At 64.1% G+C, this 113,162-nt stretch carries 100 protein-coding genes, 1 tRNA gene and 5 pseudogenes; 66 read left to right on the plus strand and 40 right to left on the minus strand.

Translation table 11 applies throughout. The features are described from left to right. The 10 genes from HMPREF2886_RS09225 to tssB form a co-directional block, all read right to left on the minus strand. A partial coding sequence (locus HMPREF2886_RS09225; RefSeq protein ID WP_256562496.1) for a contractile injection system protein, VgrG/Pvc8 family occupies positions 1-424 on the minus strand: 424 nt, incomplete at its 3' end. A gap of 39 nt (positions 425-463) precedes the next feature. Next, positions 464-1,369, minus strand: coding sequence for a type IVB secretion system protein IcmH/DotU (gene icmH / locus HMPREF2886_RS09230; RefSeq protein ID WP_070747185.1), 906 nt, complete (start codon positions 1,367-1,369; stop codon positions 464-466). Between the two features lies 1 nt (position 1,370). Continuing rightward, entirely contained in the window at positions 1,371-2,708 is a 1,338-nt protein-coding gene (tssK, locus tag HMPREF2886_RS09235; protein ID WP_070747187.1) for a type VI secretion system baseplate subunit TssK, read from the minus strand. Next, complete coding sequence (gene tssJ, locus HMPREF2886_RS09240) at positions 2,705-3,724, minus strand: type VI secretion system lipoprotein TssJ (protein ID WP_057388219.1); 1,020 nt, start codon at positions 3,722-3,724, stop codon at positions 2,705-2,707. Before tssJ ends, tssK begins: the two co-directional genes overlap by 4 nt. Continuing rightward, positions 3,724-5,088: a type VI secretion system-associated FHA domain protein TagH gene (gene tagH, locus HMPREF2886_RS09245; RefSeq protein ID WP_070747189.1), complete on the minus strand. Its 1,365-nt coding sequence runs from the start codon at positions 5,086-5,088 to the stop codon at positions 3,724-3,726. Before tagH ends, tssJ begins: the two co-directional genes overlap by 1 nt. After that, positions 5,085-6,104: a type VI secretion system baseplate subunit TssG gene (tssG, locus tag HMPREF2886_RS09250; RefSeq protein ID WP_057388217.1), complete on the minus strand. Its 1,020-nt coding sequence runs from the start codon at positions 6,102-6,104 to the stop codon at positions 5,085-5,087. Before tssG ends, tagH begins: the two co-directional genes overlap by 4 nt. After that, positions 6,068-7,834, minus strand: coding sequence for a type VI secretion system baseplate subunit TssF (tssF, locus tag HMPREF2886_RS09255; protein ID WP_070747191.1), 1,767 nt, complete (start codon positions 7,832-7,834; stop codon positions 6,068-6,070). The genes tssG and tssF overlap by 37 nt, the downstream gene beginning before the upstream one ends. Before the next feature lie 21 nt (positions 7,835-7,855). After that, entirely contained in the window at positions 7,856-8,284 is a 429-nt protein-coding gene (gene tssE / locus HMPREF2886_RS09260) for a type VI secretion system baseplate subunit TssE (RefSeq protein ID WP_057388215.1), read from the minus strand. 14 nt (positions 8,285-8,298) lie between these two features. Then, on the minus strand, positions 8,299-9,780 hold the full coding sequence (tssC, locus tag HMPREF2886_RS09265) for a type VI secretion system contractile sheath large subunit (RefSeq protein ID WP_128663057.1): 1,482 nt from the start codon (positions 9,778-9,780) through the stop codon (positions 8,299-8,301). 336 nt (positions 9,781-10,116) lie between these two features. Continuing rightward, positions 10,117-10,617 (minus strand): type VI secretion system contractile sheath small subunit, encoded by a 501-nt coding sequence (gene tssB, locus HMPREF2886_RS09270; protein ID WP_070747193.1) that lies wholly within the window; start codon positions 10,615-10,617, stop codon positions 10,117-10,119. Between the two features lie 470 nt (positions 10,618-11,087). Between tssB and tssH the strand changes: the two genes are divergently transcribed. The 5 genes from tssH to tssM are packed head-to-tail and all read left to right on the plus strand — an operon-like array spanning position 11,088 to position 21,119. Then, positions 11,088-13,655, plus strand: a complete 2,568-nt coding sequence (gene tssH / locus HMPREF2886_RS09275) for a type VI secretion system ATPase TssH (protein ID WP_070747196.1) — start codon at positions 11,088-11,090, stop codon at positions 13,653-13,655. A gap of 14 nt (positions 13,656-13,669) precedes the next feature. Continuing rightward, on the plus strand, positions 13,670-15,247 hold the full coding sequence (locus HMPREF2886_RS09280; protein WP_083318534.1) for a sigma 54-interacting transcriptional regulator: 1,578 nt from the start codon (positions 13,670-13,672) through the stop codon (positions 15,245-15,247). Then, positions 15,244-15,927, plus strand: coding sequence for a type VI secretion system-associated protein VasI (gene vasI, locus HMPREF2886_RS09285; RefSeq protein ID WP_256562497.1), 684 nt, complete (start codon positions 15,244-15,246; stop codon positions 15,925-15,927). The genes HMPREF2886_RS09280 and vasI overlap by 4 nt, the downstream gene beginning before the upstream one ends. Further along, entirely contained in the window at positions 15,915-17,357 is a 1,443-nt protein-coding gene (gene tssA, locus HMPREF2886_RS09290) for a type VI secretion system protein TssA (protein ID WP_070747200.1), read from the plus strand. Before vasI ends, tssA begins: the two co-directional genes overlap by 13 nt. Before the next feature lie 15 nt (positions 17,358-17,372). Beyond that, positions 17,373-21,119 (plus strand): type VI secretion system membrane subunit TssM, encoded by a 3,747-nt coding sequence (gene tssM / locus HMPREF2886_RS09295; RefSeq protein WP_070747202.1) that lies wholly within the window; start codon positions 17,373-17,375, stop codon positions 21,117-21,119. A 130-nt stretch (positions 21,120-21,249) separates the two neighbouring features. Here tssM and HMPREF2886_RS33100 read toward each other — a convergent pair whose 3' ends face one another. Further along, positions 21,250-22,275 (minus strand): fimbrial protein, encoded by a 1,026-nt coding sequence (locus tag HMPREF2886_RS33100; RefSeq protein ID WP_083318543.1) that lies wholly within the window; start codon positions 22,273-22,275, stop codon positions 21,250-21,252. 633 nt (positions 22,276-22,908) lie between these two features. Between HMPREF2886_RS33100 and HMPREF2886_RS09305 the strand changes: the two are divergent. The 3 genes and pseudogenes from HMPREF2886_RS09305 to HMPREF2886_RS09315 form a co-directional block, all read left to right on the plus strand. Then, positions 22,909-23,511, plus strand: a pseudogene (locus HMPREF2886_RS09305) (tyrosine-type recombinase/integrase); the annotation flags it as partial. 213 nt (positions 23,512-23,724) lie between these two features. After that, positions 23,725-23,976 carry a type II toxin-antitoxin system Phd/YefM family antitoxin gene (locus tag HMPREF2886_RS09310; protein WP_003114155.1) on the plus strand — a complete coding sequence of 84 codons (252 nt, stop codon included), beginning with the start codon at positions 23,725-23,727 and terminating at the stop codon, positions 23,974-23,976. Positions 23,977-23,985: 9 nt separating this feature from the next. Next, the gene (locus HMPREF2886_RS09315) at positions 23,986-24,333 is read left to right on the plus strand and encodes a type II toxin-antitoxin system RelE/ParE family toxin (RefSeq protein ID WP_033978409.1); all 348 of its coding nucleotides are present in this window, start codon (positions 23,986-23,988) and stop codon (positions 24,331-24,333) included. 297 nt (positions 24,334-24,630) lie between these two features. On the opposite strand, the gene HMPREF2886_RS09320 is transcribed toward HMPREF2886_RS09315, so the two are convergent. The 16 genes and pseudogenes from HMPREF2886_RS09320 to HMPREF2886_RS33105 all read right to left on the minus strand — a co-directional run. Further along, complete coding sequence (locus HMPREF2886_RS09320) at positions 24,631-25,539, minus strand: LysR family transcriptional regulator (protein WP_003141085.1); 909 nt, start codon at positions 25,537-25,539, stop codon at positions 24,631-24,633. A gap of 232 nt (positions 25,540-25,771) precedes the next feature. Continuing rightward, positions 25,772-26,923: a S1C family serine protease gene (locus tag HMPREF2886_RS09325; protein WP_012761372.1), complete on the minus strand. Its 1,152-nt coding sequence runs from the start codon at positions 26,921-26,923 to the stop codon at positions 25,772-25,774. 24 nt (positions 26,924-26,947) lie between these two features. Next, complete coding sequence (locus HMPREF2886_RS09330) at positions 26,948-27,913, minus strand: zinc metalloprotease HtpX (protein WP_003141083.1); 966 nt, start codon at positions 27,911-27,913, stop codon at positions 26,948-26,950. Next, positions 27,891-28,388, minus strand: a pseudogene (gene psiE-GI / locus HMPREF2886_RS09335) (heat resistance protein PsiE-GI). The gene HMPREF2886_RS09330 and the pseudogene psiE-GI overlap by 23 nt, the downstream one beginning before the upstream one ends. Beyond that, positions 28,385-30,100: a heat resistance system K+/H+ antiporter KefB-GI gene (gene kefB-GI / locus HMPREF2886_RS09340; protein WP_019485900.1), complete on the minus strand. Its 1,716-nt coding sequence runs from the start codon at positions 30,098-30,100 to the stop codon at positions 28,385-28,387. Before kefB-GI ends, psiE-GI begins: the two are co-directional and overlap by 4 nt. A 3-nt stretch (positions 30,101-30,103) precedes the next feature. Next, entirely contained in the window at positions 30,104-30,544 is a 441-nt protein-coding gene (trx-GI, locus tag HMPREF2886_RS09345; RefSeq protein ID WP_023083191.1) for a heat resistance system thioredoxin Trx-GI, read from the minus strand. After that, complete coding sequence (locus HMPREF2886_RS09350) at positions 30,534-31,679, minus strand: RNA polymerase sigma factor (RefSeq protein WP_023083190.1); 1,146 nt, start codon at positions 31,677-31,679, stop codon at positions 30,534-30,536. The genes trx-GI and HMPREF2886_RS09350 overlap by 11 nt, the downstream gene beginning before the upstream one ends. Positions 31,680-31,758: 79 nt before the next feature. After that, the gene (hdeD-GI, locus tag HMPREF2886_RS09355) at positions 31,759-32,370 is read right to left on the minus strand and encodes a heat resistance membrane protein HdeD-GI (protein ID WP_023083189.1); all 612 of its coding nucleotides are present in this window, start codon (positions 32,368-32,370) and stop codon (positions 31,759-31,761) included. Between the two features lie 96 nt (positions 32,371-32,466). Further along, positions 32,467-33,354: a heat resistance protein YfdX2 gene (gene yfdX2 / locus HMPREF2886_RS09360; protein ID WP_023083188.1), complete on the minus strand. Its 888-nt coding sequence runs from the start codon at positions 33,352-33,354 to the stop codon at positions 32,467-32,469. Between the two features lie 102 nt (positions 33,355-33,456). Further along, positions 33,457-34,365, minus strand: coding sequence for a heat resistance protein YfdX1 (yfdX1, locus tag HMPREF2886_RS09365; RefSeq protein WP_019485625.1), 909 nt, complete (start codon positions 34,363-34,365; stop codon positions 33,457-33,459). Between the two features lie 21 nt (positions 34,366-34,386). Then, on the minus strand, positions 34,387-34,845 hold the full coding sequence (gene hsp20-GI, locus HMPREF2886_RS09370; protein ID WP_019485624.1) for a small heat shock protein sHSP20-GI: 459 nt from the start codon (positions 34,843-34,845) through the stop codon (positions 34,387-34,389). Between the two features lie 78 nt (positions 34,846-34,923). Continuing rightward, a complete protein-coding gene (gene ftsH / locus HMPREF2886_RS09375) occupies positions 34,924-36,753 on the minus strand; it encodes an ATP-dependent zinc metalloprotease FtsH (protein WP_023083187.1) in 1,830 nt (609 codons plus the stop codon). A 27-nt stretch (positions 36,754-36,780) separates the two neighbouring features. Further along, entirely contained in the window at positions 36,781-38,211 is a 1,431-nt protein-coding gene (gene cls / locus HMPREF2886_RS09380) for a cardiolipin synthase (protein ID WP_023083186.1), read from the minus strand. Between the two features lie 16 nt (positions 38,212-38,227). Beyond that, on the minus strand, positions 38,228-41,077 hold the full coding sequence (gene clpK / locus HMPREF2886_RS09385) for a heat shock survival AAA family ATPase ClpK (protein ID WP_023083185.1): 2,850 nt from the start codon (positions 41,075-41,077) through the stop codon (positions 38,228-38,230). A 93-nt stretch (positions 41,078-41,170) separates the two neighbouring features. Further along, positions 41,171-41,740: an Hsp20/alpha crystallin family protein gene (locus tag HMPREF2886_RS09390; RefSeq protein ID WP_023083184.1), complete on the minus strand. Its 570-nt coding sequence runs from the start codon at positions 41,738-41,740 to the stop codon at positions 41,171-41,173. A gap of 44 nt (positions 41,741-41,784) precedes the next feature. Next, positions 41,785-42,057 (minus strand): annotated as a pseudogene (locus tag HMPREF2886_RS33105) (helix-turn-helix domain-containing protein); the annotation flags it as partial. A gap of 344 nt (positions 42,058-42,401) precedes the next feature. Between HMPREF2886_RS33105 and HMPREF2886_RS35290 the strand changes: the two are divergent. Next, a pseudogene (locus HMPREF2886_RS35290) lies at positions 42,402-42,635 on the plus strand (IS110 family transposase); the annotation flags it as partial. 121 nt (positions 42,636-42,756) lie between these two features. Here HMPREF2886_RS35290 and HMPREF2886_RS34965 read toward each other — a convergent pair. After that, positions 42,757-43,186 (minus strand): annotated as a pseudogene (locus HMPREF2886_RS34965) (IS66 family transposase); the annotation flags it as partial. Positions 43,187-43,325: 139 nt separating this feature from the next. Between HMPREF2886_RS34965 and HMPREF2886_RS09405 the strand changes: the two are divergent. From HMPREF2886_RS09405 to HMPREF2886_RS09560, 32 genes are all read left to right on the plus strand, one after another. Continuing rightward, a complete protein-coding gene (locus tag HMPREF2886_RS09405) occupies positions 43,326-44,234 on the plus strand; it encodes a LysR family transcriptional regulator (RefSeq protein ID WP_012761385.1) in 909 nt (302 codons plus the stop codon). A gap of 539 nt (positions 44,235-44,773) precedes the next feature. Then, positions 44,774-45,532 (plus strand): hypothetical protein, encoded by a 759-nt coding sequence (locus tag HMPREF2886_RS09410; protein WP_003454930.1) that lies wholly within the window; start codon positions 44,774-44,776, stop codon positions 45,530-45,532. Positions 45,533-45,673: 141 nt separating this feature from the next. Beyond that, positions 45,674-45,892, plus strand: coding sequence for an AlpA family transcriptional regulator (locus HMPREF2886_RS09415; RefSeq protein WP_016852009.1), 219 nt, complete (start codon positions 45,674-45,676; stop codon positions 45,890-45,892). A 40-nt stretch (positions 45,893-45,932) separates the two neighbouring features. Then, positions 45,933-46,799 (plus strand): ParA family protein, encoded by an 867-nt coding sequence (locus tag HMPREF2886_RS09420; RefSeq protein ID WP_023083183.1) that lies wholly within the window; start codon positions 45,933-45,935, stop codon positions 46,797-46,799. Further along, positions 46,783-47,040: a hypothetical protein gene (locus tag HMPREF2886_RS09425; protein ID WP_003454921.1), complete on the plus strand. Its 258-nt coding sequence runs from the start codon at positions 46,783-46,785 to the stop codon at positions 47,038-47,040. The genes HMPREF2886_RS09420 and HMPREF2886_RS09425 overlap by 17 nt, the downstream gene beginning before the upstream one ends. Next, positions 47,033-48,676 carry a ParB family protein gene (locus HMPREF2886_RS09430; protein WP_023083182.1) on the plus strand — a complete coding sequence of 548 codons (1,644 nt, stop codon included), beginning with the start codon at positions 47,033-47,035 and terminating at the stop codon, positions 48,674-48,676. The genes HMPREF2886_RS09425 and HMPREF2886_RS09430 overlap by 8 nt, the downstream gene beginning before the upstream one ends. 17 nt (positions 48,677-48,693) lie before the next feature. Then, positions 48,694-49,254: a DUF2857 domain-containing protein gene (locus HMPREF2886_RS09435; RefSeq protein WP_010792177.1), complete on the plus strand. Its 561-nt coding sequence runs from the start codon at positions 48,694-48,696 to the stop codon at positions 49,252-49,254. Positions 49,255-49,257: 3 nt separating this feature from the next. Next, positions 49,258-50,451 (plus strand): STY4528 family pathogenicity island replication protein, encoded by a 1,194-nt coding sequence (locus HMPREF2886_RS09440; RefSeq protein ID WP_023083181.1) that lies wholly within the window; start codon positions 49,258-49,260, stop codon positions 50,449-50,451. A 238-nt stretch (positions 50,452-50,689) separates the two neighbouring features. Continuing rightward, positions 50,690-51,442, plus strand: coding sequence for an OST-HTH/LOTUS domain-containing protein (locus HMPREF2886_RS09445; protein ID WP_019484523.1), 753 nt, complete (start codon positions 50,690-50,692; stop codon positions 51,440-51,442). Between the two features lie 188 nt (positions 51,443-51,630). Beyond that, complete coding sequence (locus HMPREF2886_RS09450; RefSeq protein WP_019484524.1) at positions 51,631-52,419, plus strand: PFL_4669 family integrating conjugative element protein; 789 nt, start codon at positions 51,631-51,633, stop codon at positions 52,417-52,419. Beyond that, positions 52,416-52,964, plus strand: a complete 549-nt coding sequence (locus tag HMPREF2886_RS09455) for a DUF3158 family protein (protein WP_019486762.1) — start codon at positions 52,416-52,418, stop codon at positions 52,962-52,964. The genes HMPREF2886_RS09450 and HMPREF2886_RS09455 overlap by 4 nt, the downstream gene beginning before the upstream one ends. After that, the gene (locus tag HMPREF2886_RS09460; protein WP_023083180.1) at positions 52,961-53,344 is read left to right on the plus strand and encodes a single-stranded DNA-binding protein; all 384 of its coding nucleotides are present in this window, start codon (positions 52,961-52,963) and stop codon (positions 53,342-53,344) included. The genes HMPREF2886_RS09455 and HMPREF2886_RS09460 overlap by 4 nt, the downstream gene beginning before the upstream one ends. Before the next feature lie 294 nt (positions 53,345-53,638). Beyond that, positions 53,639-55,654 (plus strand): DNA topoisomerase III, encoded by a 2,016-nt coding sequence (locus HMPREF2886_RS09465; RefSeq protein ID WP_018076215.1) that lies wholly within the window; start codon positions 53,639-53,641, stop codon positions 55,652-55,654. A gap of 781 nt (positions 55,655-56,435) precedes the next feature. Continuing rightward, the gene (locus HMPREF2886_RS09470; protein WP_016446173.1) at positions 56,436-56,672 is read left to right on the plus strand and encodes a hypothetical protein; all 237 of its coding nucleotides are present in this window, start codon (positions 56,436-56,438) and stop codon (positions 56,670-56,672) included. 25 nt (positions 56,673-56,697) lie between these two features. Beyond that, positions 56,698-57,090, plus strand: a complete 393-nt coding sequence (locus HMPREF2886_RS09475) for a hypothetical protein (RefSeq protein WP_003141051.1) — start codon at positions 56,698-56,700, stop codon at positions 57,088-57,090. A 250-nt stretch (positions 57,091-57,340) separates the two neighbouring features. Further along, the gene (locus HMPREF2886_RS09480) at positions 57,341-58,057 is read left to right on the plus strand and encodes a DUF5983 family protein (protein ID WP_016446172.1); all 717 of its coding nucleotides are present in this window, start codon (positions 57,341-57,343) and stop codon (positions 58,055-58,057) included. Positions 58,058-58,347: 290 nt separating this feature from the next. Continuing rightward, positions 58,348-59,145 carry a hypothetical protein gene (locus HMPREF2886_RS09485; RefSeq protein WP_023083178.1) on the plus strand — a complete coding sequence of 266 codons (798 nt, stop codon included), beginning with the start codon at positions 58,348-58,350 and terminating at the stop codon, positions 59,143-59,145. Positions 59,146-59,210: 65 nt separating this feature from the next. Continuing rightward, positions 59,211-59,576, plus strand: a complete 366-nt coding sequence (locus tag HMPREF2886_RS09490; protein ID WP_010792167.1) for a DUF3085 domain-containing protein — start codon at positions 59,211-59,213, stop codon at positions 59,574-59,576. Between the two features lie 344 nt (positions 59,577-59,920). Then, positions 59,921-60,460 (plus strand): STY4534 family ICE replication protein, encoded by a 540-nt coding sequence (locus tag HMPREF2886_RS09495; RefSeq protein WP_023083177.1) that lies wholly within the window; start codon positions 59,921-59,923, stop codon positions 60,458-60,460. Positions 60,461-60,515: 55 nt separating this feature from the next. Beyond that, complete coding sequence (locus HMPREF2886_RS09500) at positions 60,516-61,127, plus strand: DUF3275 family protein (RefSeq protein ID WP_023083176.1); 612 nt, start codon at positions 60,516-60,518, stop codon at positions 61,125-61,127. An 89-nt stretch (positions 61,128-61,216) separates the two neighbouring features. Beyond that, entirely contained in the window at positions 61,217-61,582 is a 366-nt protein-coding gene (locus tag HMPREF2886_RS09505) for a hypothetical protein (RefSeq protein ID WP_023083175.1), read from the plus strand. An 84-nt stretch (positions 61,583-61,666) separates the two neighbouring features. Further along, on the plus strand, positions 61,667-62,317 hold the full coding sequence (locus HMPREF2886_RS09510) for a hypothetical protein (RefSeq protein ID WP_023083174.1): 651 nt from the start codon (positions 61,667-61,669) through the stop codon (positions 62,315-62,317). Positions 62,318-62,382: 65 nt separating this feature from the next. Further along, positions 62,383-63,492 carry a DUF6094 domain-containing protein gene (locus HMPREF2886_RS09515; protein WP_019486120.1) on the plus strand — a complete coding sequence of 370 codons (1,110 nt, stop codon included), beginning with the start codon at positions 62,383-62,385 and terminating at the stop codon, positions 63,490-63,492. A gap of 102 nt (positions 63,493-63,594) precedes the next feature. Continuing rightward, positions 63,595-63,900 carry a hypothetical protein gene (locus HMPREF2886_RS09520; RefSeq protein WP_019486119.1) on the plus strand — a complete coding sequence of 102 codons (306 nt, stop codon included), beginning with the start codon at positions 63,595-63,597 and terminating at the stop codon, positions 63,898-63,900. Positions 63,901-64,010: 110 nt separating this feature from the next. Then, a complete protein-coding gene (locus HMPREF2886_RS09525) occupies positions 64,011-66,284 on the plus strand; it encodes a helicase-related protein (protein ID WP_023083173.1) in 2,274 nt (757 codons plus the stop codon). Positions 66,285-66,482: 198 nt separating this feature from the next. Then, positions 66,483-67,052 carry a PFGI-1 class ICE element type IV pilus protein PilL2 gene (locus HMPREF2886_RS09530; RefSeq protein WP_019484602.1) on the plus strand — a complete coding sequence of 190 codons (570 nt, stop codon included), beginning with the start codon at positions 66,483-66,485 and terminating at the stop codon, positions 67,050-67,052. Further along, positions 67,049-67,696 carry a hypothetical protein gene (locus HMPREF2886_RS09535; RefSeq protein WP_019484603.1) on the plus strand — a complete coding sequence of 216 codons (648 nt, stop codon included), beginning with the start codon at positions 67,049-67,051 and terminating at the stop codon, positions 67,694-67,696. Before HMPREF2886_RS09530 ends, HMPREF2886_RS09535 begins: the two co-directional genes overlap by 4 nt. Before the next feature lie 9 nt (positions 67,697-67,705). Beyond that, on the plus strand, positions 67,706-68,425 hold the full coding sequence (locus tag HMPREF2886_RS09540) for a TIGR03759 family integrating conjugative element protein (protein WP_019485290.1): 720 nt from the start codon (positions 67,706-67,708) through the stop codon (positions 68,423-68,425). Continuing rightward, on the plus strand, positions 68,410-69,027 hold the full coding sequence (locus tag HMPREF2886_RS09545) for a lysozyme family protein (protein WP_023083172.1): 618 nt from the start codon (positions 68,410-68,412) through the stop codon (positions 69,025-69,027). The genes HMPREF2886_RS09540 and HMPREF2886_RS09545 overlap by 16 nt, the downstream gene beginning before the upstream one ends. Next, positions 69,024-69,557, plus strand: coding sequence for an integrating conjugative element protein (locus tag HMPREF2886_RS09550; RefSeq protein ID WP_023083171.1), 534 nt, complete (start codon positions 69,024-69,026; stop codon positions 69,555-69,557). The genes HMPREF2886_RS09545 and HMPREF2886_RS09550 overlap by 4 nt, the downstream gene beginning before the upstream one ends. An 8-nt stretch (positions 69,558-69,565) precedes the next feature. Then, positions 69,566-71,722, plus strand: a complete 2,157-nt coding sequence (gene traD / locus HMPREF2886_RS09555; protein ID WP_023083170.1) for a type IV conjugative transfer system coupling protein TraD — start codon at positions 69,566-69,568, stop codon at positions 71,720-71,722. Next, positions 71,719-72,468: a TIGR03747 family integrating conjugative element membrane protein gene (locus HMPREF2886_RS09560; RefSeq protein WP_023083169.1), complete on the plus strand. Its 750-nt coding sequence runs from the start codon at positions 71,719-71,721 to the stop codon at positions 72,466-72,468. The genes traD and HMPREF2886_RS09560 overlap by 4 nt, the downstream gene beginning before the upstream one ends. Before the next feature lie 45 nt (positions 72,469-72,513). Here the strand turns inward: HMPREF2886_RS09560 and HMPREF2886_RS09565 are convergent, their stop codons facing one another. From HMPREF2886_RS09565 to HMPREF2886_RS09585, 5 genes are all read right to left on the minus strand, one after another. Beyond that, positions 72,514-75,141: an AAA family ATPase gene (locus HMPREF2886_RS09565; protein WP_019484542.1), complete on the minus strand. Its 2,628-nt coding sequence runs from the start codon at positions 75,139-75,141 to the stop codon at positions 72,514-72,516. Between the two features lie 109 nt (positions 75,142-75,250). After that, positions 75,251-77,323 (minus strand): AIPR family protein, encoded by a 2,073-nt coding sequence (locus HMPREF2886_RS09570; protein ID WP_019484543.1) that lies wholly within the window; start codon positions 77,321-77,323, stop codon positions 75,251-75,253. Beyond that, a complete protein-coding gene (locus tag HMPREF2886_RS09575) occupies positions 77,323-78,288 on the minus strand; it encodes a PD-(D/E)XK motif protein (RefSeq protein WP_019484544.1) in 966 nt (321 codons plus the stop codon). The genes HMPREF2886_RS09570 and HMPREF2886_RS09575 overlap by 1 nt, the downstream gene beginning before the upstream one ends. Beyond that, on the minus strand, positions 78,281-80,941 hold the full coding sequence (locus HMPREF2886_RS09580; protein WP_070747204.1) for a Z1 domain-containing protein: 2,661 nt from the start codon (positions 80,939-80,941) through the stop codon (positions 78,281-78,283). The genes HMPREF2886_RS09575 and HMPREF2886_RS09580 overlap by 8 nt, the downstream gene beginning before the upstream one ends. Continuing rightward, the gene (locus HMPREF2886_RS09585; protein WP_019484546.1) at positions 80,938-82,416 is read right to left on the minus strand and encodes an ATP-binding protein; all 1,479 of its coding nucleotides are present in this window, start codon (positions 82,414-82,416) and stop codon (positions 80,938-80,940) included. Before HMPREF2886_RS09585 ends, HMPREF2886_RS09580 begins: the two co-directional genes overlap by 4 nt. A 135-nt stretch (positions 82,417-82,551) precedes the next feature. Between HMPREF2886_RS09585 and HMPREF2886_RS09590 the strand changes: the two genes are divergently transcribed. Then, positions 82,552-83,010, plus strand: coding sequence for a very short patch repair endonuclease (locus tag HMPREF2886_RS09590; protein WP_009397211.1), 459 nt, complete (start codon positions 82,552-82,554; stop codon positions 83,008-83,010). Here the strand turns inward: HMPREF2886_RS09590 and HMPREF2886_RS09595 are convergent. Next, positions 83,007-84,626 carry a DNA cytosine methyltransferase gene (locus HMPREF2886_RS09595; protein ID WP_019484547.1) on the minus strand — a complete coding sequence of 540 codons (1,620 nt, stop codon included), beginning with the start codon at positions 84,624-84,626 and terminating at the stop codon, positions 83,007-83,009. The genes HMPREF2886_RS09590 and HMPREF2886_RS09595 overlap by 4 nt on opposite strands. A 61-nt stretch (positions 84,627-84,687) precedes the next feature. Beyond that, a complete protein-coding gene (locus tag HMPREF2886_RS09600) occupies positions 84,688-84,888 on the minus strand; it encodes a methylation-associated defense system helix-turn-helix domain-containing protein MAD1 (protein ID WP_009397209.1) in 201 nt (66 codons plus the stop codon). 224 nt (positions 84,889-85,112) lie between these two features. Here HMPREF2886_RS09600 and HMPREF2886_RS09605 point away from each other — a divergent pair, with 224 nt between their 5' ends. The 20 genes from HMPREF2886_RS09605 to HMPREF2886_RS09700 all read left to right on the plus strand — a co-directional run bounded on the left by HMPREF2886_RS09605 (position 85,113) and on the right by HMPREF2886_RS09700 (position 104,443). Continuing rightward, positions 85,113-85,478 carry an integrative conjugative element protein, RAQPRD family gene (locus HMPREF2886_RS09605; protein WP_019484548.1) on the plus strand — a complete coding sequence of 122 codons (366 nt, stop codon included), beginning with the start codon at positions 85,113-85,115 and terminating at the stop codon, positions 85,476-85,478. Next, entirely contained in the window at positions 85,475-85,714 is a 240-nt protein-coding gene (locus tag HMPREF2886_RS09610) for a TIGR03758 family integrating conjugative element protein (protein ID WP_010792128.1), read from the plus strand. Before HMPREF2886_RS09605 ends, HMPREF2886_RS09610 begins: the two co-directional genes overlap by 4 nt. Before the next feature lie 22 nt (positions 85,715-85,736). Further along, positions 85,737-86,105, plus strand: a complete 369-nt coding sequence (locus HMPREF2886_RS09615) for a TIGR03745 family integrating conjugative element membrane protein (RefSeq protein WP_019484549.1) — start codon at positions 85,737-85,739, stop codon at positions 86,103-86,105. A 12-nt stretch (positions 86,106-86,117) separates the two neighbouring features. Beyond that, a complete protein-coding gene (locus HMPREF2886_RS09620) occupies positions 86,118-86,528 on the plus strand; it encodes a TIGR03750 family conjugal transfer protein (protein ID WP_019484550.1) in 411 nt (136 codons plus the stop codon). After that, positions 86,525-87,217, plus strand: a complete 693-nt coding sequence (locus HMPREF2886_RS09625) for a PFL_4703 family integrating conjugative element protein (protein ID WP_019484551.1) — start codon at positions 86,525-86,527, stop codon at positions 87,215-87,217. The genes HMPREF2886_RS09620 and HMPREF2886_RS09625 overlap by 4 nt, the downstream gene beginning before the upstream one ends. Further along, a complete protein-coding gene (locus HMPREF2886_RS09630) occupies positions 87,214-88,128 on the plus strand; it encodes a TIGR03749 family integrating conjugative element protein (RefSeq protein ID WP_023083168.1) in 915 nt (304 codons plus the stop codon). The genes HMPREF2886_RS09625 and HMPREF2886_RS09630 overlap by 4 nt, the downstream gene beginning before the upstream one ends. Beyond that, positions 88,118-89,551 carry a TIGR03752 family integrating conjugative element protein gene (locus HMPREF2886_RS09635; RefSeq protein WP_023083167.1) on the plus strand — a complete coding sequence of 478 codons (1,434 nt, stop codon included), beginning with the start codon at positions 88,118-88,120 and terminating at the stop codon, positions 89,549-89,551. The genes HMPREF2886_RS09630 and HMPREF2886_RS09635 overlap by 11 nt, the downstream gene beginning before the upstream one ends. Next, entirely contained in the window at positions 89,532-89,966 is a 435-nt protein-coding gene (locus HMPREF2886_RS09640) for a TIGR03751 family conjugal transfer lipoprotein (protein WP_023083166.1), read from the plus strand. The genes HMPREF2886_RS09635 and HMPREF2886_RS09640 overlap by 20 nt, the downstream gene beginning before the upstream one ends. Continuing rightward, positions 89,966-92,854: a conjugative transfer ATPase gene (locus HMPREF2886_RS09645; protein ID WP_023083165.1), complete on the plus strand. Its 2,889-nt coding sequence runs from the start codon at positions 89,966-89,968 to the stop codon at positions 92,852-92,854. Before HMPREF2886_RS09640 ends, HMPREF2886_RS09645 begins: the two co-directional genes overlap by 1 nt. Before the next feature lie 13 nt (positions 92,855-92,867). Continuing rightward, complete coding sequence (locus HMPREF2886_RS09650; RefSeq protein ID WP_019485626.1) at positions 92,868-93,611, plus strand: DsbA family protein; 744 nt, start codon at positions 92,868-92,870, stop codon at positions 93,609-93,611. A gap of 195 nt (positions 93,612-93,806) precedes the next feature. Next, entirely contained in the window at positions 93,807-94,301 is a 495-nt protein-coding gene (gene radC, locus HMPREF2886_RS09655; protein ID WP_003292123.1) for a RadC family protein, read from the plus strand. Positions 94,302-94,569: 268 nt separating this feature from the next. Further along, on the plus strand, positions 94,570-95,730 hold the full coding sequence (locus tag HMPREF2886_RS09660) for a ComEC/Rec2 family competence protein (RefSeq protein ID WP_019486741.1): 1,161 nt from the start codon (positions 94,570-94,572) through the stop codon (positions 95,728-95,730). 8 nt (positions 95,731-95,738) lie between these two features. Beyond that, positions 95,739-97,988 (plus strand): Mov34/MPN/PAD-1 family protein, encoded by a 2,250-nt coding sequence (locus tag HMPREF2886_RS09665; protein WP_196495448.1) that lies wholly within the window; start codon positions 95,739-95,741, stop codon positions 97,986-97,988. 1 nt (position 97,989) lies between these two features. Continuing rightward, entirely contained in the window at positions 97,990-98,868 is an 879-nt protein-coding gene (locus tag HMPREF2886_RS09670; protein ID WP_019486743.1) for a ComEC/Rec2 family competence protein, read from the plus strand. Next, complete coding sequence (locus HMPREF2886_RS09675; protein ID WP_010792116.1) at positions 98,865-99,542, plus strand: hypothetical protein; 678 nt, start codon at positions 98,865-98,867, stop codon at positions 99,540-99,542. The genes HMPREF2886_RS09670 and HMPREF2886_RS09675 overlap by 4 nt, the downstream gene beginning before the upstream one ends. Positions 99,543-99,758: 216 nt before the next feature. Continuing rightward, positions 99,759-100,196 carry a TIGR03757 family integrating conjugative element protein gene (locus tag HMPREF2886_RS09680; protein ID WP_023083163.1) on the plus strand — a complete coding sequence of 146 codons (438 nt, stop codon included), beginning with the start codon at positions 99,759-99,761 and terminating at the stop codon, positions 100,194-100,196. Next, on the plus strand, positions 100,193-101,137 hold the full coding sequence (locus HMPREF2886_RS09685) for a TIGR03756 family integrating conjugative element protein (RefSeq protein WP_023083162.1): 945 nt from the start codon (positions 100,193-100,195) through the stop codon (positions 101,135-101,137). Before HMPREF2886_RS09680 ends, HMPREF2886_RS09685 begins: the two co-directional genes overlap by 4 nt. A gap of 10 nt (positions 101,138-101,147) precedes the next feature. Beyond that, on the plus strand, positions 101,148-102,554 hold the full coding sequence (locus HMPREF2886_RS09690) for an integrating conjugative element protein (RefSeq protein ID WP_023083161.1): 1,407 nt from the start codon (positions 101,148-101,150) through the stop codon (positions 102,552-102,554). Then, a complete protein-coding gene (locus tag HMPREF2886_RS09695) occupies positions 102,551-102,904 on the plus strand; it encodes a hypothetical protein (protein WP_003140982.1) in 354 nt (117 codons plus the stop codon). The genes HMPREF2886_RS09690 and HMPREF2886_RS09695 overlap by 4 nt, the downstream gene beginning before the upstream one ends. Before the next feature lie 15 nt (positions 102,905-102,919). Beyond that, complete coding sequence (locus HMPREF2886_RS09700) at positions 102,920-104,443, plus strand: conjugal transfer protein TraG N-terminal domain-containing protein (protein ID WP_023083160.1); 1,524 nt, start codon at positions 102,920-102,922, stop codon at positions 104,441-104,443. Between the two features lie 7 nt (positions 104,444-104,450). Here the strand turns inward: HMPREF2886_RS09700 and HMPREF2886_RS09705 are convergent, their stop codons facing one another. After that, positions 104,451-104,822 (minus strand): DUF3742 family protein, encoded by a 372-nt coding sequence (locus HMPREF2886_RS09705; protein ID WP_031632010.1) that lies wholly within the window; start codon positions 104,820-104,822, stop codon positions 104,451-104,453. Between the two features lie 223 nt (positions 104,823-105,045). Between HMPREF2886_RS09705 and HMPREF2886_RS09710 the strand changes: the two genes are divergently transcribed. From HMPREF2886_RS09710 to mobH, 3 genes are all read left to right on the plus strand, one after another. Beyond that, positions 105,046-105,804: a type IV toxin-antitoxin system AbiEi family antitoxin domain-containing protein gene (locus tag HMPREF2886_RS09710; protein ID WP_017462895.1), complete on the plus strand. Its 759-nt coding sequence runs from the start codon at positions 105,046-105,048 to the stop codon at positions 105,802-105,804. Then, the gene (locus tag HMPREF2886_RS09715) at positions 105,797-106,717 is read left to right on the plus strand and encodes a nucleotidyl transferase AbiEii/AbiGii toxin family protein (protein ID WP_019486756.1); all 921 of its coding nucleotides are present in this window, start codon (positions 105,797-105,799) and stop codon (positions 106,715-106,717) included. The genes HMPREF2886_RS09710 and HMPREF2886_RS09715 overlap by 8 nt, the downstream gene beginning before the upstream one ends. Positions 106,718-106,919: 202 nt before the next feature. Further along, complete coding sequence (mobH, locus tag HMPREF2886_RS09720) at positions 106,920-108,755, plus strand: MobH family relaxase (protein WP_023083157.1); 1,836 nt, start codon at positions 106,920-106,922, stop codon at positions 108,753-108,755. Between the two features lie 26 nt (positions 108,756-108,781). Here mobH and HMPREF2886_RS09725 read toward each other — a convergent pair whose 3' ends face one another. Further along, positions 108,782-109,081 carry a helix-turn-helix domain-containing protein gene (locus HMPREF2886_RS09725; protein ID WP_003282197.1) on the minus strand — a complete coding sequence of 100 codons (300 nt, stop codon included), beginning with the start codon at positions 109,079-109,081 and terminating at the stop codon, positions 108,782-108,784. Positions 109,082-109,186: 105 nt separating this feature from the next. On the opposite strand from HMPREF2886_RS09725, the gene HMPREF2886_RS09730 reads away from it, so the two are divergent. Next, positions 109,187-109,813, plus strand: coding sequence for a LysR substrate-binding domain-containing protein (locus HMPREF2886_RS09730; RefSeq protein WP_019486759.1), 627 nt, complete (start codon positions 109,187-109,189; stop codon positions 109,811-109,813). 47 nt (positions 109,814-109,860) lie between these two features. Here HMPREF2886_RS09730 and HMPREF2886_RS09735 read toward each other — a convergent pair whose 3' ends face one another. The 3 genes from HMPREF2886_RS09735 to phaG form a co-directional block, all read right to left on the minus strand. Beyond that, entirely contained in the window at positions 109,861-111,714 is a 1,854-nt protein-coding gene (locus tag HMPREF2886_RS09735; RefSeq protein WP_023083156.1) for a tyrosine-type recombinase/integrase, read from the minus strand. Between the two features lie 238 nt (positions 111,715-111,952). Next, positions 111,953-112,026: transfer RNA gene (locus HMPREF2886_RS09740), tRNA-Gly, on the minus strand. Positions 112,027-112,156: 130 nt separating this feature from the next. Continuing rightward, a complete protein-coding gene (gene phaG, locus HMPREF2886_RS09745) occupies positions 112,157-113,059 on the minus strand; it encodes a (R)-3-hydroxydecanoyl-ACP:CoA transacylase (protein WP_058017382.1) in 903 nt (300 codons plus the stop codon). Positions 113,060-113,162: the final 103 nt, after the last annotated feature.

The raw sequence follows: 113,162 nt of genomic DNA on the forward strand, positions 1-113,162 counted from the left end.
GCGGGGCGTGGGGGTGGGTGACCTTCTGCTCGTAATCCAGGGTGATGGCGTGCTTCTTCAGCACGGCGCTGGCGATGTCGGGCACGGAGAGGGTCTGGAAGATGCGCCAGTCCGAGGCCAGTTGCAGGCGCGCCAGGCGTGGCTCGACGATGGCGCGGTAGCGGGTGCGTCGAAAGCCGGTGTTGCCCTGCTGGAACGAGGTGACCGAGCCGTGCACGTAGCGTACGGGTTGGCCGCCCTGCCAGATAGTGAGCAACGCGGGACGGTCGAGGACCTGGCCGAAGTCGACGGCGGGGTTGGCGCAGCTGAGCTGGACGTCGAGGTGGAAGGGCTCGGAGAGGCCTTCGACGAGGTGGAACTCGATGACCTCGAACGCGTCGGCGCCGGCGGTGAAGGTGAAGCGCAGGTCGGATTGTACTGCCATGGTGTTTCTCGCTTTCTTCCCTGGTGACCTGTCCGTAGGTCAGGGTTTGAGGATGCGGTCCAAGGAATGGAGTACCTGGTCTGTGGTGTTGCCCAGGCTGAGGGAGAAGTAGAGGTAGGCAGCAATCAGGACGACTCCGGCAATGGCCCAGGGGGTCCACAGTGGCCACTGCTTGGCCAGGCGGTAGCGGCGGGATGCGACGTTGTCGGGTGCGTCTGTCAGGCGCTCGGGCGCATCGCCGCGCTGCGTGCGGAGGATCTGGTGCAGCCTGCCGATGATGCCGTTGAGCGTTTCCCTGTTGTTGTGCTGCTGGCCGTACTTGCCCTGGAAACCCAGGCACAGGCAGAGGTACTTGAACTCCAGCACGTCGCGGTAACGGGCCGGGTCCATCTGCATGCGTGCGAGGACGGTGAAGAATTTCTCGCCGCCCCAGGTTTCGTTGTGGTGGTAGCTGAGCAGGGAGCGTTCCCGCCACAAGGAGGCTTGGCCCCAGGCGGTGGCCATGACGGCTTCGTCGATGAATGCGCACAGTGCGTAGCGATAGGCCAGTTGCGTGGCGCCGTCGTAGCCGAGTTGGCGGACTTCCTCGGACAGGGCGGTAATCTGGTCGCGGACGCTGGTGTAGAGTTTGTATATGTCGTCGCAGCGGTCGAGTCGACGCAGACGTATGACCAGGCCGAGCAAGGGCTGGGCGGCATCTATCAGCGGGTTGAGGCTGTGGCCGCGCAGCTGGAACTGCAGGTCGTCGTCCTGGTCGATGCGCGAGACCGAGTCGTAGAGCATGCTGCCCTTGTCGCGAATACCCGCAGCTGGCGTGGTGCGCAGGAAGTCGTCTCGCGGCGGCATGGTCGCGGGCGGCTGGCCGGCCTGCACATCGGCTTCGGTGGAGGCCGTGGATTTGCTCGGGTCGATGCGGTCGTTGCCGATTTGGATGGTGGTGGTCATGTCATTGACTCCGGATGGCCCAGAACTGCAGTTGCAGCTCGGGGAATTCGCCGCTGATGTGGAAGCCGAAGCTGTTGGTGCCCTTTGGCATGAGCTTCTGCCAGTTGGTCGAGGTGCGATCCAGCTGGAAGTAGGTGAAGCCGGCATGGAATGGCAGGTGCCGCGGCGCCACGGGCAGAGCGCTCAGCGGGATACCCGGCAGTTGCAGGCGAATGAGGTCGAGCAGGGTCTGCTGGGAGGCCACCTTGGCCTGTTGCAGGAACAGGTGGCGCATCCTGTCCAGCGGCATGCGTGCGCGCACGGCCAGGATGAAGTCAGCGCCTTCCATCAGGCTCGGGTCGTTGACCTGCGCGGTGAGGATGCCGTGCGGCTGCTTGACCAGTGGCAGGGAGACGGCGCGAGGCTGCAGCACGGTGCCGAGCAGGCGGCGCAGGGTTTCCTCCAGCAGGTTGAAGGTATTCTTGGGGTTGTCGTGCTGGTAGGCGGGAAACTCCGGCGCGAGGCGGGACTCGTCAATGCAGGTCGCCAGTTCGCCGCAGGCCTGCCCGCACGCCAGGTAGGCATCGACGGGCCGTACGTCGGGGTCGCGTGCCAGGTGGCGGAACAGATGCTGCCAGCGATTGAGGGCCTGCAGGAGATTGAAGTCGGTGAAGTCGGCCACGCCGGACTGGCCAGGGGAGCCGATACGCTGGGCGATGCTCTTGGCGCGCTCGTGCATCAGGGAGGAGATTTCTTCCATGAAGTGCGCCAGTGGACGGATGGCGTTGAGGTGCAGGCCGGTGATGTAGAACCCGGCGTCCATGAGCAGGCTGCCGTCGGCCTGCAGGTCGAGGATGCGGCCCAGGGCCAAGCCGGTGAAGGCGCTACGGTCATCGCGCTCCAGCGCCAGCTGCAGGTTGGGCACGGCCAGGTCCAACGCAACGTGGTTGCCCTGATGGCTGTGGGTGTCGCGCACTTCCTCCGAGCGCAGCACGTAGCGGGCATTGGCGTAGGTGTCGGGCCAGCGCACCTGGGCCGTGCCGTCCGAGCGTAGCGGAAGCGTGAGGTAGACGGTCTGGTTGGCTGCGCTGGCGTTCGCGATGGCCAACGGTTCCGGCGGCGGCTGGTCATGCGGGATGTTGAACAGCGTGCCGTCGGGCATGACGCCCCGGGCACGGACAATGGCTATCTTGCCGAAGGCGAGGAATTCCTGGTTCAGCTCCAGCTCGGAGAAGCCATACCAGTACCGGCTGCCATGGCGCGCGTTGATGTAGTGCTCCAGGTATCTGGCGGTCTGCTGGAAGTGCTGGGGCTTGACGAAGAGCCCCTCGCTCCAGACGACGGGATTGCGGGTGGTCATCGATAGGTACTCGCTTGGGGGGCCGGGCAGATAGCGTTCTGCGCTGGCCGGTAGCTTTCATCGGTGATAGCGACGCGGGTGTCCTGCAGCATCACCATGAGGGGGTATTTGCGTCCGCGGGGCTCGATGCGGAAAACGTCGTGCCAGCGCTCGGCATTGGGGGCGTGGAAGTCAGCCACCACGGCGATGTAACGGGTCTTCTCATCGATGGCGGCGAACTCGATGAACTTGAACTGGCCCGGCACCAGGGTGTAGTCGTCCGAGGCCAGAAGGGTGTTGCCCAGCGCTTTCTTGGGTTCCTTGCGCAACTGTTCGGGGTCGACGTTCTCCAACATGGAGTCGTCCTTGAGTTGCAGAACCCGGAAGGCAACAGGGGTGGCGACGGTCGGCGTGGCGCGCGCGTCGGCGGCCGGGGGCAGGCCTGCGCCGCGGCTGTACTGCCCGAGGTCCAGGTTGCGCATGGACAGGTTCCAGGCGTCCTCTTCGGCGCCGGGCAGCACCTGTCCCTGGCGTAGCATCCAGTTCGCGGGGAACGGGCCACGCGAGGTCGTGGTGCTGGTGAACAGGGTTTCGGGCAGCGTTTTGCCCAGGGTCAGCGGTGGCGCCTGGTCGTCGACAACCAGGCCTGGAATGGCCGAGCGCTGGCGAACCGCAAGCGCGCTGGCCGGGCTGGCCTGCTCGTCCTGTAGGTGGCCGAGCAACGCGCGCAGATGTTCGATGAGTTCGCCCTTGCTCGCGCTGCGCAGGCTGACCGCGAAGGGGCCGTCCTCTTCCTGGTCCAACGGCAACGGTTCCGGCTCTTCGATTGGTGCGGCGGTTGGCAGACTGACCGGATTGGGGTTGACGTTCGCGCTGGCGTACAGGCTCAGGGCGATCTGCGTGGGCTGGTCCTCCGCGGCTCCGACCTGGATGGATGGGTCCATCAGGATCTGGCCGGTTTTCTTGAACACGTTGCCCACGGTGCTGCAGCCGGCAAGCGCGGTCGCGGCAAGCAGGAGCGCGATGGCGTGTTTCATCACGCCTCCGCGCGCAAGGCCTGGTCGAAGGCTTGCTCGAAGACTTCCCAGAACAGCTTGTCGAAACCCTGCTGCCGGCCAGAGGTCAGTTCGTCGTAGTAGTGCCCGTACATGCGCCAGGCCCAGTCAGCAGCCTGCGCTTGTCCGGTCTGGGCACTGCGATAGCGCTGGAATCTTTGTTGCAGCTGTTCTGGGGAAAACGCCTGCAGGAGTGCGCCGAGCCCGGCGGTGATGGCCTTGTGTACGGCGACTTGCTGCCGGCGGATCTGCTCCAGCGATTCTTCCACCGCTGCCGACGGCGACAGGTGGACGACGCTGCGCTCGGCGGAGAACAGTGCGCGCACGGTGTCCGGGTAGCTCTGTCCAAGGCGCAGAGGGTTGTCTTCGATGGGCTGCAGGGTGCGGCCGGCCAAGGAGATTCGCTGTTGCTCACCAGGTTGACTGGCATTGAGGGTGGACAGGCCACGAATGAGCGCGCCGAGCGTGCGGCCAGTCTCGTGCAGCAGCGCATAGGCTTCCTGCCCATCGACGGCCCCGATCGGCGCCCCGATGCCTTCCACCAGCGGTTCGACCAGGCTGGCGGGGTCTGCGCTGTTGGAGAGTTGGCGTTGCAGCCATTCTCGTGCTGCGGGGGTCTGGATGTCCTGTTCCAACATACGGGGTTCTCCTTGGGCGAGCATGGGGTTGCCATAGACGGCTTCGAAGCGAGTCGTGGTGACGTCAGCCTGGGCGGCCAGCGGTGTGTACCCGTAATGGCGCGGGTCAAGGCTGTTCGATGCGGTGTCGGTCATCGCCGGGCCGGCGCGGCTGGCGTCGAGCGCTTTGAGTGGGTCGAGCAGACCTTGAGGCGGTGGTGGTTCGGCAAGCGCCTGGAATTCCGCCCAGCCTGGTGGTTGCTGGTGTTGAGCGTTGAAGTCCTCGGGCTCGGCATCCGGCAGCGCATCGAGGTAGTCCGTCGGCAAGTGGGTGAACTCGCTGACGTCATGCTCGGCAAGGGTCCGCTCGGGATCGGGCAGGTAGTGCAGCTCGTTGTCCAGATGGACGGCGATTCGGTACGGCCCGATGTGCAGCTTGTCCCCGTTTCGCAGCCGGGCGCTGGCATTGAGGCCGAGCGGCTGGGTCTGGTCGTTGATGGTCGTTTCGCCACAACGGTCGATGACGAGGAACCCGCCGTCCTCATGACGGATCTCGCAGTGTTGGGGCCGCACTCGACCGTGCCGGTCGAGCAGCGCCCAGTTGGCGCCCTGCGATCCGATGGTGCCGCCATTGGTGCCGAAGCTGTGTCGCGGCTGGCTGCCTTGCTGGAGTACCTGGGGATTCTCCACGACCAGGGAAAGGCGTAGTTCGGAATGGGTTGTAGTCATGTGCGTACCGTGAGTCGAACGCGGGGAGGCCTACGCAGCTGTGGCTGCTCGAGGAAGCTGGTCCAGCCCAGGTGGGAGCCGGTGGCCTGCCCGAGGTTGAAGGGTGGGACTTCGTTCTCGCGAAGCGCCAGTTCAAGATCGCAAGGGGTCTGGTCGCGCAGCAGATAGGCGACCAGCATGCGCAGCCGCTCGAAGTTCTCGCCTTGGGGCAGGAACTCGCGAAAGCGCGCTTCCGAGAGGTTGGTGATGACGATGGTGAATTTGCAGTGGCGTGTGCGGACGCTGTCGCCGATGCGAAAACTCTCTCCCAGTTGGCCGTTGAGCAGGCCTAGCTGAGCGCGTTCGTGCGGGGGAATGTCGGTGTAGCGCAGTTCGAAATCGCGAATGCCCACGTCCGGCAGATCGAAGCAATGCGCGATGAGGCCTGCCACCATGGCGGGCGAGCGGCTGCGGTGGACCACGGCGCCGGCGAAGCTGAGCAGCCGGCTCCAGGCGATGGGCGTGGCGCCGCGGATGGCGTCGTCCTTGAGCCCCACCAGGGCGAAGAGGCGCTGCGACAGTCGGTCGCTCGCGCCTGGGCGGAATCGAATGTAGTGCCGGTACTTGCGCCAGGCCTGGTGCAGGAGAGTCAGCAGTCGGTGGTTGAAGAAGTCGAAGAATGCCGGACGGATACCCTCGCCCTGGCCGGCCTCGTAGGCAAGGCGTTCCACGTAATACGAGGGTAGCGGCGAATCGGGGCCGTGCATTCCGAAGAAGGTCGCCTGCACGAGGTACTGGTGCGGCAGTTCGTCATCGAGACGTCGCGCTAGGGACACGTCTGAGGCGGGAAAACCCATGCCGGCGTAGTTGCTCAGGCGAATGCGTTGCCGCTCGGCGGCATAGGTATCGGTGGACTCCAGGTCGTCACCGTGCAGCCCGTGCAGGCGTTCGAGCAGACAGAAGAAGTTGTGGCTTCTGGCTTCTTCGAGCAATCGGTCGTTCAGATCAGGGGCTGCGTGCCGCTGCGTATCGGCCATGCGTAGTGCTCCTGATTCTTGATGTTGACGGCTTCCAGTACGTGGAAGGAGGAAATGCTGGCGTATACGGACAGGAAGTGGCTCAGCACCGTGCCGAAGAGATACAGGTCTCCCTCGCAGGAGAATCCGTCCTGATCGAGCTTGACCACGCTACGGATGCCGCGGATGGGCAGTGCCCTGAACATGCGATCGACGGGAGCGGTCTCTACGTCTAGCAGGCCGTCCAGGCGCATCTGCGTGGCGCGCGCCCGTTGGATGTCATGGTGAGCCGCGAAGTCGTAGGCCCGGATGACAGCTTTCAGAGCATCGGCCGATAGCAGCGACAGGTAGGTGGGTGACAGGTTGGATATCAGGGTCCACTGCAGGTCGCCGTCTAGCACAGGCCGATAGGAGGGCGTCGGTGTGGTGAGGTTGCGGCAGGACACGAAGTTCGGCATGCCCGGTGTGCGCACGCAGATATCACCCACCGTCAATGCCAGCGGCAGGTCCCGGTTGGTGCAGGTGAGCGAGAAGGAGACGGTTTCCTCCCGTCCGATATAGCGTTGCTCGTCGCCGCGCACGAAGGACACCCGGTGTTCGACGCCGGGGTGTAACAGCGATTGATCGATGCGAGTGCGGTAGTAGAGGACGGTGCTGCCTTGCTCGAAGTCGATCTGGTGGCGGAGCGATTCGAATGGCTGGTAGGTGCGCAGCCAGGCGCCGGGTTGACCGGAGGCTTCGTTCTTCCAGCCGTCGACGTGGTCGATGCTGAATATCTCGTAGGCATCGGGACGTCGGCCTGCCGGTCGCAGGCGATAGTCGAGCGTCTTGCCGGTCAACCTCACCGGCTCGGCTTCATGCTCGAAGAGGTTGACCGCTGGCGCGCAGTACAGCGCCAGGTCGCCCGTATGCACGCGCACGTCGTCTGGCATGGGGCGGGAGAAGTTGAACTCCAGCCGGACGCGTTCCGTGCTATGGGAAGGCCAGAGAGAGCGCAATCCGGTGAGCCCGAAGAAGAAGTACCGACGTGGGAACAGGAAGTACTCCTGCAGGATGCGGTAACCGTCCAGGGCGTTCTTTGGGTAGGGCAGCAGCGCCTCCTCTGGGCTGAAACCGGGGAAGACGATCTGACTGGCGGGAATGTGCCTGACCACGCCGTCGCACTCCAATCGAACATCAGTCAGGTATTTGGACAGCCACAGGTACAGTGTCATCGCGGTGTAGTCGCTGCCGCTCAGGTAGAAGTCCAGTCGATCACAGTCGTATGTGTTGGGCGGGTTCTGGCTCAGCGTGGTGAGGTCTACGCGAACCGTCGATTTCTCCAATGTATGCGCATCGCTGATTTCGCTGATCTGCAGCGGGTAGACCTCGACGTCCGAGCAGGTGCGGTACTCACATTCCACGCCATCGACGCTGCGCGAGTGGATGCGCGTGCCCTTGTCGATGCGCTGGCGGACGGTGATGGCGCGGTCCACCGGCGGAAACTGCATGATGGTGGCGCTGGGCAACGGTCGCAGATAGTTCGGCCACAGCAGTTGCAGCAGCGGGTGCGTAAGCTCCGGAAAGTCGTCTTCGATTTTCAGGCGGAGCTTGGCCGTCAGGAAGGCAAAACCCTCGAGTAGTCGCTCGACATCGGGGTCGGTGGCTTCCTCGCCGAGGAACCTTGCCAGCAGCGGATTGTTGCGCGCGAACACTCGACCAAGCCGGCGCAGGTAATCCAGTTCTTCCCGGAACTTGCTCTTGAGTGGCATCTGGCCTCCTTGGCCAATTCTTCACATCACATGGACTTGTTGTTGCCGCTGGTGAATCAGCAGGTCTATCTCCACTTGCTCCGATGAGTCCTTGATCGGAACCAGGCAGTGCAGGCGAAATCTCAGGCCAAGCGGGCGCTCATTGATTGCGAGAGGATGGACATCCACGACCTGGACCCGGGGCTCGTAAGCGGACACTACCTCCCGGATTTCCAGGCAAATCTGGTTTCTCAGGTCCATCTGGCCTGCCCCGGCATCGTTCATGTCAGGCAGCCCCAACTCGGGGCAGCTCTGTGAGCCGCCCCGACGGGTATTGAGCAGTTGCTCCAGATGGTTCTTGATGGCCCGTACGCGCTCGGCCGCCAAGTCCTGCCGCGTGCGCAGGCGGCGCAACGGCAGGTCAGGATCGAGCCGTTCGAACAGGCCTCCTTGTCCCGGCGACCGAGGCATGACCTAACCTCCTATCATTCCTTGTCCAGGCGACCGACCAGGGAGAGTTCGAAGTTGGCGCCCATGTACTTGAAGTGCGGGCGAACCGACAGCGAGACTTGGTACCAGCCCGGGTTGCCGGCGACATCCTGCACGACCACCTTGGCTGCACGCAGTGGACGGCGACTGCGCACGTCGGACGACGGGCTTTCCTGATCGGCAACGTACTGGCGGATCCAGTTGTTGAGCTCGCGTTCCAGATCCTGACGCTCCTTCCAACTGCCGATCTGCTCGCGCTGAAGCACCTTGAGATAGTGAGCCAGTCGGTTGACAATCATCATGTAGGGCAACTGGGTGCCGAGCATGTAGTTGGTCTGCGCCGCCTGGCCTTCCGCGGTCTTCGCGAAGACCTTGGGGCGTTGCACCGAGTTGGCGGAGAAGAAGGCGGCGTTGTCGCTATCCTTGCGCATGGTCAGCGGAATGAAACCCTCGCTGGACAGCTCGAACTCCTTACGATCGGAGACCAGCACTTCTGTGGGAATCTTGGCCTGTAGCTGCCCGAGTGATTCGTACAGATGGACAGGCAGGTCGTCGACGGTGCCGCCCGACTGTGGACCGATGATGTTCGGGCACCAGCGGTACTGGGCGAAGCTATCGGTGATGCGGCTCGCCAGCAGGAACGAGGTGTTCCCCCACAGATAGTTCTCGTGCTTGCCGTCGATGGATTCACGATAGTCGAACCCGCGGACAGGATTCTCCAGCGGATCGTAGGGCTGGCGCAGCAGGAAGCGCGGCATGGTCAGCCCCAGGTAGCGGGCATCCTCGGAGTCGCGCAGACCGCGCCACTTGGTAAAGCGTGGGCCTTCAAAGATGTCCTTCACTTCCTTGAGATTCGGCACTTCCTGGAAGGATTCGAGGTTCAGCATTTCCGGGCCGGCCGCGCCGAGGAACGGCGCGTGGGCCATGGCTCCGACGGAGGCAACGTAGCCAAGCAGCTTGATGTCCGGGCTGGAGGGACCGAAGGTGTAATTGCTGACGATGCAGCCCACCGGTTCGCCACCGAACTGGCCGTAGCCAGAGGTGTAGACATGCTTGTAGAAACCACTGCGAGTAATGTCGCTCGCGCTGTCAAAGTCCTCCAGCAGCTCGCGCTTGGTGGCATGCAGCATGTACATGGTGATGTTTTCGCGGAAGTTGGTCCGGTCAACCAGCAACTTCAGGCCGCGCCAAGCCGACTCCAACTCCTGGAATGCAGGCTGGTGCAAAATGGCGTCCGTCTGTTTGGAGAGCAGTGCGTCCAGCCTGGTCAGCATCTGATCGACCAACTGTTTGTTGATCGGCTGCTTGCGGTCGCTGGACTTGAGCATCTCAGCTATGAAGACGGCCACACCGCGCTCGGCGATTGCATAGCCCTCCTGGCTTGGCTCAAGGCGCGTTTGCGCCATGATCTGGGCCAGCAGGCCACCTTGAGGCTGAGATTCTTGCTTTTCGACGGCGGCGGATTGCGCTCTTGACATGGTCATTTCCTTTGAAACCTGGGGTGGAGGGGAGGTCTACGGACTCGCTTGACGGCCTCGCGATGGACGCGAGGCTTAGCAAGTGCGAGGTTCGGCGAGAGTTCGGTACATCCGAATTCAACAGATCTGCGGAGCCGTTTGCGCCTGAGCCTGTGACCTTCGGCTAGTTGAACGTGGAAGCGGCGGCAAGCTCGAAAAGCCGGGCCCGCCATGCTGGGCAGGCAGACTTGCATGGCAATACGTCATCCATGCCTCGCTAACTACCAGCACCGGCGCGTATTGTTTGTTAGTCATGGCGACTCGCTTGCAACCTTGAGCATGCAGATCTGGCTCGTGTCAGCCGTTGCTTGCGCCCAGCATCTGATCCAGCTCCTTGGCCAGTTGACTGCGCGATTTCTCGTCGCTCATCAAACTCTGCAGTTGCTTCCGGAATGCGGGGATATTGCCCAACGGTCCCTTCAACGCGACCAATGCCTCTCGCAATTCAAGAAGCTTGTTAAGTTCGGGTATCTGGCGGGCGACCGAGGTCGGATTGAAGTCGTCGATGGAGCGGAACGTCAGATCGACATGCAGAGTATCCTCTGCGCCCTCGGATAGTTGGTTGGGAACATCCATCTTCAAGCCAATGCTGCTCTCCGCAAGCACATTGTCGAAGTTGTCCTTGTTAATCTGTACGGGAATGCGGTCTTCAATAGCGACATCTTCCTCGCGTCCCTTGAAGTCCCCCGTCACCAGCAGCTTCAAGGGAAGTTCAACTTCCTCCTGTTCGCCGCCCGTCGCGGGAACGTACGTGATGTTGATGCGTTCCTTGGGGGCAACTGATCCTTTCTTTGCCATGAGCCACTCCTTCGATTAGCCGTTGATGATTTTGTGTTCCGTTGAAGATGCTGGCGCTTGAGCATCGAGCAGGACGCAATCAAACGTGCTGCCTTGGCGCAAATGCGTGTCCTGACTAATCATGCTTGGCGTCCCGTGGCGCTCCATGGAATACGCGCCTGCCTGCAACAAGGGCCGAGGCTAGAACGATTGCAGTCTCAGTGGAATAGGAATTCTCTTAATCTATCGATGAAAAAGTCTCGTTCTTTGTAGGAGGTCATGACTGGGATTTTTCCGCGCTGTTTTTCGGATTATTCCCATGTACGAGACACCTGCCTGCATGTTTTCTTTCAGGACTATTGCATGTTCGAATGTGAGTTTTGGCATTCATGTAGAGAAACATTTTTCTCAATGCGATGCTTCAACGGCTTAATTGATTGGGTCGTCCTGCAACAGGGAATTCTTCTCTCTCTAGAAGTGAGTTTCAGTACATGATCACGGTTGATCTAGCGGCACTATTCGAGCGCCTGAGTCCTTTTTGCCGACAAGCGCTGGAGGAGGCTGGAAGCTTGTGTATCGGGCAACGCGGGGCGGAGGTGACTGCTGCGCATCTGCTGACGGCGTTCCTTGAACAGCCTGCATGCGACGTGCGTGTTGCGTTGGCCGATGCGGGCCTTGCAGTCGATGCGGTGCGGCATGCCTTGTCCACCGCTTTTGCCGACCACGATGGCGGTCTTGGCCAGTACCCGTCCTTCTCGCCACTTCTCATCGAGATGCTGCAGGAAGCCTGGCTACTCAGTTCGGTCGAACTGGGGCAGCCACATATCCGTAGCGGCGCCATCTTCCTTGCAGCCTTGCTCAATCCGGCGCGTTATCTGCCATTGGCGGCCATCCAGTTGTTCGACAGTGTGAATCGGGAGGCGCTGCGCAAACGATTCTCGTCGCTGCTGTCGGCTTCGGCCGAAGCCCTGGCAACGGTGGCCGACTCGGCAACCGCAGTGGGCAAGTCTGGCGAAGAAAGTGCCTTGGCCAAGTTCGGCCATGACTTCACCGCACAAGCGCGCGACGGGCGCGTAGACCCCGTACTATGCCGCGATGCCGAGATCGACCTGATGATCGATATCCTATCGCGCCGGCGTAAGAATAATCCCATCGTCGTGGGCGATGCCGGCGTAGGTAAGAGCGCGGTGGTCGAAGGCTTGGCTCTGCGTATCGTGCAGGGCCGCGTGCCGGAGCCGCTGCGGATGGTCGAGTTGTGGGGGCTGGACCTCGGTGCGCTGCAGGCTGGAGCATCGGTGAAGGGTGAATTCGAGAAGCGCCTGAAGGCGGTGATCGATGAAGTCAAGGGGGCTCCCAGGCCGATCATCCTTTTCATCGACGAGGCCCACACCCTGATTGGCGCTGGCAACGCCGCTGGCGGCAGCGATGCCGCCAACCTGCTCAAGCCCGCACTGGCCAGGGGCGAGTTGCGCACCATCGCTGCGACAACCTGGTCCGAATACAAGAAGTATTTCGAGAAAGACCCGGCCCTGGCCCGCCGCTTCCAATTGGTCAAGCTGGAGGAGCCTTCGCCTGAGCAGGCCGTGCATATCCTGCGTGGCCTGCGCCCTATCTACGAGGCGTCCCACCAAGTGTTCATCGGGGACGACGCGCTGCAGGCCGCCGCCGCGCTGGCGGGCCGCTACCTGTCCGGACGCCAGTTGCCGGACAAGGCCATTGACGTACTCGATACCGCATGCGCACGGGTGGCATCCGCTCTGGATGAGCCGCCGCGACGGTTGAGTGCGTTGGAGAACGAGCTCAATCAGATCGATGCCGAATCCGACCAGGTGGCACGCGATGGCCGCGCCGGTCGCTCGGTTGCTCCGGAGCGCCTGGAGGCACTTGCCGCGACTCGCAAAGGCATAGAACAGAGCATCGAGGAATTGCGCCAGGGCTGGGAGCAACAGAAGGCACTGGTCGATAAAATCGTTGCGCTTCGTGGCCGCGACGACGGTGCGGACGTTTCGCAGGTGCTGGCCGACAAGGTCGCACAGTTACGCGAACTCCAGCGTGCAGGAGCCCTGTTGCATGCGGATGTGGGTGCCGAACAGATCGCTCAGGTGATTGCTGACTGGACAGGCATACCGGCAACCACCATCAACAGCAGCGAGATGGCGCGACTGGACAGCTTGCCGGCGAATCTGCGCGAGCGCGTCAAAGGCCAGGATGCAGCCCTGGATGTCGTTTATCGGCGCCTGCTGACTGCGCTAGCAGACCTGCGCCGTCCAGGCACGCCGATGGGCGCGTTTCTGCTGGTCGGCCCCAGCGGTGTCGGCAAGACGGAGACGGCTTTGGCAGTGGCTGACTCCCTGTTCGGTGGCGAGCAGTTCCTCACGACCATCAACATGTCCGAATATCAGGAGAAGTTCACCGTATCCCGCCTGTTGGGTGCGCCGCCCGGATATGTCGGCTATGGCGAGGGCGGTGTGCTGACTGAGGCCATTCGCAGGCAGCCGTACTCGGTGGTATTGCTCGATGAAGTGGAAAAAGCCCACCCGGAAGTCCTCAACGTGTTCTACCAGGCCTTCGACAAGGGGGAGCTGGCTGACGGCGAAGGACGCCGTATTGACTGCCAGAATGTGCTGTTCTTCTTGACCTCCAACTTAGGGTTCGATGAAGGCGACGGCGCGCTGAACGACCTGAGCGGCGATGCATTGCGTCAACGGCTCATGCGTTTCTTCAAGCCGGCGCTGCTAGCGCGGATGCAGATCGTTCCGTATCGCTACCTGGACGAGGATGTGCTCAACGAGATCATCGACAGCCGCCTGCAACGGTTGCAGCAGCAGTTCCGCCTGCGCTACGACGCCGCGCTGGTGGTGGCCGATGAGGCGCGGGATGAGCTGCGGGCTCGCTGTTCGCGGCACCAGAACGGGGCGCGCATGCTCGACGCGAGTATCGACGGCGAGCTACTTCCGCCCCTGTCGCTAGCTGTGCTGCAGCACTTGTCCCGCGGGGACAGAATCCAGCATGCGGAGGTGAGCTGGATCGGCGGTGCGTTCGCGGCAACACTGGCCTGAGTCTGGAGGGCGATATGGAGGCCATGGACGTTGCCATCCTGATGCGCGAGTTGCTTCAGGCCGCCGACCTGGAGGCGGCTGCTCGACGGTTTCTATCGTACCTGTGCAACTGGCCCGGCATTGATCAGGGCTACTGCTACTGGAGAGAGCTAGGAGGGGACCGCCTCTTGCCTGTCGCTGACCATAGTGGGTCGAAGGGCACGCTGCCCACTATTTCGCTGGTAGAGCTGGACAATCCACTGGTCTACGGGCTGATGAGCAACAAGCCCTGCCACGTCGAGCGTCTTGGCCGCCTGGTGGATGTCGGAGCGGGATTCGAGGCGCTACGAGAGCGGCATGCTGGTGCCGAGGCCATGTTGGTGCTGCCCATTGCCGGGGAGATCCAGCAGGCTGCCCACGGCGTGGCCGTAATCGTCGGCCAAGACGCCGCGTTACGTTCATGGCGCGAGGACCGCCTCTGGCGGGAGGTTTTCCGCTGTCATGAACTGATCGCCGGCCGGCTGCACGAGCAGCATGGCGAATCGGCGCAAGCGCTTCGTGAGCGTGCTGCCGATCAACGCCGCGAAGTTGAGCAAGGCCATGCCCGCGCCTCGCGGCTGCTTGCCGGCGGTTTTATCGGCGTTGGCGCCTCGGCCAAGAAGCTGCGCGCGGAGATGTTGCGGCTGGCTGACTCATCGTTGTCGCTCCTGATTACCGGGGAAACCGGGTCGGGAAAGGACCACGCAGCTTGGTTGATCCACCAGGCCTCGGCGCGCCAGGGCAACTTCGTTCCAGTGAATTGTGCGGCCATCCCCAAGGACTTGATCGAAGCAGAGCTGTTCGGCGCCACGCGTGGCGCCTATACCGGCGCGCTACAGGCGCGGAAGGGCCTTGTCGCCGAGGCGGACGGCGGGACGCTGTTTCTCGACGAGATCGGCGATATGCCGCTGGGCCTGCAAGGAACACTGCTGCGCCTGCTCAACGAGAAGAAGTTTCGGCCCGTAGGGGCCTCCCGCGAGCAGTCCTCGGACTTCCGACTGATCTGCGCGACTCATCGCTCATTGCCGGATCTGGTACGGGACGGGAGCTTCAGGGAAGACCTGTATTTCCGCATACGCCAGCACACCCTGCACATCCCGCCCTTGCGAGAGCGCCCCGAGGATGTCCCTGCACTGGTGGCGCATGTGCTGCTTCATCACAACCGTGAGCGCCAGGGCAGCGTCTCAGGAATCTCCGCGAACGCCTTGGCGCGTCTGCAGGCCTACGCCTTCCCCGGCAACGTGCGTGAGCTGCGCAGTCTGGTGCTGACCGCGGCAGAGCGCACCGAGCCTGGCAGGCGTATTCGAAGCTCGCTAGTGGGTGAACTGCCCACGGGGGATTCGGTCAACGCGTGCCCGGCTAGGGGAAGCATGGCGAGGGCGCTGCAGGATCTGATGCGTACGGACAACCTGCCTCAGGCGTTGTTGACGATAGAGCGCATGGTCGTGGTCGATCGCCTGCGCAAGGTGGATGGGTCGCGCCGCGACGCTGCATTGAGCCTAGGCATCGCCAAGCGCACCTTGGCGCGCAAATGCCTGGAATGGAACTTGGACGGAGAGGATTCCATCGCATGAAGTTAATGAGCCTGACATTGTTGTCGGCTGCGTTTCTGATCGGCTGCGATGCCGGTGGCGCAGCCGCGGCGACCGGCCCGGATTGCACCCGGATCGTCTCCGCGCTCGAGCGCCTTGCCTGCTTCGATGCAGCAGCAGGAACACCGCCAACGCCACCGGCGCTGCAACCTCAGGTTGCCCCGCCAGTGGTCGAGTCGATGGTGAGGGCGCCGGACATCGCGGTTCTGGTCCGGGCCAATGAGGCGAGGCGACGTCCCGAGCAGACTGCGACGCTGATCACTCGCGGTGCGGATGTTCTCCCCGGGCAGGACAAGGTGGTGATTTCCGCGTCAGCGTTGGGTGGTTCAACGCCCCGCCCCTATCTGGCGATCAGTTGCCTTTCGAATATCTCTCGGCTGCAGTTGTTGACGGCCGAGCCATTGCCAGTGAATCGCGTCAGCATCCGGCTCCTGCTGGATGGCCGGCCGATCTCCCCAACCCGTCCCTGGCAGGTGCTTGAAGACGGCACAGTCACTGACGCTGGCCGAGGATTGGTCGCCATCGAGCAGTTGCGCCACCTGACCCGTCCAGGCCAGCAACTGCAAGTCGAGAGCGACCACAGTTCGTTCGATGGCTTGCGCTTCGATGCCAGCGCGCTGGCCGGGCAGATGTCCCAGCAGCGAGAGGCATGTCACTGGTGAAGCAGCTTCCCCCACTCGACCTCAAGGCGCTGCTGGCACCCCTGGATGAGCGCCAACCCGCAGGTGCGTTCGATGAAGAGGACGAGCTGTTCCAGGGCATCGACCATGAGATGGTCAAGCTCGGGGGCCTACAGGAACAGGCTATCGACTGGAGCTTCATCGATGAGGGCGCGCGGCGCTACCTGAGTAACCAGTGCAAGCATTTCCGCATTGCCGGCCACCTGATGACGGTACGCTTGCGAACAGGCAGCTGGCGTGGCTGGGCTGAGGCCGCTGGTGTATTGGCCGGCATGGTGGAGCGCTATTGGGAAACTGGATATCCCAAGCCTGGCGCCACCGGCTATCTGAACAAGCGCCGCGTGGCGGCTCAGCTCCTCGAACGCTTGGGCGATGCCCTGCCTTCGTTGGACAGAAAAGGCTATGCCGAAGACTTCTACAAGGCCGGCCAACAGGCGCTCGATAGCCTGCAAGCCAGCGCAGAGCATGCCCGGCTGGATGTGCCCGGACTGAGCAAGCTGGAAGCTCGTCTGCGGCAGCACGCCGAATCCAACCGCGCCCCGGAGCTGGCCGAGCGGTCCCTTGAGTTGCCTGCAAAGAGCGAGGCGCTGACGGATGCCTTTTTCGCGCCTATTCAGGTCGGTTCGGGTAATGAGCGGGAAAACCGGCGTTCTCTGTTGTCGGCCGCCGAGATTATCAATCAGCAGGATGCCTACGATCCGACCGGCTACCTGCTGCGGCGGTTTGCTCTGTGGTCACACCTGACCCAGGCGCCATCGCCGCGCAAGGACAACCGCACCGAGCTGATGGCCGTTCCGGTGGATGTTGCGGATGGCTACGGCAAGGCCTTGAGCACAAACGCTATCGATCCGGCGCTGTTGCAGCGAGTGGAGCGCAGCGTCGCGTCGTCCCCGTATTGGTTGCGCGGCAGTTTTCTCTCCTCGGGCATCGCCCGCAAGTTGGACATGCCGCGGGTCGCCGAGGCTATCCGGCAGGCGGCAGAGCGCTTCGTTACCCGTCTGCCGGCCTTGACCACGCTGCAGTTCGCCGACGGCCGGCCATTCGTCGACGGGGAGACCCAGACCTGGCTGAGTGGCGCCGGACAAGAGACAGGAACGGGAGCGGCAGGCTCCGGCCTGGAGTATCCGGCGCTGCGCGACGAACTGCGTGCGCAACTCGAATCCGGCGGCGTGGAGTCGATGCTCCAGAACCTGGAGTCGCTTCAGCAGCGAAAGACCGATCTCAGGCATGGCTGCCACGTCATGGCCATTGCGGCCGAGTTGCTCGCCTCCCGAGGGCTGAGCTGGCTCGCCGAGGGCTTGTATGCCCGGGCGCATGGCGTCATGGACAACGCCTCGGCTCGCGCGTGGGAGCCAGAGCTCTATGAGCATCTGGCGCGGTACGCGCCAGCTGTCGCAGATCGCAAGGATTAAACAGGGAGCATTGCCATGTGGAAAATCTGGTCCAACCTCCAACGATTCGGCCGGCCCGTCCTGCGCTGGTTCAAGCCCGGCGTGCCGCTCATGCTGCTCGTGCTCCTGGTTCTGGCTCTGGGCGCCATCTGGTGGTTCGGCCCCCAGTGGACCTGGGGAGAGCGTCAGCCTCTTGGCAGTCTGGCCGTGCGCGTTCTGGCCACGGTCGTACTACTGGTCATTCCATTGCTGGCCTGGGCGCTTCACCTACGCCAGCGCACCCGGCTGTTGGAGGCGGAACGCAAGCACGATGAAGCCGTGCAGGTCGATTCCAGTCTGCGGTACGTCGAGGCGCAGGAGCGTGATCTCGACCGGAGCCTGGCGCTGCTCCAGTCCAACCTCAAGGGGCGCAATGCCTTGTACCAGATGCCCTGGTACCTGGTGCTCGGACAGGAGAACTCGGGAAAGACCAGCTTCGTCAACCGTTCGAACCAGAGTTTCTCGCTGACCGGAGAGGTCAAGGCGGGCAGCCGGCGCTTGCAGGAGGATCCGGACAAGATCTACACCATCGATTGGTGGATGGGCGATCAGGCGGTACTCATCGATCCTCCCGGGGAGATCATCAGCCAGCCCCGGATCGTGGCCGAGGCAAAGGATGCCGGCGCGCAGGATGCTACCGCCATCGAGAAGGAGAAGTCGCCGCGCCGACTCCCAGCAGGATTGCCGGAAGACCTTCATTCACGGCTGTGGGACAGTTTCGTAGCCTGGCTGGGGCGCAATCGCAGCCGCCGGCCACTCAATGGTGTGGTGCTGATGGTCAGCCTGGTGACCTTGCTGAACCAGAAGCCCAGCGACCGCAAGGCCTTGGCCACGCTGCTACGTGCCCGGCTGACCGAACTCAGCCGCGAGCTTGGTACGCGTCCGCCGCTGTACGTCGTGCTCAGCAAGTTCGATCTGCTCGAGGGTTTTGAGACCTTGTTCGCCCGTCTACCCAAGTCGGCACGGGAAGACATTTTCGGATTCACCTTTTCCCTAGACTCCGTGCGCGACTACGACGCCTGGTTGGAAGAGCTTGGCGTGCGCTACGATGCCTTCCTCGACCGGCTGAACGAGCAGATCTTCGACGCCATGGCGGACGTTACCGAAACGTCGCAGCGCGAATCACTGTACTCGCTGGTGCGCCAGTTGTCCGGCTTGCGACCGGTGCTACTGGGTTTCCTGGCGGATGTGATGGGCAGTGATCGCTTTGCCACTCCCGCTTTGCCGCGTGGTGTGTTCTTCTCCTCGGTGTACCAGCAAGGCGTGCTCAACAATGCATTCGTGGCATCCGCGGCGCAGACCTACGACCTGCGCGAGCCGGTCAACGACGTGCACCCCAGTGGGCGAGCAATGGTCTACTTCGCCCAGCAGTTGTTCCAGCGCATCATCTATCCCGAGTCCGGTCTGGCCGGCGACAACCCACGGGTCCTGGCGCAGAAGAAGCATGCCCTGGCCCTGCGCTTCGGCATCGCCTCGCTGGGCAGCGTGCTCATCATCGGGGGCTGGTACCACTACTACGCCGTCAACCGTGACAAGGCCCTGAGCGTACTGGAGCGCAGCCGCGACTTCAGCGCTAGTGCCATCGATGGCAAGCTGGATCCCACCGGTCGCAACCTGCTGCAGCCGTTGGACCAGATCAGCAACGCGGTTGCCGTCTATGGCGACTATCGCGATGCCTGGCCCGTGGTCGCCGACCTCGGGCTCTATCAAGGTCGGGCCATCGGCCCCAAGGTTGACGAGGCTTACCTGGCGTTGCTGTCGCAGCGATTCCTGCCTGCATTGGCCAGCGGAGTCATGGAAAAGCTCGATGGTTCCGAGGCAGACAGCGATGCCCAACTGGCCGCCTTGCGTGTCTACCGCATGATCGAAGACCGGCCCAACCGTCGTTCGCCGGTGGTGGAAAACTGGATGGCCACGCAGTGGCAAGCGGCCTTCCCGGGTGAGGACCGAGTTCAGCGCGCTTTGATGCGTCACCTCGACTATGCCATGAAGTATGCCGATACTCACCTGCCGCAATATCAGGCGAGGGTCTCCACGATCCAGCGGCAGTTGCGGCAGATTCCTCTGCCACAACGCGTTTACATGACCATGCGCCGAGAGTCCGGTGCATCCCTGCGCTCACCGCTGGACTTGCGCAGCGAAATCGGCCCGGCATTCGACATTGTCTACCAACCTGCAGCTGTTATGCCGGAGAAGGGCGAGTCTACGTCGGCCAACGGCCGCATCGATGCGCTGCTGACCGCCAAGGGTTATCGTAGCTACTTCGCCCCGCACAGCGAAGACCTTACCGAACTCGCGATGATTGACCAGTGGGCGCTAGGCGAGCGCAACAAGATCGATTATTCGGAAGCCGACAAGGCCGCGCTGGCCGAGCGCATCCGTGCCATTTACAGCCGAGACTACGTTGACACTTGGCAGCGCAACCTGAATCAGTTGGAGGTTCGCGATTTCCAGGACATTGCTCAGGCAGTCGGTATCTTGGGCAGCGTCACCAGTCCGGCCGCGCCGTTGCGCCGCCTGCTGGAAACCGTGCGGGACAACAGTGAGCTTGGAGTCCAGCCGGTGGGCGCGAAGGCCGCTACGGATATCCTGGCCGACAAGACCGCCGCTTTGGCGGATAAATCGGTGAAGGCTGTCGGCGAAACGGAAACGCCACCACCGATCATGGATGTCGCACGCGCCTTCGCTCCGTTGAGCCAACTGCTGGAGGCCAAAGGAGAGCGCGCTTCCTATCTGGATGAAACCATGCTGGCGATCGGAAGCGTACAGGACAAGGTGCGTATCGTGCATGACAGCCCCGACCGCGGCAAAGCGGCCCTCGCCGTGGTGCTGGAGCGCTTCTCGCTGAAAGGTCCGGACCCCATAGCCAACCTGCAGCGAATCGCCGCAGGACTGCCGGAACCGATGAATGGCCAGGTGGCCAAGCTGGCCGACGAGTCCTCCCGGGTGATCCTAGTGGAAGCGCTGCGCGAACTGGAGCGGCGCTGGGATACCGATGTCTATCGCTTCTACCGCGAGCGTCTGGCCAATCGCTATCCGTTCAACCCGGCCAGCAGAGACGAAGCTTCGCTGGAAGACTTCACCGCATTCTTCGGACCCCAGGGGCGCCTGCAGCAGTTCCGTGAGAAATACCTGAACCTGTTCCTCGAAGAGAACCTGGAGGCGTTGTATTCCGAGCGCCTGGGCGGCTATTTGGTGCGGTCCGACGTACTGACCCAGTTGGAGTCAGCCGATCGCATCCGCGATGCCTTCTTCAACAGTCGCGGACTGCTCGGCGTTCAGTTCTACGTCGAACCGCTGGGCTTGGCGCCCAACAAGCGCACCAGCTCACTCAGCGTCGAAGGTCAATTGGTCACCTACAACCATGGTCCGACCACTAGCACCGCGCTCATCTGGCCCAACACGCTAGCGCCCAGCAACGAAAGCCGCATAACCCTGGTCAACGCTGGCGGCAGCAGCAGCGGCCTGGTCTATCGCGGCCCCTGGTCGCTCTATCGCCTGTTGAGCCAGGCGCGCCTGAACGGCGCTACCAGCACCAGCGTTGACATCAGCTTCTCGGCCCCGGACGGCGGCATGCGCTACCGCATCAGCACGGAAAAGGCCAACAACCCGTTCACGCAAACGCTATTCAAGGGATTCGTGTTGCCGCAGACGTTGCTGCAGGACGGCCTGCGCGTTCACGCGGAGTCTGATTCTGGCGTACAGGCCGCAGGGCACCGACGCGGGGCGTGGCCCGCGGCCTAGCCCTCTCGGCGCGAGAACAAGAACGCATGGCCGATGCCTTCCGCCTAGCCGAATGAGTTCCTTCGTTGAGACGATCGCGTGATCTTAGGGACAATTGGCACGGTTGGTTGACGCATTGATGCTGGCTCGATCAGTTGTATTCCAGAACATAGGTCAGTGTTGCATCGGCTTTGCCGGCGGCGACTTCCGCGCCCGTGGTAACGTAACGAGCTTTTCCGGAAAGACGGTACATCTCGATACCGGGGCCGCTGGATTGCCAATCCAGGGCCACGGCCTTGGCTTTGCTGAAGGGCAGTGCGACATTGTTGTCGTTGGACAGTGAGATGGCCACGCCTTTGGCGACGCCAGTCTGTCCGAGACCATTTACATTCAACAAACCATCCCGAACGGAGTTGCCCTCGAAATAGACTTTCACCGGTGGCTTGACCGTGGGGTTGAGACCTTCGCACACAACATCCAGGGCGAATGGAACGTCCTGGACCGACCCGCGTTTTACTTGCTCTGCCGCGGGACGCCCCATATTGATCTCGGTATTGCTCTTGGGGGTGTAGCAGGTACTGAAGAAGGCGTTATGTTCTAGCTTGGTCTTAAGGCCCGTTCCTTCGATGGTATAAACTGCTCGCATCGGCGTGGTGTAACTGGTGTCAATAAAAAAATTGGTCTTGTAGCTGAAGGCTGGCATATCGCCCTTTCCGACACCGAGGTCTGTGCGAACAAACTCTATTTTCACAAATCTGGGAAAAAGGAGGGTGGCCGAACTTAACCCAGTCAAGGTAAAAGGCGGAAATCGAGGGTCATACCATCCACCTTTGCTAAGGTGCCCAATGCGAATGCCGACCCCAGGCACACCAGAGTCGTAAAGCCCTTTGGTACCTGCCGATGTAAGGCTGGTCGCAACTTCGGTCATTCCCCATTGAGACTTACTGCACCACGCCCATCCTCCAGAGTAGCGTCCGGCCTCTACTTCATAGGACGCCATTACCCCGCCAACGGGGGCGTACTTCAAGGTGGTAATGGCTGGAAGACTGGCAATGATCGACGGATTGGCTGGCGAGCCAATGCTAGGACTGTCGCAATAATCCCCTGCATAGGCGGAAGTTCCCATGATGCATCCCAGGAACAATGCAAGCCATTCTATCTGTCGTGGTGTTTTCAAGAACATTTTTTCCTCAATCCGAGTCCCGGCTGGAGCTATCACTTCCCCTGGTGAGAATCAGCGCAAGAGCGGCACTCTACACAGGGCCACTGGAAGGGATAAACTGGATGGTTCTTAAGGGCGTGTAAGAAAATTCTCAATTTATATAAGACAGCCCTACTGCATTCTTCGTCAGGATTGGTTGACATTCCGAAAGTTTTAGTAAGTCTGCCTATGCTTCACGCCGATTCTTACCGAAGTCACAGGCTTCACTTCTGCCGCGCTTCCCAGGCTGCTTGGCCTCTACGGCCTGGCGAACGTGGTCGGTAACACCATCGCCGGTCGCTACGTGGATCGCTATAACCTGCCCATCATGCCGGGCGAGTTGAGCTGGGGACACGGTCGCTGCGACTCCTTGCTGCGCCTTAGGTCGGACGAACTGCCTGGATCCAGCCGCCGCTTGCTGGAAATCCACCTGACGGAGCAGGACAAAAGCTCTGGAGCCCATCCCCCCGAGCCGTCGGCGGATGGGAAGACAAGGTAATGCGGTCAGCCGCAGTGCGTATTTATTGCGGACGGCGATCCAAGACCCGGCGAACGTATCGGCTCTCTGAACCGGGAGCCGATCCATGCCATCCCTTTGTCTCCGGGTTCTACCTCAAGTCCATGTACAACGAATTGCGTCAACTCGGCGTCATTGACTATGAGAATCCGGTAGGGCGCATGCGGCCGCTCAAGCTTCAGGAAAGACCGCTGTCGTACCTGACCAAGCATCAGGTGTCCGAACTGCTTACAGCCCTGGATGCACGCACCACGTCGCCACATCCGAAGATGGTTGCTCATATCTGCCTCGCGACAGGGGCTCGGTGGGGTGAGGCTCAGGCGCTAACGCCGGAACGTCTGAAAGGTAATACGGTGATCTTCGCCAACACCAAGTCCAAGCGTGTGCGCTCGGCGCCGATCTCGGAAGAATTGGCCGCCGACATTCGCCGGCATTGGCAGACCCTCGGGCCGTTCACGAACTGCCTTGGCGTGTTCCGCCTGGTGCTGCTGTCGACCTCGATCAAGCTGCCGAAGGGGCAGGCCAGCCACGTACTGCGCCACACGTTCGCCAGTCACTTCATCATGAACGGCGGACACATCGTGACGTTGCAGCACATCCTGGGGCATGCGTCGTTGTCGATGACGATGCGATATGCGCACCTCTCCCAAGACCACCTATCTGAGGCTGTTCGATTCAACCCGCTCATAGGTTGAAGGCTGCGGGGGTCGACAGAGGGAAAGAAAAATAGACTTGAGGTGGTTCAAATTCGGTCTGAATTCGGATTATGATGTTGGAGCCGACGGTAGACAGGCTGCCGACGTGCGAATCCCACTCGTCGCCTGGATATGGAGCGTGGTGGAGTTCGAACACCGTAGAACCTGAGTTCCAGGCCTTAAGTGTTCCCACAGCAATGGAGGTACCGGCTCATGCGAGTCGAGACAATTAGTTATTTGAAACGTCATGCGGCTGACCTGGATTTATCCGAGCCAATGGTCGTCACGCAGAACGGTGTTCCTGCCTATGTGGTTGAGTCATATGCTGAGCGGAAGCAGCGCGATGAAGCAATTGCGCTGGTGAAGTTGCTTGCGATTGGCTCCCGCCAGTACGCAGAAGGCAAGCATCGCTCTGTTGATGATTTGAAAGCTCGCCTTTCCAGGAGGTTCGCTCAGCCAGAATAAGGAGGTTTGATGTCCCCGGTCGTCATTCGTTTTACTGATACCGCAGAGCAAAGCATCGAAGACCAAGTCCACCACTTGGCTCCATTCCAAGGTGAACAGGCTGCACTCCAGTCAGTACTGAGCCTTTTGGATGAGATTGAAGAGAAGATTTCACTTGCACCTAAAGGTTACCCAGTCAGCCATCAGGCGAGTCTTCTGGGGGTGCTGAGCTATCGCGAGCTTAATACCGGCCCCTATCGTGTTTTTTACGAATTCCACGAAGAGCAAGGCGAGGTGGCAGTGATCTTGGTTTTGCGACAGAAGCAGAGCGTTGAGCAGCAATTGATCCGCTACTGCTTGGTGGGGCCAATCGAGTGATGGCTTTCTACTCCTGAGCATGTAGCGCTGAATGCGCCTCGACACTTCTTCGACACCTAAAAAGCAAAGCCCCCGAAACGCTAGGCATTTCAGGGGCTTGGCAGGGTGATCTGGAGCGGGCGAAGGGAACATCATCGTGTTCCCAACTCGTTGATTGATAACGAGTTTTCCGCACTCGGCGAACCGAGATGGACATAATTATGGACTGAAAACCACGCTTGGTCAACGCGCGCTCCGAGCAAGTCCAGTGCGAGCCATGGACAGCCAGCAATAGCCAATGTACCCGAGCGCTCAACGTCACGAGGCCGGTTCATCTCCCTTTGGCAGGAACTCCTCGCGGGCGCGCTGCAGAAACCGCTTCATGGGCTCAGAGGGTTCGGCGCTGCGGCGCAGCAGGTAGGTGGACAGCATGGGCGGCGTGCCGGCCAAGGGGCGAACGGTTATGTCGGGGCGGTTCAGGGTCTGCACCTGCGAGGCAATGGCGAAACCTAGGCCATAACCGGCACCGACCAGAGTCAGCATCACGCCTAGGCTCGTCACCTGATCTACCAGCTTGAGCGGCTTGGACGCACCTTGAAGCACCGCCTGGATCTGGTGGTGGCAGCCCGATCCCGCGTCCGGATGGCACAGTACCAACGGAAACTTCAAGGCTTCATCCAATGGCACTTCCGCGTGCGCCAACAAGGGGTGGCGCACGGGCACGATCACCGACAGAGGATCGGTCCACACGGGCTCGGCGACAAGGCCTTCGCTCACCGCGTCCGACAGCGCAAAGCCGATGTCCAGCAGATCGTTGTGCAGGCCCTTGAGCTGCTGCGCGAAAGGCAGCTCGAAGACGCGAATCTCCAGTTCGGGCTCTTCCTCGCGGCTGCGCGCCAGCAAGGTGGCAATGTGGGGCTGCGCCAAGCTGTCGCAGATGGCGATGCGCAGATAACCCTGATAGCCCTGCGCCGCCGCCTTTGCGGCACTCACCGCCTGCTCCACGGTGGCAAGCACACGCCGGCACTCACCGAGGAACACTTGACCGGCCCAGGTCAGTCGCGTCTGGTGCGCGCTGCGGTCGAACAACTGCACGCCGAGCGTGGCTTCGAGATTGCGCATTGCGCGCGACACAGGCGATTGTTCTACGCCAAGGCGCTCGGCCGCTCGCGCGAAATGCAGTTCTTCCGCGACCGCAACGAAATAGCGCAGTAGTCTGAGTTCCAATGCGGCCTCCTGTTTGCCTCGTTCCTGGCCTGCGTCCACCTCATGCGGATTGCGCCTCGCTTTCTCCTTCGATGATTGGCAAGAGGTTCCGGCGTTGCATGCTTGCCTATTCGGATAGGCAGATCGCATCCGAAAATTACGGAGGTTGAGGCGGAACGCTACCTGGCCGAAGACCTGAGAACCTCAATCACCGCGACGCTGCACTACCGCCTGATCCACAGGTTCAGTTCAATCAATTCCCGGGTTGCAGCTCCACACGCACCTCGCGCGATTTGCCGGCCCGTTCCACTGACAAGACCACCACATCGCCGACCTTCCTGTCGTCTAGCCGCGCGAGCAGCTTGGCCACATCGTCCGTCGCCTTGCCATCAACATCGATGATGCGGTCGCCCGGCACGATGCCTTGCGGCGTGACTTCGACACCCGCGAGGCCGGCCTTGTGCGCTGCCGAACCAGGGGTAACACGCAACACGAACACGCCCTTGCTTCCGGTCAGTGCAAGCAGGCGCTGATTGAGCTGTTCGTCCACCTCAATGCCCAGCGCCGGACGGATGTACTTACCGGTCTTGATGAGTTGCGGGACTACGCGCATGACGGTGTCCACCGGCACGGCGAAACCAATCCCGGCCGAGGCGCCGGAGGGGCTATAGATCGCCGTGTTGATGCCGATGAGCCTTCCTGCCGAATCGAGCAGCGGCCCACCGGAGTTGCCAGGGTTGATGGCGGCGTCGGTCTGGATCAGGTGATCGATGGCCGGGCCGCCCGCTTCTCCGGGTAACGAGCGGTCGAGCGCGGAGACGATGCCGGTGGTGAGCGTCCAGTCCAGGCCGAAGGGGTTGCCGATAGCGAACACCTTCTGACCCACCTTGAGGTCGGCACTGGTGCCGACCGGCACGGCCGGCGGGCGCTTGAAACCGACGCCAATCTTGAGCACGGCGATGTCGTGCGCTGGGCTCGTCCCCACCAGCGCGGCCTGGTAGTCGCGGCCATCGGCGAGTTTGACCGTGGCTTCAGAAGCACCCTGGATGACGTGGAAGTTGGTGACGACGTGGCCGGCATCGTCCCAGATAAAGCCCGAACCGGTGCCGCGCGGCATGGAAAAGACATTGCGAGTCCAGACGTCGCGCACCAGCTGCGCGGTGGTGATGTAGACCACCGAAGCGCGCGATTCTTCGAACAGTTCGATGGTGGCTTTCTCGTCCGCCGCCAGATCGCCACGCGCCGTCACGGTGCGATCTGCCGCCTCGCGCGGACTGAACCAGGCCTCGATGGCGGGCAGGAACTGCCACAGCAGCATGAGCGTGGCAATACAGGCGGTGATGAAGAGCCAGCGCCGGATGAAGGGGTCCGGTGCGGGGCGTGGGTACGGGTCGGGGTAGGCCATGAGAAGTCTCCTGTTGATAGGCAATCAGCGCCACAGCCCGCTCGGGTGCCAGCGCGGCGGGCGCGGCGTCACAGCGGATTCCGGCAAGAAATGGGGCGCGTGGAATGGCAACGCTGATGCTGGCCCAGGCGCCAACGTCAGCAGGCGTGCGATACGCTCTTGCGTTGCCGGATGCGTGCGCAAGCAGGAGGGCTCGGGATTGCCCCATCCCGGCCACAGCCAGGCACGCCAGGAGCGGCTGACCCGCTCGATTTTCGCCAGCGCGGACGCCAGCCCCTGCGGGTCGCCAGTCAGTTCCGCCGCAAGGCGGTCAGCGTCGAACTCACGCACGCGAGACAAGCCGAGCTGTGCGAGCAGGGCCAGCTGGGGCGATGCGGCCAATAACAATAGACCAGGCCAATAGACCTCCGCCGCGCCAACCAGCTGCGCGGGCAGGCTGAGCAGGATCGCGATCTGTCCCATAAGGGCCAGTAGGCTCGTGAGGCGACTGTCGGAATCCGCCAGCCCCATGACACGCAGATCCTCATTAGCGATGTGCGCGACCTCGTGCACGAGCACACCCGCCAGCTCGCGTGGGCTCAGGCTGCGCAGCAGGCCATCGGTGAGGGCGATCGATGCCTCCTGCTTCGATCCGGTGGCGAAGGCGTTGACGACGGCACTGGGCACATAGTGCGGCACCGGCGTGGCGGGCAAACCGGCACGGGCGGGCAGCTCGCGCAATAGGGCCCACATCTTGTGGGCTTCTTGCGGGTGCAAGGCCCGTACGCGGTACAGGCGCAAGCTCAGCGCCGACGCGGCTACCGGTTCCAGCAGCAACGCACCTGCAATGGCAAACAGCGCGAGCCACAGGCAGCCTTCCCCAAACGGCAGTCTCCCTGCTGCGGCTGCGATCCCGACCAGGGTCAGGACCAACAGCCCGGTCTGCAGGCGGTTGAGCCAGCGGTGTTGCAAGAGCGCCGTGCGCGGATCACTGGGATGATGACGGGTCATGCTCAGAGGTCTCGGCGGCGCAGTCGCCGCGCTTGCGCAGCAGCTAGTAGGTCGCACCTAGAGCCAGCGTGGCGCTTGCCAGCGCGGCTATCTTTGCGGGGCTCGCGTCGGAGTCGAGGATCACGAACTTGCGGGAGAGTGCGATCAGCGCGATCAGGACCACCGTCTTGACCTGGATGATGCTGTCCCGACGCAGCGCCACGCGCACGATGGAATGCTTGAACTCCATCGCGATCAAGAGCGTCATGATCATGCCGAACACGCTCTGGAATACCTCGTGGTCCAGGGGATTGAAGGCATCTAGAACCAGCAGCGTGAAGACGATGGAGATGAGCTGGAACAGCGACACCACGATGATGACGGCGATCACCGCCGACAGCACGAGCGCGACGACCTGCTCGAAGCGCTCGTAAAAACTCATGATGGCCAATTGGTCACGTAAGACCTGAAATGGGTTAAGGCGTGTTGATTTCATGACGATGAACTCCCTGGAAAACGGCTGCTGTCGAGACGGCGGCGCATTGCGCTGATGTGTCCTTCAATCAGCTCGGTCGACATGCCAAGCGTCGACATCACCTGTTCCGCCAGCCCAATAGCTGCGGCAAAGGATTGCTGATACACGCGCACGTTGGGCATGGCGCGAAATGCATCGGCCGCGGTCGTACTTCTGCATGACACCCACAAGGTCAGCGCCGGACGGTGCTCGGCAATCGCCTGGGCGATGCGCAACGCTTGCTGGGCATGGGCGAACGTCAGCACCACCAAGTGCGCATGCGTCAAGCCGGCAGCCAGCAAGGTATCGGGCCGACTGGCATCGGCATGGAACACCGGCGCGCCGGCGGCACGCGCGGCCTCGACCTTCTGCGCGTCCGCCTCCAGCAGCAGATGCGCCACGCCGGCGTGGCGAAGAATCTCGCTGACTGTCAGGCCAAGCTCGCCCGCGCCGCAAATGATGACATGGTCTCGATATCGCGTCGTCTGCGCGGCGATCTCGACTTCTTCAGCCTGGGGTGGCTGAATGACGCCGCCGGTGCGGCTCAAGAACCGGGCAAGTACATCGTGATGGCGGATCAGTAGCGGTGCCAGGGCCATGCTGAGCACCAGCGCGACCAGCATGGGTTGGACGACGGTCGCGGGGATCAGATGCTGCTGCAAGACCGTGCCCAACAACAGCAGGGCGAACTCGCCGCCGTGCCCCAACGCTATGCCCGTGCGCCAGGCATCGAGGGCGGACAGGCGCGTCGCCCGCAAGGCCAGGGTGTTGAGCCCGATCTTGACCGGTACCAGCACTGCCAGCCACGCGAGCACCGCCAGTGGTGCCGAAAGAATCTGCGCTCCGTCCAACTGCAGGCCGATGGTCACGAAGAACACCCCCGACAACACATCGCGAAACGGTTTGAGGTGGCTTTCCATGTGGTGACGGAAGTCGCTCTCGCCCAGCACCATGCCGGCCAAAAACGCACCCAGGGCGGCAGATACGCCGACCGCGTGCGCAGCGGCGGCGGCAGCCACCACCACGCACAAGGAGACGAGCACGAACGATTCCTCGTGGCCCCGCCGCGCCACCCAGCCCAGCAGGCCATGCAACAGACGGCGCGAGGCGAGGGCCGCTGCCGCGAACAGCAGCAGCACACCGAATACTTCGAGCAGCACATGCTCGATCTTCGGCGACTCGCCGCGCGCCCAGATCGCCAGCAAGGCCAGCAGGGGCACGCTGGCCAGGTCCTGAAAGACCAGCACGGCGATGACACTGCGGCCGTGGCGGGTGGTGAGCTCGCCTTGGTCGGCCAGTTGTCGGCTGACCAGCGCCGTGGACGACATGGCCGCCGCAGTGCCGAGCAGCGCAGCGCTCTGAGCTGGCTGCCCCAAACCCATCAGCATCAGGGTCAGAGGTGCGGCCACAACGACCATCTGCAAACTGCCAGCCACCAGTACGGTCTTGCGAGTGAGCCAAAAGTGCCCGAGGGAGAATTCCAGTCCGACCATGAACAGCAGCAGCGCCACTCCCAGCTCGGACAGAAAATCAAGCGCTTCTCCCGGCGCGATCACGCCGGTGACTGAGGGGCCCAGTAAGGCGCCGACGGCGAGGTAACCCAGCAAGGCGGGTACTCTGAACGCCGCCGTCGCCACCGCCGCGAGGCTGCATGCCGCCAGCAGGATCAGGGTGGCGCCGAGCAAGTCCTGCATCGGTCAGCGCCCCACCTGTGCAGATGCCCAGCGCACGATGTCCTGCGCGCCCAAGGCGCCGGCCTGACGCCCGATCTCCCGCCCACCCTGGAACAGGGCGAGCGTCGGGATGCTGCGGATACCGAACTGCGCGGCCAGGTGGGGCTCAGCCTCGGTATTCACCTTCGCCAGCCGGATCCTGGGTTCGAGCTGGTGCGCCGCTTGCTGGAACTGCGGGGCCATCATCTTGCACGGCCCGCACCAAGGTGCCCAGAAATCGACCAACAGTGGCAGGTCGCTGCGCTCCACGTGGCGCGAGAACGTCGCCGTGGTCAACTCGATGGGCTCGCCCGTGAACAAGGGCTGCTGGCAGCGGCCGCAGTTGGGATGTTCCGATAGCTTCGCAGTCGGTACGCGGTTGATGGACTGGCAATGCGGACAGACGAGGTGAAGATTATTCTTCATGGTTCGCCTCCTTGGACCACAGTGAGGCTGCCTCGCTCCGGGTCACAGACAATGCCGACCAATCAACGCCTTGGAGCCAATCGTTCCCGTTTTTGCTTACTCCGGCCTCTTCCAGATGAGCAGCGATGAATGCTTCGGCCTGCATGAGCCACCTTTGGACAGTATCTTCCTTACTAGGAATCAGCAGGATCTCAGAGACGCTGCTGGCATCCAGCCCGTCCACACGGATAAGCAGAAAAATGCGCCGCCACAAACGCGGCATGTCCTTCAGCAGGTCGAATGCAAAAGCGAACTCGCTCGACCGATCAACTAGCTCCTCCTGTTCCGCGATCGTTGCGGCATCGGGATGCTGACTGTCAGCGATGATATCGGCCAGCCTGAGTGTGTCATCGGGCTGATAAAATTCGAAGACTTCCTCTTCCACCATGGCCTCGGCGACGTCTTGGGCATCCGGTTCGACCGGCGCGTCCAGAGAAACGAATTCGCCAAATTGCCGGCTGCTTGCCACTTCGTTATCCAGGACGGCGAACAGATGCTTCAAAAGACCGGTGTAAGCCTCTTTTTCCCCCGGCACGGATTGCCATTCCACCTCAGCTCGGACAATCGCTTCATCCACCACGTCGCGCAGCGTCGGATAATCGCGCGGTAAATCGCCGACGGCCCGCAGATAAGCCAGCTCACGCCTTGCGACAGCCTCAAGTTTCGACAGTAGAGGCATTCGGGTCGCCTCGGCCTCATGGGCGGCTGATGCGGGTTTTGCGGCAATCCGCACCTTGAGCTCGCGCAAGCGCTCGCGTCGTGCTTTGCGCTTGATTTGATCCTGAGCATGCAGTCGGTCAAAATGCTTCTTGGCCTGACGGAACAACGACTGTGCGAGCATCTGCGCGAGGGGCGTCAGCTCGTCATGTGATGCAGTAACGCTGACAGTCTTTTTGCCGGGCAGGTGCATATAGCCACTGGCCAGAAATTGCCGCTTGATCTTGTCGCGATCAAGGACGATTTGAAGTTGCGCTGAATCTTTAGTGTGTTTGTCGAGCAATGGCTTGAGGGCGTGCTCGATCACATTTCCCAAAGCTCTCTGCCAAGGTTCATGAAACTCTTTGTCGATAGCTCGATAGCTATATTGCATCTGCATGTATGACTCCTTCGATGTCATTTCTATGGAGGTATGAATCGAGGATGCTCATATCCATAGAATTTAGTTTGACCCGCTCTTATCCCTGGCGCGTTTTGCGAAGACGCCAACTCAAGAACAAAAGCGTGACACCATAGACTGCCGCATAGAAGCCCAACAGCCAGCCTGCGGCCAGGAATGACTCGACCGGACGGGAAAAAAATATCCACAAGACGATAGCGCCAAGGACAATCGAGAGCAGTCCACTGAAGGCAAGCCAAATTTCACCCTTGATTTCTTGACGCAGCCGAACGGCGGCGGATATCTCCAGCACACCGGTGAAAATCGCCCAGAAGCCCACGCTAGCCCATAAAAAAGAAGCCAAGACTATCGTGGCGACCCAAGGAGCAACCAGGACGACGACGCCCGTAAGTATGCCGACAATGCCGCTGAACAGCAGCCAGCCCCAGCGCTCTTTTTTCTGGATATGGCGCACCGCTGCAACCAAGTTGAAAGCGCCATTGACCAAGGAAAATGCGCCGAACATGATGGTCATGGCCAACAGAGCCGATTGTGGCATCCAGAACGCAAGGGCTGCAAAAATCAATGCCACGACACCGCGCAGCACAAAAAGCCACCAATTTTGGCTCAGCGAACACAGTGCTTTGGTGGGGTCATCCGCATTGGAATTAGCGATGGTGTCTGTGTTCATGCAATATCTCCTAAAGATCTAATGGGGTGAAAAAGCAAACACTCCTGAGCCAAGAGAGGGGCGCGACGCGCCCCTCTTACGCCCTATCCAGCGGTTTCAGAACAACTTGGACAGCTTTGCCTTGATTTCATCGAGCCAGCCTATTCCGCCGCCTCCCCCAGCCGTCTTTTGCTTGACTTTCTTGAGTTCAGTATACAGGGGCTCAAAGTCCTTCTTCTTTCCATAGCCCAGCAGTTCTGCCATTTCCAACTGCTGCCGCGCTTCGTTCAATAATGTCTCCAGGCGCTCATTGGACGCTTCGCTCCGCTGACCATCTTCTACCAAGGTCTCGGCGCGCTTCAGGAGCAGCCTGGCGCGCAGGGCGGGCAGCGGATGCACGCTGCGCGTCTCGACCAACGTGCTGAGCGCTGCCTGCAGCGCGGCTTTGGCTTCTTCGATCTTGCCCTGATCGATCAGCGGCACGACTGCCTTCACGGCTGCGGGATAGGACGCCAAAGGGATGTTGGTGACCGTGATCACGATTTCACTGGCCAGCAAAGCCAGCACGTGGCGAGCCTGTTGCACCTCGCCATGTTTGAGGGCATCCAGCGCCTCGTCGGTCATCGCCTCAATGGTTTCCGTGTTGGCGAACAAGTCGTGCACGATGGTGCGCACATCAACGGGGGCCAGGGCGAGCGTGGGTTCGCGCGCAACGATCAGCTCCAGCTTTCCCGTCACTTCGGCCAGCGTTGCCAATGCGCGTGCAGCGTCCTTGCCGTCAAGTGCGGCCAGCGCTGATTTGGTCAGCGCCAAGGCCGAGACGGCCTCATCGAGGACTTGTTTACGTTTGTCTGCCGCCTGCGAGTCCATTTCCTTCTGAACCTCAGGCTGTACCTCCGTGACGACTTCAGGCTTGGCCTCTGGACTGACAGGAAGGCTGCTTACCGCGGCCTGTTCGTTTATTCCTTCGTTCGTCGCATTGGGATTCGATGTTTGCTCATTCATGGTGATATGCCTCGTATGAGTTAGTGAAAATAGGCGAATCTATTGGGGCCGACTGCGAATATCGCGAGACTGACCGATGGAGCAGTCGGCCCCTTCATCACCTCAAAACAGCTTTTGGATGCGCGTCTTCAACTCGTCGAACCATCCATTGCCGCTTTTGCCACCAGCCGACTTTTGCTCAATGGACTTCACCTGATCGAAGATGGGTTTGAAGTCCTCCTTCTTGCCATAACCCAGGATTTGCGCCAGCTCGATCTCCGTGCGCACGGACGACAGCAAGGTGCTGAGCTCCTCGTTCTGCTTGGCATCGCGCTTGTCAGTCTCGGCCAGCTTTTCAGCTTTTGCTATCGCGGCTTCGGCCCGTAGCACGGGCAGAGGGAGTACAACTTGGGTGACCACCAGCGTGTTCAGTGCTCGGGCGAGCTCTGCTTTGGCTTCGTCGATCTTGCCGCTGTCGACGAGCCGTGCAGCCGACTTGATCGCTGCCGGGTACGTTGCCATGGGCAGGTTGTCGGTTTCGATCACGATTTCGCTGGCCAGATTGGCAACGATGGGCCGGGCCTTTTGCACCTCGCCATCACCCAACAACTCCCGAGACAACTTGACCGCTTTCTTTACCGATTCCACGTTGGCGTGGATATCATGGGTGATGACGCGTACATCGACCGGCGCCAAAGCAAGTTTGGCGTCGCGTGCCAATACCAGTTCCAGCTTTCCGGTGGCCAGTTCCAGCGCAGCGAGCGCCTCCTTGGTCTTATTTGCATCAAGGAGGGTCAAAGCCTCCTGGGTCTTGGTGAGCGCCGTGATGGCGTCCTGAGTGAGCTCGGAACGCTTTTTTTCGGCTTCCTGGGCGGCCTTGTCGTCTACTTGTGGCTGCGCCGCCTTGGGTGCGACAGAGGGCGCTGCAGCGCTTAGACTTGCCGCCGATTGGGCCAAAACCGGTCCACTCAGTCCGATGCAGACCGCCAGGGCAAGTGCGGAACGGATGTATTGGGGCTGTTTGATATTCATGATGTTGGACTCCAATTGAAGTTAATTGACTGAAATTTCAATCTGCTTCGGCTTGGCTTGCTCGGCCTTGACAAGCCGCACTTCCAGCACGCCGTCTTTCATCGAAGCCGTCACCTTGGTCGGATCAACGTTGTCAGGTAAGACAAAGCTGCGCACAAAGCGGCCATACGCACGTTCGATGCGGTGGAATTTCTTGCCCTGCTCCTCTTTTTCCAGTTTGCGCTCGCCGCTGATGGTGAGTACGCCGTTTTCCGCGCTGACGCGCACGGCATCCTTGGGGACCTCCGGCAGATCCAGCTTGAGGAGGAATGCGTTCTCATCCTCGCTGATGTCCACCATTGGTGCCCAGTCCGCCGTGGTCATGGCTTCGTTGCCGGTACGGGCGCCCTGTCGCTGGGGTGTCCGTCCCAACATCGTCGCCAGGCGGTTTTGCAATTCATCCAGTTCCCGGAAGGGGTCCCACGGAGTCAATGCAGACATATCGGTTCTCCTTGAACAATGCCGGCGAATTGGATGACGCACCGAACAGAGCCGCCGGCTCACTCTGAATAGCGCCTACTACTTTTCGTTTCCATCAAGAACAAGTCCTTGGGTCAATTGAAGGATGTCGTTCTCGTCGAGCGTTTCCCGCGCCAGCAGTTCGCGCGCACAACGCTCCAGCACCGCGCGGTTGGTGTCGAGGATCCGGTAGGCGCGCTCGAACACACCCATCACGATGTCACGGATGGCTTGGTCGATGCGTGTCTGAGTCGATTCGGCTACCCGGCAGCCACCCTGTACCAGTTCAGGCGCATCAAGAAAACGCGGCCTCTGTGCCTCAAAAGCAACGTACCCCAAGCCCTCATCCATGCCGAAGCGCGTAATCATGTCGCGGGCAACGTCGGTGGCCCGTGCGAGGTCATCGGCAGCCCCGGTGGACAGCTCGCCGAACACGAGCTTCTCGGCCGCACGACCGCCCAGCAGCACGGCGATCTTGTGTTCCAGATCGGCGCGCGTCATCAGGAAGCGGTCTTCGGTGGGGCGTTGCAGCGTGTAGCCCAGCGCGCCGATGCCGCGCGGGATGATCGAGATCTTGTGCACGGGGTCGGTGCCGGGCAGCGCCAGCGCCACCAGCGCATGGCCCATCTCGTGATAGGCCACGGTTTCCCGCTCCTTGGGACTGAGCACGCGGTTCTTCTTCTCCAGGCCCGCCACGATGCGCTCGATGGCGGCGGTGAAATCCTGCAACTCCACGGCGGACGCTTTGCGCCGGGTCGCGGCCAGCGCGGCCTCGTTGACCAGGTTCGCGAGGTCTGCACCCGAAAAGCCCGTGGTCAGCGCAGCCACCTGTTCCAGATCTACACCGTGGGCCAGGGTGATCTTCTTGACATGGACCTTCAGGATATCCAGGCGACCTTTCTTGTCGGGACGGTCCACCAGCACCTGACGGTCGAAGCGACCGGCGCGAAGCAAGGCCTGATCGAGAATCTCCGGCCGGTTGGTGGCTGCCAAGATGATGAGCCCCACCGAACTGTCGAAGCCGTCCATCTCGGTGAGCAGCTGGTTGAGGGTCTGTTCGCGCTCGTCGTGGCCGCCGATGGGGCCGCCGACGCCGCGCGCGCGGCCCAGCGCATCGAGCTCGTCGATGAAGATGATGGCCGGCGCCTGCCCGCGGGCCTGCTCGAACAGGTCGCGCACGCGCGCTGCACCCACGCCGACGAACATCTCGACGAACTCCGAGCCTGAGATGGAAAAGAACGGTACCCCGGCCTCGCCCGCCACGGCCTTGGCCAGCAGGGTCTTGCCCGTGCCGGGCGGGCCAACCAGCAACACACCTTTCGGGATGCGCGCGCCGAGGCGGCCGTAATCCTGCGGGTTCTTGAGGAAGTCGACGATTTCGACCAGCTCGGCCTTGGCCTCATCGACACCCGCGACATCGGCAAAGGTGACGCCAGTGTTCTTCTCCATGAATACCTTGGCACGGCTCTTGCCGATGCTCAGGAAGCCACCCATGCCCTGCTTCTCGGCGAAGCGGCGGAACAGGAAGAACCAGACGCCGAAGAAGGCCACCGCCGGCAGAATCCAGGAGAGCACATCACGTAGCCAGGTGCTTTCCACCACCCGCGCATAGGGCACGTCGTACTTGGACAGCCGCTCGGCCAGGTCGGGTTCGACCCGGGTGGCCACGATGGTGGTCTTGCCCCGGCTGTCCGGCGATTTCAGGCGCCCGGTCACCGTGCGGTCCGCCACCAGCACATCGGCGACGCGCCCCTCGGCCAACGCCTTCTCGAATTCGCTGTAGGGCACGGGCTCGACGGTCTTGGCCGCCTGCCAGTAGTTCTGCAGCGTCAGCAGCAACAGACCGGCGACGATCCAGTAGCCAATGTTCCATTGATCTTTCTTTTCCATGGGCAGGGTACCTCGCAAGCCGTGTCGCTAGAGAATGGGGGTGAACAGACGGGCCACCCCGTCGCGCAAGCGGATGGCCAGCGGGCGGGCGCGCAACGCCATCGCCGATATCTCGTCCGCCGCATCACGGGCGGCATCAAAAAGGGATGACAGCCGCGTAGACAACGCGGTGTCGTACACCTCCACATTGAACTCGAAGTTGAGGCGCAAACTGCGCGCATCCCAATTGGCCGAACCCAGGCAGCACCACGCTCCGTCTACCAGCATCAGCTTGCTGTGGTCGAACGGGCCAGGCCGTTCGAAGATGCGCACACCGTGCTCCAGCACCTGCCAGTAGTGGGCGCGCGCGGCCCATTGCACCGTGGGATGGTCGCCGTTTGCGGGCGTCAGCACGTCGATACGCACGCCGCGCAACGCGGCCGTGCTTAGCGCCGCGATCATGGGCTGATCGGGGACGAAATACGGTGTCCAGATGCGCACCGAATGCTTCGCGGCGCTCAAAGCGCCCATGAAGGTCCAGCGCATCCGGTCCAGGGCCTCATCGGGACCGGCCTCGATGCCGCGCGCCCAACTGGTTCCTTGCTCATCAGCCGTTACGGGCGGTTCGCCCCAGTAACCCTTGCTGAGCCGCTCGCCCGTGGTATCGCACCAATCATCGGTGAAGCACCGCATCAGATGCGCAATCACCGGCCCGCGCAGACGAAAGTGCAAATCGTGACAGGCCTGGCCCGGCGCATCGGGCCGCCAATACGAACCGAAGATGTTCATGCCGCCGGTGAAACCCGTCTCGCCATCGATCACCAGCAGCTTGCGGTGATTGCGCAGATGCGCGGCATGCAGGCGCGCGGGAATCAATGTCGGGTTGAACGTCGCCACCGGAACGCCGGCGCGCTGCAAGGCGCGGTAGGCGCTGCGGGGCGTCCAGCGGGCATACACGTCGTCGATCAGCACCCGCACTTGCACGCCGCGCGCATGAGCCCGGCTCAGCGCATCGACGAACTGCGCCCCGATGCCTTGGCCGTCGAAGATGTACGAAGCCAGCGCGACGCTGTGCCGCGCCGATTCGATGGCAGCGAGCATGGCCGGGTAGGCCTGCTCGCCATCGATGAGCGGCTCGATGCGGTTGCCGCTGGTCAGCGACTGGCCGGTGGCGCGTCCCACCAGGTGGGCCAGACCGGCAAGCGGCGGCGATACGGGCTCGGGCATCGTGGGCGAGAGGTCCTGCCGAGCAGCAGGATCTGCCCCCGGGAAGAGCCGCCGCGCCCGCCGCTGGTAACGGTTGATGCCGAACAGCCCATACAGCAGCGAACCGCCCAGCGGCAACAAGGCGATCAGCAGTACCCACAGCGTGGCCGATCGAGGGTCACGCTTGTAGATGACCGCGTGCCCCGCTGTGGGAACAGCGACCGCCAGCGACACGAGGGTGGCTGCCCATGTCAGCCCATTGGGGTCGGACACGACAGCCTCCCATCGCTCAAGATCCGCCGCCCGCTGACTTCTTCTTGCGCGCAGGCTTGCTCTCGCCGTTCGGCGGTGCCTCGGCCACGTTCGCTGCATCGGGCTTTTCAGGCTCGGCCGGCTGCGCGGCTGGCTCCTGGCGCTCGAAGACCACCCGTTCGGCCTTGTCATCCCAGCGGGCGCTGGCGTGATCGGCCTTGCCGATGCCACCACCGAGCATCTCGCGTGCCAGCGCGGTTTCCAGCTCGCTGCGGATCAGCCGCTTGAGCTCGCGCGCGCCGAACTCGGGTTTGTAGCCTTCCTCCGCGAAGTGGTCGATCAAGGTCTGGTCGAAGGTCAACGTCACGCCCTGGCTGGCGGCGTTGCGGGCCACACGATCGAGCTGCAGGCCGACGATATGGCGGATCTCCTCCTTGCCCAGCGCATGGAAGACGATGATCTCGTCGATGCGGTTGAGGAACTCGGGGCGGAAGTGTCCGCGCAGCACGTCCATCACCTCGGACTTGGTCTTCTCGTATTCCTCGCCGGCGGCGCCACGGGCCTTCAGCCGACGCTGGATGATGTCCGAGCCCAAGTTCGAGGTGGCGATGATGATGGTATTGGTGAAATCCACCACCCGGCCCTTGCCGTCGGTGAGCCGCCCGTCGTCGAATACCTGCAGCAGGATGTTGTAGACGTCGGGGTGCGCTTTTTCGATCTCATCGAGCAACAACACGCTGTAGGGTTTGCGACGCACCTTCTCGGTGAGCTGGCCGCCCTCGTCATAGCCCACATAACCCGGAGGCGCGCCCACCAGGCGTGCCACGGTATGGCGTTCACCGTACTCGGACATGTCGATGCGCAGCAGCGCGCCCTCATCGCCATAGATGGACTCGGCCAGTGCCTTGGCGAGTTCGGTCTTGCCCACACCCGTCGGCCCGAGGAACAGGAAGGTGGCCACTGGCTTGCCGCCTTCGCGCAGGCCCGCGCGCGACAGCCGCACGGCATCGGCCACGGCACGTACTGCTTCGTCCTGGCCCACCAGGCGCTCGTGCAGCCGCTGCTCCAGATGCAGCAGCTTCTCGCGTTCTTCCACCGTCAGCTCGTTGACCGGAATGCCGGTCAGGCGCGAGACGATCTGCGCGACATGCTCGGCCTTGACTTCGGCGCTGCCCGAGGCGCGCTCGCGTTCCCATTCCTCGACGAGCTTCTTGAGTTCAGTCTCCTTGGCCTCGATGCGCTTGCCCAGCTCGGCGGCCTTGTCGTACTGCTTGCGCGAAGCCACATAGTCTTGCTCACGCCGCAGCTGGTGCAGTTCGGACTCCAGCTCTTGCACCGCCACCGGGCGGGCCGTGGCCGACAGCTTCACGCGTGCGGCCGCCTGGTCGAGCAGGTCGATGGCCTTGTCAGGCAAAAAGCGCGCGGTGATGTAGCGGTCCGACAACTCGGCGGCGGCGATGATCGCATCCTCGGTGATGCTGACCTTGTGGTGCGCCTCGAAGGTGTCGCGCAGGCCGCGCAGGATCATCATGGTCTGCGCTATCGTCGGCTCGGGCACCATCACCGGCTGGAAGCGACGCTCCAGCGCGGCGTCCTTCTCGATGTACTTCTGATACTCGTTGAGCGTGGTGGCGCCGATCAGGTTCAGTTCGCCGCGCGCCATCATCGGCTTGAACACGTTGGCCACGTCCAGCCCGCCTTCGCCGCCACCCTGGCCTGCACCGACGATGGTGTGCACTTCGTCGATGAAGAGAATCAGCTCGCCCTGGTGCTCGGTCACTTCCTTGAGCACCTTCTGCACGCGCTCCTCGAACTCGCCGCGGTACTTGGCGCCGGCCACCATGGCATTGATGTTGAGTTCCACCAGGCGCTTGTCGCGCAGCGTCTCGGGCACTTCGCCGGCGACCATGCGCTGCGCCAGCCCTTCGACGATGGCGGTCTTGCCGACGCCGGGCTCGCCGATCAGCACCGGGTTGTTCTTCTTGCGCCGGGCCAGCACTTCGATGGTCGTCTCGATCTCCTGCGCGCGGCCGATGACCGGATCGAGCTTGCCCTCGCGCGCCATCTTGGTGAGGTCGCGCGAATACTTGTCGAGTTCCGGCGTGTTGGTCGGCGTCTCGGCGCGGCCATCCTCGGCCCCTTTGCCGACCACCTTGCTTACCTGCTGGCGCAGCGCTTGCGGCGTGAGGCCGTAACGGCGCAGCAGGTTGGCCGCCAAACCTTCGCCTTCCTCGGCGAGCCCGATCAGGAAATGCTCCGGCCCGACATAAGAGTGGCCGAGTTCGTTGGAGGCCACGAAAGCACGGCTGAGCGCGTCCTTGACCCGGGGCGACACGCCGATCTCGCCCTCGAACGGCTTATCGCCGCGCTTGGCTTCGGATTCGATCTGGCGCTTGAGGTCATCGACCTTGATCTTGAACTGCCCCAGGATGGTCTTGACCACGTCGCTGTCGGATAGCGCCAGCAGCAGGTGTTCGGTATCGACTTCGGCGCGCCCGAACTCTGCAGCGTGTCGGGCGGCCTCCTGCAATAGGGCCTCGGACTGTTCGCTGATACGGCTGGCCAGCCCACTGCCGCGGCGGCGCGCCGTGCCCGCCGTTGCGGGAGCGGATTCGCCGAAAGACGCATCGACCACTTCGTCGGCATCAGCCGCCACGGACGGTGCATCGTCACCGATGCGGAAGAAGTCGCTGCCGAGGAAGTCTTCGAACAAACCGCTGCGCGAGCCAAACAGAGCCTCCAGCGGCGAGACGGTGCGCTTTTGCTGGCGCGCCAGTTGGCGATAGTGATCGTCACACAACAGCATGGTGCTGTGGCGACCATTGAGATTGGCTTCCACCCGCACCGTGGCGGACTGGCCGCAGACTTGGCATTGTTTTCTGGCCATGCTGATGCTCCTGTAAAGATTGATTTGACGAGGCGCCGCCGATCACGGTGCCTCATCTCTTTGTGGTTTTTGAGAAAAACGCGCTGCCCCGCGTCAGCCGTTGATCGGGATCGAGCGCCCCTGCTTGGGCGTACTGGCCTCGCGCTTTTCCATCGTGATCGTGAGCACGCCGTTCTTGAAAGCGGCCTTGATCGTGTCCTGGTTGGCATCGGCCGGCAGGTTCAGAGCGCGCTGAAAGCTGCCGTAGGAGCGCTCCACCCGGTGGAAACCGCCGTCTTTCGTTTCCTGCTCCTGACGCTTTTCACCGCGCACCAGCAGCACGTCGTTGTCGAGCGTGATCTGGATGTCTTTTTCCTCGACGCCGGGTACTTCCAGGGCGATCTTGTACTGCTTGTCGGTCTCCTGGATGTCCAGCGCCGGCTTCAGCATGCCCGGCCAGTCCGACGGCCAGCGTGGCATGGCCAGCGTCGGGAGACCGAAGCCTCGAAACGCGTCGTCGAACAGGCGGTCGATCTCGCGATGCAATTGCAGGATGGGACTGACGGGCCCACCCGCCACCGGCAGGTCATTGCGCTGCACCGGCAGCGAGGCAGTGCTCTGTTGTTCTTCCTGCTCCTTCTTGAACCAGTTCCAGGGAGCCAATTTCTTGAAATCAATGTCCATGTCACACCTCCAGAAGAAAAATTGAAGACTCTCGCTCGCTCCGTTTGCCTGCGGCGACGGACAGCGCGCCCAGGCGACACGGGATGTTCCGCTGACTTTGGCTGCTCATCTGTGCGTATCACCTCCTTCTTTCTGCCTGCTTGGATCTGATCATTGATCCATCGTTCAATTTCACTTTGACGAAACCGCCACGTCCCGCCGACCTTGAAGACCGGAATCTCCCCGTGCGAGGCGAGCCGGTAAAGCGTCCGCTTGCCGACTTTCAAGTAGGCAGCCAACTCGTCGAGTGTGAAGATCGCCTGCTGGCGCGCTGTCATACCACCCCCACAAGTTCCGTCGTCACGCGGCCTCGCCTGAGGAAGTTCTTGCAAGACTTTGCAAGGTATTGCGCCTAACATGCCGAAAGTCAAGAGTCAACATTCAGCGATCTGCTGGCCGATTGATGTGACTCAATCGTAAGCAGCCAGGAAACAAATGTTGGCTGCCACCGCGATGGTGCTCCCCAAGTCATCAATCTGCAGCCATGTGAAAGGGGAAGTCCATGAACGAGATTGCCCGAGTCGGGGTGGATCTGGCCAAGCGGGTTATCTAGGTGCATGCGGTGGATGCGCGCGTGGTGGTTGCCAAGGCGCTGGCCGCTGACAAGTTTGCGGCCTGGTGCGCGGAGCTGCCTCCCGGCTGCCTGGTGGCCCTGGAGGCCTGCGGCGGTGCGCATCACTGGGCACGCAAGCTGCGCGGCTATGGGCTGGATGCGCGGCTGATTGCAGGCCACTTCGTCACGCCCTACCGCATGGCCGGCAAGGGACGCAAGAACGGTGCGGCCGATGCCGCAGCGATCTGCGAGGCGGCAACCCGCCCGCACATGCGCTTCGTGCCGGTGAAGCCGCCGGCGCAGACGCTGCTGGCCAGCCATCAGCTACGCAAACCTCCCGATTCACTCACGCAGCTTATTCCTGCTTGCCTAGGGACGACCATGTAAGCGGCAGATGGTCGGAGTCCTTTGCGACCAGCACCTACGCGAGCAGCCCGGAGGTGGGGATGCCCTTGGCGATGATCTCCGCCGGGACCGGCGCCTGGGTCAGCGTTCGGCACCTATGCGCAGGTCCACTTGCCGCGGATGTGGCACTCGACCGTGAACACGCCCGGCGTGTAGTCCAGCTTCTCGCTGATGCGCTTGAGCGCACAGCCGCACGCGCAGCGGGTGTTCTCGGGCTCGTGGTGGCAGTCCACGCGCGGCAGGTCCGCCGGCAAGGCGGTGCGCTTAGGCATCGCGCCAGGCGTAGCCGGCGGCTTCTTCTTGCCCAGCAGTTCCTAGAGCTGCGCCTCAGCCGCGGCAAGGTCGGCGTCCAGAGCCTCGTCGAACAGCGCGCGTTGTTCGGCATCGAGCTGCTCGCTCTTCTTGCCGAACTTCAGGCGTCGCAGCTGGGCGATCTCGAACGAGAGCTTCGCCGTAGGCGCTGACATGGGCGAAAAGCATCCGAGCATCACCCCCCAGGATGGCTCTCATCTCGATACAGAGGTGAATCCTCCGCACTATTCGGCTCCCTACGATGATATGGACTGATCACATCGGTAGGGAGAAAGCATGAACTTACGCCATCTTCGCTGCTTCATCGCCGTAGCCGAGGAACTACACTTCGGCCGGGCTGCTCGACGGCTGCACATCGAACAGTCTCCACTGTCGCGCACGATCCGCCAGATGGAGGCGGATTTAGGGGTGCCGCTGCTCAACCGCTTGCCACGCAGTGTTCGTCTCACACCGGCGGGACAGGTCTTCCTCGAAGAAGCCCGGCGCGTACTGCTGGCCTTCGAGCAAGCGCAGACCAAGGCACGCGCCGCAGCGAACCAGCGGAACACGCTGCGCATCGCACTATCTGGTGACATGGGGCAGGCCCGCTTGTCGGCGTTGCTTGCGCTTTGCCGCGAGGAGGCACCACAGGTCGGCATTCGGATATTTGAAACGCCACTGGCGCAGTTGGTGACTGGACTGCGCAACGACTTGTATGACGCAGGTTTTGCATTGGCTGGTGAAATGGACGCCGGCATCGTCGCCATGCCGGTGTGGCGAGACCCGCTGGTGGTGGCTTTGCCCGCCAGGCATCCGCTGCTGGCTTTCAAGGAAGTGCCGCTGGAGGAAGTGGCGAGCTATCCGCTGGTGCTGTGCGATCCCCAGGTCTGCGAAGGTTGCAGCCGGCAGCGCGAACGGCTGCTCCGCACGGTGGATGCGCAGCCGACGGTAGCCGAGTACGTCAAGACCCATTCCCTGATGCTGGCCCTCGTGGCCGCCGGCTACGGCGTGGGCTTTTCGAGCGCGGCGCATCTGGCGGGTTGCCATCAGGCCGATGTCGTCGTGCGGCCGCTGGCCGACGAGACCGCTTCGCTGACGACCTATCTACTGCGACCCGAAGGCGAAATCATGGAGCCGCTGCGGCAGTTCATCGACCGCGTGGAGCGTGTCGGACGCCCGCAAGGCACCGATCAACGCCCGATGTGACGCGGGGATTTTGGACGGTACGATTCCCTTTCGGTCTGGACCTTGACCCGCATTGCATCGGCGGCCGACCTTTTGCGTCACGGGCATGGATGGCGAATCGGGCCTATCCACCCGGCATCAAGCAAGGCACCTTCAAGCTGTCGAGGTCACAGCAGTGACGCAGAACGCATGAGCCCTTGCTGGATGCAAACCGGCTCAGCCGGAAGTCGCATTGGCGCTTTACCCCGCCCGTATTCCTACGAAAACTTTGCCCTGGTTTTCCGGTAAAGCGCGGCATCCCTTCCTGATCGAACTTGGATGCGCGGCTTTTCAGACCGTTGCGCCGGTAACAAGATTTTTCGCAGGTGCATTATGGTTGAGGTGTAGCGGGCACCGCAAGGAGGTTTGCCCCCTGCGTAACGCTCGGCGACATCGCCGCACCCAACGTCCACCACGATGCCGACCGGCTCGCGCTTCATCGGGTTCTTTGGGCAATCGCTGCGCCCATGTGGGCCGCGCGCGCTTGCCATGTGTCGATCCGACGATGGGAAGAGCGCGATATGCCGAAATCGAGCAGCCACGCCTTTGGCGCAAAGACGTACTACCGACCGATCGAGGCGGCCGTCCGCTGGTGCGGTCTCCTGCGCTTCGAGCAGCGTATTCTGGAAGCGCTGGAGCAGCGTGCCATGCCGGAGCCCGGCGAATTCCCGCGCTGGCCGCTGCTGCGCCTGTATGCCGAGCGCATCTTCGACGCGCTGACGCATGGCGAATTGCCCGGTGGCAAGGCCGGCATCGTGCTGGACTCGCAGCGGCCGGCGCTCGACGACCCCGAGTTGACCGTGCGCCACGTGGACTTGAAAGCGTGGATGTCGCAGTTCTACCCCGGCGATCGGCCGGGGTTTTTGTTTGACGGCATCGAACGCGCGGTGCATCCGGCGGTGAGCGTGGACACGCTCAACATTCTGCTGGCCGATCGCGAAGCAGCGAAGTCGCAACTTGCCGAACTTGCCCTGGTGCATGAAACGCTGCGCACCGCGCACGAAGCACTGGCGAAGGAACATGCCACGCGCGCGGCCAACGACGAACAGGCGCGCGAGCCTGGCCTGCGCAGCGAGACGACTTACCTCAACATCATCGGCGGACTGCTGACGCTGCTGCTGGGCAATTCGCCGTCAGGCGCGGCCTATTCGTCGTTCCGCAGCATGGATGCCGTGGTCAGCGCGCTGATCGCACACCATGAGGGGCGGCCGGGTCTCAGCGAGCGGACGCTGTGGAGCAAGCTCGCGCAGGCGCGGCGCCACCTGGAGGCGTCGCGCTGACGACGCGGCCAGCATGATGCCGATGCGGCGCACTGCAATTGCAGTCGCTGCTTCTGCAATTGCAGTGATTTCGGCGACCGCGGTGTATTGAATACGAGGCACTTTCCGAACAGCGCCAGTGAGCGTCAAGGAGTGTCTCTCATGTCTTCGCAGACCACCGCGCCGGCAGTGCCGCCCGAGCACCGCATCCTGCGCCGCGCCGAGGTCGAAGCCAAGACCGGCTTCAAGCGCGCGCACATCTACAGCCTCATGAAGGAAGGCAAGTTCCCCAAGGCGCTGCGCCTGGGCGTGCGCGCGGTGGGCTGGGACTCGGTGGAGATCGAACAGTGGATCGCCGATCGCCTCAAAGAACGCGCCTGACGCTTCTTCTCGGTTCATGCCATTCGACGAGGAGAAGCCCATGCAGGTGGTGTCCATCATTTCGACCAAGGGCGGCGTGGGCAAGACCACGACGGCGGCCAACCTGGGCGGCTTCATCGCCGATGCCGGGCTGCGCGTGCTGCTGCTGGACCTGGACGTGCAGCCCACGCTGTCGAGCTACTTCACGCTGGACGTTCGCGCGCCCGGCGGCATCTACCAGATGCTGGCCTTCAACGAGCGGCGCATCGAGCAACTGGTGTCGCGTACCGTGATCGCGGGCCTGGACCTGGTGCTCTCCAACGACGACCGCGGCGAACTGAACACGCTGCTGCTGCACGCTCCGGATGGGCGCCTGCGACTGCGCCATCTGCTTCCCGTCTTCCGCACGCACTACGACTTGCTGCTGATCGACACCCAGGGCGCGCGCAGCGTGCTGCTGGAGATGGCGGTGCTGGCGTCCGACCTGGCGCTGTCGCCGGTGACGCCGGAAATCCTCGCGGCGCGCGAGCTGCGGCGCGGCACGCTGCAACTGATCGAGGACATCGCGCCGTATCGGCACCTGGGCATCGAGCCGCCGCCGCTGCGTCTGCTCATCAACCGTGTGCATCCTGTGTCGTCGAATGCGCGGCTGGTCCAGCAGGCGCTGCGACAGGTGTTTCAGGAACAGGCCGGCGTGCAGGTGCTGGGCACCGACGTACCGGCCATCGAAGCCTATCCGCGCGCTGCGACACGAGGATTGCCGGTGCACCGGGTGGAGTGCCGGCAGCCGGCTGGGCGCACGGCGCCCGCGGCGTTGGAGACCATGCGCGCGCTGGCCGGCGAGCTGTTCCCGGCGTGGCAGGAGCGCTTTGCGCTCGTCACCGGCCGAGGCGACGCGGGAGGAGCCGGCCATGGCCAGCGCACATGACCTGGCCCGCGGCCACAAGCGGCTGCGAGGGCTGATCGAGTTCGCCCTGGGAGAAGGTTGGAAGGTGGTGCGCACCCGCGGCGGGCACCTGCTGTTCACGAAGCAAGGCTGCGCGCCGATCTACACCAGCTCGACGGCGAGCGACCACCGCGCCGAGCGCAACGCCCGTGCGCAGCTTCGCCGCGCCGACCGACAGGCGGCCCAGGGTGTTGCAGCATCTCAGGAGAATGGCCGTGGCTGACCTGACGCCGCAGGACATGGCCGCCAATCTGCTGGCCTCGGGCTTCGAGCGCAACGGCCCTTCGGTCGCGGCCCTGAGCGACCCCATCGCCGACACGCCGATGGTGGTGACGCTGGACCAGTTGCGCCCCTACGACCACGACCCGCGCGTGACGCGCAACCCGGCCTACGAGGACATCAAGGCCTCGATCCGCGAACGCGGGCTCGATGCGCCGCCCGCGATCACGCGCCGGCCCGGCGAACCGCACTACATCATCCGCAACGGCGGCAACACGCGGCTGGCGATCCTGCGCGAGTTGTGGAGCGAGACCAAGGAGGAACGCTTCTTCCGCATTGCGTGCCTGTTCCGCCCGTGGCCGGCGCGCGGCGAAATCGTGGCGCTGACCGGGCATCTGGCCGAGAACGAGCTGCGCGGCGGCCTGACCTTCATCGAGCGGGCCTTGGGCATCGAGAAGGCGCGCGAGTTCTACGAGCAGGAAAGCGGCCAGGCGCTGTCGCAAAGCGAACTCGCGCGGCGACTGACGGCCGACGGCTATCCGGTGCCGCAGTCACACATCAGCCGCATGAACGATGCGGTGCGCTATCTGCTGCCGGCGATCCCGACGCTGTTGTACGGCGGATTGGGCCGGCATCAGGTGGACCGGCTCGCAGTGCTGCGCAAGGCGTGCGAGCGCACCTGGGAGCGGCGTGCGCTGGGCCGGCCGCTGACCGTGGACTTCGCTTCGCTGTTTCAGGATGTGCTGTCGCAGTTCGACACGCAGCCGGAGGGCTTCTCGCCCCAGCGCGTGCAGGACGAACTGGTGGGTCAGATGGCCGAGCTGCTGGAAGCGGACTACGACACGCTGGCATTGGAGGTCGATGACAGCGAAAGCCGTCAGCGAGTATTGACCAGCGAGCCGGCCGCGCCGAACCCGGCAACGCCTGTCGCACCTGCGGCGCCAGCCATCACGCCGCAACTGTCGCCCGCGGCGCCAACGCCACGGGACACCTCGCCCGTCGCGCCACCGGCAGAGACACCCTCGGCACCACCTGCCGCTGCACCAAACGCCCGGGACGGGCAGCGCGACGAGCGCCTGCAGGGGCACATCGTGACGCCGGCCCCAACCACCGAGCGCCTGCAGTCCATCCAGCGGATGGTCGCGGATCAGCTCGGCGACAAGCTACCCGACTTCGAGGCAGATGCGCTGCGTGCGATCCCGGTGCAGGTTGGCGGGCTCTTTCCCATCTCGGATGTCTGGTACATCGAGCCGGGCCTGGACGTGCCGGATCGCCTGCGCGTGCATATCTCGCAGTTCGCTCGCGAGATCGCGGGGGAAGCGGCGGTGGGCGACCACATCGAAGCCAGCGATGGCGGCATCGGCTTCGTCTGCGTGACGCCGGCCGTGGGCCAGGCGAAGGCGCTCCCGGCGTTCGCGCGTGCGATGCTGACCCTGCTGCACGCGCTGAGCACCGCGCCGGCACCCGCGACCGGGCTGGACAGCGCGCGGCTGGCCGATGACCTTGGGCCGCTGCTGCATGGTCACGGCGGCTTGGTCACGCGCCTGAGCGATGCCGGGCTGGTAAAGCTGTTCCGTCTGCTGCGCCTGGCGCGTCGGCTGCTGGATCTGGAAGCCGGCGTAGCGAGCCAGGATTCCTGAGCGCAGGAGGCTCCCGTATGTCGGCACCGCACCCGCTCAACCAGGCCGTGATCGCCCAGGCCCTGCATGACCTGCGCAACGGCCAGTTGCGCCGTTGCAAGGCCATGGGCTTCGGTGAGGAGGAGCTGGATGCGCTGAAGCACCCAGAACTCGTGAGCATGCTGGTGAATGCCACGGTGTCGTGGTGTTCGGTGTCGGTGAACCGGGAAGTGTTGAAGCGGCTGCTGAGCCAGGTGCACGACGTGGAGCGGGAGATCGCCACGGTGGACCGCATGCTGCGCCTGGGGGCGAGCACGGAGATGGTCAGCAAGTTCTACGGCCTCACGCATCAGGAAGTGGCGCTGCGCCGCGACATCCTCGGGCTGCCCAAGCGTAAGGGTCGGCATCCGGTGCTCGACGAGGCGCAGGACGTGGCCCTGTGGGAACGCTGGAAGGCCGGCATCACGGAGCGGCACATCGCACTGAACGACGACATGGCGATGCTGGCGCTGACCATGGACCTGGCCGAGGCCATGACCCTGCCCATGTCGGTGATCTGGTCGGCGATACGGAACTGGGTCGACCAGGGGCTGGTGTAGGTCATGACGACGGGCGACGCTCCACGGCGTGATGGCCCGGTTGCGCTGTCGGCGTTGTTCGACGAGGCGCTGCGGCACCTTGAGCCGAAGGAACCGGCGCAGGGCACGGCGCCGAGCCAGGACGGCTTTCTCTACAGCGGCAACCGGCACGAGAGCGTGCCGCGCGCGTTGTTCTTCGACCGGCGCCTGACGCCGCTGGAGCGCAATGCCTGGCAGGTGTTCCGCCTGCAGCTCAACGACGACGGCGTGACCGCCTTTCCCACCTACGACCAGCTCCGCCCATATCTGGCGTCCATGCCCTGTGCGGCGCAAGCCTCGCACGAGACCGTGGCGCGCGCCTTGACGCTGCTGCGGCTGACGCGCTGGCTCAGCCTGGTGCGACGACGGCGCGACCCGAAGACCGGCCGTATCCAAGGCAACCTCTACGTGCTGCACGACGAACCGCTGTCACCCTTCGAGGCGATGCAGCTCGACCCGGACTACCTGGGCCTGGTGAGCCAGGCGCTCACGCACGCGGCGAAGGCGGTGCAGGTCGTGGGCATGAACACGCTGCGGGAGATCGCCGAAGACCCGCTGCTCAGCGGGCGCACGCTGCCGACCCGTCTGCAAGTGCTGGCGCAGCGCATGGCGCGGCATGGCTGGACGACGCCAGGTTATCCACAGGAGGGTGCGGACCACGAATCCGAAGAAGGCCAGGAAGCCCTTCTTCGGAATGCTGCGCGCCCGTCTTCGGAATCCGAAGCAGGACCGAAACCCGCGCCGGACGGCTCTCTTTGGATTCCGAAGGAGGACCCTACAGTACGTAATGATCGTATAAATGAAGTACGTACAGTACCGCGCGCGAGGGCCTTGCAGAACCTGCGGCTGCCCGAGCGTTTCCTGCGCTTGAAGGACGAGCAGCAGGCCGGCGCGCTGGTGGCGCTGCAGCAGGTGGACGAGGCGCAGAGGCAGGCCGTTCTCGACGAGTGGGCGGCACGCTGCCACAACAGCGCGGTACGCAACCCGGCCGGCTACCTGTTTGGCATCATCCAGAAGGCGATCCGCGGGGAGTTCAAGGCCTGGGCCGGAGAAAGTGCATCGACGCCGCCAGCGCCCCCGTCACCTGCGCCCTCGTCACCGCCAGCATCCCGTGCGGCTGATCCCGAGGTGGCACGTGCCTACCTGGCTCAGCTCCGAGAAGCCTTGCGTGATCGCTGATGTTGACTATCCCCAGGGGATAGCTGGAACAAACACCCTTCCGCCGTGCTCGATTGCTGCCCGCCGAACGACAGGCGAAACTGTCGCCTGTGAATCAAACGAGGACAGCCACGCACGAGCCCGGCCAACGATGGATATGACGACTTTCCCCGTCACAAACGCACTGCAACCACTACAGCCAGACGTTCAGCGCTTGCTGGGCAGATGCCTGTTGCGCCTTCAACAATACGAGCGCCTCATGAAAGCCATCGTGGCCCACCACGAGATTTCAGGCCCGGCGCATTCGCTGGAGGCCATTCGCGCAGCGCGGATTGAAGATGCCGCGACCAAGACCCTGGGCACGTTGATCGGACAACTGTTTGGTTCGTATGTCGTCACCGATGGAAATGGCGGCGAGGAACGCGACGACGATCTTCCCGGCGACGTGATCTCCTTTCGCACGCGCGTGCAACTGAGCCTGTCTGCGCAGGACTACGCCAAGACCCAGGCCGACCTCAAAGACCTGGTATCGCTGCGCAACACACTGGTGCACCACTTCATCGACCAGCACGATCTATGGACCGTGGACGGGTGCCGCGCTGCACAGGACGAACTCGGTTCCGCCTACACGCGCATCGATCAGCACTTCGAGCAGTTGCGCGGCTGGGCCGAGCACATGGATCAGGCGCGGCGCCTGGCAGCGGAATTCGTCCACTCGGATGTGTTCCACGACCTGGTGGTCAATGGCATCGCGCCGGACGGCACGGTGGACTGGCCGGCCGCCGGCATCGTTCGTGCGCTACGCGAGGCCGCCGCGCAGTTGGCCGTCGAGGGCTGGACACCGATCGCCGCCGCTGGCCGCTGGATCGCGGACCGGCATCCCGAGCAGCTTCCAGCCAATTACGGCTGCAGCAGTTGGCGGCAGGTGGTGCACGAGTGCCGCATGTTCGAGCTTCGCTACCGTGAGGTGGAGGGGCAACGGGCCGCCTGGTACAGACCTCGCGAGGCATAGCCCCGCGACGCGGTCTCACCTCCGCGCGAGTCGCGAACGACTCCGCCGAGCTATCCCCAGGGGATAGCCGGCACACACAGCCTTCCGCGCAGAACAAACCGGGCGCGCATGGGCTGCGGTTTGTTGACTGACAGCCTTCCGGCCGATGCCGATACTGGCGACTCGCCCCTTCACCGCGAGTCGCTCTCATGGCCAACGAACGCACAGAACCCCTGCAACTGAATCTCGGATCGCTGCGCAGCGCGATGTCGCTGACGCTGCACACGCACCACGCTTCGCGCATCTGGCACGGCCGTGCGCCGACCGAGGGGCGCCCCGGCATCATCGGTCTCAACGGCTTCATCGGCGCCATGAACAAGATGAAGCGCGGCGCCGAGCAGGACGACCCGTACTCGGACTCGTGGATGTTGCGGATCGAGGACAAGCTCGCCGACACCAAGACCCGCTTGCAGACCCTGCGCGAACAGGTGGATCAGGCCTTGGCCGACGTGCCAGCGGCGCTGTCCCTGGGCGAGAACATGAACGTGCAGCCGGTGAAGCTGCCGCTGTTCGTGAACGCCCAGCTCGGTTTCATGGCGGTGTATCTGCTGGCCGACTACGACGACCTGGCACGCAAGCTCATCCTGGCGCACCACACGGCGCTGATCGACCGCAGCACCTTGGAGCGCTGGCTCAATGATGGTGCGCACGCGCTGCGCAGCCTGTTCTCGCTGGCCCAGCAGTACCGCTACTCGGGCACGACGCGCGACGACTTCGCGGCGAAGAACGCGGCGGCGCGAGCGGCGCTGGAGAAGTTCGGCGAGTTGCCGCAGGACGTGCTGGAAGGCACGCGCCGCTCGCGCTTCGCGCCACCCATCGCGCGGCGGTCGAACAAGCCCGGCACGCCGCCTGCTGCGCCTGCCATCGTGCCCGATGCGCAGGCTCCCACGGGTGGCGCAGCCGATGGTGCCGCGGGCGATGAGGGTGCTGGCGCATGACAGCATCGCCCCCTATCAGCCACTCCACGCGCTTCGTGGCGCTGGAACAGGCGGACTTCCAGCGGCTGGAACACGCAGGCTACCTAAAAGGCCTTTTACAGCCTTTTAAGGGTAAGGGGAGTCTGGAGACCTGGGCCAGCCAGTGCGCAGCGCTGCGCGACGACGTGATTGGCCTGGCGCAGCGGCGCGTGCTGCCCCAGGCGCGCGCCTATCCATTCAGTCTGCTCGACGTGCAACTGGCCCAGCAGGCCACTGGCGCAGGGACGACCTTCCTGCGCTGGCGCAACCTCGACCGTTCCTCCATGGGCGTGGCGTTGTGGGAGGCCCTGCTGGCCAACCCCGCGACGCCGGCCTCGCTGATCGACGATCTGTACGCGATCGAACTGCAGCGCATCGTGCTGAACATGCAGATCAGCCTGACCCACAGCATCGCCCGCCAAGCCCTGGAATGCGCCAACAAGGCCGCGCAGGCCGAAGCGGCTTACCTGCGGCGCGTCCACGGGCATACCGCATCCGTTCCACCCACCACCAAGGAGTCTCCATGAGCACGCACTTCGTCGGCGAGGGCAACATCGGTTCTGCGCCGGACTACCGCGAATTTCCGAACGGCAACGACGAGCCACGCCGGCTGCTTCGCCTGAACGTCTACTTCGACAACCCGATCCCGAAGAAGGACGGCGAGTACGAAGATCGCGGCGGCTTCTGGGCGCCCGTGGAGCTGTGGCACCGCGACGCCGAGCACTGGAAGACGCTATACCAGAAAGGCATGCGGGTGCTGGTCGAGGGCCGCACCGTGCGCGACGAATGGGAGGACGCCGACGAGAACGAGCGCGTGACGTTCAAGGTCGAGGCGCGGCGCGTGGGCATCCTGCCGTACCGCATCGATTCGGTGGCGCTCAGCACCAAGCCGGCCGGTGGACAGTAATTCGCCCATCGCCGTTCCCCCGAGGGCGACTGTAGCAACCGTCATACGCCCGCGATGCACCAGCGAGCTATCCCAAGGGGATAGCTCCAAGGTCGTCCACGGAGTTCCAGCCGCCCTCCCGAAACGACGCTCTTGCTGTGCCAGCTCCTACGATCTATGCACACCGCTGCGGCAACGAACCGCCTGCCGATCACAAAGCGGTGTCTGCATCAATCGACTTCCTTGCTGCCGGCATCTCCTGGCCCCGCCAAGCTGACGCCCATCCGATGAACCGCACATTTCCAAGGAGGCTTCATGCGCCTTTTCCTGTGCGAGAAGCCGTCCCAGGGCAAGGACATCGCCCGTGTGCTGGGTGCCGGTCAACGCGGCAACGGCTGCTACAGCGGCGCGGGTGTCGTCGTGACCTGGTGCATCGGTCATCTGGTAGAGGCGGTTCCGCCCGAAGGCTACGGCGAGCAATACAAGCGCTGGGCCATCGAGCAACTGCCCATTCTTCCTGAGCGTTGGCGTGTCGAGCCCAAGGCGGCGACCGCAGCGCAATTCAAGGTCGTGCAGCAGCTCGTCGCCAAGGCGGGCGAGCTGGTGATAGCGACCGACGCCGACCGCGAGGGCGAGATGATCGCCCGCGAGATCATCGACCTGTGCGGCTACCGCGGGCCGATTCAGCGCCTGTGGCTGTCGGCGCTCAACGATGCGTCGATCCGCAAAGCGCTGGGTGCGCTCAAGCCGTCCGCCGAGACGCTGCCGCTGTATTTCTCCGCACTCGCCCGATCGCGCGCCGACTGGCTGATCGGCATGAACCTGAGCCGGCTGTTTACGCTTCTAGGTCGGCAGGCCGGCTACACCGGCGTGCTGTCGGTGGGGCGCGTGCAGACGCCGACGCTGAAGTTGGTCGTGGATCGTGATCGCGAGATCGCGCGATTCGTCTCCATGCCGTATTGGGCCGTGGATGTGCTGCTATCCCATGCCGGCCGGTCCTTCACCGCGAGCTGGATACCGCCCGAAGGCAGCACGGATGCAGCGGGTCGCTGCCTTCAGCAGCCGGTGGCGCAGCAGGCTGCGGATCGCATTCGCGCGGCACGCGATGCGCAGGTCGTGTCGGTGGACACCGAGCGCGTGCGCGAGGCACCGCCGCTGCCATTCGATCTGGGCACCTTGCAGGAAGTGTGTTCGCGTCAGCTCGGCCTCGATGTGCAGGAGACGCTGGACATCGCGCAGGCGCTGTACGAGACGCACAAGGCGACGACCTATCCGCGCAGCGACTCGGGATATCTGCCCGAAAGCATGCTCGCGGAAGTGCCGGCGGTGCTCGATGCACTGCTCGCCACCGATCCCAGCCTGCGGCCCTTGATCGGCCAGCTCGACCGCAACCAGCGTTCGCGCGCCTGGAACGACGGCAAGGTGTCGGCTCACCACGGCATCATCCCGACGCTGGAGCCCGCCAACCTGTCGGCCATGAACGAGAAGGAACTGGCCGTCTACCGGCTGATCCGCGCTCATTACCTCGCGCAGTTCCTCCCGCACCATGAGTTCGACCGGACGGTAGCGCAGTTCTCGTGCGGCAGTCAGTCGCTGGCGGCCGTGGGCAAGCAGATCGCCGTCACCGGCTGGCGCGAGGTGCTGGCGACGCCGGGGCCGGACGATGCCGACGGCGAGGATGCGCAGCGCAGCCAGGTGCTGCCGGCGCTGCATGCGGGCCTGTCCTGCCCGGTCGGCAAGGTGGATCTCAAGGCGCTGAAGACGCTGCCGCCCAAGCCCTACACGCAGGGCGAGCTGATCAAGGCCATGAAGACTGTCGCCAAGTTCGTGACCGACCCGCGGCTGAAACAGAAGCTGCGAGATACCACAGGCATCGGCACCGAGGCGACACGCGCCAACATCATCAACGGTCTGATCGGTCGCGGCTACCTGGTCAAGAAAGGCCGCGCCGTCCGCGCTTCCGACGCGGCATTCACGCTCATCGACGCGGTGCCCTCGGCCATCGCCGACCCCGGCACCACGGCGGTGTGGGAGCAGGCGCTGGACATGATCGAGGCCGGCCAGATGGCGCTGGACACCTTCATCGAGAAGCAGTCCGTGTGGGTCGGCCAGCTCGTGCAGCAGTACCGCGGCGCAACGCTCTCGCTCAAGCTGCCGCCGGCGCCGGCCTGCCCGCAGTGCGGCGCACCGATGCAGCAGCGCACGGGCAAGAGCGGCGCGTTCTGGTCCTGTTCGCGCTACCCGGACTGCAAGGGCACGTTGCCGATCGAGTCCCCGACGGGCCGGCGCAGCGCACCGCGCAAGCGGCGCGCTGCCTCCAAGGCGTCCTGATCCTCGCTTCCCCCTGCCGCGCCGGCCACTTCACTGGCGGCGAGGCAAACGTCCCGCACCGCGCGGGACTCCAAAGCGCGCGTCTCCTTCTGCAACGGTGTGCGCGCCCCGTCTGCCCGCCGTCGGGCGACGGGGCGAGAAGGTCATTGCTCCACGAATCGCGCCCGCCGCCATTCCCTTGATCGGTGTGCCTTGCCTCGGTCACGAGGGGCTTCCTGACGCCTTGCCGCCGCGCGAGCCGTGAGGAGGCCCCTTGGGCCGAGGGTATTCCGTGCCGGTGCCCGCCGGCGAAACATCGGGCTCCCTTTGTGTGTGGATGCACGCCAGAGGTTTCCGGCCCCAGCCACGAAACGGGCCGGGTGCGATTGCTGACGCAGCGAACGGCTCTGACGACGGCCTGCGCTGACGCAGCCCACAGGTGGTTTTCCATTCTCTTCAGCCGAAGGCCCGTGTGGCCTTCGGCGCCCTGGTCTTTGCCTTGTCCCGTGACGCGGGCCATTGCCCTAAAGCGGGCCGTCCGCGATTCGGTTTTCCCTGCGACGGCAGCCATGCTTCGCGCCCATCCTCACGCCATGCGTTGCTGACAGTCGTCAGCGGCATGCCCTGGCAGTCTCGGTCTTCAAGACTGCAACGCGGTTCGCCGCGTCGACCGATCCAGTCCGCTTCGCATCGCCCACCGCGGACGCTCGCCGGCCTGGCGACGATGCACTTTTCTCAACCACCCGAGGGGAACCCCATCCCCTGCGGGATGCGTGCTCCCCGACCCACCAAGGAGCACGGCATGTCTGAACCTTCCGCATCTTCCTCTGCAACCGCAGTGCGCAGTGGTGCGCTGGCGCTGACCTGGACCGGCAAGCGTTTGCCGCTACAGGTGCTGCGCAGCGCGGCCGGCCACTACATCGGCACACAAGACGACGAAGGACCGGTATCGCGGGAGTCCGTCGAGTATTTCCCGACCCACCTCGCAGCACAGCGCGCCCTGGATACCCATGCCTGGACACAGCGCGCTCACCCCTGATTCCCACCCTTCAAGGAGTTCTCTCATGAATCTGTCTTTACCCGAAGACGTGCTCGATCAGATGGCGCTGGAACAGGCGCACTTCGACGCTGCACCGCAGGCCTTCTTCGAGGCCTGGAAGCGCGGCGCGCAGATCGCCGGCCACGAGTGGTTCGGCGACGGCACACGCGAAGGTCTGCAGCGTGCCACCACCAAGTGGGACCTGCGGCCCAACATGCTGATGCTCAACGACGCCCTGGGCGTGCTGAGCAGCGGTCAACGCATGTTCCTGTCCGCGATGGTGAGCTTCTACAACTCCCGCGAGGGCGGCGCGATGCTCAAGCGTTGCGGCTTCGAGGGGCTGTCCGACTTCGGCGGCCTCGATCTGGAACGGCGCCAGGTCATCGCTGACCTCACGCTGCACTACAACGGCTGGTGAGCCGCGCCTGGCAACCCACCGTCTTTTCATCCCACCCCACGAGGGACATGCGTCCTCGTTCGGGGCCATGTCCCTCCTTCTTTTCGCAGGAGCGGCCATGTCCCGAATCACCATCTTCCACTGACCTGCACCGCCCGCCACCAGGGCGGCCCGACGCCGCGGCCGGCTGACCGGTTGCCACTTCATCCACTCGCTGGGGTTCAATCCCCGGCAGGGGATTGCCTCGGCCATCCTCTGCTGGAGGAATCCCATGTCCCATTCCAACAATCCCTTCGCCCGCGGCTACGATGGCCTGTCCGTGCAGCGGCTGCTGGCGATTTCCTACGACGACGACTGCCCGCTGAGCTACCTGCCGCTGCACGTCTCGCAGTCGCACCTGCCGGACAGCCAGGTCGAGCGCCATGCCTGCGTCTTCTGCGACGACTTCGCGCTGATCACCGAGGGCCAGAACGTGCCGCCCGAGCTGGACGCGCAGTGCCCCAGCCACGGTATCGCCCGAAACCTCGTCTACGCCGTCATGGCCGAAGAAGCCGGCCAGCCGCTGCACGTCGGCGATACCTACTCCGAGGAAGCCGCGCGCGAGGTGGTACGCCGCCTGCGCTTCGAGACCGGGTTCTACAGCCGTGCCTGGGAAATCAGTTCGGCGCACATCACCGAGGAGGCCGGTCGCTTCCTCGCCGAACTGGCGGACATCGCCACGCCGAGCGGTTTTCTGTTCGTGGCCTTCCGCATTCCCTACAGCCCGGCGGTCGGCGTGAAGCTGATCGCCACGCCCTGGACGGATGCGAACCTGCAGCATGTCGAGGGCATCACCGCCGAAGAGCTGCGGCAGGAGCACCGGGCCAAGGGCGTGCCGGAGTCCCTCGTGGAAGTGTTGCACCTGGCTGCGCTCGCCGACGTTCGCATGTTGGTGTTCGATGCCGACGCGCCAGTGCTGGACGGGCTGACGCTCTACGACGACGAGTAACCCGCAACCCATTCGAGCCCCCACGTCGGGGCTCTTCTTTTTCGCGGAACGCGGTGCCGGCGCATTACCGATTCCCAACGGACGGTCGCCGCCATGTGCCGCACGCTGGCCGCATGTTCGCTGGCGTTGCCGGCAGCATGCCCAGGCAGTCGAGACCTTCAAGACTGCGGCGCGGTTCGCCGTGCTGGTTGCTTCGTTCTCCGGGCGCACCCGCGTCCATCCACCTCACCCTCAAGGGACAGACCTTCCTCGCGGGCGGGAGTCCCTTGGTTGCCACAAGGAGTCTCCCCATGGATACCCAAGCCATCCGCGCACAGATGCCGACGCTCGTTGTCGGTCATGTGCCTTCCAACGTCCGTTCGTTCAAATTCAACATCTTCGACGGCCAGCCCAAGGTTTCGACGCTGGGCTTTCACATCGACCCGAAGCCTTTCGAGGGCAAGGTCATCGCCACCACCGACGAGGCCATCGTCGTCAAGACGGGACGAGCCGAGTTCGCGGTGCTCGATCGCACGCTCGTGACCGAAGTGCCCGACGAGGGCGCCAAGGTGCAGGTCGAACCCTATGTCAGACGCCGCTTCGACGGTCAGCGGGCGGACACGCCCGAGGAGCAGACCGAGTTCACCGCCGACGGCCAGCCCTACACGGTGAAGCGGTTCGTGCTCGGGGCCGCACCGGCGAAGCTGCCGATCCCCGAGCCGCGCTGCCCCGAGCTGCAGGAACTGGTCGACCAACTGGAGCAGTTGCCCGCTCCCGACGGTTTCCGGCGCGTCACCCACATGCTGGTGGATGCCGGCGCGCGGGACATCACCTGGGTCGATCCGCTGCCCGCCGACATCATCCGCACGCCGCCGGCCATCGGCTTCACCGTCGCCACGAAGAAGTTCCAGGGTCGCGTCACCGTGCTGTATGAGCGTGGCCTCGACCTCTACGCGGTGGAGCTGCACCGCGACGGCGAGCTGGTCGAACGGGTCGATGAGGTGTTCTTCGACACCCTCGGCGAGACGCTGGAACGGCTGATCGACGACGGGAGTTGGCGGCGCATCCGCGTGCAGTGCCTGTCGTGTCGTAAGGCTATCCGGCACTGATCTCACAGCAGCTTCCCGCCCTCGCGGCGGGAAGCCTCTTTTCCTGCCCCCTGGAGATCACACCCATGACTGTTCGATTCAAAGGCACGGAGCTGCGGCCCGTGCTCGCCGAAGCGGTGGCGAATCAATGCCGCGTCATCCTGGTCAAGGATCAGGGCGTGTACTTCCTGGCCGAGTGCGGCGAGCGCCGACCCGATGGTCGCCAGAAGACCATCGCCTATGCCGCTGGCTGCAACCCGGATGTCGATGCCTTCGATGACTGGTGGGAGCTGGCGCGCGCCGAGTTCGGTGGCGACGACTTCGGCGAGTTCTTCGATCCGCAGGAGGGCGTGTTTGCGCGCATCCTGCGCAGCGAGGACGACCTCGACGTGTCCGCCTCCGCGACACACCTATCGCTGCAGGCGGTTCCTCCCACGCCCAGCGGTAACTGACCGCCCATCCCTGGCCCCCGCTTCGGGGGCCTCTTTCTTCCCGGCAATGCGGACAGCCGCGAGTGCCGATTGCCGCTCGCCTGCGCGCCGTCCTGGCGCCACGCTTCCGGCCATGTTCCGCTGACGTCCGTCAGCGACATGCCCAGGCAGCCACGATCTTCAAGGCTGCGACGCGGTTCCGACCGCGTTGATCACCCCAGTTCGCACCGGCATCCATGCGCGAACGGCCATCGGTTCTCGATGGCGATGCCACCAAGCTGTTCCATCAACCCACGCGGGGGTTCCACACCTTCCCCGCCTGGGTCGGGTGTGTCTCCGCCTCTTTGTTCTTCAGGAGATTCACCATGACCACTTCCACCGAAAAGTCCTACTTCGATCTGCACATCACCGGCCTCGGGTACCTCAATCGCATCCGCGAAGTGAAGCCCAAGAAAGGCGATGCGTTCCTGGCCTGCGACATCGCGGCCCTGAACGGTCCCAGCGATGACGTCTCGTATGTGCGCTTCGACACGCGCGTATCGGGATCGGAAGCTCAGCACTTGGTGCGCCGCTGCATTCAGGCGGTCGACGCCGAGAAGAAGGTGATGATCGGCTTCCGCCTGGGCGACCTGTGGACCGACACCTTCACCTACTCCAAGGGCAAGCGTGCCGGCGAGCAGGGTGTGAGCCTCAAGGCCCGCCTGCTGTTCGTCAGTTGGATCAAGGTCGACGGCAAGCTCGTCTACAAGGCCGAACCCAAGCCGACCGAGACCGACGAGCGGGACCCGGAAGTCCCTGTGACGTCCGACGCGCCCGCCGCGCAGCAAGCCTCGGCACCGGAGCCTTCCAAGCCCGTCGCCGACGCTGCCGATGCCCCCGCATTGGCCGTTGCCGAGTCGTTCTGATCCGCAAGGCCCCATCCTCGGGGCCTTGTCCTCTCTTCGTCCGCAGGAGGCCTTCATGATCACCATCCCCGGCCAACTGGCCATCAAGACCATCCACGGCAGGAACGGCGACTTCAACGTCGGCCGCCTGGCGACCTCGATCGGCGAGTTCGTCGTGAAGAACGCCGAACTCGATCAGTACCGCGAGGGCAAGTACGACGGTGATTTCGTCATCGTCGAGATTCGCCCATCCACGTACAACGCCAACGGCCGCATGGTCATCGAGATCCGCGCCCATCTGGGCGGGATGACGCTGTCCAACATCGACGCCCTGAGCCGCGACGAAGCCCGCCGGCTGAGTCCGCAGGAAGTCGATCCAATCGACGAGGAAGCGCAGGCGCCCGCGCCGGCAACGCCCCCGGCCAAGCCGAAGGCGAAGCCGCGTAGTCCGCGCGACCCCCTGGTCGATACCACGCCGTTCGGCAGCGAACCGGCTCCCGTGTCCGCTGCGGCCTCGGCCGAGGCAGACGACGCGGCGCTGTTCGGTGCCTTGTGGCCCCTGGGCGAGACCGTGAAGCTCGATGCGACCGTGGATCGTCGTGTGCTGCGTCAGCAGCGCGACCGTCTCGACAAGCTGGGCTACGAGTTCGCTCCGTTGTCCCAGGACTGGCACCTCAAGGCTGCCTGATCCATCCGCCGCCTTGCGCGGCATTCCGCCACCCGCCGGGGCTCTCCCCCGACGGGGAGGGCTCCGGCCTTTTCTTCAAGGAGACCCTCATGGGCTGGACCTTCGTTCGTCAGACGCACGATCAGTTGATCCGCGAGTTGCTCGCTCCGCAGGCATCCGAACGCGCTTGCTGCGAAGTCATCGACCACACGCTGGACGGCGACGTTCTGTGGACCGTGGTTCGCGTCACCGCCAGGCAGGCGGGCGTCATGGGCCTCGCGGCCGGTGAGTTCGTCTGCTACATCGGTTGCCATCTGTTGGAAAGCTCGGGCGGCGATTGGGGCTACAAGTCCCTCGATGAGTCCGTGCATCCGTACTACTACTCGTGCCCGCTGCGCTATCTCGACATGGCGCCGGTGCAAAGCTCCGAGTGGCGGGAGCGGGTTCACCGCTTCCACGCGGGGCGCGCTGCCTAGCGGCACGCATCTTCCGTCACCCAACCGGGGCGAGCACGGCCCCACGGGCTGTGGTTGCTCCTTCTTTTCCAAGAGGACATCACCATGCCTGCACCTTCTTCCGCGAAACCGCTGTACCGCATCGACGAATGCCCCGACCTCATGGCCGACGCTTGCGTCGGTGACGAGCAGGGCAATCTCGTCTTTCTCTCGATCTGGGCGCGCGACACCGCCGTTCAGGAGTTCCTCGCCCGCCTGACCCTCGGCCGGGATGAACAGGGACTCGATCAGTTCCACGTCATCACCGAGCAGGGCGCATCCATCCCGGTCTTCGTCGGCAACGTCGAGAACCTGGAAAAGCGCATCACCCGTGCCTATCGGCGAACGCTGTTCGGTTCGCTGACGAATGTGTGGCTGTTCGATCGTCGCTGCGTGAAGCCAGACAAGGCCAACGCCAGCGCGCTGGCGCTTCTGCCCAGGGATTCCGCTCACCGGCTCGACCGGCTGTGGACGCTGGTGCAGGAGACCTGCCCGCTGCCACTGCTCGACCACTGGCGCGACACCGTGCTGGCGCTGTTGCAGACACGGCGAATGCTGACCGGTCTTCCCTTGGCCCTCGGGCCGCTGGAAGGCCATCGGCTGGCCCTCGATGTCCCGGCGCTGACGAAGGCGTTGGGCGAGCTGATCCGCAACGGCACCCTCGGCGCCACGCAGTACGAACTGGCCGCGGACGCACCGCTTCGGCGTGTGGCGTGAGCCATCCCCACGGGCATGCGCGCCGCGCGTGCCCGCCTTCCTTCATCCATCACCAGGAGAAATCCATGGCACTCATGTTTCCGCGCCTGGCGCGCAACTTCATTCGTAACGGCTACTTCCCCACCGACGAGCCGACGCTGGAGCGGGCCTTGTCCGCGCTGGCGCCGTCTCCCGGCGCCATGTCCATCCTCGATCCCTGCGCCGGCGAAGGCGTGGCGATCGCCGAAGCCGCCCACGCCCTCGGGCGCGAACAGGTCCAGGCCTTCGCCGTCGAGTACGACGCCGAGCGTGCCCGCCACGCACGGAAACTGGTCGATCGCTGCATTCACGGCGACCTGATGGACACGCTGATCTCGCGCCAGTCCTTCGGCCTGCTGTGGCTCAACCCGCCCTATGGCGACCTGAGCAAGGACGTGAACGGCAACATCGGCTATCAGGGTCAGGGCCGTGCGCGGCTGGAAAAGCTGTTCTATCAGCGCGCGCTGCCGCTGCTGCAGTACGGTGGCGTGCTGGTCTTCATCGTGCCGTCCTACGTGCTCGACGCCGAGCTGGTCGGATGGCTGACGCGCCACCTCAAAGACCTGCGCATCTACCGTGCGGTGGAAACGCAGTTCAAGCAGGTGGTGATCTTCGGTCGCAGGATTCGTCAACGCGACCAGGCGTCGGAGTCGGCCAAGTCCTTGCGCGGTCTGCTGCTGCAGATCGGACAGGGTGACGCCGAAGCCGAGGAACTGCCGCTCGAATGGCCGTTCCTGCCGTACACCGTCCCTGCCAGCCCGGCCGAGCCGGAGCACTTCTATCGCGTGACGATGGAGCCCGAGCAGTTCGCCGATGAAGTCGGCCGGCTGCAAGGTCTCTGGCCGGCGCTCGATACGCACCTGGGCGCCGCGCAGCAATCGCTGCGTCCGCCCGCGCGGGCCTTGTCGCACTGGCATCTCGCCTTGGCCTTGGCCGCAGGCGCGATCTCCGGCGTAGTGAAGTCCAAGAGCGGGCGCGTGCTCGTCGTCAAAGGTGATACCCACAAGGAGAAGACCCTCCAGACGGAATACACCGAACGCGACGACGGCTCCGTGGCCGAGACGCGCATCCTCACCGACAAGTTCGTGCCGGTCATTCGTGCATGGGACTTGACGCTGGGCTCGCCCACGTGGGGCGAAGTGCTGACCATCCGCTGATCGCTGTTCCCTGACGGTTCGCCGTCGCTTTCATCCACCCACCGGGGTCACGTTGCCCCCGATGGGGTGCCGTGGCCCCTTCTTCCAGAAGGAGAAACCACCATGGCACTCGCAATCCTCAACCTCGCATCACAAGCACGCTTTTCGCCCGGGCAAGTGGTCATGACCGCCGGCGTCGACGAGCTGGTCCGACAGGGCCGGCTCAATCCCAGCGCGTACCTGCGCCGCCATCTTCATGGCGACTGGGGCGACCTGGACGACAGCGATCAACGGCAGAACGATGCCGCGCTGAAGTCCGGCGAGGATCGTCTGTTCTCGTCCTACCAGGTCACGCGCGACCTGAAGCTCTGGATCATCACCGAATGGGATCGCAGCGTCACCACGCTGCTGTTGCCCAGCGAATACTGATCCACATCCAGCGGCACCTACAGTTTTCTTTGCCGCGTCTTTCTTCCCACCCAGGGGCATGTCACCGCCCCGTGGGGGAGGTGCATGCCCCATTGCTTTGGAGCATCACCATGTCCCTCGATCTCGAAACCGTTCCCGTAACCGCTGTGCAGGGCGACCTGCTCGAAGCGGCATCTTCTCCTCTCACACTCAGCCTGCAGGATTTCGTATCGGAGTTCGGCGACGAGTTGCTCGATTCGCTGAACCGCGCCAATCCTCCGGTCTACACCGGTCAGGTGCGGGTGCATCGGCAAATGATCCTCGCCGCACTCAAGCGCAAGCTGTTCCCGGCGCAAGCCGATGTGGTCCATGCCGTCACCGAGCTGTTGGTCGACCGCGGCGAACGCGCCGCGATCGTCAATGGCGAGATGGGTTGCGGCAAGACGACCGTCGGCATCGCCACGGCCGCCGTGCTCAACGCCGAAGGCTACCGCCGCACCCTGGTGCTCTCGCCACCCCACCTGGTCTACAAGTGGCGGCGCGAAATCCAGGAGACGGTGGCCGGTGCCAAGGTCTGGGTGCTCAATGGCCCGGACACGCTGGTCAAGCTGCTGAAACTGCGCGAGCAGTTGGGCGTGCCGGCCCAGGGCCAGGAGTTCTTCGTCCTGGGCCGAGTGCGGATGCGGATGGGGTTCCACTGGAAACCTGTCTTCGTTCGACGGCGCACGCCTCACGGCGACGTGGGGGCCTGCCCGGATTGCGGGCATGTCATCACCGATCTCGACGGCGAGCCGATCAACCCGGTCGAACTCGAAGCCGAAGAGTCCCGCCGCAAGTGCAGCCACTGCCGTGCACCGCTGTGGTCCTTGATCCGTCCCAGAGGCCTGTCCGCCAGCGACCAGTCCTCGACCGTGCTCAAGGCACTGAAGCGTATTCCAACCATCGGGGAAGTCACCGCGCAGAAGCTGATGCAGAAGTTCGGTGACGCCTTCCTCGCGTCGATGCTCGGGGACAACGTCCACGAGTTCATCAACCTGATGGACGACCGCGGCGAGTTGGTCTTCTCGGATCGGCAAGCCCACCGGATGGAACGCGCGATGGCCAACATGGAGTTCGGCTTCGGCGAGGGCGGCTACCAGCCGTCCGAGTTCATCAAGAGGCAGCTTCCCCAAGGCACGTTCGACCTGCTCATCGCCGACGAGGCGCACGAGTACAAGAACGGCGGCTCCGCTCAGGGCCAGGCCATGGGGGTGTTGGCGGCCAAGGCGCGCAAGACGCTGCTGCTCACCGGCACGCTGATGGGCGGCTACGGCGACGACCTGTTCCACCTGCTGTTCCGAGCCCTGCCGGGGCGGATGATCGAAGACGGCTACCGGCCCACGAAGAGCGGCAGCATGACGTCGGCCGCGATGGCGTTCATGCGTGATCACGGTGTCTTGAAGGACATCTATTCCGAGAGCACCGGCACGGCGCACAAGACGGCCAAGGGCACCAAGGTATCGGTGCGCACGGTCAAGGCGCCGGGTTTCGGTCCCAAGGGCGTGCTGCGGTGCGTCCTGCCGTTCACGGTCTTCCTCAAGCTGAAGGACATCGGTGGCAACGTGCTGCCGCCTTACGACGAGGAGTTCCGCGAAGTCGCGATGGACACGGCGCAGGCTGCGGCCTACCGCGATCTGGCGGGTCGGCTGACCCAGGAGCTGAAGCAGGCCCTGGCGAAGCGCGACACGACGCTGCTCGGTGTGGTCCTCAACGTTCTGCTGGCCTGGCCGGACTGCTGCTTCCGGTCGGAAACGGTGGTGCATCCGCGCACGCGCAACACCTTGGCGTTCGTCCCGGCTCAGTTCAACGAGATGGAGGTGATGCCCAAGGAGCGCGAGCTGATCGAGATCTGCAAGCGGGAGAAGGCAGAAGGTCGCAAGACCCTGGTCTACTCGGTCTATACCGGCACGCGCGACACCACGTCGCGCTTGAAGGTGCTGCTGGAGCAGGAAGGCTTCAAGGTGGCGGTACTGCGCGCGAGCGTAGATGCCTCCCGCCGGGAAGACTGGATCGCCGAGCAGTTGGACCGCGGCATCGACGTGCTCATCACCAATCCCGAGCTGGTGAAAACCGGCCTGGACTTGCTGGAGTTCCCGACCATCGTGTTCCTCCAGTCCGGCTACAACGTGTATTCGTTGCAGCAGGCCGCCCGGCGCTCATGGCGCATCGGCCAGAAGCAGCCGGTGCGCGTGATCTACCTCGGCTACGCCAACTCCTCGCAGATGACCTGCCTGGGGTTGATGGCCAGGAAGATCATGGTCTCGCAAAGCACGTCGGGAGACGTACCCGAGTCGGGCCTGGATGTTCTGAACCAGGATGGTGATTCCGTCGAGGTCGCACTGGCGCGGCAGCTTGTCACGGTCTGATCCATGTGCCCATGCCGGCGGCCCCTCGGGGTCGCCGGCTTCTTTCCACGGCCCTTCGGGGCCGTTTTTCTTGGGCGTATGGCAGTCCATGGCGCCGCCCCGCCATGTATTCGGGCGGGCGCCAGTGCGTTTTGTTTGCTGCCCGCAGGCCAAGCGGCGGCGATGGTGAGCGCTCCGTGTTCCAGGGAAGCGCCCTCCATGCAACCATCCATCCGCGCTGTTCACCGCCTGGCCCTCGTCGCTGGCTTGCTGGCCGGCAGCCTGTTGGCCGCCGGCTGCGCCACGACCGCTGCGCCGTCTGCGCCAGCGGTGCCGGCCGCATCGCCAACCGCCGTCGCGCCGGAGCCGGGTTTCGTTCCGGTGGCCCGCTACGGCCGCTACACCCTGGTCGAGCTGGTGCCGGAACCTGCGCAGCGTGATCTCTTGCAGCAGGCGGTGGAGGTCTCGATTCCGCCCATGCTCGATGCCAGCGTGGGCGATGCCATGCGCCATGTGTTGCTGCGCTCGGGCTACCGGCTCTGCGATGCGGCCGAGGCCGCTACGCTCTACGCGCTGCCGCTGCCTGCCGCGCACCTGCGCCTGGGCCCGCTGATGCTGCGCGATGCCTTGCTGACCCTTGCCGGCCCCGCCTGGGAGCTGTCGGTCGATGACTTGACCCGCCAGGTCTGCTTCAGCCGGCACGGTGCTCCCACCTTCCTTTCCGCCAACCCGCCCGGCACCGCCACGCCCGTGCCGGACGCCGACCGGCCCGAGGAGATGCAGCCATGACCTTTCCCCAGGCGCCATCCGAGCGCAATTCCCGCACGCGCTGGTTCAAGATCGCCGCGGCCTTCTGGCTGCTGCTCATCAGTGCCGTGGCACTCATCAACAGCGTCGGCTTGTCGCGGCTCGCCGAACAGACCCAGAGCACCGCACAGGATGCGCAGGTCAAGGCGCTGGGCCTGCGCGTGGCCGATCTCGAACACCAGGCCAATGCGGACAAGCGCCGGCCGGTGCCGATCAGCCAGGCCGAATTCGCCAACGCGCGGCAGGCGCTGGACGAACGGATGACGCGCCTCGAAGAGGCCGATGAGGCGAGGGCCTTGGCCGTCGACCTGCAGACGCTGCTGGCGCGCGTGAACGCAATCGAAACCCGCCTGGAGAAAACCCGGCAGGTGGCATCCGCCGCTCGCCCGCGCACTCCGGTTGCGACGAAGCCCAAGGTGCCGGAGCCGCCGTTCCGGGTGCTCGGCGTGGAGCTGCGGGGAGGCGAGCGCTTTCTGTCGATCACCTCCACCGCCGCGGCCTCGCTCGCGGGCGCCCGGCTGCTGCGCGAGGGCGACGCCGAGGGCGGCTGGCAACTGCAGTCCATCGAGGCGCAGGCGGGCGTGTTCCAGGTGAACGGCCAGACGCAGCGCGTTGCGGTGCCGTAGGAGGTCGCCATGAACCTGCGGCCGTTGCTCGCTGCCGTCGTCCTGTTCGCCACTTTCGGCGCATCCGCCCAACCGGCCCCGGTGACGAACTCGCGCATGGTGCCCGCTCAAGTGCAGCCGGGCGCTGATGCCGCGCTCGACGAGAGGCAGGCGCGGGAGTGGGGGCTTCGCTCCGAGGAGTGGGCGCGTTACCGGCAACTGATGCAGGGGCCGCTCGGGGTCTATTCGCCCCAGCTCGATCCGCTCACGGCGCTCGGCATCGAGGCCCGCAGCGACGAGGAGCGCAGGCGCTACGCGGAGTTGCAGGTGCAGGCCGAGGCCCAGCGCGTCGGCAAGACGCTGGCCTACCAGCGGGCCTACGACGCGGCGTGGCAGCGCCTGTTTCCCGGCCAGCCGCGCGTGAGCCTGCCCGGCGCCAAGGCGCAGGGTGCCGGCAACACCGGCTCCGGGCGCCTGGCGGTCTTCGTCAAGGCCGACTGCGCACCGTGCGCGCAGCGCGTGCAGCAGTTGCAGGCGGCCGGCACGGCCTTCGATCTCTACATGGTCGGCAGCCGTCAGGACGACGCGCGCATCCGGCAGTGGGCCACCCAGGCGGGCATCGACCCGGCCAGGGTGCGCGCCCGCACCATCACGCTCAACCACGATGCCGGGCGCTGGCTGTCGCTGGGCCTGCCCGGCGAGCTGCCAGCCGTGGTGCGCGAGGTGAACGGCCAATGGCAGCGGCAATAGGTGCTCCGGGCCGGGAGCGTCGGCCGTCCCGCATCGCCATCCGCTGCGCCAGCGCCATGCTGCTCACCACCGGCGGCTGGGCGCTGGCCGCCCTGGCGCGGGAAGTGCCGCCGCCGGCCTATCAACTGGCGGCGCATCGTGCAGACGTGCCGGCGGCCGTGCTGTACGCGGTGGCCTTGCAGGAGAGCGGCGCCATGCTGCGCGGGCGCCTGATCCCCTGGCCGTGGACGCTCAACGTCGCTGGCTCGCCACAGCGCTACGCCACCCGCGTCGAGGCCTGCGCGGGGCTGCACCGTGCGCTCGCCCACACGCCGGCCAATCGCATCGACGCCGGCCTCGGCCAGGTCAATCTCGGCTACCACACGCATCGCTACACGCAGCCCTGCGAGCTGCTGGACCCGTACCGCAACCTCGCCATCGCTGCGGAAATCCTGCGCGAACAGCACACGCCGGGCGAGGACTGGCTGCTTGCCATCGGCCGCTATCACCGGCCCGCCGGCGGAGCACCCGCGGCGCGCTACCGGCGCAGTGTGCATCGGCACCTGACCCGCGTGCTCGACGCCGGCGTTCCCGTTCCAACCCTCCAGGCCACCACGCCATGAACCACATCGTCCTTATCGCCGCCATCGGGCTGCTGCCCACGACCACCGTCTTCGCGCAGACCGCCTCCGCGCCGTTGATCGTCGTCGAAGACCGCGGCGGCGACTCCGCGCTGCCGTACTACCGGTCGCTGAATCCTCAGCCGGATCAGGCCACACCGCCGGCCCCGATGCCGGCCCCTCGCGTGGGTAACGCAGCCGACGCCGAAGCCGCCATGCTGCCGGTGCGCTCGGCGCAACTGTCGCCGGGCGAGGTGCAGCGCCGCGTCATCCGGGCGCCGGGCCTGACGGCGCTGTTCCTGATCGGCGACGACGAGCGGTCGCGCGCCTGGCTGCGGCAGCGGCAGGCGGCGCTGCGAGAGCTGCAGGCCGTGGGCCTGGTGGTCAACGTGGAGTCGATGGCTGCGCTGACGGCGCTGCGCAGGCTGGCGCCCGGCCTGATCCTGTCGCCGGCCTCCGGCGATGACCTGGCCCAGCGCCTGGGCCTGCGCCACTACCCGGTGCTCATCACGGCCACCGGTGTCGAGCAGTAGGTGCGCAAATGGCCCAACCGCATGCGGTCGAGGTCTTGCTGCGGCCAGCGGTGGAGCTTTATACCGTGGCGGTCTGCACCGGCGCCGCGATTCTGTGCCTGGTGGCACCGTGGTCGCTCGCGCTGAACCCGCTGCTCGGCCTGGGCTCGGCGCTGGCCTTCCTGACCTTCGGCGCGATTCGCCTGCGCGATGCCTGGGCGATCCTGCGCTATCGCCGCAACATCCGCCGCCTGCCGCGCTACGTGATGACAAGTCGCGACGTGCCGGTGAGTCAGCAACGGCTGTTCGTCGGCCGGGGCTTTCGCTGGGAGCAGCGGCACACGCACCGGCTGATGCAGACCTACCGGCCGGAGTTCCGCCGCTATGTCGAGCCGACGGCGACCTACCGGGCCGCCCGGCGGCTGGAGGAGCGGCTTGAGTTCGCGCCGTTTCCCGTCTCGACGCTGGCGCGCGCGCTGGCCTGGGACAGCCCGCTCAACCCGGCGCGGCCGCTGCCGCCGGTCGGCGGACTGCCGCGCCTGCATGGCATCGAGCCGCACGAGGTCGACGTCACCCTGCCGCTGGGCGAGCGTGTCGGCCACACCCTGGTGCTGGGCACCACGCGCGTGGGCAAGACGCGGCTGGCCGAGTTGTTCATCACCCAGGACATCCGCCGCAAGGTCCGCGGCGAGCACGAGGTAGTGATCGTCTTCGACCCCAAGGGCGATGCGGACCTGTTGAAGCGCATGTACGTCGAGGCCAAGCGCGCCGGGCGCGAAGGCGAGTTCTACGTGTTCCATCTGGGCTGGCCGGACATCTCGGCGCGCTACAACGCCGTCGGCCGGTTCGGGCGGATCTCCGAGGTGGCCACGCGCATCGCCGGACAGCTCTCGGGCGAAGGCAACAGCGCCGCGTTCCGCGAATTCGCCTGGCGCTTCGTCAACATCATCGCGCGCGCCCTGGTCGAGCTGGGGCAGCGGCCGGACTACCTGCTGATCCAGCGCCACGTCATCAACATCGACGCGCTGTTCATCGAGTACGCCCAGCACTACTTCGCCAAGAACGAGCCGAAGGCCTGGGAGGTCATCGTCCAGCTCGAAGCGAAGCTGAACGAGAAGAACATCCCGCGCAACATGATCGGGCGCGAGAAGCGCGTGGTGGCCCTCGAACAGTACCTGTCCCAAGTGCGCATCTATGACCCGGTGCTCGACGGCCTGCGCAGCGCCGTGCGCTACGACCGGACCTACTTCGACAAGATCGTCGCTTCGCTGCTGCCGCTGCTGGAGAAGCTCACCACCGGCAAGATCGCGCAACTGCTCGCACCGAACTATTCCGACCTGTCCGACCCGCGACCGATCTTCGACTGGATGCAGGTCATCCGCAAACGCGCGGTGGTCTACGTGGGGCTGGATGCGCTGTCCGACGCCGAAGTCGCGGCGGCGGTGGGCAACTCGATGTTCAGCGATCTGGTCTCGGTCGCCGGCCACATCTACAAGTTCGGCATCGACGACGGGCTACCCGGCGCCGCGGCGGGCACCAAGATTCCGATCAACGTCCACGCCGACGAATTCAACGAACTCATGGGCGACGAGTTCATTCCGATGGTCAACAAGGGCGGCGGTGCCGGCGTGCAGGTGACGGCCTACACGCAGACCTTGAGCGACATCGAGGCCCGCATCGGCAATCGTGCCAAGGCCGGCCAGGTGGTCGGCAACTTCAACAACCTGTTCATGCTGCGCGTGCGCGAGACCGCCACCGCCGAGCTGCTGACGCGACAACTGCCCAAGGTCGAGGTGTACGCCACGGCGCTGATGAGCGGCGCCACCGACAGCTCCGATCCGCACGGCAATACCGCGTTCACGTCCAACACCCAGGACCGCATCAGCAGCAACAGCGTGCCGTTGATCGAGCCGGCGCATGTGGTGGCGCTGCCCAAGGGGCAGTGCTTCGCGCTGACCGAGGGCGGCAACCTCTGGAAAGTCCGCATGCCGCTGCCGGCACCCGACCCCGACGAAGCCATGCCGAAGGATCTGCAGGAGCTGGCCGGCTACATGCGACAGCACTACGTCGAGGCAGGAGACTGGTGGGAGAACCAAGGCATCCCCGGCCTGCAGGACAAGGCGCTGCCCGACGACCTGCTGGACGACTTCAAGCAGATGGCCGCGGCTGAAGAGGCCGAAGCATGAGCGATCCGGCCGTCGCGGCACAGCGCCAGCAGCAACGACAGCAGGGCCTGATCGCCAGCCTGGTCACGCTGCCGTTCCGCTTCTTCGGCGTGCTGTGCGGCGCGCTGCTGCTGTGCATCCTGATCGAATGCGTCGGCATGCACTTCTTCTGGCCCGAGCAGGGCTGGCGCCACGCGCAGGGCATGCTGCACTACGAGCTGGATCAGCTCTCCACGCATTTCACCCGCAGCGCGCTGGTGCAGGAGCCGGGGCGCACCGCGCACCGGCTGGTCGAGCAGGGCTACGACTGGCTGTTCGTGAAAAGCGGTCTGCTGGACTGGATACGCGACGCCTCGGCGCAGGCCAGCGCCGGCAGCCATCGCCCGACCAGGGATTTCCACTACTACCTTGGCTTGGTCTACGTGAACGTGGAGAGCTACCTGATCGCGGCGGCCTACACGACGCTGGTCTTCCTCGTGCGGCTGCTGGTGCTTTGCCTGACCCTGCCGCTGTTCCTGATGGCCGCCTTCGTCGGACTCGTGGACGGGCTGGTGCGCCGGGACATCCGCCGCTTCGGCGCGGGACGCGAGTCGGGGTTCATCTATCACCGCGCCAGGGCCAGCCTGATCCCGCTGGCCGTGCTGCCGTGGGTGACTTACCTGGCACTGCCGGTCAGCGTGAACCCGCTGCTGATCCTGCTGCCCAGCGCCGCGTTGCTCGGCGTGGCGGTGTGCATTGCGGCGGCGACGTTCAAGAAGTATCTGTAGCTGCCCTGCGCCAGGTCAGATGAACGAAGCCATGGCAAATACGTTTCAAGCAATCTTCTTTTGCCTGTCTCGCAGAGACGCGGCCCAGTCCTTCAAAGCCTGAATGTCCTGAAAGAGATCAGCAGGTGGTGGCGGCGCGGCATTCCTGCCGCTGGATGGATCGTGTGCGTCAACAATGTCGCAGCACTTCTTGAATCCGGCGGCGAAAGCATCGCAGTCAGCCTCGGTGAGCGCACTGACCTTCTTCAGGTCCTTGGCGTTGATGTAGTCCCTGTGGCGTTGAATAACGCGGACGAAAGCGATGTCCTCCAGGCCGCGCTCCCATGTGGCGCGCAGCGCGTTGTAGAGCTTTGCCACCTCGACCGCGTACTCGTCTTCCTGGTTGTTGTCATGCAGCAGCTTTGCCGCACGCGCTGCCTTCTCCAACTTGTCGATGCGATCTTCGACGCTCTGGGCCTTCCAGGGCAGGCCGTCGGCCACCATACCGGCTCCCGCGGCGCCACGACTGAGCGTCGTAAGCCGCACTGCACGCCCGGTCTTCGTCGCGTGGTCATTCAGATCGTTCACGAACACCAGATCATGCGTGAAGACGATGACCTGACGGTTCTCCGCTTCTTCCACGAGACGCTTGGCCACCCGCCCACGCCAGCGATGGTCCAACGAGGACACCGGGTCATCGAAGACCAGAGCAGAGCGGTGCATCGCGGTGGCAAGCTCGGTCATGAAGGCGGCCAGCGCCACGCAGGTCTTTTCCCCTTCGCTCAGGATTTCGTGGACCTTGGCATCCGGCTTGGCGAAGAGGCGTACCTGATATTGCGGTGAGCCGTACTTGCCGCCGGAGCGCACGATTTCGACGCGAACCTTGGAGGCCGCAAGCCTGACAATCTCTTCCTGAAATCTGTCGCGCAGCCGAGGCGTAATCACGGTGTCGGCAATGTCGTTGCCCATCTTGGTGATGGTGTTCGTCGCCGTGTCGCCCGCACACTCGGTCAGAAACTGGATTGTCTTCAGCCGCTGGATTTCGTCAGTGACGACCGGCAGCATGCCGGCGAGCAGCGCCCGGTCGCTCAGCTCGGCGAAATCGGCTTCGAGCTTCTTGCGTTCATCCGCGTCAGCGGACTTGCGCAGCTCGGCGGCGTAGTTGCGGATCGTGGTCTGAAGCTGGCCGAGATCAGGCAGCGGCGACGGTGGAACGGGCGGAAGCTGTAGCTCGCCGTTTCCGCCCAGGGCTTTGAGCAGAACGTGGCGCCGCAGCCGGGCTGCGGCGATGAAGCGGCGCGTCTGCTGCTGCAGCGCTTCATTCTGGAGGCCCAGCTCGTCAAGACTGGCCTTCACCGCCCGCGTGCCGATTGCCCCGACAGCTATGGTCTGCCGTGCGGTCTGAGCTGCCTTCTCTGCCTCGCGTGCCAACTGTTCCGTATCCTTCTGGATGAAGTCCTCGAAGCGTGCCATCCGTGCACGTGCCTCAGCTTCCAATGGCTGCTGGCAAAGCATGCAATGCGCGTCTTCGGCCGACGGCGGAAACGGCTGTCCGGGGTATGCGATCTCCGTCGAGTAGCGTCGGGCGGAATCCCAAAGCGCCCGCCATGTCTCGCCGCCGACGCCGGCAAGGGGTTCCCCCGTGAAGGCCTTCTCCGCGGCAAGACGTGCGGCGTCCCGTTTCGACCGTGCGTCCCTGGCGAGGGCAGCGGCTGCCAGCAGTTCCTCATCGGTGGTTCTGGCTACAACGCTGTTCACCGCGGTAATCAGCCGCATGACGTTGTCGGCTTTGACGGTCTGTTCCGCCGCTGCCTTGGTCGGATTCTTCGACAGGTCTGCCCGCAGACGCTCAAGACGGGCGCTTTCGTCTGCCGAGAGCGCCGCCAGGGTTTCGATCTTCTTTGCGTCAGTATTGGCGTTCAGCGCGGCAAGCGTCTTCCCCACGGCCGTGGTGGCCTTCCAGGTCGGCGCCGCAAAGATCGGATTGCGGGCCTTCTCAAGCTGCTTCTGTTCAGCTGCGAGGGCATCCTTCACCGCCTGACAGGCTGCAGCAAGCTCATCCGGTACGTCCAGACCAAAGGGCCGGAATGCAACTTCGTTCTTCTCGCGGATATGCACGGAGGCGCAGTCGCTATCGAACACGCTCACTGCAGACAGCGTTGCATGCGGATTTGCGCCGTTCTGCCACTGCTCGACCGGCTGCGGCACACCGCCGACCCCGTACGCGATGTTCGCGCCGACGCGCTTCGGGGGCTGATCGGCATACACATTGGGTTCGATTTTTCCGGCATGCCTTGCACGACATGCGCGCTTCAGGATGCGTGCGTAGCCGGACTTGCCCGCACCGTTGTCGCCGTAGATGATCGTTATTCCATTCGGCTCGAAGCCGAGGGTCTGACCGGCGGCAAGGTTGTTCACGCCGGTCACGTCGGCGATCGACAGAAGCGATACCGCGGCGGTCTGACCGGGGTTGGCCGGAAGGTGGGCCTTCTCCAGCGGTACCGCTTTCAGCGCGCCTACGGGGGCACCTTTGCCCTGTTTGCAAAGGTCCACGAGTTCGCCGATATCGGCGTCCGTCAGACGGCCGTTTGCGATGATGCGGCGCAGGGCGTCACGCTGCCAGAGTGGACGATCCTTTGACCAGTCCAGAATCGTTTCCAGGACGGTCTTTTGCTGTGCGGCGGGTTTCTGCATTTCTTGTTCCTCCGTCGCGCTCCAGGATGATGGCAAAGCGCCGCTCGGTGTCCGAATCGAACTTCTCGGCGGGGCGCTTCAAGAACTTGTGACCGCCAATCTTGGGCGCTCAGGGTTCGCTCACAACCACGCCTTCGAGACGCCCCTTGTCGAGAATATCCAGCAACACCACACTCTGCTTTTCTGTCGGGAGCTTGGAGGGAATCTGCATGGCGACCCTAAGCACGCCGTCTTCCTTCGGCGTGAGCAGATCCTTCTCAAGCAGCGACTGATGGATGCGAGCCCATTCCGCAGCGGGAACAGCCAGCACTTTTCGCTGCGCCTCGATGCCGTTGTCGATCCTCTGCGTCTGCTTCGCAGTCTTCACGATCGCTGCCTGATCATCCTGCGGAACAAGTCGATCGTAGAACTCGGGCGGGAGGAGATTGGCAATGGCGTCGGTACGAGCCTGTATCCTCGTCCAGCACGCCTCCTTCTTGCACCACTCGGAAATGTTGGAAATGCCTTGCGGTGGTCTGATGATGTCGTCGTTCACGACCCCCGACACGACAGCGATGGCACTTTCGAGCACCGGATCGACCTTCTGTGCATTCCAGATGCCCAGAAAGTCGATGCTCTCCTTCCTGCGCTTCGTGATGTCACCGAGTACCGCCAGCGTGTAGGCCACGATGTTTGCTCGGTACCCGCCGTTGTACCAAGGCTGCGCAGAAACGATGCGCTCCGTGGCGCGGAAGATCAGGCCACGTGCGACAGCCCTCTTGAAATAGAACTCGTTGAACGCGTCGGATGATTTCTCCCACTCGCTGCCGATTCGGGCGGCGTAGCGCGCAAAGTTCTTCTGGGAGCCAAGATTCACCCACCTGGGGTGGTCATCCCAGACATTCTCGAACTTCGCAAGATCCGTCTTCGTGAACATCTGTGGCTTGGGATGCTCCGCCTTGAAGCGACGCTGTTCCGCAGGCGTGAGCTTCGACTGCGCATCGGCATACTGGCCGCGTGCGCGCTCATAGAACCACCTCGTCTCGCGCGGGGCGCCCTTCTGCGCCGGCGCCCAAATCCGTCGGGAAAACCCTTCCATCCGCACATGGAACGGGTGGTTCGAGAAGAAGTCGGCGGCATTCACCCGATTCTGGGTGTTCGCATACTCCGATATCCTTGGAACGACCGTTTCGCTCTGTCGGCTGTCGATGACAGACAGCTTCAACTGGACGAATATCTGGGAAAGATCGGCCTTGTCCCGCTTCCGTGTGTGGAACAGCGATGCCGTGGTCTGGCCACCATTGACGATCTGGAGATCGACAACCCTGGTGATCGCCAGACCGGAATCCGTCATCCCTGTCTCGACACTCTGTGCAGTAGCCGTAATCCCGTTGTTGTAGGCAAAGAACATCCCAGGTTCGTTCAGGATCGTCGCCCTTATTCCCTGGTTCACATTGCCGCGCGCCTGCAGGAACGTACGGACGTTCTGCTCAAGCAACCGCGCTCCGAATCTTTCGTACAGGGTCGCCAGCACCTCGGCAGGCATGACCATGAGATAGGATTGATAGGCATCGGTCCCCAGGTGTGCGGGAAGGCAGGCGATGCCCTTGCCGAACATCTGCTCGAAGTCGAGGTCGAGTGGCTCCTTGTGGCTGCGGGAGCTTCGCTGACGATGAAGTCGTGAGATGTCCCAGATGTGGTGAGCAACCGGAACACCTGCCACTTCCGTATCGGGAAGGGCCTGGATTTTCTCGCTGAGCGTGCGCTCGGAGAAGAGAACCAGGTTGACCTGCCGAATGGCGTCCTTGCGATCCGCAATCTGCCTGGCAAGGCCGTACTCCGGCGATGTGACCTCCAGTTCGCCGGCCAGGCCCTTGTTGGCGCTGGCCTCGAAGAAGTTGGCAACACGCTTGAATGCCGCGGCCACTTCCGTTCTGGTGAGCGATGCTAGCTCGTTTCGGGAGTCGAAGTCCGCGATGAAGAGGTCCAGAACTCCTTCGTCATTGAACCAGTAGCCGTCCACGCGCATACCACGCTGCGCCCGGAAATGGCAGAGTTCGAACCCTTCCGTGAAGCCTGTCTCGACAAGGTCGTTCGCGATGGCCTCCATGAATTCGGAGAGCTGGAAGCTGCCATTGGCCTCGGCGCCCGCCAAAAGTTCCTGTCGGAAGTCGTGGAAGAACTCTTCGTCGGTCTGCTCCATCAATCCTCCCCGAAGATGGATGCTTCGTCACACTTGTACGGAGCAATCGTTTCCAGCCTGATGTCGTAGGCCACGTTGGCAATCCCTGGCGGCAGTTGCGACCGCATCAGACGCGGAAATCCGTCACCAACACGATAGCTGCGCACGTCGCTGACGACAAAGCGAGGCTCATCGTAGTCAGGGAGCGGCGCGTAGCCGTGCGCAACCAGCTTCCGGTCAAAGGCCTCGACGGCGTCCGCCTCGCCGAGCCGTGCCTGGACTGCAGTGACGATCTCGTTGAGCGATCGAGCTCCTGCCGCGTCGGCCAGACTGCTCAGCCGGTACACGCGCAGGAACAGCGCATCGTTCAGGGATTCGAGCTGGTCTTCCGATGAAATGCGGACGCTGCTCCGCTCTGCGCCAGAGAGCGATTTGACCTCGACGGCTGTGTTGCCAAAGATGAAATCCTGATGTGATCGTTCCGGACCGAGCCAGGCCTCGACGGCGTCACTGCTCGACATCTGCCGATCGATCAGTTCCGTCAGAAAGACGATTTCGGCGAAGAGACCGCGGACTTCCTCGATGGACAGGTGCTGACTCCGGCCTGACAGGAAGGTCTTCCAACGGCGGATGTGTGCCAGAGAGATCGCGAGAGAACTCGCCGAGTCGGTGGCGTGCTCCAGCGAGGATGCAAGGGTGCGGCACAGTCCTTCGAAGAGATCGCGGTCGACCTGCCTTTCAAGGGCGAGGACCAAGTGCTGCTGTCCCTGATCTCCGGCACGAAGATCGACATCGATGCCGTTCACCGTGACCGCGTTCTTCCGGTACTGGGCTGCGTGGTCGCCCTGAAGCTCCACGATGAACAGGCAGGCGCCACTGGCATCGCGTCCCCAGAAACAGGGCACGGCCGTTCCCACCGCAACCTGGCGGACATTGAAGTCCGCTCCCGGAACGGCGATGTCATCCCACGGAGAGGACTCAGGCATCGTAGTCATCCTCCTCGTCAGGATCGTCGGCGTAACCCTGCATCTGCTGGAGCCAGACCTTGTTCACGACGACATTGATGGTCGTCGAATAGTCCCCGTAGGGAAAACTGACGCCGAAGGCGGCGATCGGTCCCGTCACGGCCTCGCCCTTGGGCTCCAGGCTGTGAATCATGAGGAGCGGCTTGTTCCGGACCATACGGTAATGTGTGTCGGATACCGCTCCTGAGCCATCTTCGCCGCCAGCCAGCGTCCTGGCCTCATTGCGTTGTGCGTCGCTGAGCCCGAGCTTCTCGTCGCCACGCGAGGCAACCCTGTCCTTGTTCAGGCGCCACGAAGTGCCGTTCGGCTGATCCTTCCCGACGACGCGCACCTGATTCCTCAGGGTGAACGGGTTTTCACCGCCTGAGCCACCCGAAGGGGAAATCAGCAGAACATCGGCCAGCGGGCGCTTCGTCGCAATCCGTTCGAGATAGCTCACCACGTCCGACTTCTGTCCGGCAAAGGTCGAATGGCATTCGAACCGGGTGAGGAAGTCGTCGATCACCTCGACAGGCACGTCCCTGAAGATGACGCCCTTTTCGGTGGACTCCTCCGGTCGCCCGCCGAATCCACTTCGCCAGTGATCGCCGATCAGCGCAAGGTTCCTGGCATTCACGTCAGGGTCGGTGGAGACAATGTAGCTCTCCCGCAGTCGTCCACTGAAACTCTGCTCGACCGTGACCTCCTGGCCCGATCGCATCTTGTTCGCCGCCGTGATCAGCAGGCTGTCCGGATGCGAGCGGACGTACAGGCCAAAATCCTTCGGGCTGAGGCGATCGCGCCGCATGCGCTTGACCTGCTGTACAAGCTCTTCGGCGGCATCGGCGATGTGGGAGTACCAGTTGATCGAGTCGCGCGAGAGATGGACGCGGCAGAGGTCCTCGAAGCCCGGCCGGTAGCCGAACCAGCGGCCCATCTGCATGAGGGTGTCGTACATCTTCGTATTGCGGTACATGTAGCTGACGGTCAACCCCTCGATGGTCAAGCCTCGGGAGAGGCTCAGACCACCGACCGCGACCGCGGTCAACCCGACTCCTTCCTTCGCGTAGCGGGCGTAGTCGAGCACCTCGTCACTCTTGCTGTTGATGACATAGAGGTGGAGGTGCTCGAAGACGCCGCTGAGGGCAGTCTTCACTTCCGCCCAGGTAAACCCAGCATCGGCATACTCGGCATCGAAGGCATGCTTCAGGCCCTGCATGTACGCGTTTCTTGAGGAAACCTCTTCCGGCATCGCGTAGTTGGCGAGAACCGCTTCCCTGATCTTCTTCTCCCTGAGACTCAGGAAGTCACGCACGGCCTTCTGAACGGGCACGAAGCGCGACACATTGACCATCATTGAGCAATGCTTGCTGGTCTGCCCACGCAGGTTCCGGATGGCGCGGGCGACGATGAATTCGTCGAGTGCGCGATAGAGGCTGGGGGGCAACTCGTGGACGGGATCGTCACGCTTGTGGGCGTACGGGATGAGATCCTCGCAATCGTCGATCGGCCTCACGATCGATTGACTGGTCGCCTCGTCGAGGAACACCTTCTCGGCACCGAAGTACGTCGTTGGCGCGTCCAGGCAATAGATGAAGTCGCGCGGGAACAGCTCCTCACGCACATCATCGCCATAGGCGTCGGGGTTGATGAAGATGTTGGCGAACGGTGTCGCCGTGTAGCCGACATAGCACGATTTCGCGAACAGCCCGAGGATGCGCCGGATCATCGCATTCGTTCGGGTCGGATCCAGATCCTCCTTGTTCGTGTTGATCGACGCGTTGTCGGCCTCGTCGTCAATCAGCAGCATCGGCACGTCGGAAATCCGGCCATCGCCCTCGGCGTTCAGCTCCTTCAGCCACTTGTGAAGAGCCGTGAGCGTCGTGACGTTCTTCTTGATGACCAGAATGATCGGCTTGCTGAAGTCGTTGATCTTCCAGCCGCTCTTTTCCGCCGTGTTCTTGTTGAAGTCCTCGTTGATGTTGGTGAGGGTGGCCGGATGCGGATAGCCCGGCGCGAGGCCGACACCGATGTTGCGACGATCCTCGGGATCGCTGGATCGGCCGATGAAAGCCTCATCGATGCGCTGCTGCGTCTGCTTGCGCAGATTGTTGTGAATGCCGGCGACGACGATGATGAACTTGTAGCCAGCGTCGGCGGCGCGTGCTATCAGGCCGGTGTAGTTGGCCGTCTTGCCCGACTGCACATGACCGATGACAAGTCCGCGACGGTTCAAAGTTGTGCCCTCGCTCAACGGGTCCTGCAGGTGGCCGAGAATGCGGGTCGTCACATCGCTCAGCGACTGGACCATCTGCGGTGGCCAACCTTCCTTGAGAAGAAAGTTTCCATAGGATTCCGCATAGGTCCAGGCGACATCCTCACGCTTGTGGACCCACTGATCATCATGCTTCGCAGTGACATCCACCAGCGAAACACCGGCACCCATGCGCGTGTCGACCGAGATCATCGCCTCGGTGACGATATTGCGGAGATCACCCGTATAGCCGAAGATCGCGGCGATCTGTCTCGCCTTCTCCTCCACCTGCTCGCGCGTCGGCGTCTCGGCCATGTTGGCAAGGCCCGAGATGAGCGCGTTGGCGATGTTCCGTTCTTCCGTGATGACTGTGAGGCTCATGCAAAGGTCTCGCTGATGAATTTTTCGGCCAGTTCGATCTGGCCATCGAAAAGGTGCGTCGAGCGCACGATCTGGAGAAAGGCATTCGGATCGCCCGGCCCGTCGCCGTAGAGCACCTTCCTGAGACTCTTCAGGCGCTCCAAAGTCTGACTTTCATCCACCGCCCTCTGGTTGAACTCGCGCGGATGGGTCGAGTAATCGGAATAGATCATCTCCACCGGCAGGGAGGCGGCAATCGAATCCAGCAGGACACGAAGCAGATCCGCATTCTCGGGCGAGAGTCTTGTGCCCAGGGATGCGATGAGCGGGTGCTGCTCGTTGATTGCGAAACGGATGCCGCCGTGATCGGCGTAGCGCTCCCAGAACGGGGCCTGGCTTTCCTGAAAAAGCCTCTGCCCGCGTCCCCGATGCACCGTCACGCTGCGGGCAGTGATCCTGTTGATGATCTGACGCAGGCGCTCCCGCACCGCATGCGGCGGGCGGGCACGCGATTTCTTGATGTCGATGGTCCAGGCTTCGTCCAGACTGTTGGGAAAGTCGATCTGTACCCGCGCCAACTTGGTGGCCTCACCCTTCGGCACGAGTCTGAACCAGTCGCCCCAGGCCATCAGGCGGCCGTTTCGATAGACGTAGCCCCCCTGATTGGAGATGAAGTCACTGCGATCCTGGTAGTAGTCGTACTCGGACGCGGACAGACGACTGTGGTGTGGAAGCACGTAAGGCTGCAGGCGCACCTCGGCCTCGCCGATGCGGACGATCTCCTCCGGAAGCACCTGGGTGGCAGGATTCTTCCTGCAGAAGGGGTCGAATGCCGTAATCGGACGACCATTGACGGTGAGAGAAATCCTGGCATGTCCCTTGATCTCACCCGAGAGAAACCGGTGGAAGACAAGTGACAGATGTCTGCCCACCGCCTCAAGCTTCTCATTGACGATCTCGTCTCGACGATCCCCGGCCTCGTCCTCCATCAATCGGTCGAGCTCTCGCCAGATAACGGCCGTGCCCCGGGCGCCGAGCCGTTCGACATAAGGCAACCCATGGATGTCCGCATCGTCCAGGATGGAAAGAATCCAGTCGTCGGCAGCATCGATGCGATCCAGATTCCATTCGGCTCCGCAGACAGTTCCATCGCGCGTGCTCACAACGGTCAGCGAGCGACATTGGGAAAACGAGGCTGTCTTCAGGCCAAGGCCGAAGCGCCCAAGATCCTTCGGCGACCGATGCTGCCTGGGGTTGCCGGTCCCATGACGCATCGCATCGAGCAGCTCGTCTTCCGTCATCCCCCTGCCGTTGTCGAGGATGACCATCACAGGATGCTCACCGGACACATCGCAAATGATGTCGATGGTGTCCGCGCCAGCGGAAATGCTGTTGTCGATCAGATCGGCAATCGCAGTTTCGAGCGAGTACCCAAGGTCCCGCATCGATTCGGAAAGGCAGGCCGCGCTCGGCGGATGACTGCGATCACGAGCCATCGGCTTCCTCTTGCGTCTTCTCGTGAGTCACGTGCATGGTAAGCTCCGAATTGCTGCTTCGGGTGTCGTCTTCATCCGTTCGCATTGCCAAGCGGAAGCGCGGAGCTGCCATTTCTGCAGACATTCAGGCGGAAGATGCTCAAGACCATGCGCGTTCCTACCACTCCGCAGCGCAGCCGCATGATGTCGAGCATTCGCGGAAAGAACACCCGGCCGGAACGGATACTTCGCTCCCTCCTTTTCGCCAGGGGTTTTCGATATCGACTTCATGTGCGGGGGCTGCCCGGCTCCCCCGACCTTGTGTTCCCGAAGCGCAGAGCAGTGGTGTTCGTCCATGGCTGCTTCTGGCACCGACATGAAGGCTGCCGCTACACAACCACTCCCAGGACCAATGAAGATTTCTGGCGGCAGAAATTCCAGGGAAATGTCGCTCGCGACAGGCGCCATGCGGAGATGCTCCATGCTCTCGGCTGGCGCGTGGCGGTCGTCTGGGAGTGCGCCTTGAAGCACTCGGTCGAGGAGACTGCGCAAGCGGTTGAGGAGTGGCTGCATGGCGATGAAGATGTCCTGGTGATTGGTCAGAGCATTGACTAGCCCGCTTCGGCAAGCACCGGAAGCTGTTCTGGCAGGTTTCGCGGCACGCTTCCCGCCGGCCTCTTCTGTACGGCATCACCAGCCTGCCTCCGCCTCCTCCTGCTCATCTCGTTCAGAAGACTACGAACGATCTTGGCCAGTTTGTGGGCAAGCAACGGAGGCACCGCATTGCCGACCTGGGTGTACTGCTCCGTGCGGTTGCCCGCGAAGACGTAGTTGTCGGGAAACGTCTGGAGCCGTGCTGCTTCCCTGACCGTGAGACTTCTGCATTGGGAGGGGTCGTAGTGGATGTAGTAGTGCCCGTCCTTGGCAATGTGAGCCACCACCGTGGTGGACGGTTCGTTCCTGCACTGCACGCGGAACCGATCCTTGAACGGGATCGCTTCGGATTCCCGATCGACATGCACATTGATGTGATCGGGAAGCAGCTTGGGAGGGAACACATCCAGCCGTGGGCAATATCCCCATAAATGAGCGAAGCTGGCCGAGAAAAGATAGCGAGCAAGATCGGATGCCATGTGCGCGCGCGCTTCATGCTGACAGACACCACCCAGGCTTCGGTCGTGAAGCCATTGCTGAAGCTCGGTCGGCTTCTTCGGCCTTCTATAGCCTCGTGAAATGAAGGCGCCACCGGTCGTGGTGCTGGTTGCCGCAGCGGCAAAGGCACGCATTGTCCCGATCATGACGGACTCGTTTTCTGTCCTCCATCCCTTGACGTAAGAGGGGGCAGCCTGAACAGCCTTGCGCCATGCCTCCACTGAATCGCCACGCGACAGCTTGCTGCGGATTCGGGGAAGATCGTCAATGGCCTGTTTGACCGTGACAGGCCTTGCTACTGGTGCCAGCAACTGGTGTTGAGGCATGTCCAGCCCCTTTCTCACTCCGAGCAGAATCACGCGATGCCTGCTTTGCGGGATCCCATGGCGCTCAGAATGGATAAGGTAGTCGGTGGGTTCCAGCGAACTGCCGTCGCCCTTCTTGGTGAAGGATCGGATCTCATATTCGAGCCCCTCGGTCGGCATCGAAAGATCCGCAATGATCTTCTCGAACATCGGGTCGCCGGAGTGCTTTGAGGAAAGCAGACCCTTGACATTCTCCATCACGAAGATGGTGGGCTTGTGCACCTGGATGATTCTCAGGTACTCCCTGTAGAGGAAGTGCTTTTCATCCTTGTGAAAGTCCTTGTCGTTGGCGCGTCTGGAGCGCCCCGCCAGCGAATACGCCTGGCAGGGCGGGCCGCCGATCAGCACCCAGGTTTCCTGCCCCTTCAGTGCAGCACGAATTTCCCTGTCGATACTGGCTTCGTCGGACTTGCCAAGCTCCAGGCACCTCGCCTCGGCGGCAGCATGCTCGAAGGCGCTGGCCACGGCAGGGATCCTGCGGAAAGCGGCCTCATCGATCTCGCCCCGTATGTAGCTGTAGTAGTGCTTGACGTCCTTGGTGCCACGCAAACGCCTGAACACTGCCCTGAGCGTCAGCGTGCGATGTGCGACAGCATCCTTTTCAATGGAAAGGGCGATCTCGAAGAATGGCTGCCGCTTGTGGCCCTGCAGGGAAGCAAATCCTTCCCCGAGCCCTCCTGGGCCAGCAAAAAGATCAATTATGGGAACTGGCACGCCAGCAATCCTCCCCTTGGTTCTTTCCCGAACGTGATTCGGTTGCCGATTTGGTGCACGCTCACTCTGCCTCCGGCTTCTTCTTGCTGATGCTTTCGGCGATCCACCGATCCAGCTCCGAGCGGCGGAAGCGCCAGGTACCTCCAAGCTTGAACGCCGGAATCTCGCCTTTCTGGGCAAGGCGATAGACCGTCCGTTTCCCGGCTTTGAGGTAGGCCGCGACCTCCTCAAGCGTGAGGATCTCGCTCTCGACTTCAGTCATCCGGAAACCATCCGATCTGGCCTTTCGTAGATTACGATTGCCAAGTTTAGCCAATTCTACCAAGCTGCGGTAGGCGCTGGCCAACTCCGCAATCCCGGGAGCATTGCACGGTTGATCGCCAGCTCGCCCCGGGAATCCGGTCATGCCGGAGTTCCCATTCCCTGCGGCGCAAAGCGAGAGCGCGCCACAGCATCTGGCCATCCGCTTCAACGGGGAATGGCACGATGGGACAGACCAAACGCCGCGCATCCGCATGGCCTTCGCTGGCCGTGCTGTTGGCCGTGTCGTTCTCGGCCCTGCAGCCTGCCGTCGCCGCCGACGGCGTCGCCATGGAGCGTGAGCAGCTCACCGCGCTCGCCCGCCAACTCGACCTGATCGACCGCCTCGCCGAGCACGCCGCCAATACCGCTCCGCAGGAACGCGCCCGCTACCACTTCGACTACGCCCGACTGCGCGCCGACCTGAAGCGCGTTCGCGCCGGCTTGCAGGACTACCTCGTGCCCCAGCGCGCCCAGCCGCGCGATCCCGTCCCGCTGGCCGGCGATTACGTCCACCGCGACCGCGCCGACGACGAGGAGCCGTCGCCATGACGCCCTCTGCCGATCAGGTCGCCGCCTTCCAGGCCAACGGCGGCTTTGCGCCTTCGGCCGTCTCTGCCGTGGTGCTGGGCTTCGTGTTCGCCGTGTTGCTGCTGTGGGGCGTGTGGGCCATGCGCACCGCCTACGTCGGCTGGGCCGAGCACCGCATCACTGAACGTCAGTTCCTCGCCGTCGTCGTGCGCTTCGTGGCGATGTACCTGGTGCTGACCTTCTTCCTCCTCTCCTGACCGTCACGAAAGGCCATACGCCATGAACATGCCACCGACACCCCATCGCATTTCGTCCCGCATCGCCGCACCGCTGCTGCCGCTGGCGCTCGCAGGCCTGCCGCTGTCGGCCTTCGCGCAGGGCCTGCCGACCATGGAGGACCCTTCGCGCGGCCAGGGCAGCGGCATCCTGCAGACCTTGCAGAACTACGGCTACGACATCGTGCTGCTGATCGCGCTGCTGGTGGTCGCATCGATGTTCGTCGGTGTCTGCTATCACGCCTACACGCGCTACTCGGAGATCCACACCGGCCGCGCCACCTGGGGCCAGTTCGGCCTGACGGTCGCCGTGGGCGCGATCCTGCTGGTGGTCGGCATCTGGCTGCTCACCAAGGCCACCGGCGTGCTGTGAGGGCGGCAAGCGATGGCCGTCCCCTCGGAGACCCCGCAAGACACGCTGGTGAGCTTCCTGCCGCACCGGCTGAATCGCCAGCCGGTGGTCGTGCGCGGGCTGACCGCCGACGAGTTGTGGATCTGCGCCGGCCTGTCGGCCGCAGCCGGATTCGCACTCGGCCTGCCGCTGGCCTGGCTCACGCACAGCATCGCCATGGTGCCGACGCTGATCGTCGCCGGCATCGCGCTGGGCGTCTTTGTCGGCGGTGGCTTCCTGCGCGCGCAGAAGCGCGGCCGGCCCGACACCTGGCTGTACCGGCAGCTCCAGTGGCGGCTGGCCCTGCGGCACCCGGCGCTGGCAGCGCTCCTGGGCGGCCGGCGCCTCATCACCCGCTCGGGCTACTGGACGACCCGGCGCAACGCCGATCGAGGGGCGCCATGAGCCGTTTCAGGAACGAGGTTGCGCACCTGCAGGCGCATGTGAAGACGCTGCGTCTGGGGGCCGGCGCACTGTTCGTGGTGGCGCTGCTGCTCGGCTTCGGTTGGTGGAGTGCGCCGAAGAGTCTGACCATCCATGTGCCGCCGGACCTGCGCTCGGGCAGCACGCGCAAGTGGTGGGACGTGCCGCCCGAGAGCGTGTATGCCTTCTCGTTCTACATCTGGCAGCAGGTGCAGCGCTGGCCCACGAACGGCGAAGAAGACTATCCGCGCAACCTGCGCGCGCTGTCGGCCTACCTGACGCCGGGCTGCCGGGCCTTCCTGCAGCAGGACTACGAGTACCGGCGCGCCAGTGGCGAGCTGCGTCAGCGCGTGCGCGGCATCTACGAGATTCCCGGCCGCGGCTACGGCGATGATCCGGCCACGCGCGTCAAGGTGGTCTCCGACCGCGACTGGATCGTCACGCTCGACGTGAGCGCGGACGAATACTACGGCTCCGAGCAGGTCAAGCGCGCCCTGGTGCGCTACCCCATCAAGGTCGTCCGGCTGGACATCGACCCCGAGCGCAACCCCTTCGGCCTGGCGCTGGACTGCTACGCCAGCGCACCCCAGCGCATCGAACCGCCGCCGACGCCGACCCAGGCCGGCGTGCCCGCCAACGCCCCCGGCCACCTGCAGGGAGACTCCCCATGAAGCCCGTTGCCTTGTCGGCCCTGGCCAGCGTCCTGCTGATCCTCGGTGTCGTGCCGGCCAGCCAGGCCGTGGAAATCCTGCGCTGGGAGCGGCTGCCCCTGCCGGTGCCGCTGGTGGTCGGCCAGGAGCGCGTGGTCTTCATCGACCGCAATGTGCGCGTCGGCGTACCGGCCAGCGTCGGCGACCATCTGCGCGTGCAGAGTGCGGGCGGCGCGATCTACCTGCGGGCGAGCGAGCCGATTCCGCCCACGCGGCTGCAACTGCAGGACGTGGAATCCGGCGCGCTGATCCTGCTCGACATCGCCGCCGAGCCGGCGAAGGACGGCCAGGCGCCGCTGGAGCCGGTGCGCATCGTGGAAGCGGAGGCCCCCGCGAAGCGCTACGGCGGCGGTGCAGCAAGTGGCGCGGACGAGCAGGCCGATGCGCCCGCAGACAAATCCGTTCCCCGGCGCGAAACGCCGGTATCGGTCGTGCTGACGCGCCATGCCGCGCAGAACCTGTACGCGCCGCTGCGCACCGTCGAGCCGGTCGCCGGCATCGGGCGCGCAAACCTGCGCCGCGGCCTCGCGCTGGACACCTTGCTGCCGACACTGCCGGTGCATGCGCGGGCACTGGCCGCGTGGCGCCTGGAAGACCAGTGGGTGACGGCCGTGCGGCTCACCAATACCTCGGCGCGCTGGCTCGACCTCGACCCGCGCGCCCTGCAGGGGAACTTCGTGGCGGCGACCTTCCAGCATCCGAACCTGGGGCCGGCCGGCACCGCGTCCGACACCACGGTGCTCTACCTGGTCACGCGCGGCCACGGCCTGGCCGAGTCGCTGCTGCCGGCGCTGAGCCCGATCGACGCCACCGTGAACCTGCCGCCGGCCGCTGCGGCCGGTTCGACCGGAGGAGCGCGCGATGAAGAGTAATCCGCTGCTCAAGTGGCTGCTGATCCCGATGGCGCTGCTGCTGGTGTTCGTCGGCATCAAGCTGTTCTCCGGCGCCCCCGGCGGCCAGCCCGCCCCCAAGGGCGCGGCCAGTACGCTCACGCCCGAGGAGATGAAAGCCCTGGGCATCGCAGGCGACACGCCGCGCGATACCGTCGCCACGCTGGTGGCCCAGGTGAAGCAGTTGCGCACCGAGCTGCAAAGCGCGCTCGGCGACAACAAGCAGCACAAGGCCGAGAACGAGCGCCTGCGTGCCCGGGAAAGCGCGATCGACCAACGCATCCAGAGCGCGCTGGAAGGCGAACGCAACCGCCTGGAGCAGGAGCGTAACCAGGTGGCCAGCGACAGGCAGCAGACCCAGGGGCTGCTGCAGGATCTGCAGCGGCAACTGGACGGTCTTTCCGGCAAGGGTGGCCCGTCCGACCTGCCCGTCGGGCTGGGACTGGAAGAGGGTGACGGCAAGCGCTTCAACCGCGGCGTCGGTGGCACGCAGTGGGTCGAGCCCGACGATGCCAAGGTCGACGCCAAGAACGGCAGCAAGGAGCCGAGCTTTCCCCTGAGCTTCGGGCCGGCCCAGAAGAGCCTGTCGGCCGCAGTGGAATCCGTCGCCGACGTCGGCAGCCGCGCCGTGGGCGCATCCACGAAGGCTGTCTACACCGTGCCGTCGAACTCGACGCTCATGGGGTCGATTGCCATGACGGCGCTGATCGGGCGCGTGCCGATCGATGGAACCGTCAACGACCCGTACCCGTTCAAGGTGCTGATCGGCCCGGACAACCTCACGGCCAACGGCATCGACATCCCCGACGTGGCCGGCGCCGTGGTCAGCGGCACGGCCTCGGGCGACTGGACGCTCTCGTGCGTGCGCGGGCAAATCCGCTCGGTCACGTTCGTGTTCCAGGACGGCACCATCCGCACGGTGCCGGAGGACAGCAGCAAGGGCAGTAGCAGCGGCGGCAACTCGGGGCACAACGGCGCCAGCATCCAAGGCGGCCTGGGCTGGATCAGCGACCCCTACGGCATTCCGTGCGTCAGCGGCGAGCGGCGCAGCAACGCCCAGCAGTACCTGGGCAGCCAGGCACTCATCACCGCGGCCGGCGCCGGCGCCGCTTCGCTCATCAAGTCCGACAACGGCAGCGTGGCCGTGGTCGCCAACAGCAACGGCTCGCTGGGCACCGTCGGCATCAGCGGCAACGAAGCGATGGGCCGCATCCTCGCGGGCGGCGTGCGCGACATGGCCGATTGGGTCAACAAGCTCTACGGCCAGGCCTTCGCGGCGGTCTACGTGCAGCCCGGCGCCAGGGTGGCCGTGCATCTGGAGCAGCCGCTCGACATCGACTACGACGCCAAGGGGCGTCGGGTCCACCACCGCACCGGAGAAGCCCATGCCTCGGATCTGGATTGACGCGGCCGCCGTGCTGCTGGCGGCCACCCTGCTCGGCGGCTGCGCCACCAGCAAGGAGAAGCTGCTGCCACACGGCGACAGCACCATGCTCGACATCTGGCATCAGGAGACCGGCGGCAGCGCGGGCGGCGGCCAGGCCGCGCGGCAACTGCTCGATGCGCGCCAGGGCCTGCGCCGGCCGCTGGCCGATGCCGATGTGCAGGCGGCGCCCGGCGTGCAGGCGCGCTACACCCGTACCGCGCAGAACGAGATCTACCGCCAGTTCCACCGCCTGCCGAATCCCGACCTGGTGATGTACGTGTTCCCGCACCTGGCGGGCACCGACCCGGTGCCGGTGCCCGGCTACAGCACGGTGTTCCCGCTCTACCAGCGCGTGCAGTACGCGATGCCGGGTGAACGCGTGGAGGACTACTGATGGCCTGGTCGCTGCCGTGGTCACGCAAGCCCGACGCATCGCCTGCTGACGCCGTGGATGCGACCGATGATGCCTGGGCACGGCACGTGGCGGCCTTGGTGGCACAGGGTGTCGCCGAGCCGGGCAGCGCGCTCGGCCGGGGCCGGCGCAGGCCGGCCACCCAGGCCGACCACGATGCGCTCTATGGCGTCGCGCCGTCGTTCGCGGACTTGCTGCCCTGGGTCGAGTACCTGCCCGGCAGCAAGTGCATGTTGCTGGAAGATGGCCAGTCGGTGGCGGCCTTCTTCGAGCTGGCGCCGGTCGGCACCGAGGGCCGCGAGATGGCCTGGCTGTGGCAGGCGCGCGATGCGCTGGAGAACGCCCTGCAGGACTCCTTCGACGAGTTGGACGACAACCCCTGGGTGGTGCAGCTCTACGCCCAGGACGAGGCCAACTGGGACAACTATCTGCGCTCCCTGGCGAACTATCTGCAGCCGCGTGCGCAAGGCAGCGCATTCAGCGACTTCTACCTGCGTTTCTTCGCCCATCACCTGCGGGCCATCGCCAAGCCGGGTGGCCTGTTCGAGGATACTGCCGTGACGCGCCTGCCTTGGCGCGGCCAGGTCCGGCGCGTGCGCATGGTCGTCTACCGCAGCACGTCCGCGGCCCCGGCCTCGCGGCGCGGCCAGTCGCCCGAGCAGGCGCTGACGACGATCTGCGACCGCCTCGTCGGCGGGCTGGCGAATGCCGGCGTGAAAGCCCGGCGTCTCGGCGCGGCGGACATCCACGCCTGGCTGCTGCGCTGGTTCAACCCGAATCCGACTTTGCTCGGCGCCACTGCCGAAGATCGGGAACGCTTCTACGCGCTGACCCGCTACCCGGAAGAGCGGGAGGAGGGCGAGATCGAACTCGCCAGCGGCACCGACTTCGCGCAGCGCCTGTTCTTCGGCCAGCCACGTTCGGACGTGCCCAACGGCCTGTGGTTCTTCGATGGCATGCCGCATCGGGTGATCGTGATGGATCGTCTGCGCACGCCGCCGGCGACCGGCCATCTGACCGGTGAGACGCGCAAAGGCGGCGATGCCATGAACGCGCTGTTCGACCAGATGCCCGAGGATACGGTGATGTGCCTGACGCTGGTCGCCACACCCCAGGACGTACTGGAGGCGCACCTCAACCACCTCGCCAGGAAGGCCGTCGGCGAGACCCTGGCCTCGGAGCAGACCCGGCAGGACGTGCAGCAGGCGCGCGGGCTGATCGGCAGCGCGCACAAGCTCTACCGTGGCGCGCTGGCGTTCTACCTGCGCGGCCGCGACCTGGCCCAGCTCGATGCGCGCGGCCTGCAGCTCGTCAACGTGATGCTCAACGCCGGCCTGCAACCGGTACGCGAAGAGGACGAGGTGGCGCCGCTGAACAGCTATCTGCGCTGGCTACCGTGCGTGTTCGATCCGGCTGCCGACAAGCGCCAGTGGTACACCCAACTCATGTTCGCGCAACACGCGGCGAACCTGGCCCCGGTCTGGGGTCGCAGCCAGGGCACAGGGCATCCCGGCATCACGTTCTTCAACCGAGGCGGCGGTCCGATCACCTTCGATCCGTTGAACCGCCTCGACCGGCAGATGAACGCGCATCTGTTCCTGTTCGGCCCCACGGGTTCGGGCAAGAGCGCGACGCTCAACAACATCCTGAACCAGGTGACGGCGATCTACCGGCCGCGCCTGTTCATCGTCGAGGCGGGCAACAGCTTCGGCCTGTTCGGCGACTTCGCGGCACGGTTGGGTCTCACCGTGCATCGAGTGAAGCTCGCGCCGGGCGCGGGCGTCAGTCTGGCGCCGTTCGCCGACGCCTGGCGCCTGGTCGATACGCCGAGCCAGGTACAGACGCTGGACGCCGATGCGCTCGACGAAGACCAGACCGATGCCGGCATGGCCGTGGAAGGCGACGAGCAGCGCGACGTGCTCGGCGAGCTGGAGATCACTGCACGGCTGATGATTACCGGCGGCGAGGACAAGGAAGAAGCGCGCATGACGCGCGCCGACCGCAGCCTGATCCGCCAGTGCATTCTCGATGCGGCCCAGCATTGCGTGGCGGACAGACGCACGGTGCTCACGCGCGATGTGCGCGAGGCACTGCGCGAGCGCGCCCGCGACGCCACGCTGCCGGAGATGCGGCGCGCACGGCTGCTGGAGATGGCCGACGCCATGGATATGTTCTGCCAGGGCGTGGACGGCGAGATGTTCGACCGGTCCGGCACGCCGTGGCCCGAGGCGGACATCACCATCGTGGACCTGGCCACCTTCGCGCGCGAGGGCTACAACGCCCAGCTCTCGATTGCCTACATCTCGCTCATCAACACCGTCAACAACATCGCCGAGCGCGACCAGTTCCTGGGCCGACCGATCATCAACGTGACGGACGAAGGCCACATCATCACCAAGAACCCGCTGCTCGCGCCCTACGTGGTCAAGATCACCAAGATGTGGCGCAAGCTCGGCGCCTGGTTCTGGCTCGCCACGCAGAACCTGGACGACTTGCCGAAAGCGGCCGAGCCCATGCTCAACATGATCGAGTGGTGGATCTGCCTGTCGATGCCACCCGATGAAGTCGAGAAGATCGCGCGCTTCCGCGAACTCAACGCTTCGCAGAAGGCGCTGATGCTCTCGGCACGCAAGGAGGCCGGCAAGTTCAGCGAGGGCGTCATCCTGTCCAAGTCGATGGAAGTGCTGTTCCGCGCTGTGCCGCCCAGCCTCTACCTGGCGATGGCGATGACCGAGCCCGAGGAGAAGGCCGAACGCTTCCAGTTGATGCAGCAGCACGGCATCAGCGAGCTGGATGCCGCCTTCCGCGTGGCCGAGAAGATCGACCGTGCGCGGGGCATCGAACCGCTGGCGCTGGACACGTTGGCCTGACGGGAGCGACACGATGCGCATGCCTTCCTTCGCCCGCCGTCATCCCCGGATCGGTCTGCTGATCGTGGTGACGATTGCGGTGGCCTCGTGGATGCTGCTGCGCGCGCCGCAACCGGCAACCGAGTCCATGCCCCTGGCCGCCGCCGGGTCCGAAGCGTCGAAACCGGCCGGCCCGCCCTGGCTGTATGGCCGTGCCGATGCGCGCTTCACGGTGGTCGGGTACGCCGACCTGGAGTGTCCGTACTGCCGGGCCTACTTCCCCGCGCTCAAGCGCTGGATCGACGCCCATCCCGAGGTGAACTGGCAGTGGCACCACCTGCCGCTGTCCATGCACGAGCCGGCCGCGACTGCCGGGGCACGCCTGGCGGAGTGCGCGGGCGAGACGGGGGGACATACCACGTTCTGGCAGGCCGTGGCGTGGCTCTACGCGAACACCCGTGGCGACGGGCAGGGTGTGCCGGCGAGCCTGCACTATCCCGAGCTCACGCCAGCCATGCAGGGCTGTCTCGAGAGCGATCGCCCCGATGCCGTCATCCGTGCTCAGGCGGTGGAAGCCGCGGAGCAGGGCATCGCGGCCACACCGGCCTTGCAACTGCGCGACCGCGAGACCGGCAAGACCCTCCTGCTGCACGGGCCTGTCGAAGGTGATGCCTTGCTGTCGGCCATCGACCTGCTCGCCGCCAGCGGTACGACCGTTGCCGAACCTGCCCATTCCGAAGACATGCCCACCGGCGGTGCCGGTGACATGCCCAGGTAGCCATCGATCTTCAAGGCTGCGGCGCGGCTCGTCCGCGTTGATCGAAACCCGTTCGCATCGCATCCCTTGACGCGAACGGCCACCGCATCCGCGGTGGTGGATGCCCGCTCGTCACCCGTTCCATCCCCATCGTCCCCAGGAGGGTTTGCCCTCCAGGGGCAGGCGCCCTCCGATCTCATCCATTGGAGGTTCGCCATGTCTCTTGTCATCGCCGACTCCCGCCCGGAGTCGCTCACCCTGATCGCCGCCCAGCACGAAGACTGGATCATCCGGCAGGCCATCACCCTGCTGGAGAACCGCGTGTTCAAGGCCGGTCCAGCGCTGGGCAGTCCCGCCGCCGTGCGCGACTACCTGCGCCTGAAACTGGTCGCGGAGCCGAACGAAATCTTCGCCGTCGTGTTTCTCGACAACCAGCACCAGGTGCTCGCCTTCGAGCCGCTGTTCAAGGGCACGGTCGACCAGACTTCGGTGTATCCGAGGGTGGTGGTCCAGCGTGCGCTGGCGCTCAACGCTTCGGCGCTGATCCTGGCGCATCAGCATCCCTCGGGGAACACCGAGCCCTCGGCCGCTGATCGTGCGATCACCGAGCGGCTGAAGAGCGCCCTGGCCACCGTCGATGTCCGGGTACTGGATCACTTCATCGTCGGCAAGGGCAGCCCGTACTCGTTCGCCGAAGCCGGCTTGTTGTAGTCCGCACCGCAGGCGTCCCTTCCGGGGCGCCTGTGGAATTTCTAGCCGGCATGGACGCGGGGCCGTGGCGTCCCAATGACGGACCACTGGGGTCACCCAGCTACTCAGGCGGTATTGCCTGCACGACGCACCTTTTGCGACGCACCTCGCTTGACAATCTACATATAGTGTGTTGATCGTCAGTGGATTCGTATATATAGTGTTAGCACTCTCGGTGGTAGAGTGCTAAATAGCAAAGCTGCCACTTATCCTGAACAAGGAGTACTCCGTGGCAGACGTGCATAAGGTTGTCTTTTACCCGGTCGGAAACGGGGACACCACCCAGATTGTCCTGTCTGGCGGCCGCCGCGTTCTCTTCGACTTTTGCCACCGCGATAGAGCCGAAGATACCGACACCCCGGAAATCGACCTGAAGTCCCGTCTCAAGGACGAACTGAAGGCAGTCGATCGCGACTACTTCGACGTGGTGGCTTTCACTCATGCGGACCTGGATCACATCCAAGGCAGCACCGACTTCTTCGAGCTTCAGCATGCCAAGAAGTACCAAGGCGAAGGCCGGATCAAGATTCGGGAGCTTTGGGTTCCAGCCGCCATGCTGCTGGAGGAGGCCGACAAGGACCATCAGCAGGAAGAGTTTGTACTGCTCCGGCAAGAGGCGCGACACCGCCTACTGGAAGGCAAGGACATCCTTGTGTTCTCGAAGCCGAAGGCGCTCGCCGATTGGCTCGAACCTCGACTGAAAGAACGGGGAGAAGCGGCTTCGGCGCGCGATCATCTCTTCATAGACGCCGGCACAATTGTCCCCGGATTCTCGCTGGCCAGCGATGGGGTTGAGTTCTTCTGCCACTCGCCTTTCATCAAGCATTGTGACGAAGGAGACATCATCCGCAACCGCGCCTCGCTGGTGTTCAACGTACGTTTCCTGGCAGATGGCGCGTATTACGACTACCTGGAAGTGGGCGATGCCACCTGGGAGGAAATGGAAGACATCGTCCGCACGACGAGGTACCACAAGAACGATGATCGCCTCGCCTGGGATCTGTACAACATCCCGCACCATTGCAGCTATCTGGCACTCAACGAGGAAGGCCAGAAAGGCGACAAAGAGACTGAGCCGAAGCCGCTGATCAAGGAACTGTTGCTCCAAGGGAAGCGCGACGCCTACATCGTCAGTTGCAGCAAGCCCATTCCAGACATCAAGGAGTCCTACGAGCAAGTGCAACCACCGCACATCCAAGCCCGCAACACCTACGAGCGCTACTTGAAGGAAGTCGGCGGACGCAAGTTTCTGGTGACGATGGAGGAGCCGAACGCCAACAAGCCAGAACCGATCGTTTTCGAGATTGCCAGCGGCGGCGTTACCTGGAAGCGTTCAGCGTCCATCGGCGCGCCGGCCATCATCACCTCAACTCCGCCGCGCGCAGGCTGACGAGCTGGATGATGCCGGATGCGTACCACGAGCTCGCTAACGTCGTAGAGGTCAAGGACGCCAGCGAACTAACGATCCCCCGTGCGAAAGCGCTGTTTGGCGCGGTCCAGCGTCAGCGCGACTATTCGCTTGTCCAGATTCTCCGCCATCCCGTTGACGGCGATCCGACGCTCGAATGTCTCGTCGTGGAGGTCGAGTGTGACGACGTACCGCCGAAGAATCCGGTCGGCATCCGGTACCGTGAGCGCTTGGCGCTGTGTGTCCCCAATGACCCCAAGAGGCTGATCGAGGTGTTGGCGCTGCGTCAGGACTTCCCGATCCTGATGCATCAGAACCAAGGCGTACCCGGCACCCCTGCGAGCCTATGCCTGTATTTCGAGCCAGCCGGAGCGGTAATGCGCACCTGGACGCCCGAAGCATTCCTTCGTCGCATCCAGTGGTGGCTGGAGAAGAGCGCCCGAGGCGAGCTACACGCGGCGGACCAGCCGGTTGAGCATCTCTTCTTTGCCAGCAAGTACGAACTCGTTCTGCCGTGGAATCTGACCGAACTCCGCAAAGATCCCGCTCTGCGTTTCGCCATCGTTCTCCGGCATGAACGCCCTGACGGCGGTTTCACTTGCTTTCTGGAACCCATTGCGAAGACCGCCCCGCGTGTCAAGACGACCAAGCACATTGAACTGGCGCTGCCCCCCATCGTGCACGGCCTCGTCGAGCGTGATCCTGTAACGCTGGGGCAACTGGCGGATGTACTGGCACGACGCGAGGTAGACCTGATTGGTCCTCTACGGGAAGCGCTACAGGCTGACATCGATGAAGCAGGCACGACCGCCTCGGCTGACGACAAGGGCACGATCATCCTCTTGCATATCCCCATTCGCCGAAGCGTCGATGCCGAGCCCGATGGCGTCGCGCATCGGGCATTCCTCGTACCGATTGGCGGCCTCGAACTCGGCATCGCCTGCGGTGCATTGTTTGTCCATGAAAAACGGTACTACAAGGACCTGCTGAACCAGCAACCAGCAACGGCATGGCGCGAGCAGCCCATCCTGCCCATGGCTGTCCTGACTCAAAACGACCGAACGGCGGCGATGCGTCAATCCGGGGTCACGGAAGAAGGGCCAGCGGGCGTATTGGTCGGCGCAGGCTCGCTCGGCAGCGCGCTGCTAAATCTATGGGGCCGCAGCGGCTGGGGACGTTGGACGGTTATCGACAAGGATCACATCAAGCCGCACAACCTCTCTCGGCACGGTGCCTACGCGCAACACATTGGCGAGACCAAGGCCACGGTGGTCGCAGGATTACATGCCGCCGCAATGGAAGGAGCGACCGAGATTGTCCCAGTAGTGGCTGATGGCTGCGACTTTGCACAGGCGGATGTTGCACAGGCGCTCGCCGGCGCCGCACTGGCCATCGACGCCTCGACCACACTTGAATACCCACGAGCGGCCAGCGTGGTCGATACCCTTCCGCGACATTTCTCCGTCTTCGTCACGCCGAACGGCAACGCTGCAGTGCTGCTTGCCGAGGATGCGAAGCGGATGCAACGGCTTCGCACACTGGAGGCGCAGTACTATCGCGCACTGATCCAGCAGGACTGGGGGAGAGTCCACCTCGACGGCCACGCGAGCACCTTCTGGAGCGGGGCGAGTTGCCGCGACATCTCACTCGTGATGCCTTACTCGCGCATCCTGGGCCAGGCAAGCACGCTGGCGGAGCAGATCCAGGCCGCTGTGGCGCGCGAGGATGCCCTGATTCGGATCTGGCAACGCGATCCTGCGCGTGGCGGCGTCGAGGTGCATGATGTGCCAGCAGTGCCCGAGCGGCGTATCGCGCTGGGTGAGCTTGACCTCTACATCGACGACGGTGTCGAACAACAGTTGCGGGTTTTGCGCCAGCAAAGCTTTCCCAACGAAACCGGTGGCGTGCTGCTCGGGTACTACGATTTCAACATCAAGGCTGTTGTCATCGTCGCCGGTTTGCCAGCGCCCTCCGACAGCAAGGCCAGCCCCGACTCCTTCGAGCGTGGCGTCGCCGGACTTGCTGAAGCGGTCAAGGACGCCGCCAAGCGCACCGCGGGCATGGTCGGCTACGTCGGCGAATGGCATAGCCATCCGCCTGGCCACTCCGCATCTCCGAGCCGGCACGATCTCGTGCAACTCGTCCATCTGGCACTCGGCATGGCCGATGACGGCCTGCCGGCTGTTCAGCTCATCGTCGGAGAGCAAGACCTGCAAATCTTGCAAGGTGCGGTGCAGTGATATGCCAGGCGAGATGATCTTGAAGATATGGGACGTTGAACATGGCGCCTGCGCCATGCTCACACATCGCTCTGCCTACGGCGTGGAAGGGCGCCTGGCGATGATCGACTCGGGTGACAACAGCACCACAGGCTGGAAGCCGAGCACCTACATCAAGCACTACCTGAAGCGCAACGTTCTGGACTACCTGTTCGTGACGAATGCGGACCTCGACCACATCAGCGATCTGAACAACCTGTGGAAAGAAGGAATCACGGTATCCACGTTCTTCCGCAATCGCAGCGTGTCACCCGAAGTCATGAGGATCATCAAGGAGGCCAGCGGCGAACTGACCGAGGACATCGAACGATACTTGGACATTCATGCTGGCTACGTCTACCCCGTGGACGTCCCCTTCGATGAGAGTATGGGAGGCATCTCGGTGCGGACGTTTTGGAACTCGACGCCACCCTTTTACGACACGAACAACCTGAGCATGGTGGCATTCTTCAAGTACGGGCCATTCAAGATTCTGTTTCCCGGCGACCTTGAGGAAGACGGATGGCTGGCGCTGCTCGAACAGCCGGCATTTCGAGCTGAGCTCATCGACACGACCGTGCTCGTGGCATCCCACCACGGCCGAGAGAACGGCTACTGCCGGGCGCTATTCGACTACTGTCACCCGCGAGCGATCGTGATGTCCGACAAAGCAATCGTCCATGATACGCAGGGGATGACTCAGACCTATCGCCAGCGCGTCATAGATCACTGGCCGAACGGAGTTCTTGTCGCCACGACTGGAAAACAGCGCCGTGTGCTCACGACGCGACGCGATGGCTGGATTCAATTCAACGTCAATGATCGTGGCGATTTCACCATCTATACGGAGTGCTATGGATGAGGGACACCAAAAACTACGGCAGCAAGACACTCAAGGGCCGCAACCTCGCATGGCTGGTGGCGACGCTCATCCTGGACTTTCTCGTCCTTCTGGTCCTTGCCTTCCACACCGCGATCGAGGATCTGACGCCGACTCGACTGGCGGCCGTTCGCGCCAGCCTGACCGCACTGTTGCCGATCCCGGTGCTGATCTTCTCGTCGCTGATTTCGGCCGACCACAAGGCCATCCTCGTATTCTGGCGCTGCAAGCATCCGTTGCCGGGTTCGCGTGCCTTTTCCGTGCACGCGCCGGCGGATCACCGCATCGACCTGACGAAGCTGAAAAAGAACGTCGGCGAGTTCCCTGTGGGTGAACGCGACCAGAACGCGAAGTGGTATGGCCTCTACAAGCAGGTCGATTCAGACCCCTCGGTCGTGGACAGCCACAAGAACTATCTGCTGTTCCGCGACATTGCCGCGATGTCGCTGCTGCTCGTGCCCATAGTTCCCGCGGTGATGTATTTCAGTGGGTTGGATACGCCTCGCATTCTGATCTCGACCGCTTGGTTCCTGGGTCAATATCTGGTCGCGGCATTCGCTGCGCGCACGACAGGCATCCGCTTCGTGCAGAACGTGCTGGCCGTGCATGCCAGCCGGAAAGTGACGAACTCGCGGAAGAAGGAGGCTGATGGATAGGTTCTGGTGCAGCCTCGTACACAAGGTCCTCCAGATGGCAGCGTATTGATCTTGACGGGAGCTTCCAGCTTCCCCGTTTTTTGCATCCTGAGCAGCCCATAACGCTCGCTGCTGTTGTCGCGTCAAACCGGAGAGTGCCGATTCCGGTTTGACAGTCGCTTCCATCGCCCCCCTGGAGTCGACTACCCACCCTGATCGTTTTCACGGTGGCTCGACATGCCAGCTCCCATATCCAACCCATTTGTAGCGCAGTGGCGCCTGCTTGCGGCCGGACTCTTGGCTGTGCTGCTCGGCCCCTCCGCCTGGGCCGCCGATGTGCTCGTCGTCACCGACAGCCGTCATCCGGTGCAGGCCCCGGCCGGCGTGCGGATCATCGAGCTGGACCAGGCCACGCGCATCAAGGTCGAACTCGCCGCGCACCTGCCGGCCGACCCGCAACAGGCCGCAGCCCTGGTGCGGCAGCGGTTGCATGACGGCGGCGAGGCCCTTCAACGCCGCATCGGCCACGCCTACCAAGGTGTCGCGGATGCCTGGGGACTGGGCATCGCCAAGATTCCCGCCGTGGTGGTCGATCGACGCTATGTGGTCTACGGCGAGCCCGACGTGTCCCGCGCCGTCGCGCGCATCAACGCCTACCAGAGCGCGCAGCCATGAGCCTCCTGCTGGCATGCCGCCGCCTGCGCGCCACCGTCGCCTCGCTGCTGCTGAGCGCGGCCACGTCGACGTTCGCCCTGGACACCGCCACCATCGTCTCGTCGGCGCTGTCCCCCGACTGCCTCGAATACCGCGTGGTCGGAATCTGCTACTGGCTGTACTGCACGCCCTTCGGCTGCTCGGTGCGCACCTCCGTCAAGGTGCGCCACTACGTCCCCGATGCGGTGGTGTCTAGCTACTCGAATACCGGAGAAAACCCGTGGCTGGAAGTCAGGGCGATGAGCATGCCTAACCCGACCGCGAAGGCTGGCGGTGACGGCACGACCAATCACGACAACGAGAACAACCTCGCCAAGTTCAAGAACGCCGATGTCATCGGCCATCCGGCCGGGATGGTGTTCAGCCAGTTCGCCAGCGCCTCCGGCTACACCTGCGAAGGCGCGGGCACGGCCTTCATGCCGTATCTGCTGAGCACGCTCGACACGATCGCCTGGCGCTACAACATCCCGGAAGCGTTCTACCCCGAAGCGCTCATCCCCGGCCGGCGCGAAATCGGTACGCGCACCGGCCTGAACCTCTGGGGCAACGTGTATCCCCGCGGCGGTTTCTTGCACCAGACCGACGACCACAAGAGCGGCGCCGTGGTCGCGCAGCGCGCCGGCGACATCGTGACGCGCCGCAACCAGATTCACGTGTACCAGCCTCTGCTGGCCAACGCCCGCGACGGCTACTGGCCGGCCGGCGCGCTGATGGAGACCGACGCCTCGACGGGCAAGTGGCAGGAGCTGACGCCCACGCTCTCGAACAGTTGCGTGGTCTTCCCGCACAGCCGCACCCGCGTGCAGGCCCAGCAGGGCGACTACGCCTGGGCATTGTGGCGGCCGTACTCCTGCTGCCGGCGCCGTGGCCAGGTCTTCCTCGGCAGCGTCGATTTCATGTGAGGAACCCACGATGAACGCCTCCCTCCCTGACTTCCTGCGCCGCGCGAAGCCGCACCTGCGGGTCACGCTGCTCGTGGCGGTCATCACGCTGGTCGTCGGCGTCGCCTGGGCACAGACCCGCATCGACCCCAATGGCGTGAACGTCAGCGGCAGCGTGATCGGCGACGACGTGCTCTACAGCATCGGCGGCGGCCGGGCCGTGTCGATGGGGGGTGCCGGCAACATGCAGAGCATCGGCGTCGGCGTCGGCTGGAACAGCAACCTGATCTGCGGCGACATGAGCATCACCACGACGCTGCAGAACCAGCTCAACGGCATCACCAACGGCTTCCAGACGATCATGAGCAACGTGATCCAGAACGCCACCAGCGCCGTGGCCTCGCTGCCGGCGCTGATCATCCAGCGCGCCGACCCGGGCCTGTACAACCTGCTCACCAACGGCATCCTGCAGGCGCGCCTGGATTTCGACCGCTCGAAGATGACCTGCCGGGCCATCGCCAATCGCATGGCGGACATGGCCGGCGGCCAGGCCGGCTGGGACCAGCTCGCCGAGGGGATGGCGCTGCGGGATGCGGTCAGCAGCACCGACGCCGTCTCCGCCATCGAGCGGGCCGAGTCCAACAAAGGGAACAACGGCGTGCCATGGGTCGGCGGCGGCAACGCGGGCGGCTCCGGTCAGAGTTCGATCAAGGTGGTCGGCGATGTGACGCGCGCGGGCTACAACCTGCTCAACGGGCGCAGCGCCACCGATACCTCGTCGATCGCGCGCAGCGCCTGCGGCAACCGCCTGACCTGCCAGACCTGGTCGTCGCCCCAGGCGGCCGCGGACTGGGCGACCCGCGTGTTGGGCGAACGCGAGCAGCGCACCTGCGAAAACTGCACGAAGACCCAGACCACGCCTGGCGTCGGGCTGACGCCAATGATCCAGGAAGAGTACGAGACCAAGCTGCAGGCGCTGCAGGAACTGGTGACGGGCGCCCGGCCGACGACGCTGGCCAATCTCGACGCAGCCGGCAGCAGCTCGCTGCCGATCACCCGCGGCGTGATCGAGGCCCTGCGTGACGAACCCGACCAGGACGTGCTGGGCCGGCGCCTCGCGTCCGAGGCGGCGCTGTCCAGCGTGCTGGAGAAGGCCCTGCTGCTGCAACGCACGTTGCTGACCGGCAAGAAGGAGCCGAACGTCGCTGCCAACGAGCTGGCCGTGCAGGCGGTCGACCAGGAGAACAGCGCGCTGGAGCAGGAGATCAACAACCTCAAGACCGAACTGGAGCTGCGCCGCACGCTGGCCGGCAACTCGGCGATGGCGATCATCCAGCGCCACAGCACCCGCGCGGCCGGCTCGCGCGGCGTCTTCGAGGGCGACACCACACGCGACCGTCTGCGGGAAGTCCAGAAGCCGCGGAGCGGTACGCCATGAGCCGGCTGGCCTGGCTGCGGCTGCCATGGCTGTTCAACCGCCGCGTCGGCGTGGCGCTGCTGTGGACCTTGCTGGTGGCCGCCGCCGCGGTGGCGGTGAACATCGCCGGCATCCACGTGGTCGGCGGCGTCGAGGGCTGGCAGCACTGGCTGCAGGCGCACGCCGGCCACTTCTTCGTGTGGCGGCTGTGCCTCTACGGAGCGACGGCTTACGGCTGGTGGTGGATGCGTCGGCGCCTGTTGCGGCGGGAGCCGTCCCGCGAGACGCATCAGCGCCTGCTGCGCACGGCGATCGCGGCCGTGATCGCCGTGGTCGCGCTGGAAGTCAGCCAACTGTTGCGGCACGGCTGAGACCGGGAGGCAGGCATGACGCTCTACACCACGGACTACCTGGAGTATTACCTGACCCTGGTGGCTTGGGTGGTCAACAACGGCATCTGGAGCATTCTCGTGGCCAGCGGCGTGTTCGCGCTGCCGTTCGTGGCCATCGTGATCCAGGAGTGGCTCAAGGCCCGCAGCGAAGGTGCGGACGAAGGCAACAAGGGCGTGCTGTCGTCGATGCGCATCGAGAACCGGGTATGGGTGGCGATCGTGGTCATCATGTTCGCCGGCATCCCGTTCATCCCGGTGGATCTCGCCACGATCAGGTTCGACACCACGCGCTCCGCGCAATGCCAGGTCAACGTCCCGCTGCCCAACGACACGGGCTGGTCCAACGTCTACACGGCGCTCAACGACCAGAGCGCGCTGGTGCCGGTGTGGTGGTTCTTCATGCACGCGCTGTCGAAAGCCGTGACGGGCTCCGCGGTGGCAGCGATTCCCTGCGGCACGGACCTGCGTCAGATTCGCATGGATGTGGATGCCACGCGCATCGACGATCCGGTGCTGGCACAGGAGGTCGCCGACTTCACGCACGACTGCTACGGGCCGTCGCGCGCCAAGCTGTTCATGAACCGGCCGACGCTCTCCGACGAGCAGATGAACGACGTCACCTGGATCGGGTCGAGTTACTTCCTCGACACGCCCGGCTTCTATGACACCTATCGCGCCAAGACCCCACGCACGGCCTGGCCCTACGACGCGACCCGCGATGCGGGGCTGGCACAGGTGGACAGCGGCGGCGGCTATCCGTCCTGCCGGCAGTGGTGGGCCGATGGCGGCCAGGGACTGCGCAGCCGGCTGCTGGCACAGGTCGACCCGGACCTGCTGACCCGCATCGGGCGCTGGGTGGGCTTCCTGTCGCAGAGCGAGGTCAATGACTCGGTGATCCGCGCCGTCGTCTCACCGCGGCAGCAGAAGATGAACCAGGGCGCCGTCTACACCGATTACGGCGGCCAGATCGACAAGACGCTGCCGAACATCGTCACGCGCGGCGCGAGCGACCTGGGGCTGACCGTCGGCTCGCTGGGCTTCTTTCCGGCGATGGACGTGGTGCGCCAGGCGCTGCCGATGGTGCTGACGATGCTCAAGATGGCGCTCGTCATCTGCATCCCGCTGGTGCTGCTGATCGGCACCTACGACCTGAAGACGGTGGTGACGGTGAGCTGCGTCCAGTTCGCGCTGTTCTTCGTGGACTTCTGGTTCCAGCTCGCGCGCTGGATCGACAGCACGATCCTGGACGCGCTCTACGGCTGGGGGTTTGGCGCCGACAGGCCGCACACGAACTTCGATCCGCTGATCGGCTTGAACAACGCCTTTGGCGACATGCTGCTCAACTTCGTCATGGCGATGATGTTCATCGTGCTGCCGACGTTTTGGGTCATGGCATTGGCTTGGGCAGGCGTTCGCACGGGAAATATCGTGCAGGGGTTGTCCACCGCCACCTCGGACGCCAAGGGCGCTGGGGGGCGTGGCGCTGGTATGGCAATGAGCGCCGTATCGAAGAAGTGACCGCCGTTCAGTCGTCGTCGGTCACATGCGGGTCGATGCGCCAGTCGCTCTTGTCATAAAGCCCGAAGCCGTTGGGGCCTTCCCTCCACTCGGGTTGCGGTTCCTCTTGATCAGAGTCGTCGTGCTGCACGAGCCATGCAGCAGTCACCGCAAAGGCAAGCAGCAGGGCCAGCCAGAACGCGGAGTAGAGCAGCGCACCGAGCACGGCGAGCTTGACGATCCAGAGCACCGCCGTCGCCGCGCCCGCGGGCACCCCGCGCGTCACCAGCCAGCCGGCGACACGCTGCTCGCGGCGGAGGTATCCACGCCAGGCACGGCCAGCCCCCCGGCCCAGCCGGTGGCTCCAGCGCCCGTTGTGCGTGTTGGTGCTCATGCTCATATGCCTCGGCTTCAGTGGTGCCTCACCTCGCGGAGCGGCCGGTCGTGGCCTGCCCTCCAGCATAGACCGCGATCAGGAGGGCGGGTTGCGGCCGGCAGAGCCGGGTTGGCTCGGGCCGCAGGTCGATTAGATTCTGAGCGATAAATCAAACCTTATGCTACTTTCCCTGCACGTTCTTGCAATGGCTCTAGGGGTCGATTGGATTCTGTGTTATTTTTATAGCATGAATGGAAATTCTCGGCACCAGGTAATCAAGCGACTGCAGGCGGGACTCCCCCGTGGGGCGCCGTTCGACCTTGCCACCCTGAGCCAGTTCGGGGTGTCGCCCCAGCTCGCCGCCCACTATGCCGACGGCGGGTGGCTCGTGCGCCTGGCCCATGGCGTCTATGCCTTCCCGAACGATGAGTTCGGGGTCTACGGTGCGCTGAAGTTCCTGCAACAGCGCGTGCCCGGCCTGCACGTCGGCGGCAAGAGCGCCCTGGCCCTGCAGGGGGTGCGGCACAACCTGGGCAGCCGGGAGGCGCTGGTGCTGTGGGGCGACGGTCGCTTCGCGTTGCCGGCCTGGTTCACTTCGCGCTTTCCGGCCCGCTACGTCCACGCCCGCCTGTTCGACTGGCCGGACACGGCGCTGGCCGGCAAGACCCTGACCACGCCGCCTGGCCTGCCCGAGGATCTGCGGGTGGCAGCCCCCGAGCGTGCCGTGCTGGAGCTGCTGTACGAAGCCGGCGTCAAGCAGAGCCTCGAAGAGGCCCGCAACCTCTTCGATGGACTGCGTTCCCCCCGCAAGGACTTGCTCGGGCAACTGCTGTCCTGCTGCGCCAGCGTGAAGGCCGTGCGCCTGTTCCTGACCTGGGCGCGCGAGACCAGCCTCGTGGACGTCGATGCCCTGCTGGAGCAGTACCCGGTTCGCACCGGCAGCAACACGCGCTGGATGAGCCGGCTCGATGACGGCACCTTGCTGAGCCTGAGACCTCATGGATAAGACCTACGCGGACACCGTTCGCCTGCTGCTGGCCGTCGCGCCCGACGTGTTCGCCAACGACATCTTCGCCATGAAGGGCGGCACGGCCATCAACCTCTTCGTGCGGGACATGCCGCGCCTGTCGGTGGACATCGACGTGGTGTACCTCCCGTGGCAGACGCCGCGCGACGAAGCGCTGCAAGCCATCAACCAGGAGCTGGCCGCCATCGCCGCGCGCGTTGCGCCACTGGGCGTGCAGACACGCCTGGTTCGCGCCAAGGACCTGGGAGACACCAAGCTGATCGTCGAGAACGACGCCAGCCAGGTGAAGATCGAGGTCAACGTCGTGTTCCGCGGCAGTGTGCTGCCCGTCGAGCGGCGGCCGCTGAGCGCCAAGACCAGCGATCTGTTCGGCGTCGAGTTCGAGCTGCCGGTTCTGGCACCGGACGAGCTGTACGCCAGCAAGCTGGTGGCCGCGCTGGATCGACAGCACCCCCGCGACCTGTTCGACGTGTGGCAGCTCTACGAATCGGGCGACATCAGCGACGGCATGGTCGAGTGCTTCGTGATCTATCTGGCGGGCCACAACCGGCCGCCCCACGAAGTGCTGTTCGGCAACGACAAGGACATCGCCGGCGAGTACGAGCGGGCCTTTGTCGGCATGACCGAAGTGGACTGCTCCCTGGAGACGCTGCTCGACGCTCGCGCCAGGATGCGGCGCGAGCTGCCACAGCGACTGAGCACCGCGCACAAGCAGTTTCTGAGCGGGCTGGCGCGCGCAGAACCGGACTGGTCGCTGGTGCAGTGCCAGCACGCCGCGCAACTGCCGGCACTGCGCTGGAAGCTCGCCAATCTCGAAACCTTCCGCAAGCGCCGTCCCGACGACTTCGCAGCGCAATCCGCCGCCCTCGACACCGGCTTGGGCCAGAGCTGACGAACATCCCGCAGCTACCGGCTTGCCGGGATTGCCCCATGCCGCATTCATCGTGGCACCCGCGCAGCAGCGGCCCTATACCCAAAAGCTTCCGACAAAGGCCAAAGGGCTGGGAAGGGGCAAAGGAAGGGCGCCAAGGGGAAAGGCCCTATCCTGAAAAGGCCAAAAGGCGCCCCGAGCAGCCCGTCATCCGGGGTTCGCCATGCTCTCGCTGTTCCAGCGCAAAAGGGTGCCACCCGCCGCCGGCACACCGCCCACATCCGCCATCGAAACTCCGAAAGGGGCGATGCGGCCGGAGTCGGCCGCATCGCTGCTGACCACGCCGCGTCGGCAGAAACTGCTGGAACACATCTGGCAGCGCACATCGCTCTCGCGCCGGCAGTTCGCCACGCTCTACCTCGCCCCACTGGAGCGCTACGCCGAATTGGTCCAGCAGTTCCCGGCCTCCGAGAACCACCACCACGCCTATCCGGGCGGCATGCTGGACCACGGCCTGGAGATCGTCGCCTATGCGCTGAAACTGCGGCAGTCATACCTGCTGCCTGCGGGCGTCACGCCGGAGGCACAGGCGGCCCAGGCCGAAGCCTGGACTGCAGGCACGGCCTACGCGGCCCTGCTGCACGACATCGGCAAGATTGCGGTCGATCTGCACGTCGAGCATGCCGACGGCAGCGTCTGGCATCCCTGGCACGGCCCGCTGCGAAAGCCCTACCGCTTCCGTTACCGAAAGGAGCGCGAGTACCGCCTGCACAGCGCCGCCACCGGGCTGCTCTACGCGCGCCTTCTCGATCGGGACATCTTCGACTGGCTCAGCGGCTATCCCGACCTCTGGGCCGCGCTGCTGTACGTGCTGGCCGGCCAGTACGAGCACGCCGGCACGCTCGGCGAGCTGGTCGTGCAGGCCGACCAGGCATCGGTCGCCCAGGAACTCGGCGGCGATCCCAGCAAGGCGCTGGTGGCGCCCAAGCATGCTCTGCAACGCAAATTGCTCGACGGCTTGCGCTACCTGCTCAAGGAAGCGTTCAAGCTGAACCAGGCCGGCCCGGCGGACGGTTGGCTGACCCAGGACGCCTTGTGGCTGGTGAGCAAGACCGTCTCCGACAAGCTGCGCGCACATCTGCTATCGCAAGGCATCGACGGCATTCCGGCGAGCAATACGGCGGTGTTCAACGTGCTGCAGGATCACGGCATCGTGCAGCCAACGCCGGATGGCAAGGCGATCTGGAAGGCTACTGTCACCAGCGACGCCGGCTGGTCGCACGCCTTCACCTTCCTGAAACTCTCGCCGGCGATGATCTGGGATGCCGCCGACCGGCCGGCGCCGTTCGCAGGCCGTGTGCAGGTCGAAGAGGAACAGGCGGAGCCGACGCCGCAGGCGACAACGGTGGCCGATGGGCCGCGCGCCGAAGGCATCGAAGCTGCATCCGCGAGCACGGCGCCGATCGCATCCGCAGCCATGGACACCGGCGTGGCCGCGCTGCTCGACCTGCTGGGCGACACCGCTCTACCCACAGCGCCGGAGATCGCCGAGGCCGAGCCGACCCCTTCGACCGTGCCCCCGCCGCAGATGAGCCTCGCGCCTTCCCAGGATCGCGCGGAGCCCTCCGGGGCGCACTTCATGGCCTGGCTGCGTCAGAGCATCCAGACGCGCAAGCTCATCATCAACGACGCCAAGGCCCTGGTGCATACCGTCGTCGGTACGACCTACCTCGTCAGCCCCGGCGTGTTCCAGCGCTACGCGCAGGAGTACCTTCAAGTCGCCGCGCTGGCCAAGCAAGAGAAGCTGGAGGGGTGGCAGTGGGTACAGAAGCGCTTCGAGAAGCTGGGACAGCACCGCAAGCAGCCGAGCGGGCTGAACATCTGGACCTGCGAAGTCACGGGGCCGCGCAAGTCGCGCCGGCTGCACGGCTACCTGCTCGCCAGCCCGGATGCGCTGTTCCAGGAGACGCCGCCAGACAACCCATACCTGCGGCTCGTCAACGAGGCCGCAAAGCGCGAAGATTCAGCCCTTGGGGGCAAGGACGACGATCAGGCGTAGTCATGCGACCGCTGTGCGGGCCGGCTTCAATCTGCGGATGGGGCCGACTCTGCCAGCTTGGCTTCGGTCAGAGTCATCAAGTGGGCGGAACTGCATTTCAGCGCACGGGCAATCTTGAGGATGAGAGGGAGCGTGGGGACATGCTCGCCGCGCTCGATCTTGCCCATGTGCGACCGTTCGATGCCGGCCATGTGGGCCAGCGTTTCCTGAGCGATGCCCTGGTTGGTTCTTTCTTCCCGCACGGCAGCCCCAAACGCGATGGCTGGTTCCGCTTCGTAGGTAGTGGTGCCGGTGGGGCGGCCCCTTTGGATCGAACGCTTTGGCATTGCCAAGAGCGTCGAACACGGTCACGATTTAAACCACGTTAAACTTAACTCATTCAACGGCTTCGAGATCAGTTGCCACGAGTTCACCGCCTGGGGGAGCTGGACGTGGAATCGAGTGACATCACCGCCGAAATTCGCATGGCCGTCCTCGGCGAATGGGTGCCTCCCCAGCTCGCCGACGTGCTCGCCCTGCAGCGTGCCGAAGAGCCGGAGACCCATGCCGTCCTGGCCGGCTGGACAGATCCCGGTCGAGGCGCGGAGCTGCCGGACGACGGCTTCGACTTCGCCTTGTCTGCGGTTGCCCGGCAGTGGCCTGGCTGGGTATGCGAACCGCTGTGGCATGACACGCTGGCGGTCGCCGTGGCCAAGCGCTCCCACCTGCTGGCCTACCGTGAAGTGCCGTGTCAGGAAGTGCTCAAGCAGCCGTTGATCTGCTCGCAGTCCACGGCTCATGAACCATGGCGCATGACCGTGCAGCGCGTGTTCGAGAACGCGCTGCAGGAGCGGGAGCAAACGGTGGAGACATTCGATGTGGTGATGACGCTGGTTGCCGCCGGGTACGGGATCACCATTGCGCCCGCCGCGAGACTGGCGAGCTACCTACGCCGAGGCATCGCCATGCGGCCGCTGGCCGGCGCACCAACGATCGTGATGGCTTACCTGCTCCGTCGCGAGGCTTCCTTGTCGGACACCCAGGCAAGATTCGCCCACCGCGCGCGCTTGGTGTCCTGACGGACGCGTGGGGATCGCGGTTTCGCCACGATCCCGCATTCCTGCTGCTAGGCGACCCCGACTCGCGGCGGGGTCCATTCGCTCTCCTTCACGGCTGTGCTCACCGCTATGACGAGCTTGTCGAGATTGCCGGCCGTCACGCCCTCCAGTGCCGAACGCCCCCGCAGCATCGAGCGCGGTTGCAGCAGTGCATGGTAGATCTGCCAGGGGTCCGCACCCCTGGTCAGCTTCAGGACGGACTGGATCAGCTCGTGCTTGAGTGGGTCGAGGTGCCAGTCCGGCACGCGCTGGCCGCGGTTGCCTACGTTCAACGCCAGCAAGTTGCCCGCCTTGATCTCGTAGCTGATCCACCTGCGGGACTTGCCCGCCATCTTGGCAAACGCCGCGACGGGAAGGTTGTGCGGCGCTTCGAAGACATCGAACAGTTCCATCCTCTCGCGCTGAATGTCCGAAGGCACCAGCGGCGCGGCTGATCGAGGGGGCGCAACCGCCGGCAGCCGATGTGCGGCGGCAGAAACCAACGGCATGGCGTCACCCGGCTTCGTCACCAGCAGGATTGGCGAAGCGCTAACCGGCGTGGAGGGTGCATTTGCGGTTTGCTCACTCTGGAATGCGGGCACGCCTTCCAGATGCACGGTGAGTGGCATGCTGGCCGCCTCGACCTGGTTCTGCTCGAAGAGGTCGAGCCGATCGGCCCAGTCCTGCATCATGCGGCGACGCTGCTCCACGTACTCGGCATGGTTGTAGGTCGCGCTGACCTTGTTGGGATCGACATGCGAGAGCTGTGCATCCACCCAGACCTTCGGGTAGCCGATCTCGTTGAGCGCAGTGGACATCGTGCCGCGGATGCCGTGCCCAGTCAGGCGTTCCTGATAGCCCATGCGCTTGAGGGCACCATTGAGGGTGTTCTCGCTGATGCGCTTCTTCAAGTCGCTGTCGTGCCGGAAGAGGTGGCGCTGGGCCGGCTTGAACTCATCCAGCAGGTGCCGGACGATCTCCATGGCCTGAATCGACAGCGGCACGATGTAGGGCGGGATGTCCTTCGCCTGCTGCCGCTTCTTGCGCATATCCAACTGGAGTTGCTTCACGACGTCGGGCGGGATGATCCACAGCCCACGGTCCAGATCGAATTGATCCGGCGTCGCCTGTCGCAGCTCTCCGGTTCGCACGCCGGTCAACAGCAATAGCCGCAGCCCGAGCTGGGTCTGCCGCCTGCCGCGATAGCTGCGTAGCCGCTGCAACAGCTTCGGCAGCTCGGCCATGCGCAGGAACGGGTTGTGATTGACGGGTGGCAGTGGCATCGCCACCACATCGAGATCGGAGGCGGGGTTCTGTTCCAGGCCCGGCACGATCACCAGCGCGTAGCGGAACAGTTGGTTGAACCACGTCCTGACTTTCTCGGCGACGGAGAGTGCCTTGCGCTTCTCGATCTTGGCGATCACCTCCAAGAGGTCGGGACGCTTGATCTCATAGACCGACCGCTTGCCCAAGGCGGGCAGCACATCCTTGTCGAAGATGCGCGGAAGTATCGAGAGGGTCGTCTGCCGGCCTTCCTTGAGGCTGAGCCCGCGATGCTTGAGCCACTTGCGATACACCGCCTCGAAGGTGTTTTCGTCGGCGAGCCGGACAGCGGTGCGCTTCTGCTTGCGGTGAACGCGAGGATTGGTGCCTTTGGCCAGCAGGGCGCGCGCTTCGTCGCGCAGGCTGCGGGCCTCGCGAAGCGTCACCTCCGGGTAGGTGCCGAGCGACATCCGCTTCTGCTTGCCCGCCCAGTAGTAGCGGAAGTGCCAAGTCCTGCCCCCTGCAGCCGTGACGGCCAGGGAGAGGCCATCCAAGTCAGGGAGGGTGTATGCCTTGCCAGTTGCCTTGGCCTGTCGAACGGCCAGGTCTGAGAGTGCCATGCTCTTGCTCCTGAACATGAGTCAGGAACCAGATGCTGGTCACGTCGACCTCGCCCCTCCATCAACAATCCGGAATCAGCCGCGCCCGCAAAAATGGACTTGTTTGTGGACTTAAAAGTCCCGGCTGTAGGCGGATCGCAATGGACCACGGCAGAACATCAAAGAGAGGAAAAGTCCTTGTGTGGCAAGGACTTGCAGACTCTCTTGGACTTCTGCGGAAGTCCGCAGATTGATGCAGTGGAGCGGGCGAAGGGAATCGAACCCTCGTCATGAGCTTGGGAAGCTCAGGTAATGCCATTATACGACGCCCGCTCGGACGGCTTTTGCGGCCAGGGCGCCTTTTTACCAGATGCGCGGCGGCAGGTGAAGCCCGGGGTGGGGTTTTTGTTGATTTCGCTGGTTTTTTCCGCCAGGGGAGCGGGACTCCCCGTGGCGGTGGCGGTTAGCTGGCGAGGGCGGCGAGGGGGACGCTGGCGCCGTTGGGCTGGGGGCGGTAGATCGGGTTGAGCGGCTGCGTGCGCTGCGGGCGGAGGAAGGCCAGCAGGGCGTCCTGGGTCTGTTGCCAGGCGGCCTTGTGCTCGACGTCGATGAAGTGACCGGCATTGCGGATGGTGTGGAATTCCGCGCCACGAATCAGTTGGCCGAACTGGCGGGCTTCATGGGGCGTGGTGTAGATGTCCAGCTCGCCGTTCATGAACAGCACCGGAATCTCGATGCCGGCGAAGCTCTCGGTATAGCTATGGGCGTTCAGGCGCAGCACTTCGCGGATATGGAAGTGCATCTGGTGGTATTCGTGCTCGTCCAGGCTGCTGACGTGGCGGAAGTTGTAGCGCTTGAACAGCTGCGGCAGGTAGCGGCCGATGGTTTCGTTGACCAGGTTGCCGATCTGGGTGCGATCGCAGGCGGCGAGGTAGTCGAGGCCGCGATGAAGGTAGTCGAGCATGGCCGGGTTGAGCTGAGGCGAGAATGAGTTGACCACCGCCCTGCGGATCCGTCCGGGACGTTGCGCCAGGGCCAGCAGGGTGGCGACGCCGCCCCACGAGAACGACATCACCACGTCGGTACGGAAGCGTTCGATCAGTTCCAGCAGGATCCTGGCCTCGCATTCCTTGCTGATCGGCGTGCGGTTTTCGTTATGGGGTTTGGACTGGCCGGCATACGGCTGGTCGTAGAGCACCACGTTGTAATGTGGCTGCAGGTACTTCACGGTCTGGGCGAAGGATGCTGTGGTCGACAGCGAGCCGTTGACCAGGATGATGGTCTGCTGCGCCGAGGGGTTGCCGTAGAACTCGGTGTGGATCCTGTATTGCCCGTGGATCTCGATGATGGCTGTTTCCGGCCTCATGTCGCTTCCTCCTGGAATCGTTCGATGGGAACGCGGCGACCTGCTTGTCGCGGCGAATACAAAATGCTCATGGGCAGATGAAAGCGCCTCCCAATGACAGTTG

The sequence above is a fragment of the Pseudomonas sp. HMSC066A08 genome (genome assembly GCF_001813025.1).
GTDB lineage: Bacteria > Pseudomonadota > Gammaproteobacteria > Pseudomonadales > Pseudomonadaceae > Pseudomonas > Pseudomonas aeruginosa.

Bases quoted from the DNA above. Each gene is read 5' to 3' on its own strand.
- icmH (WP_070747185.1), bottom strand. From the start codon at position 1,369: ATGACCACCACCATCCAAATCGGCAACGACCGCATCGACCCGAGCAAA.
- tssK (WP_070747187.1), bottom strand. From the start codon at position 2,708: ATGACCACCCGCAATCCCGTCGTCTGGAGCGAGGGGCTCTTCGTCAAG.
- tssJ (WP_057388219.1), bottom strand. From the start codon at position 3,724: ATGAAACACGCCATCGCGCTCCTGCTTGCCGCGACCGCGCTTGCCGGC.
- tagH (WP_070747189.1), bottom strand. From the start codon at position 5,088: ATGACTACAACCCATTCCGAACTACGCCTTTCCCTGGTCGTGGAGAAT.
- tssG (WP_057388217.1), bottom strand. From the start codon at position 6,104: ATGGCCGATACGCAGCGGCACGCAGCCCCTGATCTGAACGACCGATTG.
- tssF (WP_070747191.1), bottom strand. From the start codon at position 7,834: ATGCCACTCAAGAGCAAGTTCCGGGAAGAACTGGATTACCTGCGCCGG.
- tssE (WP_057388215.1), bottom strand. From the start codon at position 8,284: ATGCCTCGGTCGCCGGGACAAGGAGGCCTGTTCGAACGGCTCGATCCT.
- tssC (WP_128663057.1), bottom strand. From the start codon at position 9,780: ATGTCAAGAGCGCAATCCGCCGCCGTCGAAAAGCAAGAATCTCAGCCT.
- tssB (WP_070747193.1), bottom strand. From the start codon at position 10,617: ATGGCAAAGAAAGGATCAGTTGCCCCCAAGGAACGCATCAACATCACG.
- tssH (WP_070747196.1), top strand. From the start codon at position 11,088: ATGATCACGGTTGATCTAGCGGCACTATTCGAGCGCCTGAGTCCTTTT.
- HMPREF2886_RS09280 (WP_083318534.1), top strand. From the start codon at position 13,670: ATGGAGGCCATGGACGTTGCCATCCTGATGCGCGAGTTGCTTCAGGCC.
- vasI (WP_256562497.1), top strand. From the start codon at position 15,244: ATGAAGTTAATGAGCCTGACATTGTTGTCGGCTGCGTTTCTGATCGGC.
- tssA (WP_070747200.1), top strand. From the start codon at position 15,915: ATGTCACTGGTGAAGCAGCTTCCCCCACTCGACCTCAAGGCGCTGCTG.
- tssM (WP_070747202.1), top strand. From the start codon at position 17,373: ATGTGGAAAATCTGGTCCAACCTCCAACGATTCGGCCGGCCCGTCCTG.
- HMPREF2886_RS09310 (WP_003114155.1), top strand. From the start codon at position 23,725: ATGCGAGTCGAGACAATTAGTTATTTGAAACGTCATGCGGCTGACCTG.
- HMPREF2886_RS09315 (WP_033978409.1), top strand. From the start codon at position 23,986: ATGTCCCCGGTCGTCATTCGTTTTACTGATACCGCAGAGCAAAGCATC.
- HMPREF2886_RS09325 (WP_012761372.1), bottom strand. From the start codon at position 26,923: ATGGCCTACCCCGACCCGTACCCACGCCCCGCACCGGACCCCTTCATC.
- HMPREF2886_RS09330 (WP_003141083.1), bottom strand. From the start codon at position 27,913: ATGACCCGTCATCATCCCAGTGATCCGCGCACGGCGCTCTTGCAACAC.
- kefB-GI (WP_019485900.1), bottom strand. From the start codon at position 30,100: ATGCAGGACTTGCTCGGCGCCACCCTGATCCTGCTGGCGGCATGCAGC.
- trx-GI (WP_023083191.1), bottom strand. From the start codon at position 30,544: ATGAAGAATAATCTTCACCTCGTCTGTCCGCATTGCCAGTCCATCAAC.
- HMPREF2886_RS09350 (WP_023083190.1), bottom strand. From the start codon at position 31,679: ATGCAGATGCAATATAGCTATCGAGCTATCGACAAAGAGTTTCATGAA.
- hdeD-GI (WP_023083189.1), bottom strand. From the start codon at position 32,370: ATGAACACAGACACCATCGCTAATTCCAATGCGGATGACCCCACCAAA.
- yfdX2 (WP_023083188.1), bottom strand. From the start codon at position 33,354: ATGAATGAGCAAACATCGAATCCCAATGCGACGAACGAAGGAATAAAC.
- yfdX1 (WP_019485625.1), bottom strand. From the start codon at position 34,365: ATGAATATCAAACAGCCCCAATACATCCGTTCCGCACTTGCCCTGGCG.
- hsp20-GI (WP_019485624.1), bottom strand. From the start codon at position 34,845: ATGTCTGCATTGACTCCGTGGGACCCCTTCCGGGAACTGGATGAATTG.
- ftsH (WP_023083187.1), bottom strand. From the start codon at position 36,753: ATGGAAAAGAAAGATCAATGGAACATTGGCTACTGGATCGTCGCCGGT.
- clpK (WP_023083185.1), bottom strand. From the start codon at position 41,077: ATGGCCAGAAAACAATGCCAAGTCTGCGGCCAGTCCGCCACGGTGCGG.
- HMPREF2886_RS09390 (WP_023083184.1), bottom strand. From the start codon at position 41,740: ATGGACATTGATTTCAAGAAATTGGCTCCCTGGAACTGGTTCAAGAAG.
- HMPREF2886_RS09405 (WP_012761385.1), top strand. From the start codon at position 43,326: ATGAACTTACGCCATCTTCGCTGCTTCATCGCCGTAGCCGAGGAACTA.
- HMPREF2886_RS09410 (WP_003454930.1), top strand. From the start codon at position 44,774: ATGCCGAAATCGAGCAGCCACGCCTTTGGCGCAAAGACGTACTACCGA.
- HMPREF2886_RS09415 (WP_016852009.1), top strand. From the start codon at position 45,674: ATGTCTTCGCAGACCACCGCGCCGGCAGTGCCGCCCGAGCACCGCATC.
- HMPREF2886_RS09420 (WP_023083183.1), top strand. From the start codon at position 45,933: ATGCAGGTGGTGTCCATCATTTCGACCAAGGGCGGCGTGGGCAAGACC.
- HMPREF2886_RS09425 (WP_003454921.1), top strand. From the start codon at position 46,783: ATGGCCAGCGCACATGACCTGGCCCGCGGCCACAAGCGGCTGCGAGGG.
- HMPREF2886_RS09435 (WP_010792177.1), top strand. From the start codon at position 48,694: ATGTCGGCACCGCACCCGCTCAACCAGGCCGTGATCGCCCAGGCCCTG.
- HMPREF2886_RS09440 (WP_023083181.1), top strand. From the start codon at position 49,258: ATGACGACGGGCGACGCTCCACGGCGTGATGGCCCGGTTGCGCTGTCG.
- HMPREF2886_RS09445 (WP_019484523.1), top strand. From the start codon at position 50,690: ATGAAAGCCATCGTGGCCCACCACGAGATTTCAGGCCCGGCGCATTCG.
- HMPREF2886_RS09450 (WP_019484524.1), top strand. From the start codon at position 51,631: ATGGCCAACGAACGCACAGAACCCCTGCAACTGAATCTCGGATCGCTG.
- HMPREF2886_RS09455 (WP_019486762.1), top strand. From the start codon at position 52,416: ATGACAGCATCGCCCCCTATCAGCCACTCCACGCGCTTCGTGGCGCTG.
- HMPREF2886_RS09460 (WP_023083180.1), top strand. From the start codon at position 52,961: ATGAGCACGCACTTCGTCGGCGAGGGCAACATCGGTTCTGCGCCGGAC.
- HMPREF2886_RS09465 (WP_018076215.1), top strand. From the start codon at position 53,639: ATGCGCCTTTTCCTGTGCGAGAAGCCGTCCCAGGGCAAGGACATCGCC.
- HMPREF2886_RS09470 (WP_016446173.1), top strand. From the start codon at position 56,436: ATGTCTGAACCTTCCGCATCTTCCTCTGCAACCGCAGTGCGCAGTGGT.
- HMPREF2886_RS09475 (WP_003141051.1), top strand. From the start codon at position 56,698: ATGAATCTGTCTTTACCCGAAGACGTGCTCGATCAGATGGCGCTGGAA.
- HMPREF2886_RS09480 (WP_016446172.1), top strand. From the start codon at position 57,341: ATGTCCCATTCCAACAATCCCTTCGCCCGCGGCTACGATGGCCTGTCC.
- HMPREF2886_RS09485 (WP_023083178.1), top strand. From the start codon at position 58,348: ATGGATACCCAAGCCATCCGCGCACAGATGCCGACGCTCGTTGTCGGT.
- HMPREF2886_RS09490 (WP_010792167.1), top strand. From the start codon at position 59,211: ATGACTGTTCGATTCAAAGGCACGGAGCTGCGGCCCGTGCTCGCCGAA.
- HMPREF2886_RS09495 (WP_023083177.1), top strand. From the start codon at position 59,921: ATGACCACTTCCACCGAAAAGTCCTACTTCGATCTGCACATCACCGGC.
- HMPREF2886_RS09500 (WP_023083176.1), top strand. From the start codon at position 60,516: ATGATCACCATCCCCGGCCAACTGGCCATCAAGACCATCCACGGCAGG.
- HMPREF2886_RS09505 (WP_023083175.1), top strand. From the start codon at position 61,217: ATGGGCTGGACCTTCGTTCGTCAGACGCACGATCAGTTGATCCGCGAG.
- HMPREF2886_RS09510 (WP_023083174.1), top strand. From the start codon at position 61,667: ATGCCTGCACCTTCTTCCGCGAAACCGCTGTACCGCATCGACGAATGC.
- HMPREF2886_RS09515 (WP_019486120.1), top strand. From the start codon at position 62,383: ATGGCACTCATGTTTCCGCGCCTGGCGCGCAACTTCATTCGTAACGGC.
- HMPREF2886_RS09520 (WP_019486119.1), top strand. From the start codon at position 63,595: ATGGCACTCGCAATCCTCAACCTCGCATCACAAGCACGCTTTTCGCCC.
- HMPREF2886_RS09525 (WP_023083173.1), top strand. From the start codon at position 64,011: ATGTCCCTCGATCTCGAAACCGTTCCCGTAACCGCTGTGCAGGGCGAC.
- HMPREF2886_RS09530 (WP_019484602.1), top strand. From the start codon at position 66,483: ATGCAACCATCCATCCGCGCTGTTCACCGCCTGGCCCTCGTCGCTGGC.
- HMPREF2886_RS09535 (WP_019484603.1), top strand. From the start codon at position 67,049: ATGACCTTTCCCCAGGCGCCATCCGAGCGCAATTCCCGCACGCGCTGG.
- HMPREF2886_RS09540 (WP_019485290.1), top strand. From the start codon at position 67,706: ATGAACCTGCGGCCGTTGCTCGCTGCCGTCGTCCTGTTCGCCACTTTC.
- HMPREF2886_RS09545 (WP_023083172.1), top strand. From the start codon at position 68,410: ATGGCAGCGGCAATAGGTGCTCCGGGCCGGGAGCGTCGGCCGTCCCGC.
- HMPREF2886_RS09550 (WP_023083171.1), top strand. From the start codon at position 69,024: ATGAACCACATCGTCCTTATCGCCGCCATCGGGCTGCTGCCCACGACC.
- traD (WP_023083170.1), top strand. From the start codon at position 69,566: ATGGCCCAACCGCATGCGGTCGAGGTCTTGCTGCGGCCAGCGGTGGAG.
- HMPREF2886_RS09560 (WP_023083169.1), top strand. From the start codon at position 71,719: ATGAGCGATCCGGCCGTCGCGGCACAGCGCCAGCAGCAACGACAGCAG.
- HMPREF2886_RS09565 (WP_019484542.1), bottom strand. From the start codon at position 75,141: ATGCAGAAACCCGCCGCACAGCAAAAGACCGTCCTGGAAACGATTCTG.
- HMPREF2886_RS09570 (WP_019484543.1), bottom strand. From the start codon at position 77,323: ATGGAGCAGACCGACGAAGAGTTCTTCCACGACTTCCGACAGGAACTT.
- HMPREF2886_RS09575 (WP_019484544.1), bottom strand. From the start codon at position 78,288: ATGCCTGAGTCCTCTCCGTGGGATGACATCGCCGTTCCGGGAGCGGAC.
- HMPREF2886_RS09580 (WP_070747204.1), bottom strand. From the start codon at position 80,941: ATGAGCCTCACAGTCATCACGGAAGAACGGAACATCGCCAACGCGCTC.
- HMPREF2886_RS09585 (WP_019484546.1), bottom strand. From the start codon at position 82,416: ATGGCTCGTGATCGCAGTCATCCGCCGAGCGCGGCCTGCCTTTCCGAA.
- HMPREF2886_RS09590 (WP_009397211.1), top strand. From the start codon at position 82,552: ATGCTCAAGACCATGCGCGTTCCTACCACTCCGCAGCGCAGCCGCATG.
- HMPREF2886_RS09600 (WP_009397209.1), bottom strand. From the start codon at position 84,888: ATGACTGAAGTCGAGAGCGAGATCCTCACGCTTGAGGAGGTCGCGGCC.
- HMPREF2886_RS09605 (WP_019484548.1), top strand. From the start codon at position 85,113: ATGGGACAGACCAAACGCCGCGCATCCGCATGGCCTTCGCTGGCCGTG.
- HMPREF2886_RS09610 (WP_010792128.1), top strand. From the start codon at position 85,475: ATGACGCCCTCTGCCGATCAGGTCGCCGCCTTCCAGGCCAACGGCGGC.
- HMPREF2886_RS09615 (WP_019484549.1), top strand. From the start codon at position 85,737: ATGAACATGCCACCGACACCCCATCGCATTTCGTCCCGCATCGCCGCA.
- HMPREF2886_RS09620 (WP_019484550.1), top strand. From the start codon at position 86,118: ATGGCCGTCCCCTCGGAGACCCCGCAAGACACGCTGGTGAGCTTCCTG.
- HMPREF2886_RS09625 (WP_019484551.1), top strand. From the start codon at position 86,525: ATGAGCCGTTTCAGGAACGAGGTTGCGCACCTGCAGGCGCATGTGAAG.
- HMPREF2886_RS09630 (WP_023083168.1), top strand. From the start codon at position 87,214: ATGAAGCCCGTTGCCTTGTCGGCCCTGGCCAGCGTCCTGCTGATCCTC.
- HMPREF2886_RS09635 (WP_023083167.1), top strand. From the start codon at position 88,118: ATGAAGAGTAATCCGCTGCTCAAGTGGCTGCTGATCCCGATGGCGCTG.
- HMPREF2886_RS09640 (WP_023083166.1), top strand. From the start codon at position 89,532: ATGCCTCGGATCTGGATTGACGCGGCCGCCGTGCTGCTGGCGGCCACC.
- HMPREF2886_RS09645 (WP_023083165.1), top strand. From the start codon at position 89,966: ATGGCCTGGTCGCTGCCGTGGTCACGCAAGCCCGACGCATCGCCTGCT.
- HMPREF2886_RS09650 (WP_019485626.1), top strand. From the start codon at position 92,868: ATGCGCATGCCTTCCTTCGCCCGCCGTCATCCCCGGATCGGTCTGCTG.
- radC (WP_003292123.1), top strand. From the start codon at position 93,807: ATGTCTCTTGTCATCGCCGACTCCCGCCCGGAGTCGCTCACCCTGATC.
- HMPREF2886_RS09665 (WP_196495448.1), top strand. From the start codon at position 95,739: ATGATGCCGGATGCGTACCACGAGCTCGCTAACGTCGTAGAGGTCAAG.
- HMPREF2886_RS09670 (WP_019486743.1), top strand. From the start codon at position 97,990: ATGCCAGGCGAGATGATCTTGAAGATATGGGACGTTGAACATGGCGCC.
- HMPREF2886_RS09675 (WP_010792116.1), top strand. From the start codon at position 98,865: ATGAGGGACACCAAAAACTACGGCAGCAAGACACTCAAGGGCCGCAAC.
- HMPREF2886_RS09680 (WP_023083163.1), top strand. From the start codon at position 99,759: ATGCCAGCTCCCATATCCAACCCATTTGTAGCGCAGTGGCGCCTGCTT.
- HMPREF2886_RS09685 (WP_023083162.1), top strand. From the start codon at position 100,193: ATGAGCCTCCTGCTGGCATGCCGCCGCCTGCGCGCCACCGTCGCCTCG.
- HMPREF2886_RS09690 (WP_023083161.1), top strand. From the start codon at position 101,148: ATGAACGCCTCCCTCCCTGACTTCCTGCGCCGCGCGAAGCCGCACCTG.
- HMPREF2886_RS09695 (WP_003140982.1), top strand. From the start codon at position 102,551: ATGAGCCGGCTGGCCTGGCTGCGGCTGCCATGGCTGTTCAACCGCCGC.
- HMPREF2886_RS09700 (WP_023083160.1), top strand. From the start codon at position 102,920: ATGACGCTCTACACCACGGACTACCTGGAGTATTACCTGACCCTGGTG.
- HMPREF2886_RS09705 (WP_031632010.1), bottom strand. From the start codon at position 104,822: ATGAGCATGAGCACCAACACGCACAACGGGCGCTGGAGCCACCGGCTG.
- HMPREF2886_RS09710 (WP_017462895.1), top strand. From the start codon at position 105,046: ATGAATGGAAATTCTCGGCACCAGGTAATCAAGCGACTGCAGGCGGGA.
- HMPREF2886_RS09715 (WP_019486756.1), top strand. From the start codon at position 105,797: ATGGATAAGACCTACGCGGACACCGTTCGCCTGCTGCTGGCCGTCGCG.
- mobH (WP_023083157.1), top strand. From the start codon at position 106,920: ATGCTCTCGCTGTTCCAGCGCAAAAGGGTGCCACCCGCCGCCGGCACA.
- HMPREF2886_RS09725 (WP_003282197.1), bottom strand. From the start codon at position 109,081: ATGCCAAAGCGTTCGATCCAAAGGGGCCGCCCCACCGGCACCACTACC.
- HMPREF2886_RS09735 (WP_023083156.1), bottom strand. From the start codon at position 111,714: ATGGCACTCTCAGACCTGGCCGTTCGACAGGCCAAGGCAACTGGCAAG.
- phaG (WP_058017382.1), bottom strand. From the start codon at position 113,059: ATGAGGCCGGAAACAGCCATCATCGAGATCCACGGGCAATACAGGATC.